We start from the raw sequence: 115,343 nt of genomic DNA on the forward strand, positions 1-115,343 counted from the left end.
GCATTTGATCGACACCGCCCACGGCCATGGCCTGGCGGTGATTCTCGACGTGGTCTACAACCACTTCGGCCCCGACGGCAATTACCTGCACCGCTACGCCAAAGGCTTCTTCAATGAAGACAAGCACACGCCTTGGGGAGCGGCCATCGACTTCCGCCGGCGCGAGGTGCGTGACTTCTTTATCGACAATGCATTGATGTGGCTGCTGGAGTACCGCTTCGACGGCTTGCGCCTCGACGCGGTGCACGCCATCGAAAGCCCGGACTTTCTTCAGGAGCTGGCGTTGCGGGTGCGGCAGCAGACCGATCCGGCGCGGCACGTCTGGCTCACCGTCGAGAACGAACACAACCAGGCCAGTCTGCTGGAGAAAGGTTACGACGCACAGTGGAACGACGACGGCCACAATGCCTTGCACGTGCTGCTGACCGGCGAAACTGATGCCTATTACGCCGACTATGCCGACAACCCGACCGAACAATTGGCCCGTTGTCTGAGCCAGGGCTTCGTGTTCCAGGGGCACATCAACCGTCATGGTGAAGCCCGAGGCGAACCGAGCGGACACTTGCCACCCAGTGCATTCGTGCTGTTCCTGCAAAACCATGACCAGATCGGCAATCGCGCGTTCGGCGAACGGCTGCACCAACTGGCCCATCCTGATGCGTTGAAAGCCGCGACCGCCCTGCTGCTGTTGTCGCCGATGATTCCGTTGCTGTTCATGGGCGATGAGTTCGCCGCCGAAGCGCCTTTCCTGTTCTTCACCAGCCACCACGGGGAACTGGCGCAGCTGGTGCGCGAAGGCCGCCGCAACGAGTTTGCGGCGTTCAGCGCGTTTGCCGACCCGCACAAGCGTGAGCAGATTCCCGATCCCAACGCGCCCCAGACCTTCGAAGCCTCGCGCCCTCAGTTCAGGGATTCGGCCCTGCATGACCTGTATCGCCAACTGCTGCGCCTGCGACATGAACACATCATTCCCCATCTGCCCGGCGCCCAGGCGTTGGGCGCGGAAGTCCTGGGTGAAGGCGCGGTGTCGGCACGCTGGCGACTGGGCAATGGCAGTGAGCTGCGCATTGACCTGAACCTCAGCGACCAGCCGGCGGTCCACTCCCCACAGGCCGACGCTGCGCTGTTGTTCGAACACCCGCCGACGTCTGCCGATCAATTGAGTCAGGGCACGCTTGCCCCGTATTGCGCGCTAGTCAGCCTCACGGCCGCAGTCCCTTTGCCTACCCTGGATGGAGAGCGCCAATGAGCGATGCGCAACTGGAAATACTGGCCAGCCGAGCTGGCCTGGCGGTTGATTGGATCGATGCCAATGGCCGCCCGCAAAAAGTCGCACCCGCCGTGCTGCGCAACGTCCTCACCGGGCTTGGCCACCCGGCAGGCAGCGCCCAGGAAATCGACGCCAGCCTGCTGGAACTGCAAGCGGTACAACTGAACCATTTCCTGCCGCCTCTGCTGACCGCCGACTTCGGCGTTGGTGTCGACCTCGCGCGCTACTTTGCGCCTGAAACGCCGTGTGAAATTCACCTGGAAGACGGTTCCCGACTCTGCCTGAAGCTGGACCTCAACGCGGTATTGCCCGGCCTGATCCCGGTCGGTTACCAGCATGTCAGCATCGGCGACCAGTCATTCACCCTGGCGGTGGCGCCGAAGCGTTGCTACAGCGTTGGCGATGCCGTCGACAGCCCGATCCCCCGGGCCTGGGGCCTGAGTGTGCAGCTGTATTCGCTGCGCCGTCCCGGCGATGGCGGCTTCGGCGACACCCAGGCGCTGGAGGACCTTGCCCGCGTAGCCGGTGAACGCGGTGCCGAAGCGCTGGCGATCAGTCCGCTGCACGCAATGTTTGGCAGCGACACCCAACGCTACAGCCCTTATTCGCCGTCCAGCCGGTTGTTTCTTAACAGCCTGTATGCCGCGCCCGGCGCGATCCTCGGCGAGCGCGCGATGCGCACCGCGATTGACGCCACCGGGCTCGCCGCCGAACTCAAGCACCTCGAAGAACAACCGCTGATTGACTGGCCCGTCGCGGCCGAAGCCAAGCACCGTCTGTTGCAGGCGCTGTACGAAGGGTTTGTCCAGGGCGAACACCCGCTGCATGCCGACTTCAGCAGCTTCCGCCACGCGGCGGGCGAAGCCCTGGAAAATCATTGCCGATTCGAAGCGATTCAGGAAGCGCGTGCGGCCAAGGGTGAAACCCTCGATTGGCGCGAGTGGCCCGCGCAATGGCGCGATCCGCGCAGTGCCGCCCTGGCCGAATTCGCCGAAGAAAACGCCGGGCGCATCGGCTTCTTTGCCTTCTGCCAATGGCTGATCACCCGTTGTCTGGAACGTGCGCAAACGGCGGCTCGCAGCAGCGGCATGAGCATCGGCCTGATCGCCGATCTGGCGGTCGGCGCCGACGGCGGTGGCAGCCAGGCCTGGAGTCGCCAGGACGAATTGCTCGCCTCGCTGACCGTGGGTGCGCCGCCGGACATTCTTAATCGCAGCGGCCAGGGCTGGGGGATTTCCGCGTTCTCGCCCGAAGGTCTGGTACGCAACGGCTTTCGCGCCTTTATCGAAATGCTCAGGGCCAACTTCGCCCACGCCGGCGGCCTGCGCATCGATCACGTCATGGGCCTGCAACGGCTGTGGGTGATCCCCAACGGCTCGCTTCCGGCTGACGGCGCGTATCTGTATTACCCGGTCGACGACCTGCTGCGTTTGCTCTCGCTGGAATCCCATCGCCATCAGGCCATCGTCCTCGGCGAGGACCTCGGCACGGTGCCGGACGGGTTGCGTGAAAAGCTGATCGCCCGTTCGATCCTCGGTATGCGCGTGATGCTGTTCGAGCAGGACAACACGCACTTCAAACCGATTCTCGACTGGCCGGACAACGCGCTGGCCACCACCAGCACTCACGACTTGCCGACGCTCAATGGTTGGTGGCATGGCCGCGACATCGACTGGAATGCCCGTCTGGGCCTGATCGACGCCCAGGGTGAAATCGACTGGCGCCATCATCGCGAGCGGGAACGCGAAGGCCTGCGTCGGGTGCTGAGCGAGGACCCGCAGAACTTCCGTGAAGAGTCCCACGAAACCGATCAGGTGCTCGACGCCGCCATCCGCTTCCTCGGTCATACCCGCGCGCCGCTGGTGTTGTTGCCGCTGGAGGATGCCCTCGGCATCGAACAGCAGGCCAACCTGCCCGGCACCATCGACACCCATCCAAACTGGTCGCGACGCTTGCCCGGCGACAGCGAAGCCTTGCTCGATGGCCCGGACGCTGCCCGGCGCCTGGAACTGCTCGCCTGCGCGCGACTTCAGGCCGCCGAGCGTGACCGATGACTGCACCAGGCATTCAACCGCTGCGCGCGACCCTGCGACTGCAATTCCATAAAGGCTTCACGCTCGATCAAGCTGTGCCGCTGGTGCCGTATTTCGCCAGCCTCGGCATCAGCCATGTCTACGCGTCGCCGCTGCTGAGCGCCCGCGCCGGGTCCATGCACGGCTACGACGTGGTGGACCCGACCACGGTCAATCCGGAGCTGGGTGGCGAAGCGGCGCTGCGGCGTTTGGTCAGCGCGTTGCGCGAGCAGAACATGGGGCTGATCCTCGACATCGTCTCCAATCACATGGCGGTCGGTGGCGGCGATAATCCCTGGTGGCTGGACTTGCTGGAGTGGGGACGCCTGAGCCCCTACGGCGAATTCTTCGACATCCAGTGGCATTCCCCCGATCCGCTGATGGAAGGGCAACTGCTGCTGCCGTTCCTGGGCAGCGATTATGGCGTGGCGCTGCAGGACGGCACCCTGCCCTTGCGCTTCGATGCGCAGCATGGCGCGTTCTACGTCGAACACTACGACCATCACTTTCCGATTTGCCCGATGAATTACGGGGAATTGCTCAAGGGCGATTCCGCTGAGTTGAAATCACTCGCTGACCGTTTCAGCGCTTTGAGTTACCAGTCGGACGCTCACAGTCTGGCGAAACCGTTGAAGGACGAGTTGCGCGAGTTGGCCCGTCATCCGAGCGAGCTCCAAGTCATTGAGCAACACCTGAAGGCCTACGATTCCCTCACACCGGACGGCTTCCAGCGCCTGCATCAATTGCTGGAACGCCAAAGCTATCGCCTCGCCAGTTGGCGCACGGCGGCGGACGACATCAACTGGCGGCGCTTCTTCGATATCAATGAACTGGGCGGCCTGCGCGTGGAGCGTCCGGCGGTGTTCGAAGCGACCCACGCGAAAATTTTCGAGCTGGTCGCCGAAGGCCTGATCGACGGCCTGCGTATCGACCATATCGACGGCCTTGCCGACCCGAGGGGTTATTGCCGCAAACTGCGCCGCCGGGTCGACAGCCTGGCGCCGGGCCGGCACCTGCCGATCTACGTCGAGAAGATTCTTGGCGAGGGTGAAACCCTGCACCGTGACTGGTCGGTGGATGGCACCACCGGTTATGAGTTCATGAACCAGCTGTCGTTGTTGCAACATGATCCCGCTGGCGCGCAAACCTTGGGTGAACTGTGGCATCGCTACAGCGAGCGGCCCGCCGATTTCCGTCAGGAAGCCCAGCTCGCGAGGCAGCAGATCCTCAACGGTTCCCTCGCCGGTGATTTTGAAAGTGTCGCCCAGGCCTTGTTGCAAGTGGCCCGGGACGACCTGATGACCCGCGACCTGACCCTCGGCGCGATTCGCCGGGCGTTGCAGGAACTGATCGTGCATTTCCCGGTGTATCGCACCTACATCAGCCCTCTGGGGCGCTCCACTCAAGACGACGTATTTTTCCAGCAGGCCATGGACGGTGCCCGGCAAACCCTCGGCGAGGCGGATTGGCCGGTGCTCGATTGCCTGGGCAAGTGGCTAGGCGGCGAGCCGTGGCGAAAACGCCCGGTGGGTCGCTCGCGCAAGATCCTCAAACATGCCTGCGTCCGCTTTCAGCAACTGACCTCACCGGCGGCGGCGAAGGCCGTGGAAGACACCGCGTTCTATCGTTCGGCGGTGCTGCTGTCGCGCAATGACGTGGGGTTCAGCACCGAGCAGTTCAGCGCACCGTTGGCCGACTTCCATGCGGCGTGCCTCAATCGCTTCGAAGAGTTCCCGGACAACTTGCTGGCCACCGCGACCCACGACCACAAGCGCGGCGAGGACACCCGCGCACGCCTGGCGGTGCTGAGCGAACGCAGTGCGTGGTTTGCCGAGCAGGTGCCGCTCTGGCAAACCCTCGCCCGGCCGCTGCGCGACGACGACCAGATGCCGACCGCAGGGGATGAACTGATCCTCTATCAGGCGCTGCTCGGCAGTTGGCCGCTGGATTTGCGCGACGACGATAGCGCGGCCCTGGAGATCTACGCTCAACGTGTGTGGCAGTGGCAACAGAAAGCCTTGCGCGAAGCCAAGTTGCAAAGCAGCTGGAGCGCGCCGAACGAAGCTTACGAACAGGCCGCCCGGCAATTTCTTGAACGTTTTCTGCTGGGCCCCGAAGGTGAGCTGTTTCGCCATGCCCTGGGCAAAGCTGCGATGTCCATCGCCGCCCCCGGCGCACTCAACGGGTTGGCGCAAACCTTGCTGCGCATGACCGTGCCGGGCATTCCGGACCTTTACCAAGGCAATGAGTACTGGGACTTCTCGCTGGTCGATCCGGACAATCGCCGTCCGGTGGATTACGCGAGTCGCCAACATGCCATGCACCGTCAACCACCAGTGCCGGATCTGCTGGCCAACTGGCGTGACGGACGCATCAAACAAACCCTGATCGCGCGCACCTTGAACCTGCGTGCCGACCATGTTGAGTTGTTCCAGCGCGGGACGTATCAAGCGCTGGAAGTGGTCGGCAGCGAAGCACACCGGGTACTGGCATTTGCGCGCACGTACAACCAAAAGCGGGCCATCGTGATCGTACCGATACGCTGTGCAGGCCTGCTGAATAACAGTGCCGAACCCATGGTCGGCGCGCCTCAGTGGGGCGATACCCGGGTCAGATTACCGTTCGCCTCACCTGCCGAAAATCTGAAGGGACTTTTTTCCAGCGTCGCAGTCACAGAACACAAGGAGCTGATGATTGGCGCCGCGCTGGGGGATTTCCCGGTCAATCTCTTTATCCAAGCTTGAGTTCAGTTCAGGAGCATAGCGATGAGTACCGACGATAAACGCATCCGCGAATTTGCCTATCAGATCTGGGAATCGGAAGGAAAACCCGAGGGTCATGAAGCCCGGCACTGGGAGATGGCACGCAAACTGGCGGAGGCCGAGGCCCTGGCCCCGAGCAAATCGCCCAAGGCGGCTGGCAGCAAAACCGCTGGTGCCAAACCTGCCGTGAGCAAAACCGCCAACGGCAAGGCCGGCGAGCCGAAAACCAAAGCCAAGGCGAAACCGGCTGCCGCCGCCAAGGTGATCCCGCCCGGCGAAAAAGCCACCGAGAAGAAACCTCGCGCAGCGCGTAAACCGCCTGCGGTCTGACGCTTCCCGGCATTGTCCTGACTGACCTTGTGGCGAGCGTCTTCTCGCCACCGTGGATACTTTCGTCCATGAAAAACGCTGAACATTGTAGGAGCGAGCCTGCTCGCGATGGACGTTAACGATGACGCGTTTTGTCTGACTAAGCGCGTCGTACTTGAGTTCATCGCGAGCAGGCTCGCTCCTACAGTGATCGGTGTGTGTGTGTGTCCCCTTTTTTGCAGGAGCATCTATGACCAGTCCAAAGAAAGCCGCGCCAGAACCTCAAGCCGAGGCTTCGCGAATCCGGGAAGGCCTGCCCTTCCCGCTGGGCGCCACCTGGGATGGTCTGGGGGTCAACTTCGCTTTGTTCTCCGCCAACGCGACCCGGGTCGAACTGTGCATTTTCGATGACGCCGGCGAGGTCGAACTGGAGCGTATCGAGCTGCCGGAATACACCGACGAGATCTACCACGGCTATCTGCCCGACGCCCATCCGGGGCTGATCTACGGGTACCGGGTCTACGGTCCGTACGACCCGGCCAACGGCCATCGCTTCAACCACAACAAATTGCTGATCGACCCCTATGCCAAACAACTCGTCGGCCAATTGAAATGGTCCGAAGCCCTGTTCGGCTACACCATCGGCCACCCCGACGCCGACCTCAGTTTCGACGAACGCGACAGCGCACCGTTCGTGCCCAAATGCAAGGTGATCGACCCGGCCCACACCTGGGGCCACGACCATCGCGTCAGCGTGCCGTGGGACAAGACGATCATTTATGAGACCCATGTGCGTGGCATCAGCATGCGCCACCCTTCCGTCCCCGAAAATGTGCGCGGCACCTTCGCGGGTTTGATGGTCGATGACGTACTCGAGCACATCCGCAAACTCGGTGTTTCGACCGTGGAACTGCTGCCGATCCACGCCTTCGTCAATGACCAGCATCTGCTGCACAAAGGCATGACCAATTACTGGGGCTACAACAGCATCGCGTTTTTCGCCCCGGACCCGCGCTACCTCGCCAGCGGCAAGATCGCCGAGTTCAAGGAGATGGTCGCGCACCTGCACGACGCCAATCTGGAAGTGATCCTCGACGTGGTCTACAACCACACCGCCGAGGGCAACGAGCAAGGCCCGACCCTGTCGATGCGCGGCATCGACAACGCCTCGTACTACCGCCTGATGCCGGACGACAAGCGCTTCTACATCAACGATTCCGGCACCGGCAACACCCTGGATCTGAGCCATCCGTGCGTCCTGCAAATGGTCACCGACTCTCTGCGATATTGGGCGACGGAAATGCACGTCGACGGTTTCCGCTTCGACCTCGCGACCATTCTCGGGCGCTACCACGACGGGTTCGACGAGCGTCACAGCTTCCTGGTCGCCTGTCGCCAGGACCCGGTGCTGCGCCAGGTGAAAATGATTGCCGAGCCATGGGATTGTGGTCCCGGCGGTTACCAGGTCGGTGGTTTTCCACCGGGTTGGGTCGAGTGGAACGACAAATTCCGCGACACCGTGCGCGCGTTCTGGAAAGGCGACGACGGCCAGCTGGCGGACTTTGCCAGTCGCATGACCGCCTCGGGCGAGATGTTCAACCAGCGTGGTCGGCGGCCTTACGCCTCGGTGAACTTCATCACCGCCCACGACGGTTTCACCCTCAACGACCTGGTGTCGTACAACGACAAGCACAACGAAGCCAACGACGAAAACAATCAGGACGGCAGCAACAACAACCTGTCCTGGAACCACGGCGTCGAAGGCCCGACCGACGATCCCGAGATCAACGAACTGCGTCATCGGCAGATGCGCAATTTCTTCGCCACCCTGCTGCTGTCCCAGGGCACGCCGATGCTGGTGGCTGGCGACGAATTCGCCCGCACTCAGGACGGCAACAACAACGCCTATTGCCAGGACAGCGAGATCGGCTGGGTCAACTGGGACCTGAGCGAAGACGGCAAGGCGCTGTTGAAGTTCGTCAAACGCCTGATCAAGTTGCGCCTGGCCTACCCGATCCTGCGTCGTGGGCGCTTCCTGGTCGGTAATTACAACGAGGACATCGGCGTCAAGGATGTCACCTGGCTCGCCCCGGATGGCAGCGAGATGACCACCGAGCAATGGCATGAAGCCCACGGCAAATGCCTGGGCATGTTGCTCGACGGTCGCGCGCAGGAAACCGGCATCCGCCGCAAGGGCGGTGATGCGACGTTGCTGCTGGTGGTCAATGCCCACCACGACATCGTCAACTTCACTTTGCCGGAAGTGCCGGATGGCGGGTTCTGGACGTGCATGATCGATACCAATCAGCCATCGATACGCGGCCAGGAACGTTTCGAGTTCGGGCACGAGTATTCGGTGACCGGGCGTTCGCTGTTGCTGTTCGAATTGCAGCATGAGGAAGAAGAGTGAAATGGACCTCAAGGCGTTTTTCCAGCGACGGCCAGGGGACTACGCCGACACCCAGGCGCTAGGCCAATGCTTGCGGCAGCTGGTCGAGGCCGGTCTCGACCAGCTGCCGTTGCCTGGCAGCGGGCGGACGCTGGAACGGTTCCAGCACTTGGCCGAAGTCGGCGGGCATGACCTGGGGTTGTGCAAGTTGTACGAGGGGCATACCGATGCATTGGCGATCATCCAGCAACTTGGCGGTTCGCCGACGCCCTCCAGCACTTGGGGAATGTGGGCCGCGGAACCGCCGGATGCGCGGGTGCGGGTCAGCCCTCAAGGCTTGATGGTTACATTGAACGGGCGCAAGGCGTGGTGCTCAGGGGCGTCGGTATTGAGCCACGCGCTGCTCACCACCTGGGATGAACAGGATCGCCAGCAATTGGTGGCGGTCGCGCTGGATCAACCGGGCATTACGATTACCGGCCATGGTTGGCAAGCAGTCGGCATGGGCGCAACGGGCAGCATCGACGTGCTGTTTGAGGGCGCCGAAGCCCAGGTCATCGGCAGTCCTGGCGACTATTTGCAGCGCCCGGGCTTCTGGCAAGGCGGGATCGGTATTGCAGCGTGCTGGTATGGCGCTGCGCAAAGCCTGGCCGAGCGCTTGCGCAGGCACTGTGCCCAGCGCGAAGAACCCCATGCCCTCGCCCACCTTGGCGCAGTCGACGGCGCGTTGCATGCGGCGGCCACTGTGTTGCGATTCAGTGCATTGAGCATCGATGCTGCGCCACTAGCGGATGCTGAACTGCTCGCTCGCCGTGCGAGGTCGGTGGTGGAACATGCCGCTGAACACGTGATCCAGCATGTCGGCCATGCCCTCGGTGCCGGCCCTTATTGCAAGGACCGGCAGTTCGCCCGACTGATCGCCGACCTCCCGGTATTCCTGCGGCAAAGCCACGCCGAGCGCGATCTCGCGGCGCTCGGCAAACACGTGATCAAGGGAACATGGACGTTATGAAAGCCAATCCCATCGTTGGACAAGGCACGCCGCTGCACCTGTGGCAAACCTCCCATCACCTGGCGCAGTTACCGGTGATTGACGTGCTCGAACTGGTGCTCGACGGCTCGCGCGCCGTCATCGTTGCCCCGCACCCCGATGATGAAGTGCTCGGCTGCGGCGGCTTCCTGCAATTGCTCGCCGCCGCTGGGCGGCCTTTGCAACTGATCTCGGTTACCGATGGCACCGCCAGCCATCCGGGTTCGCGACGCTGGCCCGTAGATCGGTTGAACTCAGTGCGGCCACAAGAATCCGCCGAAGCATTGCGCCGACTCGGCCTGCCGTTGCACAGCATCAATTGGTTACGCGGTGGATTTGCCGACAGCCATGTCGCGACACGGGAATCTGAACTGACAGATTTTGTCGCCCGTCACCTGCGCCCCAACGATGTTGTGTTCACCACGTGGCGCGAAGATGGCCATTGCGACCATGAGGCGGTCGGACGCGCCTGCGCCGCAGCAGTGCAACGTGTCGGCGCGACGTTGCACGAGTTGCCCGTCTGGACCTGGCACTGGGCAACGCCTGAAGACAGCCTTGTGCCTTGGCACCGAGCGCGAAAGATCCTTCTGGCTCCGCCTCTGGTTGCGCGCAAACGCCATGCGATTCATGCGTTCGCCAGCCAACTGGAAGGCGACCCGCATATCGGTTTGCCGCCGGTGCTGGCGCCCTACGTGATTGATCGTTTGCTGCAACCGTTCGAGGTGGTGTTTCTATGAGTGTCGAGGATCACTATTTCGACGGATTGTTTGCCGGCAGCGACGATCCCTGGGCGTTTCGTCAGCGTTGGTACGAACAGCGCAAACGTGCGATTACCCTCGCTGCATTACCCCGCCCGCGCTACCGCGCGATTTTCGAGCCGGGCTGCGCCAACGGTGAGTTGAGCGCCGAACTGGCCACGCGCTGCGATCGTTTGTTGTGCTGTGACACCGCAGCCGCCGCCGTGGCGCTGGCGCGCACGCGCCTGAGTCTGTTCAACCACGCCGAAGTCCGCCACGGCCGTTTGCCTGGCGATTGGCCGAATGAACAGTTCGACCTGATTGTGCTCAGCGAAGTCGGCTATTACCTCGACGCTGAGGACCTCAAGCATCTGATCGAACAGGCAGCCCAATCGCTGACCGCCGACGGCCAACTGCTGGCCTGTCATTGGCGACCACCCATCGAGGGCTGCCCGCTGAACGCGCGGCAGGTCCATGACTTGTTGCACGAACACCTGCACCTGCCGCGCATGGTCCTGCATCAGGAAGCCGATGTCCTGCTGGAACTCTGGAGCCGCGATGCTCGCTCCGTGGCGGCATTGGAGGGTTTGCGATGATCGGCATCCTGATCCCGGCCCATAACGAGGAAGAGTTACTCGAAGACTGCCTGCGTGCCGCGCTGCACGCCGCGCAGCATGAAATGCTGGGTGGTGAAGCGGTGGAAGTGTTGGTCGTACTCGACAGTTGCACCGATCGATCAGCGGACATCGCCGCCAGTTACCCGGTGCATTGCCTGGAAATCGACGCGCGCAATGTCGGTCAGGCCCGGGCCGTCGGGGCCCTGTTTCTGCTGGAACGCGGAGTGCGCTGGATTTCCTGCTCCGATGCCGACAGTCGGGTCGCCCACGATTGGCTGGTGGAGCAACTATCATTCGATGTCGACGCCGTGTGCGGGACGGTTACTGTGGAGACGTGGGATCAGGCATTCGATGAATCCGCGCAGATTCGCTTTCGCCAGCACTACGAGCACCGCGAGGGCCATCGGCATATCCACGGCGCCAATCTGGGCGTCAGCGCCGATGCGTACCGCCGGGCCGGTGGTTTCGAACCCTTGGCGTGCGATGAAGATGTGCAACTGGTACGGCAACTCGAACGCTGCGGCGCAACCATTGCCTGGAGCCAGCGCCCGCAGGTACTGACCAGTGCGCGCCTGGACAGCCGAGCCCGTGGCGGCTTCGGCGATTACTTGCGCGGCCTGGTGCAGACGGGATAAAAACGTACCGGATCGAACATCCACGCGACGAATAGCCAGACTTGAGCAATACTCTGCTCGCTGCAATCCAGGGTATGGAGCGCAGCACACTGCTATCAATTAGAACAAGGACGTAGCCCGATGAAACCTGTTTCCGTCAGCGACAGTGGCTTGTCAGCCCAGATCTGGAACAACGCGCCTCAGCTCGACAATGTTCCGGTCATCAATACACAGACCCTGGTTCCCCCCGGCGCCCGCGCCGTCGTCATCGCACCGCATCCCGGTGACGAGGTGGTAACGTGCGGCGGTCTCCTGCAATTGCTCAGTGCCTTGGGCCATCCCCTGCAATTGATCTCGATTACCGACGGCAGCGCCAGTCATCCGGGGTCGCAGCAATGGTCGGAGAAACGCCTCAGCGTGTTTCGTCCCCAGGAGAGCGTCGAGGCCCTGCGTCGCCTCGGGTTGCCGATGCACAGCCTGAAGTGGATACGCGGTGGTTTCACCGACAACGCCCTGGCCGAGCGCGAACTGCAATTGACCGAATTCATTGCCCGCTACCTGCGGCCGGGTGACGTGGTGTTCACCACCTGGAGCGCGGACGGTAATGTCGATCATGACGCCGTCGGGCGCGCCAGTGCAGTCGCGGCCGCCAGCGTCGGCGCGTCGTTCAACGAGGTTCCGGTCTGGGCCTGGCACTGGCCGTCGCGCGACAATGGATTAATCCCGTGGCACCGCGCGCGCAAGGTCCGCCTCGACACCTGGACCGTCGCGCGCAAGAGCCATGCTACCCACGCCTACGCCAGCCAGCTCGACGGTGAACCGGCGATCGGCATCGCCCCGCTGCTTCCGCCGGTGCTGCTGGAGCGCATGCGGCTGCCCTATGAGATCGTCTTCGTCTAAACACACCTTTGTAGGAGCCGGCTTGCTGGCGATAGCATTCCAACAGTCACTTCATGTGTTGAATGTTTCACCGCGATCGCCAGCAAGCCGGCTCCTACAAGGTGGCGGGGTGTTCCGGATTGTCGCTTCCCACAAAACGTGTAGGAGCCAGCTTGCTGGCGATAGCGGATTTTCAGGCAATAAAAATGTTGAATGACGGACGCCATCGCCGGCAAGCCGGCTCCTGCAAGGTGCGAAGGCATGGTCAAACTGAACTGCGCGCAACGGCATCAGTCGCATACATAAGCAGCCCCGATTCAGAGGAGCCAATGTGACCAGTGACCCGAAACGCCAGCCCCTCACGCCCGTACCGTTGGACCCGCCGCCGGCGATTCATCGGCTTCGCGTGCTGACGGTCAACACTCACAAGGGTTTTACCGCATTCAACCGGCGTTTCATTCTCCCGGAATTGCGAGAGGCCGTGCGCAGCACCTCGGCGGACCTGGTGTTCCTGCAGGAAGTCGTCGGCGAACACGAACGCCATTCCTCCCGTTTGAACAATTGGCCACAGACCTCGCAATACGAGTTTCTGGCAGACAGCATGTGGAGCGACTTCGCCTACGGACGTAACGCGGTATACCCCGACGGCCATCACGGCAATGCGCTGCTGTCGAAATACCCGATCCGCGAGTATCGCAACCTCGACGTCTCGATCACAGGCCCCGAACGTCGCGGGTTGTTGCATTGCGTACTGGACGTGCCGGGCCACGCCGAAGTCCACGCGATCTGCGTGCACCTGAGCCTGCTGGAAAGCCATCGCCAGTTGCAGCTCCAGTTACTCTGCCAGTTATTGGAGTCCCTGCCGGACGATGCGCCCGTCATTATTGCCGGCGACTTCAACGACTGGCAGCTTCAGGGCAATGCGGCCCTCGCACGCCGCGATTACCTGCACGAAGCGTTCGAACGGCACCATGGCCGCCCCGCAAAAACCTATCCTGCGCGGTTTCCGCTGCTGCGTCTGGACCGGATCTACCTGCGCAACGCCAGCAGCCATGAGCCACGGATACTGGGCAGCAAGCCATGGACGCATCTGTCGGATCATTTGCCGCTGGCGGTGGAGGTCCATCTCTGAGCCGATTGTCGGTCCACCCAAAACCGTAAATGATCGTCAACTTAATCGTTAAACCTGTTATTTGTGACAGTAGCAACGCCTAGAAACTGCTGTTACGTTGCCCTCGTCCGAGTGGCCTTCGTTGCCGAAGGGTCTCGATTATGGATGATTGACACCCCCTTGCCGTCTAGCAACCCGCGCTGCTGAAGGCGTCTGAACTGCCGCTGTTTTCAAGCTGCAGCTCCGTCGTCCATTCGAAAGCGGAGACGAGCATGAGTCTTTCCTGCGATCTGCCCCGGTACCGTTACAGCGCCTGTGCCATTTCGATCTGTTTATGCATCGGCTGGCCTCATTCCTCCAAAGCCGCTTGCACGCTAACTCCAACTGTCGGAAACGATAGTTTTGTCTGCGACAGTGCCAGCAGCGGCCCATTGACCGACTTGTCGGGCAACAACACGCTCACGTTCCCCGCCACTGGCAACGGCACTCTCAGTGGCAACGTGACTTTCGGTGCGGGGGCCGATCGGGTGATCATGGGCTCCGGCAGGATCGTGGGTGTACTTGATCAAGGTGACGGCGCCGACTTTCTACAAATCGACAACGGTCAGATCACCGGTGCCGTGCGCCAGAACAACGGCATCGATACGTTCATCATGAACGGCGGAAGCATTCAGTCGCTGGCTCAGGGCGATGGACTCGATCGGTTCCTGATGACTGGCGGGACGATTGTCGACGCTTTCGAAGATGGCGACATTGCGCGGATGACCGGCGGCACCATCGGTCGTGTCGACATGAAGCTGGATGACAACACCTTCGACCTGTCCGGTGGGCAGATCGTCGGCAATCTGGTGACCGGATTTGGCACCGATACCCTCATCGTTTCCGGCGGCCGGATTGGTGGCAACGTCAGCGTCAGCGGTGGCAACGACAGCATCACAGTGACTGGCGGCGAGATTGCCGGCGAAATCCGCGCCAGCACCGGCAACGACACCTTGTTGTGGAGTGGAGGCGGCATCATCCGTTCAGCCATCCTCATGGGCGATGGCAACGACACTGCCACACTGGCCAATCTCGATGAAAGCACCCTCTCCCTCGTCACGAACGTCGACGGTGGCAGCGGCACAGACCTGCTGACCTTCGATCACAGCACATCCGCCGCTGCCTCGCGGTACACCCAGTGGGAGACGGTCACCCTCAATCGGGGCTCGCGGTTCGATCTGACCGGCAATTTCGTGCTGGGCGACAACATCAGCGGCTCCGGCGTATTCAACATTGATGGCAGCAGCACACTGATATCCACTCAAGGCAGTTTTTCACCGTTTACTGCCAACCAGCGTGTCACGCTGAACAATGCCGGGACCATCGACTTGAGCCGTGGCAACATCCGTACCAATGACACGCTGACCGTACAAGGCAATTACTCGGGCAACGCCGGTCGGTTGCTGTTGCAAAGCACCCTGGATGGAGACAATTCACCCAGCGACAAGCTGGTGGTCAACAACGGTGCGATCACCGGCAGCACTTTGATCAGTGTCAGCAATGTCGGCGGGCTCGGTGGGTTGACGCTTCAGGACGGCATCCAGGTGGTCAGGGCACAGGGCACCACAACGAGCGGCAATGGCGCCTTCGCGATGAAAGAGCCGGTTTCCGCGGGCGCTTACGATTACTTCCTGTTCAGGGGCGGCATTAAACCCGGCACGGAAAACAGCTGGTACCTCCGCTCTGCGGTCGTGGCGCCGGAGGTTTCGACTCTGACCGTTCCGCAAGCCGCGGCCGGCACGCCACCCCTGCCGGTGGCGATTGCCGGGCAGGCGCCCATCCCGCTCTATCGCCCGGAAGTCCCGACCTGGTCGGTGTTGCCGCCGGCAGCCGCGCAACTGAGCCTGATGGCGCTCGGTACGTTTCATGACCGCCAGGGTGATCAGGACCTCCTGAAGGAAACAGGTGCTTTCGGCGCCGGCTGGGGGCGTATCTATGGCAAGAATTTCGACCAGACCTGGGCCGGAACCGTGTCCCCGCGACTCGATGGATCGCTCGACGGTTTCCAGGTCGGCAATGACCTGCTCGGGTCGCAAACCACCGGTGGACAAACCTGGCGCACCGGCCTCTTCGTCGGCCATTCGCACCTGAGAGGTGATGTTGACGGATTTCACCAAGGCTTCGAAGGCAAGCATGCAGGCAAGGTAGAGCTTGAAGGAGACAGCTACGGGCTGTACTGGACGCTCACCGACCCACACGGGTGGTATGTCGACACGGTTGCCATGGGCACACGGCTGGAGGGTGACAATCGCAGTGATCGAGGCGTGAAACTCGACAACCGCGGTCACGCCGTCACGCTCTCCGCCGAGGCCGGTTATCCGTTTGCGGTGACAGGCGACTGGGTCATGGAACCGCAGTTGCAGGTGGTCCACCAGAAGGTTTCCCTCGACAGCCAGGACGATGGCATTTCTCGCGTTTCGTTCGATTCGGACAGCGCCTGGACCGGTCGCCTGGGCGTTCGCCTCAAAGGCCGTTATACCCTCGATGGCCAGCCGCTCGAGCCTTACTTGCGAGCCAACCTCTGGCACACGTTGTCGGGCACCGACACCGTGACATTCGGTACGGATCAAATCGAAACCCGGCAAAAATCCACGTCGGCCGATCTGGGGATTGGCGTGCTGCTGGGGCTCGCACCCGCTGTGAGCATATACGCAGGCGTCGACGTCAACCGCGATATCGATAGCAATTCATTGCGCGGGGTGACGGGGAATGTGGGTGTGCGCATCGGGTGGTAAGACCAGCGACTTAGCGGCAATAACGACAGGAAGACGCGTTTCCTGCCGCTGGAAAACGTCCAGGCCCGAGCACTTACAGGAGCCGTTAGCCTGCTACCAAAAGCCGTCTATCCTGAGGCTTCTGGACGTTTTTTTGTTTAAACAACAACTTAGATCGACGCTATAAATCAGAGACTTGCGAGTCCTAAATTAGCAATACCACTTGTCGGCCATTTTCTTGACGTGCTGCCATCAGTCTTCTTAGCTACACGTTACTACCCCCGAAGTAAACCCGAGGCAACCCCCCAGACACCCGTCAGAACGGGCCGCCAGCGGCTTGCCCCACTCCATTCGGTCGCCCCTCATTCGGGGTAGGAGAGACGCCAGAGCGAGATACCGCATGCGACTGCAAGGTAGACCTCCATGAAAACCTCATTCACCCAACAAGAGATCAAAGTTACTTTTTGCACCGTGTCGAGTTCAATCCTGCTGTGTTCCTCCATGGAGGTACAGGCTTCACCCACCGACGAAGAGGCCACCCCCTGGTACGACCAGCCAGTCCCTGTACTCAGTTTGCCCACTGTCGCTTCAACCTGGCCCGGTCGATTCGGCACCGCCCCGGATTTACGAAGTTCACGCCTGACCACCGAAGACGTCGCGCCTTCCGCCTGGGATCAACTCTACGGTCAGGCAGCCCGCCAGGCTCAAACCGACTATGAATCCCAAGGCTTCACGCAACCCGGTGGCACACAACACAAAGGCCCGGCGATTCTGACCCTGCAAAGTGGTAGCGGTCATACCCAGCAGGTTGGCCTGATCGGCGGCATGAACCAGTTCCAGGGCAACAGCAATGGCCTGCTGACCAGTCGCGCCCTCGCCGACCCCAATACCGACACGCTGAACCTGCAGGGCCAGAGCCTGGGTGCGTACTGGAGTCTGACCGGTCCCCAGGGCTGGCACGTGGATTTGACGGCCAGCGGCGGTCGGGTCAACGGCTTCAGCCGTAACGAACAAGGCGCCCGGCAGGCCACCGAAGGCAGCGCGGTCACTCTCTCCGTAGAAGGCGGTTTCCCGATTGGCCTGAGCGACAACTGGGTCGTTGAACCCCAGGCGCAATTGATCAACCAGCGCATCACCCTGGACACCCCCTATGCAGGCTCGGGCAACGCTTCATCCAGCGACCTGACCTCCTGGAGCGGACGGGTCGGTGCCCGGTTGAAAGGTAGTTACGACATCAACGGCCTCGGGGTAGAACCCTATGTGCGGACCAACTTGTGGCACACGGTCTACACCGGCAACACCGTGACCCTCGATCAGGTCGACAAGATTAGCAGCAGCCGCAACTCGTCGACCGTTGAAGTCGGTCTGGGCCTGGTGGCGCGGGTGACGCCCGCCGTCAGCCTGTATGTCAGCGCCGATTACAGCAGTGATGTGGACGACAACGACCTGAACGGGTTGATCGGGAGTCTGGGCGTGCGGATGCGCTGGTGAAAAAACGGTTTGACCTGTTACTTCTTACAGTAGGCAGGCGCGTGCAGGTCGGGCATTGTGATTTGCAGTCCACTTTGCTCAAGGCCTGCCCGGATGCCTACTGGAGTCTTCGCGAACGCACATGCCGGCACGCCGACGCTTCAGGTGTCGGATGCGCGCGGGCTGATGGTGCGGACCGTGCAGTTTCATCGGCGTGAGGCGGATGATCCGACGGATACGCGGGTGACGGAGCAACGCTACGACGCGGTGGGTCGCTTGCTGGCCAGTCGTGATCCGTATCTGTTTGACCTGGCTCGGACCGATGAGGCGACGCCGTTTAACCTGGCTCAGTTGACCAGCCTATCCGGCGCTGCGTTGTCGACCGACAGCGTCGATGCCGGATGGCGCGTGGCGCTAACGGGGGCGTCAGGTCAGGGGCTGGAAAGCTGGGATGGTCGCGGCAGCCATTTTCTCACCGAGTACGATGCGTTGCTGCGCCCGGTGGCGATTCATGAACAGGGTCATGAAATCCCCACGCACACGCTTGAGCGTTTCACCTATGCCGAGGCGAGTCCCGAGGCTGCCGAGCACAATCTGTGCGGGCAGATATGCCGTCATGATGATCCCGGCGGGACGGAGCATGTTCATGACCTGGGGCTTTCCGGAAATGTACTGAGCCACACCCGACACTTTTTGCTCGCCATCGCTGAACCGGACTGGCCGTTTGAGGTAGCCGAGCGAGATGAGTTGCTCGAACCTGGTGCGGGCGCGACAACGTTGAACGCTTATGTCGCCAACGGTGAGCCGTTGAGCCAGATCGACGCTCTGGGCAATCGCCAGACCTTCGGTTACACCGTTGACGGACAACTGAAAAACACCCGTCTGACCCTGGCCGGCGAGGGGCAAACCGAGAAGCTGCTGGTCAGCGATCTTCACTACAACGCAAACGGCCAGATCGAAGCGGAAACCGCCGGCAACGGCGTCATTACCCGCCACCACTATGATCCGGCCAACGCTCAACTGACCGAACTGAGTGCACACAAAGCCGACGGCACGGCCCTGCAACAGTTGAAGTACCAGTATGACGCCAAGGGTAATGTGTTGAGCATCAAGGATGCCGCGCAACCGATCCGCTACTTCAAAAACCAGCGCATCGAGCCGATCAAAACCTACCGCTACGACACGCTGAATCAGCCTATCGAAGCCACAGGCAGCGAAGCCAGCACCGGTAACGGCGGCCCCGCCCTGCCCGACTTGCAGCCTCTGATACCCGATCCCAACCAGATCGCCAATTACACCCAGACCTTCTATTACGACGCCGGGGGCAATCTATTGAATCTGGTGCACGTAGGCGCACAAGCCCAGGGCCGCACCCTGACCCGTGCCCGTTATAGCAACCGTTGTTTGCCCAAGCTCGATGGTCGGTCCCCGGCCGAACAAAACGTCGACGACGGCTTCGATAACAATGGCAACTTGCATGAATTACAGCCGGGGCAACTACTGAGTTGGGACCTGCGTAACCAACTGCGTGAGGTACACCCCATCGTGCGTGAGCCCGCCGAGGATGATTGCGAGTGCTATGTCTACGATGGCGAAGGCCAGCGGGTGCGCAAGGTTCGAAGCTGGCTGACTAATGCCCGCACGATCAACAGCGAAGTGCGTTACCTCCCCGGCTTGGAAATTCGCACCCACACCGGCACTGGCGAGATCCTCTACGAGATCACCGTCAATGCTGGCAGCAATAGCGTGCGAGTAATGCACTGGGCCTCGAAGCCGCCCGATGAAATTGATCAGGACCAAGTGCGTTACAGCCTCAACGATCAGGTGAAATCCAGCACGATGGAACTGGATCAGCAGGCGAATGTAATCAGCTGGGAATGGTATTACGCCTTCGGTGGAACGGCGCGATGGGCAGGCCGGAATACGATCGAAGCGAAGTACAAAACCGTGCGTTATTCCGGCAAGGAGCGCGACGCAACCGGTCTTTATTACTACGGTTTCCGCTACTACGCGCCGTGGTTGCAACGCTGGATCAACCCGGACCCTGCGGGCCCCATTGATGGCCTCAACTTCTATCGATTCGTTCGCAACAGTCCAATCAACTTTTATGACCCTAATGGATTGTCACCAGAAGGAAGGCTTGCACGAAGAATGTTAAGCGAGACAGACTTCGCAGAGTTTTATGCTCAGGGCCCAGAAAATGCGCTCGGGACGTTAAGAATTATATATCAAGAAGAGCCTCGTGAAACTCTGGAGCTGGCATTAGAAAGAGTTAAAAATTATATGTCACCACCGCAATCAATCCGACAAAATGCTGCCTTACCTGCATCACAAGCCGCAGCCACTCAACAACATTTATCTGAACAGATCAAAAAAGGAATCCATCTATTCTGGGGTACAAACGCCGGGGCCTCATACATCAAAAGCGTATCCCGCAGCTATTTTGAAAACAATCCGGAAGACTTGATAAAATCTGACTTAACCACAGCTAGAAAAGAAGCCTTCAGGGAGCTCAGAAGCAATCTTGGAAATTCGGGGTCGGTAAAAATATCGCAGAAAAGCATTGATGAAAATTACATGCCTGCAGTTAAACTTTTGGAATCCGTCGCTAACGATGAGAAGAAGACAATTGACCTGATTGCATCATCTCTAGGAAATAAAATGACGGGACTCCTGTATCGCGGAACGAAGCTGGAAAAACCCTACAGGCTACAGGTAGGAAGCGTGTTACAAACTGGCATATTTGCAGCATTTACACATAATAAAAAAACTGCCGAAGCCTTTACTGACAAACTTCATGTATCCATAACAACAACCGAAACATTACCAGTTCTATTCGAAATGATTGGGGGCGCATATCGAATCAATCACACTACAGAAGAGGAGGGCCTGGTTAAACCAATGACGCAATTCACTGTCACTGGCATTCGCAGTGTACTCATCAACAATAACTACGTATATAAAGTATCAATCGCGCAAAGGCCTTTTGAGCAAACACGAAATTTCACCTGGATGTAAACCACCGCAAATGAGACCTTCCTCTCGCCAGATCACTCTGAAAAATTTATGCCAGAGTGATCTGACTGGCTGTTTCCCTTCAGCTTCGGTGATAGATCCAGGCATTCGCCAAGATCTGTTAATTCTTGCGTGCATGTCGGGCATTGTGATTTGCCGTCCACTTTGCTCAAGGCCTGCCCCGATGCCTGCTGGAGTCTCCGCCAACGTACAGGCTGGCACGCGGACGCTTCAGGTGTCGGATGCGCGCAGGCTGCTGGTACGCACCGTGCAGTTTCATCGGCGGGAGGCCGAAGATTCGATGGATACGCGGGAGACCAAGCAGCGCTACGACGCGGTGGGTCGCTTGCTGGCCAGTCGTGATCCGTATCTGTTTGACCTGGCTCGGACTGATGAGGCGACGCCGTTTAACCTGGCCCAGGTGACAGGCCTGTCCGGCTCAGTACTGGCGAGTGTCAGCGTGGACGCCGGATGGCGCGTGTCGCTGCTGGGGGGGGGACACGTCAGGGACTGTTTTCGCAAAAAGCACCTTGCCTCTACCGGTCATTATGCAACCCGCAGAAACAAGGCACCACGGAATCAACGACTGCGAATCACCCCTCCGGCCGCAACATCAACACCGCCAACGGCGGCAAATTCAGCACCAGCGACTCCGGCTGCCCATGGCTCGGTTCCGCCTCGGTAAACGCCCCGCCGCTGTTCCCGTAATTCGACCCCGCATATTTCTCCGAATCACTGTTCACCACCTCGGTCCAGCGCCCCGCAAACGGCACGCCAATGCGATAACCCTCGCGCGGTACCGGCGTGAAGTTCGCCACCACCAGCACCGGCCGGCCTTCCCGGCTCCAGCGCAGGAACGCGTAAACGCTGTTGATCGCGTCATCCCCGATCAACCACTGGAACCCTTGCGGTGCATCGTCCTGATCGTGCAGCGCAGGCTCTTCGCGCAACAGCCGGTTGAGGTCGCCGACGAGTTTTTGCACGCCTTTGTGTTCCGAGTACTGCAGCAAATACCAATCCAGTTGCTGGTCGTGATTCCACTCGCGCCACTGGCCGAACTCACAGCCCATGAACAACAGTTTCTTGCCCGGATGCGCCCACATAAACGTCAGGTAAGCCCGCAGGTTGGCGAATTTCTGCCAGCGGTCGCCGGGCATCTTGTCGATCAGCGAGTGTTTGCCGTGGACCACTTCGTCATGGGAGATCGGCAGGATGAAACGCTCGGACCAGGCGTACACCAGGCCAAAACTCAGCTCGTTGTGGTGATGCGCGCGGTACACCGGGTCCTGCTGGATGTAATGCAACGAATCGTGCATCCAGCCCATGTTCCATTTGTAATCGAACCCCAGGCCGCCCTGTTGCGTGCTCTGGCTGACGCCCGGCCACGCGGTGGACTCCTCGGCGATCACCAGCGCGCCGGGGGCTTCGAGGTTGACCACGTCGTTGAGGTGCCGGAGGAAGTCGATCGCTTCGAGGTTTTCCCGACCGCCGTGACGGTTCGGCACCCATTCGCCGGCCTTGCGCGAATAGTCGCGGTACAGCATCGAGGCCACGGCATCGACGCGCAGGCCATCGACGTGGAAATGCTTGAGCCAGTGCAGCGCCGAGGCCAGCATGTAGCCGTGCACTTCGGTGCGGCCGAGGTTGTAGATCAGCGTGTCCCAATCCTGATGGAACCCTTCCTGCGGATTGCCATATTCGTACAGCGCGGTGCCGTCGAATTGTGCCAGTCCATGGACGTCGGTGGGGAAATGCGCGGGCACCCAGTCAAGGATGACGCCGATGTCGGCCAGGTGGCACGCGTTGACGAACGCGGCGAAATCATCCGGCGAACCGTAGCGCGCACTCGGGGCGAATTGCGACAGCAGTTGATAGCCCCAGGAACCGCCGAACGGGTGTTCCATGATCGGCATCAGTTCGATGTGGGTGAAACCCAGCTCCTTCACGTACGGAATCAACCGTTCGCCCAGTTCGTGCCAGGTGTACTGGCGGGCCACTTCACCGAGATCATCCAGCTCGCACTGCCAGGAACCGGCGTGCAATTCGTAGATCGTCAACGGCGCATGCGGGCCGGAACGCTCGACCCGCGCCTGCATCCACTCGTGATCCTGCCAATCGATGTTCAACGGCGAGGCGACTTTCGACGCGGTGTCCGGCGGCATTGAAGTGGCCAGGGCCATCGGGTCGGCTTTCAGCGGAAGAATGCCGTGGGCACCCAGAATTTCGTATTTGTACGCTTCCCCGGCTTGCATCCGTGGAATGAACAACTCCCACACGCCAGTGGGATGACGCAGGCGCATCGGATGCCGGCGGCCGTCCCAGTTGTTGAAGTCGCCAACCACCGAGACCCGTTTGGCATTCGGTGCCCAAACGGCGAAACGCACGCCGTCCACGCCATCGACGTTTTTCAGCTGCGCACCGAGGCAACTGCTGAGGTCGCGGTGATTGCCTTCGGCGAACAGGTACAAGTCCATCTCGCCAAGCAACGGGCCGAAACTGTAAGGATCTTCGGAAACCTGCTCGCCGCCGGCCCAGCGCGTGCGCAGCACATAGGGCTGCGCGCGGTCGAAATGCCCCACAAAAAGACCGGGCGTCTCAGTGGCTTCCAGCGCGCCGAGTTCTTCTGCGGAATCCTTGCTCAGGACCTGCACGCTCAATGCGTCAGGCAGGTAAGCCCGGATGAATTGCCCGCCGGCGTCGTCGCCATGGGGGCCGAGAATTGCAAAGGGGTCGTGATGCTCGGCGCGTACCAGCGCGTCGATGTCCCGCGATCTGGGTAGTAACGCTTCTTTAGCGTGACCCTGTTCCTTGTTCGAGAAACTCATGACTACTCTCCACCAAGATCGGAAAAGGGTTTAAGCCCACTCAATAATCCATATAAACCGTGCAACGGCACGGGTAGCCAGGTTGGCCGGTTCTCCGCCTCATAAGCCACCTCGTACGCCGCTTTCTCCAGGCCGAACAACGCCAGTGCGGCGTCCTCGCCTTCCGGATCTTGCCACGCATGAGCAAGACTAGCTGCCGCCAGCCGATAAGCGTCGACAAATGCCTGTTTCGCTTCAATTAAGTAGCGTTCGGACACTCGCTGCCGCGCGGCCTGGGCATCGGCGGTGTTATCGACGTTGTGCACGTTGATCGCCATCGCCGCCGCATAGTCGAAGGATCGCAGCACACCGCTGACGTCCTTGTACGGGCTGTGCTTTCCGCGTCGTTCGGACAATGGCCGCGCCGGTTCGCCTTCGAAATCGATCAGGTACGCATCGCCCTTGATCACCAGCACTTGTCCGAGGTGCAAATCGCCATGCACGCGAATCCGCAAGCCACCGGCCGCCTTTTTGCCCAGTGCCTGGACATGACTGAGGATGGCTTTCTTGTTGTCCAGTAAACGAGTGACCAGGGTTTGGTCCGCCGGGTTCAGTTCGTTTTGATGCTGTTTGAGCAACGCCAGCGCATGTTCCACCTGCGACGCGACGTCCTTGGCCGAGGCCAGGGCGTCTTTTTGCGAGGTGACTTGCGGAGCGAAGTCCGGGTTGTCGGTGGGCGCCGCCAGTACCTGATGCATTTCCCCCAGGCGCTGGCCGAGCATGCCGGCGAAGTCGCGCAGCTCGCCGAGGGCGTTGTAATGCTGCTCCTGCTCGGACATGGCATCGGCCAACTCGTCGCGCAATGCCCGTTCGAGGTTGTTCTGCGTCCATTCCCAGGCATCGCCCTGATTGCTCAAAAAGCCTTGGGCGATCATCAGCAGGTTGTCTTCGCCCTGGGCATCACGGCGCACCACCGACCCCAGCAACGGCGAGATATTGGCGAAGCCTGCACCGGTCAGGTAAGCGCTCATCTCCAGTTCCGGGTGCACACCCGAGGCAACCTTGCGGATCAGTTTCAGCACCAGGCTTTTGCCGATCACCACGGAGCTGTTGGATTGTTCCGCAGAGAGGTAGCGCACTTCCGATTCTGCTCCCAGGCCCAGCCTGGCCAATTCGGCGGTGGGCTCGAAACGGATCTCGCCGCCATCGGAAGGCAACACCCTGTTCTCCTGCATGCCTTGCAGCACGGCGCGAATGAAGTGTTCGAGGCTGAAAGCATCGGTGATCAACCCCACCTGCGGCCCGCGCCGCACGCGGGACAATGCCAGTTGCTGGGGCAACGCCGGGCCGACCTGATCGTCAGCAATGAAACCGAACGGCAGCTGATAACGACTGGTCTGGCCGCCGCTGGTGACTTCGATTTCACTCAGCAGCACCGGATGCTGCGCATCGCCGAAACGCACGCCGTAGGCCAGGTTGACCTTGTCGATCGCCGCGTCCTTGCCCGCGAACCAGCGCCGGTTCTGTAACCAGTTTGGCAGGATGGTCTGCTCCAGCGTGGGACGGGACGGCGCTTCGAGCAGTTCTTCCATGCGTTTTTTCAGCACCAGGGTGGTGAAGTCCGGCAGGCTTTGCGCCGGTTCTACGTGCCAGCTAGGCATTTGATTCTCCGCAGCAAGTCCGAACCAATAGAAGCCGTACGGCGCCAGGGTCAGGAGGAAATTCAGCTGGCCGATCGGCGGGAAGGCGTTACCGCCGAGCATCTCCACCGGTACCATGCCGACATAGGCCGACAGATCCAGCTCGGCCGCTTGCGCACTGCGCGACACATTGGCTACGCACAGGATGATTTCGTGTTTGCCGTCCGCCCCGGTGTACTCACGGGTGTAGGCCAGAATTCGACGGTTACTTGGCGAGAGCATTTTCAGGGTGCCGCGACCGAACGCCTTGGATTGCTTGCGCACCGCGAGCATGCGTCGGGTCCAGTTCAGCAACGAATGCGGGTCGCCGGCCTGGGTTTCGACGTTGACCGACAGGTAACCGTATTGCGGGTCCATGATCGGCGGCAGCACCAGGCTCGCCGGATCGGCGCGGGAAAAACCGCCGTTACGGTCGATCGACCATTGCATCGGCGTGCGCACGCCATCGCGGTCGCCGAGGTAGATGTTGTCGCCCATGCCGATCTCATCGCCGTAGTACATCGTCGGCGTGCCGGGCATCGACAGCAGCAGGCTGTTGAGCAGTTCCACACGGCGCCGGTCGCGCTCCATCAACGGCGCGAGCCGCCGGCGAATCCCCAGGTTGATCCGCGCCCGACGGTCGGCCGCGTAGTAATTCCACAGGTAGTCGCGCTCCTTGTCGGTGACCATTTCCAGGGTCAGCTCATCGTGGTTGCGCAGGAAGATCGCCCACTGACAGTTGGCCGGAATTTCCGGGGTCTGGCGCAGGATATCGGTGATCGGAAAGCGGTCTTCCTGGGCCAGCGCCATGTACATGCGCGGCATCAGCGGGAAGTGAAAGGCCATGTGGCACTCATCGCCGTTCAGGCCCTTTTTATCGGTATCGCCAAAGTACAGCTGGGTGTCCTCCGGCCATTGGTTGGCTTCGGCCAGCAGCATGCGGTCGGGATAATTGGCGTCGATCTCGGCGCGGATCTGCTTGAGGACGTCGTGGGTCTCGGGCAGGTTTTCGTTGTTGGTGCCGTCCCGTTCGATCAGGTACGGAATCGCATCCAGGCGCAAGCCGTCGATGCCCATGTCGAGCCAGTAGCGCATGACGGACAGCACGGCCTTCATGACTTGCGGGTTATCGAAATTCAGGTCCGGCTGGTGCGAATAGAAACGGTGCCAGAAGTACTGGCCAGCGACCGGATCCCAGGTCCAGTTGGACTTTTCGGTGTCCAGAAAAATGATACGGGTGCCGTCGTATTTCTGGTCGTCGTCGGACCACACGTAAAAGTCCCGCGCCGCCGAGCCGGGCTTGGCCTTGCGCGCACGCTGGAACCAGGCGTGCTGGTCGGAGGTGTGGTTGATCACCAGCTCGGTGATGACCCGCAGACCGCGCTTGTGCGCCTCGGAAATGAAACGTTTGGCGTCGGCCATGGTGCCGTAATCCGGATGCACGCCACGGTATTCGGCGATGTCATAACCGTCATCGCGCCGGGGCGACGGGTAAAACGGCAGTAGCCAGATGGTGTTGACGCCGAGGTCGGCAATGTAATCGAGTTTGGCGATAAGGCCGGTAAAGTCGCCGATCCCGTCGTTGTTTGAGTCGAAAAACGATTTGACGTGAACCTGGTAGATCACCGCGTCCTTGTACCAGAGCGGGTCCTTGATAAAGGTGGCAGCCGTGGGTTTCTTCGCCATTTGAAACTCCTGTCTAATTCGAAAAAGCCACTTCCAGCACGACGTTCTAAATGTGGGAGCGAGCCTGCTCGCGATAGCGGTGCGTCATAAACATGGATGTCGACTGACACGCCCCTTCGCGAGCAGGCTCGCTCCTACAGGGGCTCGCGTTTAGACGGTGATGCGCCAGATGCCGAACGGCTGATGCGCCGGGTCGATCCGCATGAACTGGTACTTGCCGTGCCACGTCCAGCGATGCCCGTTCATCAAATCCTCACCCTGGGTACTGGCGTCATCGGGCAAGCCCATTTCCCACAGCGGCAACTCGAAATTCGCCTCCTGCACGTTATGCGGATCAAGGCTGACCGCCACCAGAATGAAGTTGCTGCCATCCTCGCTGCGTTTGCCGAAGTACAGAATGTTGTCGTTCCAGGCGTTGTAGATCCGCAGCCCCAGATGCGTGTGCAAGGCCGGGTTCTGCCGGCGAATGCGGTTGAGCTGGGCGATCTCGGCAATGATGTTGCCCGGCGCCGTGAAGTCCCGGGGGCGGATTTCGTACTTCTCGGAGTTGAGGTATTCCTCCTTGCCCGGCACCGGCGCGGCTTCGCACAGTTCAAAACCGGAATACATGCCCCACAGGCCGGAACCCATGGTCGCCAGCGCGGCGCGGATAAGGAAACCGGCGCGCCCGGACTCATGCAGAAACGCCGGGTTGATGTCCGGGGTATTGACGAAAAAGTTCGGTCGGTAGCATTCGCGCCACGGCGATTCATTGAGTTCGCTGAAGTAAGTGGCCAGCTCGTGCTTGGTGTTGCGCCAGGTGAAATAGGTGTAGCTCTGGGAATAACCGACCTTGCCCAGGCGCGCCATCATCGCCGGCGTGGTGAACGCCTCGGCGAGGAAGATCACTTCCGGGTACAACGCCCGCACATCGGCGATCAGCCACTGCCAGAACGGCAATGGCTTGGTGTGCGGGTTGTCGACGCGAAAGATCTTCACGCCCTCCTCGACCCAGCCGACCACGATGTCGCGCAGTTCCACCCAGAGGCTGGGAATCGCCTCGGCGGCATAGAAGTCGACGTTGACGATGTCCTGGTATTTTTTCGGCGGGTTCTCGGCGTACTTGATCGTGCCGTCCGGCCGCCAGTTGAACCAGCCCGGATGTTGCTGCAGCCACGGGTGATCCTGAGAACACTGGATGGCGAAGTCGAGGGCGATTTCCAGGCCATGCTCAGCCGCTGCCGCCACCAGTCGCCGGAAGTCTTCGCGGGTGCCCAGCTGCGAGTGAATCGCCTCGTGGCCACCCTCCTCGCTGCCGATGGCATACGGGCTGCCCGGATCATCGGGGCCGGCCGTGAGGGAGTTGTTCGGGCCTTTACGGTAGCTGCGGCCGATCGGGTGGATCGGCGGGAAATACAGTACGTCGAAACCCATGTCCTGAATCATCGGCAGGCGCGAGTGCACATCGTTGAACGTGCCGTGACGGGCCGGATCGTCGGTGATCGAGCGGGGAAACAGCTCATACCAGCTGGCGAACTGCGCGAGTTCACGTTCGACGTCCAATGGGTATTCGGGACTGAGGCTTAAATAGGCGCGGTGATCGGCCTGGGTCATCAGTTCGGCGCTGCGCTGGTGCAGAAACAACGCGACTTGCTCGATTTCGAGCAGGCCGGCCAATTCATGGTGCAGCGCAGTAAGCGCTTCGCTCAGCGGGCCATCGGTACGTTCGGCCGCTTGCTGAACCAGGTTTCGTCCTTCCTGCAACTCAAGGCTCACCGGCACTCTGGCCGTGTGCTTTTTCTCCAGTTCGTAGCAGAAACTGGCGAACTGATCGATCCAGGCCTCGATGCAGAACACGTAACGGCCCTGGCGATGAACACGAAACTGGCCTTGATAGCCGTTATTGCCCAACTCCCCCATCACAGCGCTTTGCCAGGCCTCATCACCTTCTGCACGCCAGCGCACACGCACGGCCAGTTTGTCGTGGCCGTCGGCGAAGACCTTGCTGGTAACCACAACGTCCTGCCCGGTGACGGCTTTAACGGCGAACTGCCCACCGTCGAGGGTCGGCATGGTGTTTTCGATGGCGATACGCGGTAGCAGCAAGGCTTGCGAAAGCGGCATATGAGGGTTGTAGTTCAGCTCTGTCGGTTTTTCGGCAGTCATCGAGCATCTCTCCTTTACGCCCCATGGACGCTCATGTGCAGGGTCGTCATTCGCACAAGGCCAGCGGCCCCGGAATGAACTCACTTAGGTTCCGAGCGACCGGCCTCGGTAAAAGTTCAGGTGAATTTGCCTGCATCTGCAGTGGAATCAAATCCGGTGCGCAGTGGTCAACCCACTTAAGCACGACTTACGCCATGTGCCACTGGAGGCTTCAACGATGAGTATTCCAATCCCGGCGAAAACGCCCGATCCGAACATCGACCAACCGACCATACCGCCGACCGAACCGCAGCCGGTGCCCGAGCAGGAGCCGCCAGGCACCACCCCACCGCCTCGGGAAGATCCGCCGGAAACGATGCCGCCGGTGATCGTCAGTTCCTGAACCCCTCCCCCTGTAGGAGCGAGCTTGCTCGCGAAAAACCTGAGATCGCCTCGTCTAACCAGGCATCCAGCGTTATCGTTGACGACCATCGCGAGCAGGCTCGCTCCTACAGTTGATCTTTGTCCTTATCCAGCATCTTCACGATCCTCGGCATCACGCTGAAGATCGCCAACGCCAGCAGCGTACTGAACACCGCCGTCGCCTCACGCCCCAACCCGGCAGACACACCGATGGCCGCTGTCATCCACAACCCGGCTGCGGTGGTCAGTCCTTTCACATGACCTTCGTCGCCTTCCTGGTTTTTCAGAATGGTCCCCGCACCAAGGAAGCCGATCCCGGCGATCACCCCTTGCACCACCCGGCTCATGGCATCCGCCTGGGACCCGGACATCTGTGGCACCAGCACAAACAATGCGGCCCCCAGCGCCACCAGCATGTGCGTGCGCACGCCAGCGGCCTTGCCCTTTTGTTCGCGCTCGAAACCGAGAATCCCGCCCAGCACGGCCGCTATCACCAATCTGACGGTAATTCGTGTCAGTTGTGAGGCGTCACCGATGTCGGCGAACTCCGCTTGCAGCGTCACCCAAACCTCATGCCACCAGGCGTTCATGGAGCAATCCTTGTAATTGATGATTAAACGATGGACCGCGCCGACCATTAATCGGTTGCACAGAACGATCGCCGCCCGCTGTGCCCTAACGCTGCAGAACCCGCAGAAAAAAGGACAACCCCATGACTGTGCGCATTCAAAATGAAACCTGCTTTTTCACCACCGAAAACGGCGAGGAAATTCGCCTGGGCCCGGACGTCACCATCTTCACTGACGGCGAAAAAGCCATGTCATTCGTGGATATCAATGGCACGCGGTTGTACATCACCGAAGCAGAAGCCGATGCATTGACCGTAGCAGGTGCGGTGGACGGTCGCCGGCATTTGAAGGCCACTGACAGTGATTCGGTGATTTGACTGACCCGGATCAACATCGGCCGCGGGCGCCTGTAATAGGCGTCCGCGGCCTGTTTTCTCAGGTGCTTCAAGTTGTCGCAGGTGGCGACTCAATGCTCATCTGATCCGCTTTTTATTGCGATACCTGAGTCTGTTATGCAAACAGATCGACGCTCATAGTTGCCCGGCCTGATGGAGGCTGATGAGCGAAAGACCATGAGCGAACGAATCCCCGTCCGAACCGTAGAAACATTCGAACCTTCACGCCCAAAGATGAAGGTCAAATCCAGCGACAACCTGATCCACACCCGCAGCTTCACCGGCCTGTTCCGCACCCTGCGCATGAGCGGCGCGGGATTTCTGTTTGTGCTGTTTTTCGGCACGGTCTGGTTGAACTGGGGCGGTCGCCAGGCAGTGCTCTGGGACCTTTCCGAAAGCAAATTCCACATCTTCGGCGCGACCTTCTGGCCCCAGGATTTCATCCTGCTCTCGGCGCTGCTGATCATCGCCGCGTTCGGCCTGTTTGCGATCACCGTGTTCGCCGGGCGCGTATGGTGCGGCTACACCTGCCCGCAGAGTTCCTGGACCTGGATCTTCATGTGGTGCGAGAAGATCACCGAAGGCGAACGCAACCAGCGGATCAAGCTGCAAGCGGCGCCCTGGGGACTGAACAAGCTGATGCGCCGTACCGCCAAGCACACCTTGTGGTTGGCGATCAGTCTGTTGACCGGCCTGACCTTCGTCGGCTACTTCACGCCGATCCGCCCGCTGGCCGAAGAGTTGCTGACCTTGCAGATCGGCGGGGTCAGCCTGTTCTGGGTGCTGTTCTTCACCGGCGCCACCTACATCAATGCCGGTTGGTTGCGTGAAGCGGTGTGCATGCATATGTGCCCGTATGCGCGGTTCCAGAGTGTGATGTTCGACAAGGACACCCTGACCATTTCCTACGACGTCGCCCGTGGCGAAAACCGGGGGCCGCGTAAACGCGAGGTGAAACCTGCCGAAGTCGGCCTCGGTGATTGCATCGATTGTCAGCTCTGCGTACAGGTATGCCCGACCGGCATCGACATCCGTGACGGCCTGCAAATGGAATGCATCGGGTGCGCCGCGTGCATCGATGCCTGTGATTCGATCATGGACAAAATGGGCTATGACCGGGGCCTGATCAGCTACACCTCGGAGCATCAGTTGCAAGGTGGCAAGACCCACCTGCTACGACCACGGCTGATCGGCTACACCGCCGTGCTGCTGGTGATGATCGGCGCGCTGGTGCTGGCCCTCGTCGAGCGGCCGATGGTCTCGCTGGACGTCAGCAAGGACCGCGGCCTGTTCCGTGAGAACAGCCTGGGGCAGATCGAAAACATCTACAGCCTGAAGGTCATCAACAAGACCCAGCAACGTCAGGATTACCGCCTGACCCTGGTCGATGGCGACGGCTTCCAGCTGCAAGGCAAGACCGAACTGAGCCTGGCCCCCGGCGAGATTGTCGACGTGCCGGTGTCGGTGGCCATGACCAGCGAACGGCCGAGCAGCAGCTCGCAGGGCATCACGTTCAGGATTGTCGACAGTGATGAGCCGGAGATTTACAGCGTCGCGAACAGCCGGTTTGTTGCGCCGATGAACCGTTAAGGCTTTAGACTGCGGTGCGCCATTCGCGAGCAAGCCCGCTCCCACATTGGATCTCCAGCGTTCACAAATCCAATGTGGGAGCGAGCCTGCTCGCGATGAAGTCACCTCGATTCCACTGAATGACACGAACCGGGCTCTTGATGAAACGCTACGAAAAATTCGCCGACGACATCGCTGAACTGATCCGCTCCGGCGTTCTCGGCCCCGGCCAGCGCGTGCCCTCGGTGCGCTACGCCAGCCAGACTTACGGCGTCAGTCCGTCCACCGTATTCCAGGCCTATTATCTGCTGGAGCGCCGCGGCCTGATCCGCGCCCGCCCGCGCTCCGGTTACTTCGTCAACACCCATGCGCCGAGCCCGTTTTCCGAGCCGGTGATCAGTAGCCAGGTCAACGAATCCACCGAGGTCGACGTCAGCGAACTGGTGTTCTCCGTACTCGACTCGATCAAGGACCCCAACACCGTCCCGTTCGGCTCGGCGTTCCCCAGCCCGACCCTGTTTCCGCTGCAACGGTTGTCGCGCTCCCTGGCCAGCGCCGCCCGGGACATGGACCCACGCATGGTCGTCACCGACATGTCGCCGGGCAACCCGCAACTGCGTCGACAAATCGCCCTGCGCTACATGGTCGGCGGCCTGATGTTGCCCATGGAAGAGCTGCTGATCACCAACGGCGCGCTCGAAGCCTTGAACCTGTGCCTGCAAGCCGTCACCGAGCCTGGCGACCTGGTGGCTATCGAAGCTCCGGCGTTCTATGCCTGCCTGCAAATCCTCGAGCGCTTGAAGCTCAAGGCCGTGGAAATCCCCGTGCACCCGCGCGACGGCATCGACCTCGGCGTACTTGAGCAAACCCTGGAGCGCCATCCGATCAAGGTTTGCTGGTGCATGACCAGTTTCCAGAACCCCATGGGCGCGACCATGCCCGAGGCCAAGAAACAGGAACTGGTGGAGCTGCTGCGCAGGCATCAAGTGCCGCTGATCGAAGACGATGTCTACGCCGAGCTCTATTACGGCCAGCAAGCGCCGAAACCGGCCAAGGCCTTCGATACCGAAGGGTTGGTGATGCATTGCGGTTCGTTCGCCAAAAGCCTCGCGCCGGGTTATCGGATTGGCTGGGTGGCGGCCGGGCGCTATGCGCAGAAGATCGAGCGATTGAAACTGATGACTTCGCTGTGCGCATCGATGCCGGCTCAGGCGGCGATTGCCGATTACCTGCAACATGGCGGCTATGACCGACACCTGCGCAAACTGCGTTATGCGCTGGAAGAACAGCAGAGCGCGATGCTGGCGGCGATTGCCCGCTATTTCCCCGCGCAGACTCGGGTCAGCCAACCGGCGGGCGGGTACTTCTTGTGGCTGGAATTGCCGGCTCAGATGGATTCGTTGAAGTTGTTTCAGATGGCGCTGGCGCAAGGTATCAGCATTGCGCCGGGGCCGATTTTCTCGCCGGCGCAGCGGTTCAGGAATTGTATCCGGTTGAATTATGGGAGCCCTTGGGATGAGGCTGCGGAGAAGGCGATGGAGACGTTGGGGCGGATTGTCAGGTCATTCTGAATAATTCGCTGCCTGACCGACCGCCATCGCGAGCAGGCTCGCTCCCACAGTTGAGCGAGTGCCCCTGTGGGAGCGAGCCTGCTCGCGATTAGGCCGGAACAGGCAGCACAACACTTGAGGCCTACCGCCCGCCCCCCAGATCAACAAACGTCCCCGTCGCATAAGAAGCCTTGTCCGACAGTAACCACACAATCGCCTCCGCCACTTCATCCGGCCGGCCACCACGCGCCATCGGAATCGCCGATTCCAGCTTGCTGACCCGGTCCGGATCGCCGCTCAGCGCATGAAAGTCGGTGTAGATGTAACCAGGGCGAACCGCGTTGACCCGAATCCCCTCGCCTGCCACTTCCTTGGACAAACCGATGGTAAAGGTGTCGAGCGCGCCTTTGGAGGACGCGTAGTCCACGTATTCGTTCGGCGATCCCAGGCGGGCGGCAACCGAGGACACGTTGACGATGCTGCCGCCCTGCCCGCCATGCTTGGGCGACATGCGCAGGAGCGCATGTTTGGCGCAGAGGATCGGCGCCAGGACGTTGGTCCTGAGGGTTTTGAGAATGCGGAATTCGGACATTTCTTCGACCCGGGATTTGTGGCCCACCGTGCCGGCGTTGTTGACCAGTGCGGTGACTCGGCCCAGTTCGGTATCGACCCGGTGAAACAATGCGATCACTTCGTCTTCGATGCTGACGTCGGCACGTACCGCGATAGCCTGGGCACCGAGGGCGCGGACTTGCTCCAGAACGCTATGTGCCGCTTCTTCATCGGACTGATAGTTGATGCAGATCCGGTAGCCTTGACCGGCAGCCAACAATGCGGTGGCGGCGCCGATGCCGCGACTGGCGCCGGTGATGACGATGACTTTGTCCATGCGAGCTGTTCCCCGTACTAGCTTAAGCAGTCGGGGCAAAGAATAACCGCCATTCAGGGTTTTTGCATGGGGTGATGTGGCGACTGGACTGGCGCTATCGCCGGCAAGCCGGCTCCCACGAGGATTTGTGGCGGGCCTGAACGATGTGAACAACCCGGTCCTCTGTAGGAGCCAGCTTGCTGGCGATAGCGGCCGCGAAATCGATGCAAGTCTCACAGGCCCCATCGCCGGCAAGCCGGCTCCTACAAGGGTTGTGCCTCGGCGGTGAGCGGTAACGCGGTCGCTCGCTCCGCTCGGATAATGTCCACCATGAAGCGCTCCGCCGGCAGCGGATGCCCCAGCAGATAACCCTGCAAGGAATCGCACCCCAACTGGGTCAGGAAGTCCTGCTGCACGTCGGTTTCCACCCCTTCGGCGACGATCCGCAGGCCCAGCGCCTGACCGAGGGCGACGATGGCGGACACGATGGCCGCATCGTCGCTGTCGCGTTCCAGGTCACGGACAAATCCGCGGTCGATCTTCAGTTCGTTGGCCGGCAAACGCTTGAGGTACATCAAGCTCGAATAGCCGGTACCGAAGTCGTCAATGGACAGGTCGACGCCCATCTCCGAGAGTTCCTTGAGCACCGTCATGCTCGCGTCAGCGTCGCTCATGGCGGTGGTTTCGGTGATTTCCAGAGTCAGGCTGTTGGCCGGCAAATGATGCGTCTCCAACGCCTTGGCCACGCTTTGCACCAGGCCGGCATGGCAGAACTGCAACGCCGAGAGGTTCACCGCGATGCGCCAGTCGGTGTAGCCGAGCACGTACCACTCGCGCATCTGCCGGCAGGCTTCGTTGAGCACCCAGTCGCCGATAGGAATGATCAGCCCGGTCTTCTCGGCGAGGTCGATGAACTTGTCCGGCAGCAACATACCTTGGGTCGGATGCTCCCAGCGCAGCAACGCTTCGGCACCGACCGGCCGGCCGTTGCTCGCGTCGAACTTCGGCTGGTAATGCAGGCTAAATTGGCGCTGGTCGACAGCATTGCGCAGGTCTTGCAGTAATTGCAGCTGCTTGCGCGCGTTGCTGTTCATCGAGGCGTCGAAGAAGCTGTAGCCGTTTTTGCCTGCGCCCTTGGCGTGGTACATCGCCGCGTCGGCGTTCATCAGCAGTTCTTCGGCGGACTGGCCATTCCCCGGATACAGGGCGATGCCGACGCTGGCGGATATCTGCAAGTCATGCTCGGCAACGCGGAACGAACGCGCGATCAATCCGACCTGCCGGGACGCCAGGTTCAGCGCGTCATTCTCGTCAGCCAGTTGCACCAGCAACACGAACTCATCACCGCCAATCCGCGCCAGGGTGTCCTGGCTGCGCAGGTCCTCACGCAGGCGCAGTGCGACTTCACGCAGCAACAGATCGCCCATGTGATGGCCGAATGCATCATTGACCGGCTTGAAACCGTCCAGGTCGATGAACATCAGGGCAAAACAGCCGCCCTCCGCCCGCACTCGCGACATCGCCTGATCGATGCGATCGGCCAGCAATACCCGGTTCGGCAGGCCGGTCAGGGTGTCATGCAGCGCCAGTTGGGTCAGTTCGCGATTGGCTTCTGTCAGCGACTTCGCCAGATCGGCAGTGCGCGCTTCCAGGCGTGCATCGAGAATCGAAGTGAGCAAGGCGATGCTCAGCACCGCGAGCGTGGTGATCAGGACCAGACTGTCCAGGCCCTTGCCGTTCAGGCCGCTGACCGCCGCGCCACAGAAACTGCCATCAGGAAATTGCGCGGCGGCCATGGCGGTGTAGTGCATGCCGACGATGGCAATGCCCATGATCACGGCAGCGCCGCCACGGATCAGACTGACGAAGGGGGTGTTCCGGCGCAGGCGGAAGGCGATCCACAAGGCCGCGCCCGAAGCGCCGACCGCAATGAGCAGCGACGCGCTGAACAGTGTCGGGTCGTAATCGATCCCCGGCTGCATGCGCATGGCGGCCATGCCGGTGTAATGCATGGCGCTGATGCCGGCGCCCATGACCAGCGCACCGAACGCCAGTTGCCAGGCCGGTAATTTGGGTTGGCTGACCAGCCACAGGGCGAAGCCGCAGGACAGGATCGCAGTCAGCAACGACAGCGCCGTCAGGGTGACGTCGTAGCCCAGGTCGATGGGCAGGTCGAACGCGAGCATGCCGATGAAATGCATCGACCACACGCCAATGCCCATCGCAAAAGCGCCGCCCGCCGTCCAGAAATGCACGGCCCGCCCCCGGGCCGTGGCGATACGCCCGGTCATGTCGAGCGCCGTATAGGACGCGAGAATCGCCACGAAGAGCGAGATGATGACCAGCGTGGGGGAATAGCTACCGATGAGCATGGGACTTCTCGAGACTACCCGCCGTACTGCTTCCGTTCTCGGGGGGCAAATCGGGCGATTGTACTGAATGCGCAAAAGAACGCACTGACAAAATTAGCAAAGAGCCATCAACCCGATGAAACGCTTGTTTGATTGCTGCGACGGCTCTGGTAAAGGCGCCGGGTACCGATGGCGCTAATGAAATCGCCATCGCCAGCAAGCTGGCTCCTACAGGTACGGTGTGCACCTCGATATCTCTGGCATTCCCGTTTTTTTGTAGGAGCCGGCTTGCCGGCGATGGCGTCTGTGAGATCGCTATCGCCAGCAAGCTGGCTCCTACAGGTACGGCGTGCACCTCAATATCGCTGGCATGCCCGTTTTTTTGTAGGAGCCGGCTTGCTGCGGGCGGCGTTCCGACGATGGCGTCTGTTAGATCGCTATCGCCAGCAAGCTGGCTCCTACAGGTCGAGCTGGCCGTCCCAGCCACCACCGAGGGCGGCAATCAACTGCACGCTGGCGATCAAGCGGCTCTGCAACAAATCCAGCATGGTGCGTTCATTGTTCAGCGCCGTCGCCTGCACCACCACGACATCCAGGTAGGCAATCACACCGGCCTTGTACTGGTTCTGGGTCAGGCGCAGCGACTCCCGCGCCGCGTCCAGTGCCTGCTGGCGCACGCCGGACTCGTCTTCCAGGACCTTGAGTTGAACCAGGTAATTCTCCACCTCGCGGAAACCGTCGAGCACGGTCTGGCGGTACTTGGCCACGGTTTCGTCATAAGCCGCTTCACTGCGGTCGACTTCGGCCGAGCGCTGCCCGCCGTCAAACAGGGTCATCGCCAGTTGCGGGCCCACCGACCAGAAGCGGTTCGGCACGCTGATCCAGTTGGAGGACGTACTGCTGCTGTAACCACCATTCAGGCTCAGCGTCAGATCCGGGTAATAAGCGGCCTTGGCCACACCGATGTTGGCGTTGGCGGCCATCACCGAACGCTCGGCGGAGGCAATGTCCGGGCGCCGTTCCAGCAACTGCGAAGGCAGGTTCAGCGGCACCTCCGGCAACACCGGGATGGTTTGCGTCTCCGCGAGGCTGAATTCGGCGGGCGGCAGGCCGATCAGCACGGCAATGGCGTTCTCGAACTGGGCGCGCTGCCAGATCAGGTCGACCAATTCGGCCTCGGTGCTCTTGAGCTGGGTAGTCGCCTGCGCTACCGCGTCCTTGCCGGAAACACCGGCGCGGTATTGGTTTTCGGTCATGGTCAGGGAGCGCTGATAAGCCTCGACGGTCGATTGCAGCAGCCGTCTTTGCTCGTCGATCACCCGTAATTGCAGGTAGTTTTGCACCAGCTCCGATTGCTGGCTCAGGCGCATCGCCGCCAGATCGGCAAAACTCGCCTCAGCGTTGGCGGTGTCGGCCTCAAGGCCCCGGCGCAACTTGCCCCAGACATCCGCTTCCCAACTGACACCGGCCTGGGCCGTGTAGGTGTCGCGGATACCGCTGGAGGAACTGCTGAGGCTGGAACTGCTGCTGCCGGTGCCCTGGCTGGAACGGTTCTTCCCGACGGTCAGGTCCACCGTCGGGAAAAACGCCCCGCGCGCACTGCGCACCAGGGCCTGAGCCTGACGGTACTGCGCTTCGGACTGGGCAACCGTCTGGTTAGAGCTGTTGAGTTTCTCGATCAGGCCATTGAGTTGCTGGTCGCCATACAGCTCCCACCAGGCACCACGGGCCAGGGAATCGCTCGGATTGGCCTGACGCCAACCCGCTGCTTCCTTGTACTGCGCCGGCGCGGCAGCCGTCGGGCGCTGGTAATCCGGGCCGATGGCGCAGGCACTGAGCATCGCCGCACACAGCGCCAGGCTCAACAAACGCGAGCCTCGGGCCATGATCAGCGGTGCAGACAGGGTGATAAGCGAACGGTCAGTCATAGCGGAGTTTCCAGAGCAGCATCGGTACGCACCCCACGCCAGTGGTTGAAACGATGGCGCAGTTTGTCGAGATAGAGGTAAACCACCGGAGTGGTGTAGAGGGTCAGCACCTGACTGAAGATCAGCCCGCCGATGATGGTCAGGCCCAGTGGCTGACGCATTTCCGCACCTTCGGCCCGGCTCAGCAGCAACGGCAAGGCACCGAGGATCGCGGCCAGGGTGGTCATCAGAATCGGTCGCAGCCGTTGCAGGCAGGCGCTGCGAATCGATTCCAGCGGCTCCAGGCCCTGATGCCGTTCGAGTTGCAGCGCGAGGTCGATCATTAGAATGGCGTTTTTCTTCACCACACCGATCAGCAGGAACAGCCCCAGCAACGAGATCAGGCTGAACTCGCCGCCCAGCACATAGATCGAGAGCAACGCGCCAACCCCGGCCGACGGCAAGGTCGAGAGAATGGTCAGCGGATGGATGTAGCTTTCGTACAGCACGCCCAGCACCAGATAGACCGCCACCAGCGCGCCCAGGATCATGAACGGCTGGCTCTTCTGAGTCGCGGCGAACGCGTCGGCGGTGCCGGCCATCTTGACGATCACGTCTTCCGGCATGCCGAGTTTGGCAATCGCCCGCTCGATGGCGGCCGTGCCCTGCTCCACCGTCACGCCTTCGGCCATGTCGAAGGAAATGCTTTCGGAGGCGAACTGGCCTTCATGGCTGACGCGGTCGTCTTCCAGGCTGTTTTCATAGTGAGCGATGGTCGACAGCGGAATCCGCGCGCCGTCGGCGGTGATCACTTGTACTTGCTTGAGGGTGATCGGGTCCTGAGCGTATTTAGGATTGACCTCCATCACCACCTGATACTGGTTGAGGCTGTCGTAGATCGTCGAAATCTGCCGCTGGCTGTAGGCGTTGTTCAACACGGCGGTGACCATGTCCATGTCGACGCCCAGGCGTTTGGCCTGATCACGGTCAACGATCAACGTTACCTGCTGCGCGCCGCGCCCTTCGCGGGCGTCAATCGCGGTCAGCTCCGGCAAGGCCTTGAGCGCCGTGACGACCTTCGGATACCACTCGCGCAACTCGCCGAGGTCGGCACTTTGCAGGATGTATGAATACTGCGAGGTGGTCTGTTCACGGCCACCGCCGAATTGCAGGTCCTGATCCGCCATCAGCATCAATTGCGCACCGGCAACCTTGGGCATTTCCTTGCGCAGGCGTTCGATGACCTTTTGTGCGGAAATACTCCGCTCCTTGATCGGCTTCAGGCGCACTAGCATGAAGGCGTTGTTGGTGCCGTTGGTGCCGCCGATAAAGCCGGCGACGCTTTCCACCGCTTCGTCTTTCAGCACCGCACGGCGGAAAATTTCCATTTTCGGCTGCATCACACTGAATGACAGACCATCGTCACCGCGCACGAACCCGATCAGTTGTCCGGTGTCCTGCTGGGGCATAAACGTTTTTGGAACAACCACATACAGCGCAATGTTAACGCCGACTGTCACAATCAGACTGAGCAACGTCAGACGACGGTGACGCAGCACCCAGTCCAGGCTGGTCGCGTATTTGCCGACCATCCAATCGTTGGTTCGCCGACTCCAACTTTGCAGGCGGTTCTCCTGCCCGGGCGTATGCGGCTTGAGCCAACGGGCACAGAGCATCGGTGTCAGCGTCAGCGAAACCACCAGCGACACCACGATGGACGCTGCCAGGGTGATGGAAAACTCGCGGAACAGGCTTTCGATAATCCCGCCCATGAACAGGATCGACAGGAACACTGCCACCAGCGAGACGTTCATCGACAACAGCGTAAAACCGACTTCCTGCGCCCCGAGGTACGCGGCCTTCATCGGCGGCACACCTTCGTCGATGTGCCGGGAAATGTTCTCCAGCACCACGATGGCATCGTCCACCACCAAGCCGGTGGCCAGGATCAGTGCCATCAGCGACAGGTTGTTCAGCGAGAAACCGTACAGGTACATCACCGCAAAGGTGCCGACCAGCGACACCGGCACCGCCAAGGTCGGAATCAGCGAGGCGCGGAAGTTACCGAGGAACAGGAACACCACCAGAATCACCAGCGCCACGGCGATCAACAGGGTCATTTCCGCTTCGTGCAGGGTTGCCTTGATCACCGGCGAGCGGTCCATGGCCAGGTTCAGCTTGACGCTGGCCGGCAGCACCGCCTGCAAGGCCGGCAACTGGGCCTTGATCTCGTTCACTGTCTCGATGATGTTGGCACCGGCCTGGCGGTTGATCACCAGCAGCACTGCCGCGTCATCGTTGAAGAAGCCGCTGTTGTAGCGGTCCTCGACGCCGTCGCTGACTTTCGCCACGTCCTTCAGGCGCAGGGCTGCGCCGTCGGCGTAGTGAATGATCAGCGACTCGTAATCCTTGGCTTTTTCCAGCTGATCGTTGGCCTGGACCTGCCACAAACGCTGGCCGTCTTCGACCGAACCCTTGGGCCGGCGCACGTTGGCGTTGGCGATGGTGTTGCGCACATCGTCTAGCGCCACGCCGTACTGGTTCAGCGCCTGGGGTTCAAGTTCGATACGCACCGCCGGCAACGAACTGCCGCCGATCTGCACTTCACCGACGCCCTGCACCTGGGACAGGCTCTGGGACAGGATGGTCGAGGCCAAATCGTAGAGCTGGCCCTTTTCCAGCACATCCGAGGTCAGCGACAGCACCATGATCGGCGCCTGGGACGGGTTGACCTTCTTGTAGGTCGGCATGCTGCGCATCCCGCTCGGCAACAGGTTGCGCGAGGCGTTGATCGCCGCTTGCACTTCCCGCGCCGCGCCGTTGATGTCGCGGTCGAGGTCGAACTGCAGAATCACCCGCGTCGAGCCCTGGCTGGATCGGCTGCTCATGGTGTTGACCCCGGCGATGGCGCCGAAGGAACGTTCGAGCGGCGTGGCCACGGTCGACGCCATGACTTCCGGGCTCGCGCCGGGCAGGCTGGCCTGGACCACGATCACCGGGAAGTCCATTTGCGGCAGCGGCGACACCGGCAGCAGGCCGAAGCTCACCCCGCCCAGCAACATGATCGCCAGGCTCAGCAGCATGGTGGCGACCGGGCGTTTGATGAAAGGTCCGGAGAGGTTCATGGCTGCTCGACCACTTCCACGGAGCCGGCTTTATGCCCCCAACGACGGCCGAGGCGATCGAAGTACAGGTAAATCACCGGTGTGGTGAACAAGGTCAGCACCTGACTTACCAACAAACCACCGACCATCACCAGGCCCAGCGGCTGACGCAACTCCGCGCCAGAACCGGTGGCCAGCATCAGCGGCACCGCACCGAACAACGCCGCCAGAGTGGTCATCAGGATCGGCCGGAAACGCAGGAGCGCCGCCTGATAGATCGCGGTTTCCGGGTCCATGCCCTGGTTGCGTTCGGCGTCGAGGGCGAAGTCGATCATCATGATCGCGTTCTTCTTCACAATACCGATCAGCAGGATGATGCCGATGATCGCGATCATCCCGAGGTCGTTGCCGCTCAACAGCAAGGCCAGCAAGGCACCGACCGCCGCCGAGGGCAAGGTCGAGAGAATGGTGATCGGGTGGATGTAGCTCTCGTACAACACGCCCAGCACGATGTACATGGTCACCACCGCCGCCAGAATCAGCAGCAAGGTACTCGACAGCGACGCCTGGAACGCCTCGGCTGCGCCCTGGAACTGGGTCTGCACGCCAATCGGCATACCGATGTCTTTCTGCACCTGCTCGATGATTTCCACCGCATGCCCCAGCGCCACGCCGGGCGCGAGGTTGAACGACATCATCACCGCCGGGAACTGGCCGATGTGAGTAATCGCCAGTTGCGCCTGACGCTCTTCGATGCGCGCCAGGCTGGACAACCGCACTTGCCCGCCATCAGTGGTCTTGACGTGAATCTGGTTCAGCGCGTCCGGGCCGATTTTTTCGCCGGACTGCGACTGCAGCACCACACGGTACTGGCTGGCCTGGGTGTAAATGGTGGAAATCTGCCGCTGGCCGAAGGCGTCGTACAGCGCGTCGGTGATGTTCGACACCGAGACACCGACCCGCGAGGCGGCATCACGGTCGATCACCAGATAAACCTGCAGGCCTTTGTCCTGCAAATCACTGGCGACATCGGTCAGTTCCGGCCGCTGGGCCAAGGCTTCGACCAGACGTCCGCTCCACAGGCTGAGCAGCTCGGAATCCGGCGACGACATGCTGAACTGGTACTGCGTGCGACTGACCCGATCTTCGATGGTCAGGTCCTGCACCGGCTGCATGAACAGGCGAATGCCGACCAGCTTGTCCAGTTCCGGTTGCAGGCGGGCGATCACTTCGGTCGCACTCAGGTCACGATTGCTGTGGGATTTGAGGTTGATCAGCAAGCGACCGCTGTTCAATGTCGAGTTATCGCCGTCAACGCCAATGTAGGACGACAGGCTTTCCACCGCTGGATCCGCGAGGATCACTTTCGCCAGTTCCTGCTGCCGCTCGCTCATCGCCGCAAAGGAAATCGACTGCGGCGCCTCGGAAATGCCCTGGATCACGCCGGTGTCCTGCACCGGGAAGAAGCCCTTCGGCACCACCAGATAAAGGAACACGGTCAATGCCAGCGTGCCGACGGCCACCAGCATTGTCAGGGGCTGATGCTTGAGAACCCACTTTAACTTACGTCCGTAAGCCGCGATCATCCAATCAATTGCCGCGCCGCTGGCACGGTAGAAACGGCCTTGTTCTTCTTCCTTGGGTTCACGCTTGAGCAGCCGCGCGCACATCATTGGCGTCAGGGTCAGCGACACCACCAGGGAAATCAGGATGGCCACCGCCAGGGTGATCGCAAATTCGCGGAACAGGCGACCGACCACGTCAGCCATGAACAGCAGCGGAATCAGTACCGCGATCAGCGACAGCGTCAGGGAAATCAGGGTAAAGCCGATCTGCTTGGCGCCCTTGAGCGCCGCGTTCAACGGGCTGTCGCCCTCCTCGATGAACCGGGAAATGTTTTCCAGCATCACGATCGCGTCGTCCACCACGAAACCGGTGGCGATGGTCAGGGCCATCAGGGTCAGGTTGTTGACCGAGAACCCGGCGAGGTACATCACGCCGAACGTACCGATCAGTGACAGGGGCACGGCCACCGACGGAATGATCGTGGCGCTGGCGCGACGCAGGAACAGGAACGTGACCATCACCACCAGCGCGATGGCGATCAGCAGTTCGTGCTGCACGTCGGTGACGGACGCACGGATGGTCTGGGTGCGGTCGGTCAGTACCTTGACTTCGAGACCGGCCGGCAGGTTGTCGGTGATGCTCGGCAGCAAGGCCTTGATTCGGTCGACCACCTCAATGACGTTGGCGCCGGGTTGACGCTGAATGTTCAGCAACACCGCCTGGTTTTCGTTGGCCCAGGCTGCAAGGCGTTCGTTCTCGGCACCGTCGACGATTTCCGCGACGTCCTTGAGCCGCAGCGGCGCGCCGTTGGCGTAGGCCAGGATCAGGTTGGCGTAATCCTTGGGCGAAGTCAGCTGGTCGTTGGCATCGAGCATCGAAACCCGGGTCGGGCCGTCGAAGTTGCCCTTGGGCTGGTTGACGTTGGACGCGCCAATCAGGGTGCGCACGTCCGACAGGTTCAAACCGTTGGCCGCGAGGGCCTCGGGGTTGACCTTGATCCGCACCGCCTGACGCTGGCCGCCGGCAATGCTGACCATGCCGACGCCGCTGATCTGGGCGATCTTCTGCGCCATGCGCGTATCGACCAGGTCATTGAGCTTGGGCAGCAACATGGTTTTGGAGGTGATCGCCAGGGTCAGCACCGGGGTGTCCGCCGGGTTGACCTTGTTGTACACCGGCGGTGCCGGCAGGTCCTTGGGCAGCAAGTTGGTCGCGGCGTTGATCGCGGCCTGCACCTGCTGCTCGGCGACGTCCATGTTGATGTCGAGACTGAACCGCAAGGTCAATACCGAAGCGCCGCCGGAGCTGGTCGACGCCATCTGGGTCAGGCCGGGCATCTGCCCGAACTGACGCTCCAGCGGCGCAGTGACCGCACTGGTCATGACGTCCGGGCTGGCGCCGGGATACAGCGTCATCACCCGAATCGTCGGGTAATCGACTTGAGGCAGGGCCGAAACCGGTAGCAGGCGGTAGGCGATCACGCCGGCCAGGACAATGGCCAGCATGCTCAGGGTCGTGGCGACCGGGCGAAGGATGAACAGCCGCGAGAGATTCATGCGCCGCCCTTTTTCGCCTTGTCGGTGGTCACCGGCTCAGGGGTGCTGGACGCCGACTTGCCTTGCAGGTGGCCGGTCGGGGTGGTCGGGACGTCCTGGGTGTCGTTGACCACTTCCACTTCGCTGCCTTCCTTCAGGCGGTCGGTGCCTTCCAGCACCACACGATCGCCCGCTGCCAGGCCTTCGGTGATCACGGTGTTGTCACCGTCGCTGGCGCCGACTTTCAACTGGCGGATCGTGACTTTCTTGTCACCGTCCATGGCATACACGAAGGTGCCGTTGGTGCCGAACTGGATGGCGGCCGACGGGGCGAGGATCACTCCCTTGAGGGTGTCGGCCAGCAGGTGAACGTTGACGAACTGATTGGGGAACAGCGCCTGATCGCGGTTTTCGTAGCGCGCCTTGAATTTCAGGGTGCCGGTGGTGACGTCGATCTGGTTGTCCAGGCTCTGCAGCACACCGGTGGCCTGGATTTTGGTATCGCCACGGTCCCAGGCTTCGGCGGGCAGTTTGGCGCCGGTGCGGTAACGGGCCAACACTACGTCGAGGCTGTTTTCCGGGAGGGTGAAGGCCACGCTGATTGGCTGGGTCTGGGTGATGATCGCCAGCGCCGTGGTGTCGTTGGCGGCAACGAGGTTGCCGACGTCGAGTTGGCGCAAGCCGACGCGGCCGGCAATCGGCGCGCGGATCCTGGTGAATTCGAGATTGAGCTTGGCGTCGTTGACCGCCGCCTGATTGGTCTTGACCGTGCCCTGATACTGGCCCACCAGCGCTACGGCGGTGTCCAGAGTCTGCTTGGCGATGCTGTCTTCGCGGTACAGATTGCTATAACGCTCGACATCGACCTGAGCGTTTTTCAGTTGCGCCTGGTTCTGCAGCAAGGTGCCTTCGGCTTGCAGCAAGGCGTTCTGGTAGGGACGCGGGTCGATTTCCGCCAGCAGGTCGCCCGCCTTGACCATCTGCCCTTCTTCGAACGACACCTTGATCAACTCGCCGCCCACCCGGCTGCGCACGTTAATGGTGTTCAGCGCCGTCACGGTGCCCAACGCCTTGTAATAAAGCGGGAAGTCACCCTTGACCGCCGGCGCCACTCGTACCGGAACCGGACCGGTCGCGCCACCGAAACCCGGGCGCATCCCGCCGGCCTTGCCGGTGTGCCCGGCGACGGCTTTTTGCCCCGAGCCTTCTTTTGGCACAGCGCTGCCGGGCCAGAACTTCCAGCACAGGCCAGCGATGACCAACAGGACGAGCAGGCCGAACAGCCAGCGACGGGGACTACGGGAAGCGGAGGATTGCATTGAATGATCAACCATTGGGCGCGTGGGCTTCTTCTACGGGAGGCTGAACGATAAGCACTGGCGGGTAATTAGCAAAGCGCCTTTACCGGCAATTTACCTTCGGCTTACGTAACAGGAGATTTATCTAAGACACTGAAGCACAAATGAAAACGGCCTGGACAGAGCCAGGCCGTTAACAATTGTAAAGGTATGCTTATTTCAGAACGGCAAGCGCAGCTTCGTAGTTTGGTTCTTCAGCGATTTCCTTGACCAGTTCGCTGTGCAGCACGTTGTCGTTTTCGTCCAGCACCACGACCGCACGGGCGGTCAGGCCTTTCAGCGGACCGTCGGCAATCGCAACGCCGTAGTTCTCGATGAACTCTGCGCCACGCAGGGTCGACAGGTTCTGCACGTTTTCCAGGCCTTCGGAACCGCAGAAACGGGCCTGGGCGAATGGCAGGTCTGCGGAGATGCACAGCACGACGGTGTTGGCGACGTCATTGGCCTGGGCGTTGAACTTGCGAACCGACGTGGCGCAGGTCGGCGTGTCGACGCTTGGGAAGATGTTCAGCACTTTGCGCTTGCCGGCGAAGTTCGCCAGGGTCACGTCGGACAGATTGCCGGCAACCAGGGAAAAGGCTGGCGCCTTGGAACCGGCTTGAGGCAGTTGGCCGTTGACTTGAACCGGGTTGCCTTTAAGAGTGACTTGAGCCATGAACGGAGTCCTTCTGAACGTTGTTGTAGAGAAATTCGACGAGGCCGAAGTTAACCATGAAATGGCCCCGCCACCTACCCCGGATACAAATCGTGATAACTCACTTTATAGCCCGGATGTCCGCAAAATCCTGTAGGAGCGAGCCTGCTCGCGAAAGCATCCGATCATTCAACATAAATGTCGATTGCAAGGGCCTCTTCGCGAGCAGGCCAGCTCCCACAGGTCCGCGTACGGCTACTATTTTAGCCAGCGTCCTGTCGATTCCAGCCGTCGCCATTCGACCATGCGGTGAATACTCAAACCAAGCGGAGACACCACCATGCGATTCATGATCATCGTCAAAGCCAGTGCCGACTCCGAGGCTGGCGTGATGCCCAGCGAAGAACTGCTGACAGCGATGGGCAATTACAACGAGGAACTGGTCAAGGCCGGCATCATGCTGGCAGGCGAAGGTTTGCACCCCAGCAGTAAAGGCGCCCGTGTGCGCTTTTCCGGCGACAAGCGCTCTGTCATCGACGGCCCGTTCGTGGAGACCAAGGAACTGATCGCCGGCTTTTGGCTGTGGCAGGTGAAATCGAAGGAAGAAGCCATCGAGTGGGTCAAGCGTTGCCCCAACCCGATGCCGGGCACCGAAGCGGATATCGAGATTCGTCAGGTGTTCGAGGCAGAGGATTTCGGTGCGGAGTTCACGCCGGAGTTGCGCGAGCAGGAGGAGCGGTTGCGCGAGCAGGTCAGGAAGCTCTGAACGGTCACAAAAAGTACACGTCCATCCGTTTTTAGGACGGTGGACGTGATCGGCGGCTCGACCAAGTAGTAACGTTGAACTGACAGCGGATGAAAAAACCAGATTTCTAATCAGACACCCCTTATTTATGGTCAGTCAGCGCAGCGCAGCGCAGCGCATATCTTGCTATTATCGGGATGAGTTTTTGCTACAAACCCATCAATTAAATTTCTACAAATCATTTAGATCTAATCAATTTGAATGGTTTTCACCGAGTGCGGCTGGTCTCTGATACGAAGCTCAGCTGAACATATAGTAGGCCCATCATCACCTATATGAAACTGATCATGTCCGACTGCGTCTGTAAACGATGTTTGCCTCATCAACCCATTGACTCTCCAAAAAACGTGCGAGTTAGGTAATACAGCTCCATTCCTGCTTGCGTAAACATGTAAAACCCAGCCCTTGAAGTGATGAGGGGATTTTGAAATCGCGGTCAAGGTTGTAGATGTATCGTGAAAGCCGGGAACTAAACGGTAACCGACCGGTATCACAGTATTAAATTTCAAAACAATAGTTTCATCACTTCCCGAAAGCTTCATTTTCCATACGCCTCCACTCTCCCCAACCAAGACAGGCGTCTCAGGCAAGGGATCACATTCCCACTCACCACTGGAATATGAAAATGGACTCATAGATACCGCTAGCTCCGGTAAATTATAGGGCACCAGCTTGACTTCCATCTCTTCATCTCGAGTCACATAAATATCCCTTGCCAGTGGATCAGCGGGTACCCCGTTTATGAGAAGTGTATATTTTTGCTCGGGCAGTGCCACCCAACCGTCAATCTCCCAAACTTCGTTTACTTCCCGGCTAAAAACAATGATCTTAAATGATCCACTAATATTGATTGCTGGGCTTAAGACCCACCTGAACAATCCATTTTCTCTAGAGATCCAACTTGAGTCTGGATAAATACCAATCACCAGCCCGTCGCTAGTAACCAATCGCATTGCAATCTCGGACGCAACTTCTTGTGCTACTTCTACAAAAACATCAACTGCTTCTCCGTGCGCAATAGCAAAATTATCCCCCCAAGCAATGACTTTACGCTTAACCTGTAAAACTGCTCGTTTCCAGGGGTTTTCGGCGCCCGCATTGGATTTAAGTTTTGCGTCCATATTGGCTTCTCTAAAAATAGTAAAAAAGTTAAAACCAAAATCAATATCCCGAAAAAAATTCCTCTCGCCTACTGGCATAAATGACAGTTGCAATACCCATTCACAATAAATGCCAGCCAGATCCGCTTTGTTATGGAATAAACACAAACTCCGTTTCCGATGGAGTTTTCGTATTTATCCTCAATACGAAACCCACGCCCCCAACCAACGAATTAATCCCTCCGACTGGCGAACCCGGTGCCAGCTGCTAACGTCATCAGACGTGTCCTACAGGCTTGATAGGAAAGAGATTACGCCGCAACGGCCGCTAAGTGCCGAGTGACCAATGAGCCACCAAGGAACCGGGGAATCATGTCGAATCGATCAGGAGCGAACGCCTTTTTACTGGCGGCATCAATGACGTCCGCCGTTTGTGCGCACGCTGACAACGCCGAGACGGCCAACAAAAGCAATAACCCGCTTAACCTCGCGCCGGGGATGAACCTGCAGGATTACTACACCCCGAAATTCTACGATTCCAATATCCATTCCAACGACGTGTTGTTGCGCGGCACGCTGCCGATTGCCTCCAACGACTTCATCGGCGTCCCGCAATTGCTGCGCGCCACCGCTCCGATCAGCACGCGACCGGACCCGCACGGCGGTTACAGCACCGGTGAGGGCGATCTGAACGTGTTCGATATCTTTCTGCTCAAGACCGACGGCGTGCAGTTGGGCATCGGCCCCATGATCACTGCGCCCACCGCTGACCAGGACGAACTGGGTACGGGCAAATGGCAGGCAGGGCTGGCGGCCATCGCGATCGACTCCTCGCCCCGGGGCTTGCTCGGCGCGCTGGTGCAGTACCAGAGTTCTTTTGCCGGCGACAACGACCGCCCGCACGTCGAATCGGCGACCTTTCAGCCGTTTGTCATTCACAACCTGCAAGCAGGGTGGTACCTGCGCTCCACCGCAACCTGGACCTTCGACCTGAAGAACGACACCCATTACATCCCGCTCGGGCTGGGTGCCGGCAAGGTCTGGAAATCCGGGACCAATATCCTCAATGCCTTCATCGAGCCGCAGTGGACCGTCGAGCACAAGGGCGATGGTCAGGCCCAGTTCACGTTGCTCGCCGGTATCAACGTCACCTTCGGTAAATAAGGATTTCCCATGCACGGTGCATTTCGCGCAGCCGGTTTCAGTTTGATGAGCATGTTTGTCAGTTGCGGGGTGGGCGCTCAGGACGCAAGTCCCGCCAGCGCCTTCACCGCAACGCCCGAGGAAGCACGGGCCATCGCCAAGGAAGCCTATCTGTACGGTTTCCCGGTGGTGGAAATGTACAAGACCCTCTACACCCAGGCGATTGACAAAAAGAGCCCGAACTACAAGGCGCCGTTGAACCAGATCGGCAACACCGCCAAGGCCTTCACCGCCAAGGACACAGCGTTCGTCACGCCCAACGCCGACACGCCCTACTCTTTTGTCTGGATGGATTTGCGCGCCGAACCGATGGTGCTGACGTTGCCGCCCATCGAAGAAAACCGTTACTACTCGGTGCAACTGATCGACGCCTACACCCAGAACTTCGCTTACCTGGGCACGCGCAGCACCGGCAACAACGGCGGGCACTTCCTGATTGCCGGCCCGAACTGGCAAGGTCAGCAACCGGTTGAAATCGATCGCCTGCTGCGCAGTGAAACCAACATCGCGTATGCGCTGTACCGCACGCAGCTGTTCGATGAAAAGGACCTGGCCAAGGTCAAGCAGATCCAGAAAGGCTACAAGGTCGAGCCACTGAGCCACTACGTCAAACAGAAGGCCCCGCCGGCTCCGGCGAAAATCGACTGGCCGAAACCGACACCGACGATGAGCGAAACCCCGGACCTGTTCCGCTACCTGAACTTCATGCTGTCGTTCGCCCCGCCTCAGGACGTGGAGAAAGACCTGCTGGCGCGCTTCGCCAAAATCGGCATCGTAGCCGGCAAGCCGTTCAAACCCAACGAGCTGCCGGCCAGCCAGCGCAAGGCCCTGGAGGATGGTATCGCCGATGCCAAGGCCGAATTCGCCCAATTCAAAAAGGACAAGGTCGACAGCCATCAGGTCAGCAGCGGCGATTTGTTCGGCACCCGTGATCACCTGAACGGCAACTACCTGTACCGCTACGCCGGCGCCAACATGGGGATCTTCGGCAACTCCGCCGAAGAAGCGAATTACATCGGCTACTTCGTCGACAAGGACGGCCAGCCGGTCGATGCCTCGAAACACGACTACACCCTGCATTTCGACAAGGGCGCCCTGCCCCCGGCCGATGCGTTCTGGTCGCTGACGATGTACGACGGCAAGAACAAATTGCTGGTGGCCAACCCGCTGAACCGTTACCTGATCAACTCGCGGATGTTGCCGGACCTCAAACTCGATGCCGACGGCGGGCTGACCCTGTACGTGCAGAACAAGGCACCGGCCAAAGACCTGCAAAGCAACTGGCTGCCCGCACCGAACGGGCCGTTCTACGGGGTTTTGCGTCTGTACCTGCCGAAACCGGAAGTGGCCAGCGGCGAGTGGAAAATGCCGTTGCTGACGCCTGTCGATCAACCAAAACAGTAAACGGAGTCAGTCATGGTCAAGCCTTGTGTTGTGCGTCCTTTACTGGCCCTGTGCGTGCTCGGTGGCAGCCCGGCACTGCTGGCGGCCGAAGGGGGTGTCGGTCGGCCGATCACCGGCCAGCAGGTGTTTTCCAACGCCGGGGTCGTGCCGCCGGCACCGGGCTGGGTCATGTCATTCACCAGCATCTGGTATGACGGCGACTTGAAGGGTGGCAAGGGCGTGCCGATTGTCGGTGAGGTCGGTGCGGACCTGGACATGAAAGTCTCCTACACCATGGCCAACTTCACCCGTGTCTGGGACACCGGTAAAGGTCCATGGAACTATGCGTCGGCCATTGGTGTGCCGGTGCAGTACACCGACGTCACCGTGTCCATCACCGGTCCGCGCGGCCGCACCTTCGGCACCGAGGACACCGGCACCCAGTTCGCCGACATGCTGGTGACGCCGATTGCCGCCGGTTATCACTTCGACGAGGTCAACCACATCTCGTTTTCCCTGCCGATCTACGTGCCCACCGGTGCCTATAACGATGATCGCCTGGCCAACGCCGGCCAGAACAATTACACCTTCATGCCCACCGTCGCCTTCACTCACCTGGATGGCAAGGGCGGTGAATTCACCCTCGCGGGCAGCCTGGAGTTCTACACCGAAAACCACGCCACGGATTACCGCACCGGCGACATCTTTACCCTTGAAGCGCTGTGGACCCACGGCTTCGGCAACGGCTGGAACGCCGGCATGGCCGCCGGTTACATCCAGCAGATCAGCGACGACAAAGGTGACACCGCCGATGCCCTGAACGGCTTTCGCGGTCGCTCCGTCGGTGCGGGACCCGTCATCGGCTGGGCCGGCAAGTTCAACGACGCCCAGGCCAGTGTCAGCGCCCGTTGGGTGCCAGAGTTCGACAGCAAGAACCGGCCGGAAGGCAACGGCGTTGCGATCAACCTGACCTTGGCGTTTTTCTAGGAGTGACCAGGGATGGCCATCGCTTCGAGATTGACCTTATGCAGCGTGCTGTTCAGCGGATTCGCCTGTGCCGGGGACTTGCCCGTCCTCGGCACCGCCCCGGCGCAACCCGCCGCCAAGGGCGATCCCGAGACCTGTCATCGGCTGCAACAGGACTTCGACATTGACCTGAAAAAGGTCGTCGCCGCTGGCTGCGATCCGTCCACGGAACAGATCGCCAAATTGATGGACAACCCGGTGGGCAACCTGGTGCTGTTGTTCAACCAGTTCGACTACACCGCGCTCAAAGGCCCGCACAGCAACGGCACGCGTATGCTGGGCAAATACAGCTTCATGCCGACGTTCCCGATTTCCATCGGTGAAGACTGGAACCTGATCAATCGCCTGCCCATCAGCTACGTCAGTGCACCGGTCAATCGCAAGGCCGGCAACCTGATCGGCATGGGGCCCAACGAATTGCTGCACGATCGCGGCGATTTCGCGTCGGTGGTGCAGGACCCGTTCGACCGCACCAGCGGTTTTGGTGACCTGGCCTACGTCGGCGTGTTTTCGCCCAAGGAGCCAGTCCGATTCGCCGGCGGCGGCAAGATGGTCTGGGGATTCGGCCCGACCGCGATGTTCCCCACCGCCGAAGAAGACGTGCTGGGCACCGGCAAATACTCCCTCGGCCCGGCGTTCGTGGCCGCGTACCTCGGCGAAGACTGGACCCTCGGTGTGTTCCCGCAGCACTGGTGGTCAGTGGGTGGCGACAGCAAACGCAAGGACGTCAGCCTGACCAACGTCCAGTACTTCATCCAGCGCAGCATTCCCGGGCCCGAACAGTGGCGGATCGGCATGACGCCCAACGTCACCGTCAACTGGAAGGCCGAAGGCGGCAACAAGGTGACCTTCCCGATCGGCCTCGGTGCCGGGCGGATCTTCAACTTCGGCAAGCTGCCGGTGCGGATTTCCGGGGAAATCCAGTACTCGGCGATTCACCCCGACGACCTGATCAGCAGCCGCTGGAATTTCCGCTTGTCGTTCATTCCCGTCATTCCGACGTTCATGTTCTGAGGCAGGACCGTTTATGACCGCACTCAATGATCTCAACGCTCTGCAAGCCAGCATCGCCGAAGCGGTGCTCGGCCAGGATCAAGTGATCCGGCAGATTCTGCTCGGTCTGTTGGCCAACGGCCATTTACTGCTGGAGAGCCTGCCGGGGCTGGCCAAGACCCGCACGGTCAAGGCGCTGGCCAAACACCTGGACGCGAAGATGAGCCGCATCCAGTTCACCCCCGACCTGCTGCCGTCGGACATCACCGGTGCCGAGGTGCTGCACCAGGTCGATGGCAAGAACGAAATCCAGTTCCAGCCCGGCCCACTGTTCGGCAACCTGATCCTGGCGGACGAAATCAACCGCGCCCCGGCCAAGGTTCAGGCCGCGCTGCTCGAAGCCATGGAAGAACGGCAAATCACCGTGGCCGGCAACAGTCATGTATTGCCCGAACTGTTCATCGTGGTCGCCACCCAGAACCCCATCGAACAGGAAGGCACTTACCCGCTGCCGGAAGCGCAGATGGACCGTTTCCTGATGAAGGTGCTGCTTGATTACCCGAACGCCGAGAACGAGAGCCAGGTGCTGCGATTGCTGCGTGAGGAAGAGTTCGCAGCGGGCGCCAAGACCGCGCCGGTGCAAGGCTTTGCGCTGTCGCAGGAAGTGATCTTCGCCGCGCGCCGGGAAGTCAGCGCCGTCCATGTCTCTCCGGCCATCGACCGTTATTTGATCGACCTGATCAACGCCACGCGCCATCCCGCCGATTACGACGCCGACCTGGGTCGCTGGATCAACATCGGCGCCAGTCCACGGGGCGGCATCGGCCTGGACCGCTGCGCCCGTGCGGACGCCTGGTTGCAGGGCCAGGATTTCGTTTCGCCGGACAACGTGCGGGCGGTGGTGCACCCGGTGCTTCGCCATCGTTTGCAGCTGAGTTATGACGCGGTCGCGGACGGCGTGACGGCTGATCAGGTGCTGGATCGCATTCTCGATAAAGTGGCGATACCGGCATGAACATCGACGGTCTGGTCTATGTCTCTCTGGCGCAGTTGATGGCGCTGGAGTTCAAGGCCCGTGACCTGAGTTTTATCGCCCGCCAGCCCCAGGGCAGCATCCTGGCGGGCAACCACGCGTCGCGTTTGCGTGGCCGTGGGCTGAATTTCGATGAGCTGCGGCGCTATCAACCGGGGGACGATTTGCGTCACCTCGACTGGCGCGCTTCGCTGCGCACCGGCAAACCGGTGGTGCGCACTTTCACTGAAGAACGAGACCGACCGGCCTTGATCCTCGTCGACCAGCGCATGTCGATGTTTTTTGGTTCCCGGCGCAGCTTCAAGTCCGCCCTCGCCGCCGAGCTCGGGGCACTGGCGGCGTGGATGGTGTTCAACGCCGGAGATAGGGTCGGCGGCCTGGTGTTCAACGATTCACGCATCGACGCGATTTCCCCGCTGCGCAGCCGCAAGCGGATCGAGGCATTGTGCAGTCGCATCGTCGAGCAGAATCAGGCATTGAACGCTGCCAACCCGGACGCCGAAGGCGAAGACCAGCTCGACAAGGTCCTGCAGCATTGCCTGGCGGTGGCCGGTCACGATCACCTGATCTGCATCGTCAGCGATTTTGCCGGCGCCGGTGAGCGCACCCTGCAATTGATGCGACAACTGGCGTCGCACAACGACGTGATCGCCATGCAGGTGTATGACCCGTTGGCGCTGAACCTGCCGAAAAACGGCCGCCTGCTGGTCACCCAAGGCCAGCTGCAAGTGGAACTGGCCGTGGAGCAGCGCAGCGTTCATCAACCCCTCGGGGATTTTCTCAGCGGCCGGCTCAAGGACGTCGCCACGCTGCTGCGCCGCAGCCAGGTGCCGTTAATGATGTTCAGCACCGCAACCGACGCGCAGGAACAACTGCGGGCGGAACTGGGCAGGGGGCGGCGATGAACCCGAACGTCCCGAGCATTGAGCAACTCAAGGAAATGGCATTGCCTGCACCCGTCAGTTACGCGCCGCAGACCTGGGGTTGGTGGGTGTTGCTGGCGCTGTTGATTGGCGCGTGCGTGCTGGTCGGGGCGCGGCGGTATTGGCAGTGGCGGCAGGACCGGTATCGGCGGGAGGCGCTGGTGCGGTTGGCGGCGTTGCAGAGCAGCGAGGATCAGCTCAATGCCCTGCGAGAACTGCCTGAACTGCTCAAACGCACGGCCCTATCGATGCCCTCAAATTGGAATACACAACCTGTAGGAGCTGGCTTGCCAGCGATGAGGCCCTTGAGACTTGCACTGCCCCTGAGGACGCCATCGCCAGCAAGCCGGCTCCTACAAGGGCCTGCGGCGTTGGGTAGAGAGGATTGGCAAGTCTTTTTGCAGCGGCACAGCAAGCAACCCTTGCCGGCGGATTTCAGCCAGCAACTGGCCCAACTGGCCTACGCCCCCGACGCCACATTGCTGGCGCTGCCGACCGACCAGCGCCAGCAGCTGTTCGACACCTGCAAACACTGGGTGGAGCATCATCATGTGGCAGCTTGATTACCCCTGGCTGTTACTGCTGCTGCCGTTGCCGTGGCTGGGTTATCGCTATCTGCCGGATTATCGCGAGGCCCGCAGCGCGGTGCGGGTGCCGTTTTTTGCCGCCATGAGCCGCGCAGTGGGACAGGCGCCGAGTCAGGCCGGAACGCGCAACAATCGCTGGCAACTGGCGTTGAATCTGCTGGTCTGGGCGCTATTGCTAGTGGCGGCTGCGCGCCCGGTCTACGTGGAAAAGCCCATCGAACGCCAGCAACCGGTGCGCGACCTGATGCTGGCCATCGACATTTCGCAATCGATGGAAACCACCGATTTCACCGACGCCAACGGGCAGAAGATCAATCGCCTGGCCGCAGTCAAGGAAGTGGTCCATGGCTTTATCGACAAGCGCAAGGATGATCGCCTGGGCCTGATCGTGTTCGGCAGCGGCGCTTACCCGCAGGCGCCGTTGACCCTGGACCACGCAAGCCTGTCACTGCTGCTGGACGACACCGGCATCGGCATGGCCGGGCCCAACACGGCCATTGGCGATGCGATCGGCCTGAGCCTGAAGTTGCTGGATCAGGCCCACGAGCAGGAAAAAGTCCTGATCCTGCTCACCGACGGCAACGACACCAGCAGCGCCATCACCCCGGATCACGCCGCGTCGATGGCCGCCGCCAAGGGCGTGGTGATTCACACCATCGGCATTGGCGACCCGAGCGCCGAGGGTGAAGCCAAGGTCAACCTGCAAGGCTTGCAACAGATTGCCGAAGCCACCGGCGGCAAGTTCTTCCGCGCCGAAGACCGCGCGGCGCTGGATATGGTCTACAGCACTCTCGACACCCTGACCCCGCATCAGGTGAAAACCCTCAGCCACCAACCTAAAAGGGACCTGTTCTGGTGGCCGTTGGGCGCCGCGATTGCGTTACTGGCGCTCTACCACCTGGGCGCCCTGCTCCGCCCGCACCTTGCACTCGCGCGTCAGCGGCAGGAGGCCTGAGATGGAGATCAACCTCAGTGACTTCCATTTCCTGCGTCCACTCTGGCTGTTGCTGCTGCCGTTGGCCGCCTTGTTGCCGTGGCTCTGGCGGCGCAGCCGTGATCTGCAACGGCGCTTGCGCAGCAACATCGCCGAGCACTTGCTGCCGCATCTGCTGATTACCCCGCAGGATCCACAACGCTTCAGGCCAGTGCATCTGGTCTGCGCACTGCTGATCCTCGGCGCAATCGCGGCGGCCGGACCGACCTGGGAACAGGACCGGCCCGATTTCCTGGAGAACCGCGCACCGCTGATCATTGCCATCGACCTGTCGTCGTCCATGGACGCCAGCGATGTGTCACCGAGTCGTCTGGAAGCCGCCAAACACAAAGTGCATGACCTGATCCAGCGCCGCGCCGGTGCCCGCAACGCGCTGATCGCCTACGCCGGCAGCGCGCATCTGGTGTTGCCGCCCACCGATGATCCGGCGTTGCTCGACACCTTCATTCAAGCCTTGAGCACCGACCTGATCGGCAAACCGGGAAAAGATGTCGGGGCAGTCATCGACGAAGCCAAACGGCTACTGGCCGCCGAGAAAACCCCGGGCACCCTGTTGCTGATCACCGATGGGGCCGACACCTCGCAACTCGGCGGCCTGGACAAACAACTCGACGGCAGTGCCCTGCAGGTGCTGATCCTCGCTGTGGGCAACACGGACGGCGGCATCATCCGCGACGCCAGTGGCCAGCCGCGTACCGACAGCAACGGTCGCCCCGCCCTTGGCAGCTTCGACCAGGCCGCGCTCAAACAGCTGGCTTCCGCAGTGGACGCGCCGTTGGGCAGCCTGACGCTCAATAACGATGACCTCGACTGGATCGAGCTGCATGCCCAGCAACATTTCCAGGCCGCCAGTGATGAGCAGCGTGAGTTGCACTGGAAAGACGCCGGTTACTGGCTGTGCTGGCCGTTGCTGCTGATCGCGTTTTTAAGCGTGCGCAAGGGTTGGAGCCTGAACTGGATGGCCGGGTTGCTGCTGACGCTAGGCATTGGCTTGCAGCCGTCCAGCGCCGAAGCCAACGCGTTGATCGATGCGTTTTTCACCCCGGACCAACAAGGTCGCTGGGCCTTCGAACATGAGCATTTCCCCCAGGCCGCCGCGCACTTTACCGACCCGTACTGGAAAGGCATCGCCGCTTACAACGCCGCGGATTTCGACCTTGCACTGGCGAGTTTCGCGCGACTGGAAACGCCCCAGGCGTATTTCTACCTGGGCAACATCTACGTGCGCCGATTCAAGTTCGATCAAGCGATTGCGGCGTATACCCAGGCACTGAAGCTGCAACCGCAGTTTCCCGAGGCCACGGCCAACCTGGCCTTGGCCATCGCCCTGGAAAAAGACACGGAAAGCGCCGAGCAGAATGCGCCCGAGGTCAAGCCCGACGAAATCAAAATGGACAAGGCGCCGGGCAAGGGCCAGAGCAAATCGGTAGAGACCGAGCAGGCGACGTCGGATGCGTTGTGGTTGCAGAACCTGACGACTTCGCCGGCGAAGTTCCTCAAGCAGAAGTTCAGTTTGCAGGATCAGATCGGGGACAAGCCATGAACCGAGTAACGGCCATCGCGAGCAGGCTCGCTCCCACAAAGGCAACGCATTCCCAATGTGGGAGCGAGCCTGCTCGCGATGGCGTTCGTTCAATCACCACAACCCTCATTGCCTGCCTGATCACCCTCAACGCCCTCGCCGCCGAACCCGACCTGCGCATCCAGACCCGCCTGCAACCCACCGACTCCGTCATGGTCGGCGGCATCCTCGAACTGCAACTCGACGTCCTCACCGACAGCTGGTTCACCGACGCCCCCACCCTGCCCGACCTGAAACTGCCCGGCGCACTGGTACTGCCGCCCGACGGCCATGCCGAACACATCAACCAGACGCTCGACGGCAAGCCATTCAACGGCATGCGCTACAGCTACCGCATCACCCCGAACCTGGCCCAGGGCTTCGACATTCCGGCCCTGACCGTGCGCGCCACGCCGGGTCAGGCCAGCGCCCCGCTGAGTGCGCAAAGCCAGCCGCTGCACTTCACCGCCACGCAACCGCCGGGGTTCAAGTCCGGCGAGCCAGTGCTGGTCGCGCAAGGGCTGCGTTTCACACAAAAAATCATCAACTCGGCGACGCCCCTCAAGGTCGGCGACAGCCTCACCCGCGAGCTGACCCTGCAGGCCGACGGCGCCCTCGCCATGTCCCTGCCCGTGCCGACACTGGGCGATGTCGCCGGTCTCAGCCGCTACCCGAAAGCGCCGAAGATCAGCACGCTGGACGACGGTCGCGGCAATTTCACCGGCGGGCAGCGCATCGACACCGCGACCTGGCGGATTGACACCGAAGGCCGCCACACGCTGCCGGCCATCGAGGTGAAATGGTGGGACGCCAGCAGTCAGCAGACCCGTACAGCCCAGGTGCCGGCCGTGACCTTCGAGGCCGTTGCCAACAGCGCTTACAAGCCGGTGTTTTCCATCACCGAAGACCTGAAAAACCTGGGCCAGCAGAGTCGAGTGCATTTCTCCAGGCACTGGGTGACGGGGCTGCTGCTGTTGTCAGCCGTGGTGCTCCTCGGCTGGCTCGCCAGGCCTTTCGTGCACCGCGCGTACCTGTCTGTTCAGGCCCGACGCCATGCACGACACGCCGCCTGGCTGCAATCCGCCGACTACGCCTGGCGGCAGATTCCGCAGCAAATCAACGCCAGGCCTGCGCAACTCGGCGCCCTTTACCTGTGGCTCAAACGCAGCCGCGGCGGCTTGAAGCTGAGCGGTCTCGGCCCACGCCTGCAAGACCTGCTGCGTGCCTGTTACGGCCGCCAACCCGCTGAAGATCAAGCGCTGCATCAACTCCAGCAATCCTTGGCTACGCTGCATAGTCAGGCCCGGCGCAGCACGGCGCGAACCGTTCCCGCACTACGGCCACTCAACCCCGTCCACGAGAAGGAGTTCCCATGACGCCGCCGCTATCACACCACCACCGTTTCGGGCTGACACTGCTCTTTGCATTGGCCCTGCCGCTGCTGGCTCAAGCCGCCGAACCCCTGCCTTCGTGGAACGACGGCCCGGCGAAAAAGAACATCATCGAGTTCGTCCAGACGGTGACCGACCAATCCAGCAAGGACTTCGTCAAACCCGCCGACCGCATTGCCGTGTTCGATAACGACGGCACCTTGTGGAGCGAGCAGCCGATGTACTTCGAATTGCTGTTTGCCCTCGAAGAGGTCAAGCGCACCGCGCCGCAACACCCGGAATGGCAAACCACCCAACCCTTCAAGGCCGTGCTGGAAAACGATCACAAGGCCCTGGCCGCCAGCGGCATGGAGGGCATCATGAAGATCTTCGGTGCGACCCACACCGGCATGACCACCGAGGCTTTCGACGACTATGCCAAGACCTGGCTGAGCCAGGCCAAACACCCGAAAACCGGCAAGCCGTACACCGACATGATCTTCCAGCCGATGCTGGAAATGCTCGACTACCTGCGCAGCCAGGACTTCAAGACCTACATCGTCTCCGGTGGCGACACCGGCTTCATGCGCGCCTTTGCCGAGAAGGTCTACGGCATCCCGCCGGAGCAGGTCATCGGCACCACCTTCGTCACGGCGTTCCAGTACAAGGACGGCAAGGCCTCGATCGTGCGCACACCGAAACTGGCCCATAACGATGACGGTCCGGGCAAACCGGAAAGCATCGACGCGGTGATCGGAAAGCGCCCGATCCTCGCCTTCGGCAACTCCGACGGTGACCTGCAAATGCTGCAGTGGACCGCCGCCGGACCGGGCAAACGCTTCATGGGCCTGGTGCACCACACCGACGCCAAGCGCGAATGGGCCTATGACCGCGATTCCGATATCGGCCGCCTGGACAAGGCGCTCGACGAAGCAAAGACACGTGGCTGGACGGTCGTGGACATGGCCGCCGAATGGCGCCGGATCTATCCGTACGAGGCGGCCACAACCGGGCAAGTGCAATGAGAGCGTGACGCAGGACTGCAATAAACGTTTGTCGCACCACGCGACGCCAGCGCAAAAGGAGCAAGTCAGATGACTCGCATACGCAAGTGGCTACCGAAACTCGCCCTGGTGGCAGCCTCGGTCATGGCGATATCGGCAACCGCCGGGGCCGCCGAAAAACCCAACATTCTCGTCATTTTTGGCGATGACATCGGCCAGACCAACATCAGTGCCTACTCCATGGGCGTGGTCGGCTACAAGACTCCCAACATCGACCGGATTGCCAAGGAAGGCATGATGTTCACCGACTATTACGCGGAGAACAGCTGCACAGCCGGACGCTCGTCGTTCATTACCGGGCAGACACCGTTGCGTACCGGCTTGTCGAAAGTCGGCGCGCCGGGTGCGGCGGTGGGCCTGCAGAAGCGCGATATCACCTTGGCACAGGCCCTCAAATCCCAAGGCTACGCAACCGGGCAGTTTGGTAAGAATCACCTTGGGGACAAGGATGAATACCTGCCGACCAACCATGGTTTCGATGAGTTCTTCGGCAACCTGTATCACCTCAATGCCGAAGAAGAACCTCAGCGTCCGTACTGGCCGAAGGATGACGAGGAGTTCGTCAAGGCGTTCTCCCCACGTGGTGTGATTCACAGCTTCGCTGACGGCAAGATCGAAGACACGGGTGCGCTCACCACCCAGCGTATGGAAACCATCGACGACGAGACGACTGCCGCCGCGCAGGCGTTTATCGAAAAACAGGCGAAGGCGGATAAACCGTTCTTTGTCTGGATGAACACCACGCGCATGCATGCTTACACCCATGTGCGTGCCTCCATGCAGGGCCAGAGCGGCATGCCAGGCAACGAATACGCCGACGGCATGCTTGAGCATGACGGCGACGTGGGCAAACTGCTGAAAACCCTCGATGACCTGAAACTCACCGACAACACCATCGTCGTCTACACCACCGACAACGGGCCGAACCAATGGTCCTGGCCGGATGCGGCGACCACGCCGTTCCGCAACGAAAAAAACTCTAACTGGGAAGGTGCGTACCGTGTCCCGGCGATGGTTCGTTGGCCAGGCAAGATCAAGGCAGGTGAAATTTCCAACGAGCTGTTCTCAGGCCTGGACTGGTTCCCGACCCTGATGGCCGTTGCGGGGGACACCGAGGTCACGGATAAGCTGCTCAAGGGCTGGGCACCGACTTCAGGCGGCACCAATTTCAAAGTGCACCTGGATGGCTATAACCAATTGGCCTATTTGACCGGCAAGCAGCCTAAAAGCGAGCGCAAGGAGTTCTACTACTTCAACGACGATGGTGTGTTGGTCTCGATGCGTTTCGGCAATTGGAAAGCGGTGTTCTGCGAGCAACGCAAGCCAGGCGGATTTGAAGTCTGGAGTGAGCCGTTTGTCTGCCTGCGCGTACCGAAAATTTTCAACTTGCGCATGGACCCGTACGAACGAGCCGATGTGGTTTCTGACCAGTATTACGATTGGCTGACTAAAAACGTTTACCTGACGGAGGTCGCCACTATCAAAGCGGCGAAGTTCCTGCAAACCTTCGTCGAGTACCCGCCAAGCCAGAAACCGGCCAGCTTCAGCATTGACCAGATCCGTGCTGCAGTGGATGCAAAAATCGCCGAGAAGACAAAAAATCAACCTGCTCAGTAACACCGTTTGACCGCCGCTCGCCCTCACCGGCGAGCGGCCCTGTTTCAGATTGCGAATACATCCCCTGTAGGAGCTGGCTTGCCGGCGATCGCGGTGGGTCAGACGACTGATTCATCGACTGAAAGACCGCTATCGCTGCGGTGCGACGGGTCGACAAGCCAGCTCCTACAATGGATTTGTGTTTAATTCGGATTTTGTACAAGGCAATAACCCCATGTCCTCACGTCTCGCCAGCAAGTCGTCGGCCATTCCCGTCTCCCACGCCGCCTCCCCGGCGTTGCTGATCCCTGCCCTGCTGCTGTTCGTCTCCGGCGCCGCCGCGCTGGTGTATCAGGTGCTGTGGATCAAGCAACTGTCGCTGGTGGTCGGCGTCGAGGTCTATGCGATTACCACCGGGATCAGCGCATTTTTTGCCGGGTTGGCCTTGGGCGGATTGCTGTTCGGGCGCTGGGCGGATCGCTTGCAGCAGCCCGTTTTGCTGTACGCCGGGCTGGAAGTGGCGGTGGCGGTGCTGGGCGTCGGTGCGACGTTTGCCTTGAGCCTTGCGGCCAGCCCGTTCGCCTGGCTGGAGCAACACATCGGCGTGGCCGCGTGGGTATTGCCGTTCGCGTTGGTCGGCATCCCCGCGTTGTTGATGGGCGGCACCCTGCCGGTGCTGGTGCGTTCGCTGGCAGCCGACCCGCAGCAACTGGGCAAGGCTGGCGGCCAGCTCTATGCGGCGAACACCGCCGGGGCCATCGCCGGCACCCTGCTCGCCGCGTTCGTGCTGATTGCCACCCTGGGCGTGCGCGGCAGCGCGCTGGCCGCCGCCATGCTCAACTTGCTGGCCGCCGCCGGCGCCTTGTGGTTTCAGCGCCATCGGTTGACGCCGATCGAGACGACGGTAAAACACCACGCCACCGAGAACGCACCTGATCGCCTGGCGCTGTGGCTGTATTCCATCGCCGGCGGCGTGGCGCTGGGTTACGAAGTGGTCTGGTCGCAATCCATCGTGCAATTCATGAGCACCCGCACCTACGCCTTTGCCGTAGTGCTGGCGACCTACCTTACCGGGCTGTTTCTCGGCAGCATGCTGCTGGCCCGTCGGGTGGACCGTCTTCGCGATCCGTGGGGCGTCTTTGGCTTGCTGATTGCCGGTGCCGGCCTGATCGCCTTGCTGGAAGTGGCGTTCCTCGGGCGCTGGCTGGTGTTTTTGCAATCCCATGCCGAGGCCGTCGTGCTGGGTATGGGCGGCAGCGATCTGCTGGGCATGAGCGCCCGTTTTGCCGTGGCGGCGCTGAGCATCGTGTTCGTACCGACCCTGTTGCTGGGCGCCGCGTTTCCGCTGGCCCTGCGCCTGAGCGTCGGGCCCGGGCACGTTGGCAAGGACGTCGGCGCGGTGGTCGCGTTCAATACCCTGGGCGGGATCATCGGCGTGATGCTCTGCGGGTTCCTGCTGATCCCGTTGCTGGGATTGGTGCGCACCTTGGGGCTGCTGGCGATCATCGCGGCCGCCATCGGTTATTTCGCGGTGCGCAAAGGACATCACGTCAAGAAAGGCCGGCGTCAGGCCGTCGTTGCCATCGGCCTGCTGTCGGTGATCGTTGCGGTGTTCACTCCGGTCGACAAGCTCGCCAGCCTGCTGCCCGGCGCCCGTAACGGCACGTTGGCGTTCTACGAAGAAGGACGCGGCGGCACGGTGGCCGTGGTCACTCAGGGCAAGGGACAGAAAACCTTCCAGCGCCTGTATATCCAGGGCGTGTCGAACACCGGTGACGCCATGCCGTCGTTGCGCTACATGCGGGTTCAGGCATTGCTACCGCTGCTGATCCACAGCGGCGAGCCGCGTTCGGCGCTGGTGATCGGCTTCGGCACCGGCATCACCGCCGGCGCCCTCACCCGCTACCCGGGGCTTGAACATCGCGTGGTCGCCGAATTGCTGCCCTCGGTGGTGAAAGCCGCGCCGCTGTTCAAAGGCAACTTCAATGCGGCCGCTGACCCGACGGTGGATGTGCGCCTGCGCGATGGTCGCCAGGAACTGCTGCGCAGCCCGCAGACCTATGACCTGATCACCCTCGAACCACCGCCGCCCTCCGCCGCCGGCGTGGTGAATCTGTATTCCCGCGACTTCTATCAACTGGCCGCCAGTCGTCTTGAAAAGAACGGCCTGGTCGCGCAATGGCTGCCGTTGCCGACCCAGAACATCGACGACTCGCGCTCACTGGTGCGCAGCTTCCTCGATGTCTTCCCGTACGCCACGTTGTGGACCAGCGAGTTTCACGAAATGCTGCTGGTGGGTTCGCTGGAGCCCATTGCCCTGGATGCCGACAAAATCAGCCAGCGCTTCCAGCAGGACTCCGTACGCAGCACTTTGCAGGACGTCGGCATCGGTTCGGCCGCGGCGTTGCTCGCCACGTGGGTGACCGATCGCGCCGGCCTGGAGCGGTTCGCCGCCAATGCATTGCCGGTGACCGATGACCAACCGCGCATCGAGTACGCGCCGTGGGTCCGGGCCAAGGAAATCAGCCGCGTGCTGCCGGCCCTGCTCGACCTGCGTGTGGCGCCGCCATTGGTGAATGCCGATACGGGATTCGTCGAGCGGATGAATACGCACCAACTGCGGCTGATGCAGTTCTATCGAGCAAGCCTGCATGCCTATGACGGAGACCGTGATGCCTGGGCCAGGGATATTCGCGAGGTGATGCGCGGGGATGGCGGGAATCCGTATTACCGGTGGTTTGTCGGGGAGTAATGTAGCGTCTGATCGGCCGCCATCGCCGGCAAGCCGGCTCCTACAGGTGAAACGCGATCCCATGTAGGAGCCGGCTTGCCGGCGATGAGGCCATCAGCCTCAACGCATTACTTGGATTTCAGTTTCAGATACGACTGGTGCAAATCGGAAGCCCAGCCATCGATCACGCCTTTCACGTCATCGGCCTTCATCACCTGAGCATCGTTTTCCAGCGGTTTGCCGGTGCCCTTGCGCACCACTTGCGCCAGCACATGATTGTTACCGCCATCGAGGAACACTGCCTCGGTCGCCAGGTCGGTTTCCTGATCACGAATCCCGCTGGCCGTACTCACCGCCGCCGCCACCAGGGCAATCGGGATCACTTCATAAGGCTTCAACCCTTCGGTCTTGCTGCTGACCGCCGTGATCGCCGCACGCACCACAATCACACCCGGGCCAGGGCCGGATGCCAGCGGCAACGACTTGCCCAGTTCACGCTTGAGCGCCTGATCGTAATAGCTGGTGATGCCGTTCAGGGTGGTCTGTGGAATTTTCACCGTAGGTTGAGGCTTCGGATACAGCTGAGTCGGTTCGATGTACACGCTGTTGTATTTGCTGGTGTCGAGCTTCGGATCAATCCAGCGCATCACCACTGCGCCCGAAGGGGACTTGGCTTCCTGGAGCCGGCTGTAATCCTTGAGGAACCCAGAGTACTGTTCGGGCTCGACCTTTTTGCTGGCGCAGCCCACTACGCCGATCGAGGCAATGCACAGAGTGCTCATCATTAATGCAAACTTCATGCGGTAACTCCTGTAAGGCGGTCGACTGCGGTTTGGAAACAGGTGTAACAGGTATAGCCAATGCCGCACGTTTTGTTGCGGAGAATCACAATATTCATCTCCCGCTGCGCAGAGGATCACATCTGTCATTTGACAGACGCCCGCCCTGCGGCAAAGCTGCATCGAGCTACAACGCGCGCCTGACGGCAAACGCACCCGGACTATGGAAGTCGCAATGCCGAAACATAAAAACAAAGCGCCAAGCCCAAACCCTGATTCGTCAACGACCTCGATTTTTCGCTACCTGTTTCCGGTCCTCATCGGCGTGCTGCTCCTCGCCATTGCGGGCATTGGCTGGTTCCTGTTCAGCAGCAAACCGGCCCCCGTGGCGTACGTGCCGGCCGGCACGCCGGTCGCCGCCCCCGTCAAACCGCCACCGGTGGCCGTCGTGCCGGCGAAGATGTTCGATGAGCAACAGTGCCAGGGTTGCCACAGCGAGCAAGTGAAGGACTGGCAAGGTTCGCATCACCAACTGGCGATGCAGGAAGCCACGGCCGAGACGATGCTCGGCGATTTCAATGATGTGACCTTCAAGGCGGAAAACGAAACCACCCGCTTCTCGCGCAAGAACGGCGAGTTCTGGGTCAACACGCCAGGACTGGATGGCAAGAATGCCGATTTCAAGGTGGCGTATACCTTCGGTATCGCGCCGTTGCAGCAATATTTGATCGAGGTCGGCGAAGGTCGGCTGCAAGCGCTCGGCGTCGCCTGGGATGCCGAGAAGCACCGCTGGTTTCACCTCTATGCCGGCCAGGGTGTGAACTTCAAGAACCCGCTGCACTGGAGCAAGCCGAGCCAGAACGCCAACTTCATGTGCGTCGAGTGCCACACCACGGGTTACAAGCGCAATTTCGACGCAGAGAAAAACACGTTCGCCAGCCACTGGAACAGCCTGGGTGTCGGTTGCCAGGCGTGTCATGGTCCGGCCTCGAATCACCTGGAATGGACAGCGAAAAAGACCGACCTGATCCACGCCGGTTTCGCCGTCGATCTCAAGGACAAGGACGCCACCGTCGAGATCGAAACCTGCGCCCGCTGCCATGCACGCCGCGCCCCGCTGGGCGATGGTTTTACCGTCGGCAAGCGCCTGATGGATGACTACCTGCCGAGCACCTTGACCCGTGAGCTGTATGCATTGGACGGCAAGATCAAGGATGAAGTGTTCGAACACGGCTCGTTCGCCCAGAGCAAAATGTTCGACAAGGGCGTGCGTTGCAGCAATTGCCACAATCCGCACAGCAACGAGCTCAAGGCACCGGGGAATGGCGTCTGCCTGCAATGCCACAACACCGCTGGCAAAACCTCGGTGGCTGGCGTCAATGGCAAGGGCCTGCAAGCGAAGAACTACGATTCCATCGAACACACCCGCCACGCCATGGGCCAACCGGGTTCGCAATGCGTGGATTGCCACATGCCCGGCAAGTTCTACATGGGCAATGACTTCCGGCATGACCACAGCTTCAGCATTCCCGACCCGGAACGCGCGAAAAAAATCGGCACACCGGACGCTTGCCTGACCTGCCATCAGGGCAAGGCCGGTGACAAGATCACCGAGCAGTTCAAGCTCTGGGCCACCTCCAGCGAGCCGCAACCGCCCCGTTACGACGAGAACCTTTGGCTGATCCGCAATGGCCAGCCCGGCGCCGCCCAAGCCTTGTACGAGCAACTGCAGCGCAACGACCAGCCGGCGATCCGGCGGGCGACGTTGCTCGCCGAGCTGCCGTTGTACCCTAGCGAACAGGCGTTGAAACTGGCGACTCAGGACCTGCGCAACCCGGCGCCCCAGGTGCGTGAAAGCGCGATCCGCGCGATCAGTGCGTTCCTGCCGCCACCGGAACGTGCGCCGTTGCTGACGCCCATGCTGGCAGACCCGGTGAAGGCCGTGCGCATCGCCGCCGCGCGAGACCTGCTCAGCGTCGCCCGCAATGGTTTGGGCACGGCTCAGGCCAACTGGGAGTCAGCGATTGCCGAGTATGAAGCCGTACAAAAAAGCCTGGCCGAACGCGCCGAAGCCAACCTGAACCTGGCCATGCTGTATCAGGCCAGCGGTCGCAGCAGCGAAGTTGAAGGACTGCTGCGTACCGCCCTCCAGCGCGATCCGGATTTCTACCCGGCGCTGGTGACGCTGGTGCAGTGGCTGGAAGGCAATGGCCGGGGCCAGGAATCCCAGGCGCTGTTGGCGCAAAGCCTGAAGGAGCATCCGGACGCGGCACTGTTGCAACACACCCAGGGCCTGTCGCTGATTCGTGCGGGCAAGGCGGATCAGGCCATGCCGGCGCTGCGAAAGGCCGCGCAACTGGAACCGCAAAACCCGCAGTTCGGTTACGTGCTGGCGGTCGCGCTGCATGACAGCGGCAAGGTCGATGAGGCCTGCGAAGAGCTGGAAAGGCTGCTGAAAGTGCAACCGGCGAATCGCAACGCGCGGTTGTCGTTGATCCAGTATTACCTGGATAACGGCCAGGAACCCAAGGCCCAGGTGCTGTTGCAGGGCTGGAAAAAGATGAACATGGGGGATCCGGCGTTGAAGTGACCGGGGTTTGATTCAGAGGTCCCTTCGCGAGCAGGCTCGCTCCCACAGTTGGAATGCATTCCCCTGTGGGAGCGAGCCTGCTCGCGATGGCCTCAACGCGGTCTCAACATGGAATCACCAGGTCGAACCACTCTTCAACGCCAACTCCCGCCGACTGTTGGCCCGCATCGCCTTGATCAACGACACCGTGCCCACCAGCAGGATCACGGCACCGAACAGGAAGTCGATGTTGTACAGCTGAAAGTCATTCAGCGGCCCCACCAACAGCACCCGGATCGCCCCGATACTGACCAGCGTCGCCAGGAAATCGATGCCCGGCTCGTCGCGATAAAACACGTGCATCAGCGGCAGGCAGATCAGCAGCAACAACAGCAGCACGATCACTTTGAACGCGTCTTTGCGCTCAACGCTGAACGCGCATTCGTTGCTCGCGTAAGGTTTGTAATCCTCTTCGCGCACCATCGAATTCTTCTCGTTGATGTACTCGGCGCGGTTGTACTTCTGAATCGGCGTGAAGGTGTTGGACATCTCCATCTGGGTGGTGATGTGGCGGAATTTCAGGTCGACCCGCTCACTCCCCTTAAGGATGTACAGCACCGGTTTGTAGCCGTAGCGATAGCTGTCGAACGGAAACGCAGCCGCCCGGCCCTGCACGCCGATGGGCCGGGCTTCGAGTTCGGCGGTGGCGCTCTTGTCGAGTGCGGACAGGTTGCGGCTCAGCGGTTTGATCCGCACCTGTTCGAGGAAGATCGGTGTGACGCCGTAGGACCACTGCAGCGGTTCCAGGCGCAGGCGCAGTTCATTGCGGCCCAGGTCATAACGATCGAAGGTGCGTTCTGAAACGACGACGGCCCCGGAGAGCATGAACTCGCCACGCAGGTTGTTGGTGACGCGCAGTGTCAGCCGGTCCTTGCCCAAACTCGCCGCATCACTGGCCGGCGGCGTTCCGCACCAGGCGTAACTGCCAGTGGCATCCGCAAGTTGCCCGTCGCGGTTTTCCTGAAACAGATAAAAGTAACTGCCCCACAGCGCCGCCATCAGCACCAGTGCAATCAGCCCCAGAATTTTCTTGCCCATGTTCACGCCCAGACTCCTTTCTTTGCTGACTTCCTTGTGAGGCGCGGACTCTATCAAAACGGGGTCGCCACCCAAAGCAAAAAGATCCGGGGGCTACAACCGCTTTCGCGAGCAGGCTCGCTCCCACAGGGGTTCTTCATTCGACGTGAAATCAGTGCCCTGCGCAGCTCAAAATGTGGGAGCGAGCCTGCTCGCGATGCGGTTAACGGCGTCGAAACAAAGGTCGCGGCTCGATCACCGAGCGCCCGTACAACACGCTCATGCCGGCCAAGCCCTTCCGCGCATCTTCGGCGGACTTGTCTTCACGCACGGCAAAGCTGTCAAAACCGCATTGACGCATGTGGCTGAGCTGATCGCGCAGCACATCGCCGATCGCACGCAGTTCGCCGCTCCAGCCCAGTCGGGTACGCAACAGGTAGGCCTGGCTATACGCTCGCCCGTCGCGAAAGCTCGGAAAATCCAGGGCAATCAATGGCAACTGCGCAAACCAGGGCTTAAGCAGGTCCACCTCATCGTCCGGGCCAAGCCAGACGCCATGGGCTTTCGGGTCTTTCAGCCAGCAGGCCAGCGGCACAATCACCGGGCCGGCGGGCCATTCGGCATCGGGGTCGCGGATCAGCGTCCATGGATCGTCGGCAACCACCCGCGCTCCGCCCGTCTCCAGCCGCAGCAGATTGTTCATGCCGACACCTCCAGCACCTTCGGATAAACCGATTCCTTGAACGGTTCCAGGCCGATGCGTTGAACGGTGTCGACGAACAGTTCCTCGCTTTCACGGTAAAGCACGAACGTCTGGATGATGCGCTCGATGACTTCGGGCACTTCGGCGGCGCTGAAGGATGGGCCGATCACCTTGCCCAGCGCGCTGTTTTTCCCCTGGGCGCCGCCGAGGGTGATCTGGTACCACTCGCTGCCGTTCTTGTCGACGCCAAGAATGCCGATATTGCCAATGTGGTGGTGACCGCAGGCGTTCATGCAGCCGGAGATGTTCAGGCTGATGTCGCCCAGGTCATGCAGGTAGTCGAGGTCTTCGAAACGCGCCTGGATACCTTGGGCGATCGGGATCGATTTGGCATTGGCCAAGGCGCAGAAGTCGCCACCGGGGCACGCGATGATGTCGGTCAGCAACCCGACGTTAGCGGCGCCCAGGCCATGCTCGCAAGCCAGTTGCCAGAGCGCGAACAAGCCTGATTTTGGCACATCCGGCAGCACGATATTCTGCTCATGGGCGATGCGGATTTCGCCAAAGCCGAACTGCTCGGACCACGCGGCCACGGCGTCCATTTGCTCGCCGGTGACATCACCCGGCGGTGCGGCGCTGCCCGGTTTGGTCGACAGCACCACACTGGCATAACCCGCCACCTTGTGCGGCTGCACGTTGCGCGTCACCCAACGGGCGAAGGCCGGATGCTCGGACAGGTGCGTGCCGAACGCCAGGTCAGTGCTCGACAGCGACTGGTAATCCGGTGGCACGAAGGCACTGGCGACCCGCTCATATTCATCGCCGGTCAACTGCGCCGGGCCGTCCCTGAGGTATTGCCATTCCTCCTCGACTTCCCTGGCGAACGCTTCGATTCCCAGTGCCTTGACCAGGATCTTGATCCGCGCCTTGTACTTGTTGTCCCGCCGGCCATGGCGGTTGTAGACCCGCAACACGGCCTCGACGTAGGACAGCAGGTGCTGCCACGGCAAGCCCTCGCGAATCTGCAAACCGAGGATCGGCGTGCGCCCCAGGCCGCCGCCGACGATCACCCGCAATAGCATCTGCCCATCGGCACCGGGATAAAGGTAGAGGCCGATGTCATGCATCATGATCGCCGCGCGATCCTGTGCCGCCGAGCAGATGGCGATCTTGAACTTGCGCGGCAGGAACAGGAATTCCGGGTTGATCGTCGACCATTGACGGAGGATCTCCGCCAGTGGCCGTGGGTCGATCAGCTCGTCTGCGGCAACCCCGGCGAACGCTTCGGTGGTGATGTTGCGTACGCAGTTGCCGGAGGTCTGGATCGCATGCATTTCCACCTCGGCCAGGCGCTCGAGAATCTCCGGCACCTGGGCCAGTTCGATCCAGTTGAACTGCATGTTCTGCCGGGTGGTGAAATGGCCGTAGCCACGGTCGTAATCCCGGGCGATGCCCGCCAGCGTGCGCATCTGCCGCGCGCTCAGGGTGCCGTAGGGAATCGCCACGCGCAGCATGTAGGCGTGTTTTTGCAGGTACAGGCCGTTCTGCAAGCGCAACGGCAGAAACTCTTCTTCGCTCAACTCGCCCGCCATGAAGCGTTCGACCTGATCGCGAAACTGCGCAACCCGCTCGAAGACCAGCGCCCGGTCATAGTCGTCGTACTGATACATGTGGCTACCTCATCAGGATTGATCGGGCTCTGCGGCTGATGCCCGGCACTGAACCTGTGGGAGCGAGCCTGCTCGCGAAAGCGGAGTGTCTGGCGGCATGGATGTCGTCTGTGCCGGCCTCATCGCGAGCATGCTCGCTCCCACAGGTTTTGCGTCCGGGCTTCAGGCATGCGGCTCGTTATCGAGGCAGGGACTATGAACCTGCGCGTCAGTGCATTACAGATTCAGCTAAACACTAAAAAACCGTATCAGACAGCGCCCCATCAGCGCTGGCGCAGATCTCATCTGATCCGCATAAACTCGGTTTTTCTGAGTCTGTTTTGTACAGGCCGGTGTTTCTACAGTGGGCGTGCATGCCAGTCCGGGTGGCCTGGCAAGACTTTGCAACCGTGGAAGCATTGACCATGAGCACAGCAACAATCGGACAGGCCTATAACTACAAGGTCGTCCGCCAATTCATCGTGGCGACCATTGTCTGGGGCGTCGTGGGGATGGCGATGGGGGTGTGGATCGCCTCGCAACTGGTATGGCCCGAAATGAATCTCGACCTGCCGTGGACCACCTTCGGGCGCTTGCGACCGCTGCACACCAGCCTGGTAATTTTCGGCTTCGCCGGCAGCGCGCAATTTGCCGCCAGTTACTACGCGGTCCAGCGCACCTGCCAGGTTCGGCTCTACTCGGACACCCTCGCCGCGTTCACCTTCTGGGGCTGGCAATCGGTGATCGTGGTGATGCTGGTCACCCTGCCGCTGGGCTACACCACCACCAAGGAATACGCCGAGATCGAATTCTCCGGCGCGGTGTGGATGACCGTGGTCTGGGTGGCGTATGCCATCGTGTTTTTCACCACCGTGGTGCAACGCAAGACCAAACACATCTATGTCGGCAACTGGTTCTTCGGTGCGTTCATCGTGGTGATCGCGATGTTGCACGTGGTCAATCACCTGTCGATTCCCGTGGACTGGTTCAAGTCCTATCCGGTGTATTCCGGGGCCACCGATGCCATGGTGCAGTGGTGGTACGGGCACAACGCAGTGGGTTTCTTCCTGACCACCGGTTTCCTCGGGATGATGTATTACTTCGTGCCGAAACAGGTGGGCCGGCCGGTGTATTCCTATCGGTTGTCCATCGTGCATTTCTGGGCGCTGATCACCCTGTACATCTGGGCCGGTCCGCACCACCTGCACTACACCGCGCTGCCGGACTGGGCGCAGTCGCTGGGCATGGCGATGTCGCTGATCCTGCTGGCGCCGAGCTGGGGCGGGATGATCAACGGCATGATGACCCTGTCGGGCGCCTGGCATAAGTTGCGTACCGACCCGATCCTGCGCTTCCTCGTGCTGTCCCTGGCCTTCTACGGCATGTCGACGTTCGAAGGGCCGATGATGGCGATCAAGACGGTGAACGCCCTCTCCCACTACACCGACTGGACCATCGGCCACGTCCACGCCGGCGCACTCGGCTGGGTGGCGATGATCACCTTCGGCGCGACTTACCACATGGTGCCGAAGGTCTTCGGACGTTTACAGATGCACAGCACACCGCTGATCAACGCGCACTTCTGGCTGGCGACCATCGGCACCGTGCTGTACATCGCCTCGATGTGGGTCAACGGCATCACCCAGGGCCTGATGTGGCGCGCGATCAACGACGACGGCACGCTCACCTATTCCTTCGTCGAAGCCTTGCAGGCCAGCCATCCGGGGTATGTGGTGCGCTTTGTCGGTGGCGTGTTTTTCCTCAGCGGCATGTTGCTGATGGCCTACAACGTCTGGCGCACCGTGCGGGTGGCGGACGTGGCGATGGCTGAACGTGATGCGCAGATTGCCTGAGGCGAGGAGCTGACATGCTCGAGATTGTGCTGAATATGCTGGGGGTGACGGGGCTTTGGCTGGCGGTGGAGTATTGCCTGAAAGCGCAAACCCCGGAGAGCCTGGAAGAAGCGAGCCTGATGCCGTTTGCCGATGACCCGGAGGTGGCGCGGCGGGTGGAGCTGGCGACGGGAAAAGTCGTGAAGGCGGTTGCGCCGGAAGTGCCGAAGCCGGGCTGGATCAATCTGGACATGTAATGCAATCCCCCCCTGTAGGAGCGAGCCTGCTCGCGATGGCGGTGGATCAGTCAACGTTAATGTGACTGACACTCCGCCATCGCGAGCAGGCTCGCTCCTACAGGGATTGGGGTTGGGCCAGAGATCAGCCGCGATCGCGGGGGATCAGGCTCTGTAGCTGCTGCGCCAGGAAATTCGCGTCGAACGCGAAGGTGTCCGGGTCTTTCAGGCCATTGGTCTTGCGCCATTGCCAACTGGATGACGGCGGCAGGCACACCAGCGAAATGCTGCCGTAACGCGCGGCGGTCAGGCCCATCACCGCCAGGGAAATCTGCCCGCCTGCTCCCATCACATCCGGCACGAACTCCACGGGCTTGCCGGCAATGACGATGCCCAGCTTCTCGGTCTTGAACGTCGACGTCTCCACCGGAACGCTCGGCCCCGACGCGACATACGCCTCGCGGCTGACTTCCAGCAGGTTCGGCGCCCGGACCGGTTCCAGCCATTGCTGGATCTGATCGAACAGCTCGCCAATGCGCGCGACCCACACGGCCGATTGAGCCTCGAACAGTTGTTTTTTGTGCGCTTCGCTGTCTGCGTAGTGGCGAAGCATCTCGCCCAGTTGCTGTACATCGTCCATTGCAGTGTTCCTTTGGTTGAAGCGGTGCTGCGGACTTTGAGCATGGCAGATGCCAGCGACGGGTGTATGACTAAAAGCGTGAGCGGTATTGGCTGGGCGTCATGGCCAGGTATTTGCGAAAGGCGCTGCCCATGTGCGACTGATGGGCGAAACCCGCGTCCAGCGCGATGCTGGCCAGCGGCAGGTCGCTGTGTTCGATCATTTGCCGTGCGGCCTGAAGCCGTACTTCAACCAGGTACGCATGGGGCGTCAGACCGACGGTGCGGGTGAAATCGCGCAGGAAGCGCAACTCGTTCTGCCCGTATTCCGCCGCCAGGTGTTCCAGGGTCAGGGGTTGCTGGAAACGTTCGGCGATCAGGTCCAGCACGCGGGTAAATGCGGTAATGGAGGGCGGCCGGGACGGTTCGGTGGTTGCAGACGCCAACCCCACCAGTCCCAGCGCGCAGTGTTCCAGTGCCAGAAAATCGGGTTGCGGCGCAAGCAGCAGTCGCCGAGCCTCGCGCCCCAGGTCGAGCGCCTGCCGATTACCGCCCGACTGCACGCGATGGTCCACGACGGGCAAATGCTCATCGGCAAACGCCTTGTCCAGTCGCAGCAACAGGTATTCCCCGCCGCTAGCCGATTCGGAAAACACTTCCACACCCAGCGGTGTATAGGCCAGCACGCCGGGCAAGGTATCGAAATCCACCCGCCGGTCCGAATCGATCGCGTGCACGCCCCGCTGGCGCTCCAGCGTGATCCCGAGGGTTTGCGACTGCGCCGGATCGCGGGCGCTGTACGCCGCGCGCGGCAAGAGTTGCAGGCTGATTTTGCCGCCCGGCAGCGTATGGCTCAGCATGTGAAATTTCCTGATAGATCGCAGCGAAGATCCACGGGACACTCTCTTGCAAAGGGTTGCCATCCACAGGAGCACAGCATGCGCACCATCGGCCTTATCGGCGGCATGAGCTGGGAGTCCAGCGCCGAGTATTACCGCCTCATCAACCAACAGGTCCGCGACCGCCTCGGGCCGTTGCGTTCGGCGAAATTGCTAATGTACAGCGTCGACTTCGGGCCTGTCGAACAGGCCCAGCACGCCGGACGCTGGGACGATGCCGCGTTGATCCTGATGGATGCCGCGCGGCGGCTGGAGGCTGGCGGTGCCGAGTGCGTGGTGCTTTGCACCAACACCATGCACAAGGTCGCCGGGCAGATTCAGTCCGCGATCGGCATTCCGTTCCTGCACATCGCCGATCCAGCCGGTCAAGCAGCGGTGGATGCTGGGGCGCTGAAGGTCGGGCTGCTCGGCACGGCGTTCACCATGGAACAGGATTTTCTCAAGGAACGCCTGACGTCGATGGGGTTGACCGTACTGGTGCCAGACGCGGAAGAACGCCAGGCCGTGCACCGGATCATCTACGACGAATTGTGCGTCGGGGTCATCAGCGAGGCGTCACGCCAGGTGTATCGGCAAGTCATCGAAACCCTGAGCCAGCGCGGTGCCCAGGCGATCATCCTCGGCTGCACGGAAATCGGCCTGCTGATCAAACCCGAGCACAGCGCCCTGCCGCTGCTCGACACCACCGAACTGCATGCTCAGGCGGCGGTGGCGTTTGCACTGGGCGATTGAATCAGCGGTGACCCTGTAGGAGCCAGCTTGCTAGCGATGGACGTTAACGATAACGCGGGGCTGTCTGAATGAACGTGGTGGTCAAATGTTTTTCGCGAGCAAGCTCGCTCCTACCATTAAAGAGTGGTCAGGGCTGGAACCACTCACTGCGCTCGCTGAAGGTGTTGTGGATCAGCTCGACGATCATCTGTACCTGCGCGTCCCCCCGGGACTGCGCATTGACCGCCATCCACACCTGGCGCTGCATCGGCCCGTCAAACAACCCCGGCAACGCAATCAGGCCACGGTCGAAGCGGCTCATGTAGCCGGGCAGCAAACCGATGCAGGCGCTGCAACGAATCATCTCCAGCAGCAGTTCATAGGAATGCAGCTGCACGACACCCGCCAGGCGTTCGTCGGCCAGCGCATTCCACGGCACGAAGCTCTCGACCTGCCGGTGAGGCTGCCATTGCACCAGCATGAAGTCGGCAAGGTCATCGAGGCTGTCCGGGCGCGATGCCGTGCGTGAATAGCGCTTGGCGATGTGCGGCAGGTAATCGAGCCGGGCCAGTCGCTGCGGTTCGCTGACGGCAAAGCTCGGCCCGGGCAACGGCGAATCAGTGCCGCCGAGCCACACCACCACGTCGGCACTGACCGCTTGCAGGGCCAGCTCGCTGTCGAGGCTGATGATGTCCAGGCGCACGCTGGCGTTGCGGCGCAACAGCGAAACCAGGTCGCGGCCGAGAATGTCATGCAGGATCGACTCGGCGACCGCCAGGCGCACCAGCGGTTGTTCAATCACCGGAAGATCCCGTTCATGGGCCAACGCAATCAACTGTGCCTGAAGTTGCAAACCTTCACGACTGAGGGCGATGCCATTCTCGCAATGACTGAATAGCGAGCACTTCAGTTGCGCTTCGAGCGAGGACAATTGTTTGCGCAGCAGAGTGGCCTTGATGTTGAGACTGCGAGCGGCCTGCATGAAGCAACCGCAACGGGCGCTGACCATGAACGCCTGGGCCAGCAGCGGATCCAGCGTGGCGGCTTGTCCCCGCAGGGATGGCGTGGTGTCCAGCGGCGAACGGTGCTCGGCAGAGCCTGGTTGCCCTGCGGTTTCCATGAGTGACATCGAAGACTCCCTGTCGATGTGTCCTTTGAAAACCTTATCCTGCGCAACGTTCATGAATCTGGTGTGACAGCCCCGTCATCCGCTAGGCGTTTGGCGAAAACTCACCGCCAGGCGATTCCAGCTGTTGATCGTGGTCACGGCGATGGTCAGGTCGACCATCTCGCCTTCACTGAACTGCGCCCGTGCCTCGTCGTAGACGTCGTCCGGCACATGGCTTTGCGAGAGCAGCGTGACCGCTTCGGTCCAGGCCAGCGCCGCGCGTTCCCGAGGGTTGAAGAAACCGCTGTCGCGCCAGACCACGATCGAATACAGGCGCCGGTCGGTCTCGCCAAGACGCCGGGCATCCACCGAGTGCATGTCGGTGCAGAACGCGCAGCCATTGAGTTGCGAGGCGCGGATTTTGATCAGGTGCAGCAACGCCGGCTCGATGCTCAGGTTGCTGGTCAACGCCTCCATGGCGATCATCGCTTTCATCGCTTTGGGCGACGCGCTGTAGTAATCCAGACGGGAAGTCATGGCGTGCCTCATGGATTGATAGATGCCTATCAAGGTAGGCGCTGAAGCGCTGGCGTTACAGATCCAATTTGGCGAAATACCGGTGGACCACCACGCAGTAGGCCAATCTGCGGTTTTTCAGCCACACAACTACTGCGCATTGGCGCTTGCGGGTAATCTGGCGCGACGCACACGCGCCTCAATCGCCCCCAGGAGCCCCGCCGGTATGGAACTTCATGTTGTCATCAACGGCCGCAAGGACCTGGCAGGCCAGTTGTACAACCAGCTGCGCAGCGCCATCGAATCCGGTCGCCTGGCAGCCGGCACGCAGCTGCCGCCCAGCCGCCTGCTGGCCGAACAGTTGGGCATTTCGCGCAAGACCATCTCCGACACCTACGCCCAGCTGACCTATGAAAACTTCCTCACCGGAGTGATCGGCAAAGGCACCTACGTCAATGCCCGCGCGGCGAAAACCCTGCCCAAGCAAAGTCATTCTCAGCTGGCGAGCGCCGAAGTCATCGAGTCGTGGCGCAACCTGCCGGTGTTTTTGCGTCATCCGACGCTGGAAGGCTCGCTGCGTTATGACTTCATCGGCGGCGCCACCAGCAAGGGGCAGTTTCCCCAGGATGACTGGCGTCGCTGCACCTCCCACGCCTTGCGCCAGATGGCCGGTTCAAAAGGCTTCTACAGCCTGCCCGAAGGCCTTCCGGCATTGCGCAACGCGATCGCCCGCCACATCGCGTTTTCCCGGGGCGTGAACTGTCAGGACGAAGACGTGGTGGTGTGCAACGGCGCGCAACAGGCGCTGGACCTGATCTCCCGGGTGATGACCCGCCCCGGCAGCATTGTCGCCATGGAAGACCCCGGTTACCCGCCGGCGCGCCTGTTGTTCGGCAGCCACGGCGCCACGGTGATCGGCGTGCCGGTGGACGGTGAAGGCATTCAGGTCGACAAAATCCCCCTCGGTACGCGACTGATTTATGTCACGCCGTCGCATCAGTTTCCGCTTGGCATGCCGATGAGCCAGGCGCGTCGGGTGGCGTTGCTGGAGCGCGCCTACGAGCTGGGCGCGATCATCATCGAGGACGATTACGACAGCGAATTCCGCTACGAAGGCCGGCCCACCGACTCGCTGCAAAGCATGGATGAGCGCGGCATCGTCGCCTACGTCGGCACCTTCTCGAAAACCCTGCTGCCCGAGTTGCGCCTGGGCTATGCGATTTTGCCGCCGGCGATTCTCGAAGCGGTGATCCGCGCCAAACAGCTTACCGACCTGCACACCTCCACCCTGCCCCAGTGGGCACTCGCCAAATTCATCGCCGAAGGCTGCCTGCTCAAGCACATCCGCCGCTGCCATACGATCTATGCCGGCCGCCGGGATCGCATCCTGGCGCGCGTCGCCGGGGACCTGTCGCCCTGGCTCGAAGCGGTCCCGAGCACGGCCGGTTTTCATATGGTGCTTATGTGCAAAGTGCCTATCGATATGCCATTGCTGATCGAACTGGCGAGAAAGGTCGAAGTCGGGCTGTATTCGATCGACACGTTCTTTTACCAGCAAGCCCCAAAAGACGGGCTTCTCATGGGGTTTGGCGCTATTGAGACCCTGGATATCGACAGCGCTCTGGACCGGTTGCGGGACATTTTGCAGCAGATCGCCTGATGGATTGGTCTGGGTCTTTATCCGGCGATTGGCTATTGGCGGTCCGGGGTCACAGGCCTATCCTGCATAAGCGTTATCCCTCAATGAGCAGGATTCGTCCGGCCTGATTCAGGAGTGTGAGTAATGTCCAACGAAGTGATCAACACCGTAAAGGTACAGGCCGTCGCTGGCCGCTCGGATGAACTGGGCAAGCAACTGCAAAAGATTGTCGAAACCCTGCGCGAACTACCGGGCTGTGATTCCTATATGGTCGACCGCTGCCCCGAGGACAGCAACCGCTGGAACGTCAGCGCCCGCTGGCAATCGGAAGCGGCCATGCAATCGCATTTCAACACCCCGCAGGCTCAAGGCTTCATCGACCTGATCGATTGCCAACTGGCCAATGCCGTGGACTTCAACAGCTTCCCGATCCGCTAGATCCCCCGGCTTGCTGGCGATCACATCACCACGGTTTGTCAGATACACCGAGTTGATGCGATCGCCAGCAAGCCGGCTCCTACAGGTTTCGTATTGCCATGCGGAAATCTGGTGGTCGATTGGTCCCCTGACCTTCTCGTAAATTGGCTGTTTGATTGCAGTCACCAGCGGACTAACGTTGTTCCTGACAACTAACCACCGCAGGTGACGAACATGAAAGCTTTGCGTTTACTGGCTGCCCCCCTCGCCGTTCTGGCCTTGACCGTTTCGGCCTCGGCATTCGCCCACGACCCTTCGGAAAAAGTGACGGTGCTACAGGACGAAGCGCTGAAGAACGTGCCCGGCAAAAAAGCGATGATGATTGAAGTCGACTACAAACCTGGCCAATCCTCCATCGCCCACAAACACGAAGGCACAGCAATGGCCTACGTGCTGTCGGGAGCGGTCACTTCGCAAGTCAAAGGCGAAAGCGCGAAAACCTACAAGGCGGGCGAATATTGGTACGAACCTGCTGGCTCGGAACATCTGGTCTCGAAAAATGCCAGTGCAACCAAGCCCGCCAAACTGTTGGTGTTCATGGTGTTGTCGCCAGACGAGAAAGTGTTGATCCCCTTGGAAAACTGATAGCTGAACCTACAGCCATAAATAAACAGGCCCGAATCATGGATTTGGGTCTTTTTATGTCCGGGCGAAATTAACCCTCAACTTTTAAAGCAAACAAAACTATTGGTCACCGGATATCCAGGAGAATTGGCTATTTCATTCGGCAAGCACAGGTTTAGTCTGGAATCACTGCCGAAGTTCGGCAACTACTTCCCGATCCAAGTTGTTTCGCTGGAGAAACACCTATGAAACTTGCACTTGTCAGCACCCTGACGATAGCGGCTGTGTTAACCGGATGTTCAATTCCCACCGCGCCGACGGCTGTTTCTTCGCTGGATGGCCTCTTCACCTCGCCCGTTGGCCGCAGCAATGCAGTTCACGTCACCGGTGGCAAAGAGGTGTCGCTGGGCATCGTCTACAGCCGTAACACCCAGACCAACCGTGCCTACCTGCAGGACTACCAGGCCAACGCCGGCACCGGTTTCGGCCAGAGCTTGCTGGTGCAACCGATTCATGACGCCTACGTCGCCACCTCCAAACCCGACCTGGCGGTGGATTGGGTCAAGGCGTCCTTGCAACGCCAGTTCGGCTCGGTGACGGTGTACCCGGACATGCAAAGTCTCAGGGCCGCGAAGCCGGACGTGGTGGCGATTGTCGATACGCGCAGCCAGTTGATCACCTCGCGCAGCTCGGATGTCAAAGCTGATGTGAGCGCGGATTTTTACGATGCGAACTTCAACTACATCGGTACTGCGCAAGGGCATGACGCCAAAGCATTGAGCCCTGTTTGGGCAGACTTTAAACGCAGCGAAGAAATAGTGGCGGATATTAACGAACAGCAGAATGTGCAAGTTCGGGCGCTGCAGAAGTTTGACCAGTCGCTCAGTAATTTATTGACCGGACCGACAGATAAAGTGTCGATGATTGATATCCCATCCGTTCAAAAGTTGTATTGAGGCGAATGGCCCCATCGCCGGCAAGCCGGCTCCTACAAGTTTCGTGTACGACATAAAACCTGTAGGAGCCGGCTTGCCGGCGATGAGGCCCGCCCAAACACTCCAAAACGCCCAGACAAAAAAAAGCCCCGCCTCTTTCGAGGCGGGGCTTTTTTCATTCAGCGACTGATCAGGCCGCTGGTTCCAGCTCGGCGCTAACGGTAGCAGTAGCGGCAGGCACCACTGCTTGTCCGCTCAACGCCAGGTCCAGCAACTCACGGTTGGCGACCGCGTACATGGCGTAATCGGTGCCGCTGGCGGCACGGATTTCCACCAGCATGGCGCGCCAGCGTTCGATCATGCCTTTGTGCTCTTCCATCCACAGCGCCAGGCGTGTTTCCACGTCCTGAGTACCGTCGCCCTGTTGCAGGACGGAGATGGTGATCGCACGTTGCTGCCAGTCCACATCATCGCGGAACGCTTCACGGGCCAGGGCCTGCCAGTTGTTTTCAACCGGCAAGGCGCTGATCTGTTGCAGGTACCAGGTGATGTCCAGCGCGCTGCCGACCGCGAAGTAAGCCTTCGCCACGTCTGCAGGGTTCTGGCCAGTCACGTCGGAGGCCTCGATGATCGGCAGCAGCGTGTACAGGTGCGAAGTGCCCGCCACCATGCGCGCGAGCAACTCCGGCACACCGGCTTCGACGTACGCCTCGTAGCGGGCCTGCCAGTTTTCGTGGATTTCGCCACTCAGCAGTTCGTCGAGCTTGAGACCCAGTTCCTTCAGGTGCGGACCGAAATGCGCGACGTCACGGGCAGCGTTCTGCTCGTTGCGGCGGGCACGCAGGAACCAGCGCGTAGCGCGACGGCCCAGGCGCATCAACTCGTCCATCAGTTCCAGTTGCACGTCAGCGGACACCTGGTAGTCCAGGGCTTCGATCTGACGGAACCAGTGCGGGAGGTGGAAAATGTCACGCACGATCACGTAGGCGCCAGCCACGTTCGCCGGGCTCATGCCGGTCGACTCTTTGAGTCGTTGAACGAAGGTGATGCCCATGTGGTTGACCAGGTCGTTGGCGATCTGGGTGCTGACGATTTCGCGCTTCAGACGGTGACGGCGCATGGCTTCGGAGAACTTGCTCACCAGGCTCGGCGGGAAAGCGGTTTCCATGTCGCGGGTCAGGTAGTCGTCATCCGGCACCAAGGAATTGAGCAGCGCTTCCTTGAGGTCGATCTTGCTGTAGGAGATCAGCACCGACAGCTCGGCACGGGTCAGGCCGTGGCCTTCCGCGAGACGTTCGTTGATCGCTTCTTCCGACGGCAGGAACTCGATGGCGCGATCCAGCTTGCCGCGGCCTTCCAGATCGTTCATCAGGCGCTTGTATTCGGCAATCCGCACGAAAGCACGGCGTGCTGCCAGGGACAGCGCTTGAGTCTGCTTGTAGTTGTTGCCCAGCACCAGGTTGCCGACTTCGTCGGTCATGCTCGCCAGCAACTGGTTGCGTTGCTTGTCGGTCATGTCGCCGGCCTGAACCACTTCGTTCAGCAGGATCTTGATGTTCACTTCGTGGTCGGAGCAGTCCACGCCACCGGCATTGTCGATGAAGTCGGTGTTGGAACCGCCGCCATTGAGACCGAATTCGACACGACCCAGCTGGGTCATACCGAGGTTACCGCCCTCGCCCACGACTTTGCAGCGCAGTTCGTTGCCGTTCACGCGCAGTGCATCGTTGGCCTTGTCGCCGACATCGGCGTGGCTTTCGCTGCTGGCCTTGACGTAAGTACCGATGCCGCCGTTCCACAACAGGTCTACCGGTGCCTTGAGCAAGGCATTCAACAGTTCGGTCGGGGTCAGCTTGTCAGCCTTGATGTCGAAGCGCTCTTGCATCTGCGGCGAAATCGCGATGCTTTTCGCGCTACGGGAGAAGATCCCGCCACCTTCGGACATGATGCTGGTGTCGTAATCCGACCACGCCGAACGTGGCAGGTCGAACAGGCGCTGACGCTCGGCGAAGCTGTTCGCCACTTCAGGGTTTGGATCGATGAAGATGTGCAAGTGGTTGAACGCAGCGACCAGTTGCAGCTTGTCGGACATCAGCAAGCCGTTACCGAACACGTCACCGGCCATGTCGCCGACGCCCACCACGGTGATGCTGTCTTCCTGGACATTGATGCCACGCTCACGGAAATGACGCTGTACGCCCACCCACGCGCCCTTGGCGGTAATGCCCATTTTCTTGTGGTCGTAACCGGCGGAACCACCGGAGGCGAACGCGTCTCCCAGCCAGAAGCCGTAGTCGATGGCGATGCCGTTGGCGATGTCGGAGAAGGTTGCAGTGCCCTTGTCCGCCGCGACCACCAGGTACGGGTCATCGTCGTCATGACGCACGACGTTGGCCGGCGGAACCAGCGCGCCGTCTTTCAGGTTGTCGGTGATGTCCAACAGGCCCGAGATGAAGATGCGGTAGCAGGCGATGCCTTCGGCCGCGATCTCGTCACGGTTGCCGCCCAGTGGCAGGCGACGCGGCAGGAAGCCGCCCTTCGCGCCGACCGGCACGATGACCGAGTTCTTCACTTGCTGGGCTTTTACCAGGCCCAGGACTTCGGTACGGAAGTCTTCTTCACGGTCAGACCAGCGCAGACCGCCACGAGCAACGTTGCCGAAGCGCAGGTGCACGCCTTCGACGCGCGGCGAGTACACGAAGATTTCGAACTTCGGTACTGGCTTCGGCAGCTCTGGAATCTGGTGCGGGTTGAACTTGAAGCTGAAGTAGGACTTGTTCTGACCGTGGGCATCGGTCTGGTAGAAGTTGGTCCGCAGGGTCGCCTTGATCAGGTCGAGGTAGCGACGCAGGATACGGTCTTCGTTCAGCACCTGGACGTCGTCCAGAGCGGTCAGAATCGCGTGTTCCAGGCGTTGCTGCTTGTCGTCGAGGTCATCGCTGGTGAGCTTGCGCGCCAGGTAGAAGCGGGTCTTGAACAACCGGGTCAACTCGCGAGCGATGTCGGTGTGGTTGTTCAGGGTGCTGGCGATGTAGCCCAGGTCGAAGCCCAGACGGATCTGCTTCATGTAACGGGCGTAAGCGCGCAGCAGCGCCACGTCGCGCCATGGCAGACCGGCGGTCAGCACCAGGCGGTTGAACGCATCGTTCTCGGCATCGCCACGCACGATGTGGACGAAGGCGTCCTGCAAGGTGTCGTTGAGTTGCTGGATGTCGAGTTCCAGGCCTTCGGCGGCGGTGAACGCGAAATCGTGAATCCAGAACTCGCGGCCATTGGTGTGGCGCAGGCGATACGGGAATTCACCCAGCACGCGCAGACCGAGGTTTTCCAGGATCGGCAACACGTCGGACAGAGCCAGCGGGGTATCGGCGTGATACAGCTTGCAGTGCAGCTCGCGCTGACCGGACACCTGACCCAATGGCTGATAGAAGCTCATGACCAGCGGGTTGGCTTCTTTCAGGCTCAGCAGGTGCTGCATGTCGACCACAGCGGAGTGCGCGGCGAAACGCTCGCGGTAGCCGGCCGGGAAGCCTTTCGGGAAATCCGCCAGCACGTTGGTGCCCTGGGCTTCGCCGAAGGTTTCGACGGTCAGGGCCGAGTAATCGTCCTGCCAGCTGCGGCAGGCCTGGATCACTTCGTTTTCCAGTTGCAGCGGGTCGATGTCCAAGCGGTTTTTCGGGTCAACGCGCAGGATCAGTTGCACGCGGGCCAGCACGGACTCGGAGAAGAAGGTCCAGAACTCGCAGTCCGAGGCTTTCAGGCGATCCATCAGCACTTGCTGGATCTTCTGGCGCACTTCGGTGGAGTAGATGTCACGCGGCACGTAGGCCAGGCAGTAGCAGAAACGGCCGTACGGGTCTTTGCGCAGGAAGACGCGGATCTTGTTGCGTTCCTGGATCTGCACGATCGACATCACGGTGCTGAACAGCTCGTCCACCGGGGTCTGGAACAGATCGTCACGCGGCAGCACTTCGACCACCTGCGCCAGTTCCTTGCCCAGGTGAGCCTTGGCCTGGAAGCCGGAACGGCGTTCGATTTCCTCGACCTTGCGACGGATGTACGGAATGACCCGCACGCTCTCGCCATACACCGACGAGGTGTACAGGCCCATGAAACGGCATTCCTTGATGACCTTGCCGTCGGCGTCGATCTCGCGGATCGACACGTAGTCCGGGTAGGCCGGACGGTGAACACGGCTTGGGTGTGCAGCCTTGGCGAACGACAGCAGGGTCGGTTCGCGCAGGTAGTTCACGGCGTAGTCTTCGATGCGCAGGTCATCGTAGGTCAGGCCGGTGCGCAGCAGTTTGGTCAGGCCGAGGAACGAATCCTGGTCGTAGACGATGTGGCCGCCGTCGACTTCGTCGCGCACCACGAACTCTTCATAGCCCAGGAAGGTGAAGTGGTTGCCCACCAGCCATTCCAGGAAGCTTTTGATTTCAGCTTTTTCTTCGCCGTCGACAGCAAATTTGCTGTTGTCGAGGCCGGCCAGAATTTCCTGGACCTTGGCTTTCATCGGCTCGAAATCGGCGACCGCAACGCGGACTTCACCGAGAACCTGTTCCAGCTCTTTGCTCAACACGTTCAGTTCGGCCGCGTTGGCGCAACGGTCGATTTCCAGGTACATCAGGGATTCTTGCAGGATCCCTTCGCCCTGGGTGCCTTTCGGCAGGATTTCCAGCAATTCGCCCTTGCTGCCGCGGCGCACGCTCAGCACGGTGGTTTGCAGGGTATGAATGCTGTAGCCGCGACGGTTCAGCTCGGTACGCACCGAGTCCACGAGGAATGGCAGGTCGTGGTGCAGCACTTCGACCGCGGTGTGGGTCGACTGCCAGCCGTGACGTTCGTAATCAGGGTTGTAGACGCGAACCTGTGGTTGCGCGTGATCGAAGCGCTCAAGCAGGCGCCACGCAGAAAGGGTGCAGCCAGCGAGGTCGGACAGCCGACGCTGGGTCAGCTCGTCAAGGGAAATGATGCCGAAGAATTGTTCAGCGAACAGCGCCACTTGTGGCAGTGCCTGTTCACTGATGTGCTGCGCCAGTGCCGCTTGCAGTTGGTGCTGGAAGTCGGCTTTGCTGGCTGCGGTGAAGAACGCCATCTGTGGTACTCCGCTTGGGCTTGTTATTGATGGAAGCGTCGCGTGCAAAACCCCTGTCAGGGGCTACCCGTCACCCTGTTCCTGATTCTCGGGCAGAGGAAACAGGGTGACAGGTGGGTGAAGCTGGACGAGACACTCAGGTCACATTCACCTTCCGTGAATGGGCATCTGCAAAAACGACTGGCAAACCGATAGCGCAATGTCTTTACAGGTGCTCATCCGTTGCGCAGCTTAACCAGTGCGGCAAGGCCGGTGCTTGCAGCGCTGCGACATATTCGGTCATCGGCACGCAGCCAACGCCCTGCGCATCGGACAACACTAGCAGCCGTGTAGGAAATTGGGCGTTTTATGCCCGGATTTACGGCACATTCGTATCAGAAATGACCAGCACCACCCCGTGCGTTCACGACACATTCTCTGACAGTCAGCCAAGCAGAAATTCCCGAGGGCTGGCAGAATCGCCTTTTTGTCGTGTTCACAACGCTCGTCGAGCCAGGATTTCCCCATGCAAATGACCACCTCCCTGTTGATCGTCAACCCGTATGACGAGGAAGAAGACAACATGGCCATGCTCGCCTGCCACAGCGACCAGGGTGAAATGTTCCTGATGAGCCGCTACCCGGACGAGGACGAGCTGGAAATCACCCTCGACGGCGAGCCTTCGACCCTGGACGGCGTGAAAGTGACGTTGAGCCCGACCCGCTTGCTGATCGAGATCGCCGCGGCGGATGCGGATGCGCTGAATGGCGATGATTCGCTGGAGATCACCTTCAACCCGGACATGGTGGATATGGCTGAAGTTGTGGAGACGCTGAAGAACATCCTTGACGGTACCGGCACCTTTATCAGCCAGATTTGAGGGGTTTGATCCGCCCTCATCGCGAGCAGGCTCACTCCTACAATAGAGCGTCGTACACCCTCAATGTAGGAGCGCGCCTGCTCGCGATGAGGCCCGAAAGCGCGACACCGCTCCGCACCCGACACAAATCTCCAACACTTTCACCCATCTATTCCCGCACTTTGCACAAAATGCCGTTAGTCGCCGCCCCCCGCGATGGATTAAAGTAACGCCCCCAGCCCTGGCGTTATTCGAACGTCTTCGGTCACCCTTTCCAGGAACAGTCATCGATGGAACATCGTGAAGCGCTGCTCGCGCTGCGAACCTTTCTTTCAACGCAGATTCTCGGCCAGGAAAAACTCATCGAGCGCTTGCTCATCGCTTTGCTCGCCGACGGCCATATGCTGGTCGAGGGCGCCCCCGGCCTGGCCAAAACCAAGGCCATCAAAGAACTCGCCGAAGGCATCGAAGCCCAGTTCCATCGCATCCAGTTCACCCCCGACCTGCTGCCAGCCGACATCACCGGTACGGAAATCTATCGCCCGGAAACCGGCAGCTTCGTGTTCCAGCAAGGCCCGATCTTCCACAACCTGGTCTTGGCGGACGAAATCAACCGGGCCCCGGCCAAGGTGCAATCGGCCTTGCTCGAAGCCATGGCCGAGCGCCAGGTCAGTGTCGGGCGCAGCACTTACGAGCTGTCGCCGCTGTTCCTGGTGATGGCCACGCAAAACCCGATCGAGCAGGAAGGCACCTATCCGCTGCCCGAAGCCCAGCTCGACCGCTTCCTGATGCACGTGAAAATCGGTTTCCCGGATGCCACCGTCGAACGCCGCATCCTGCAACAGGCCCGGGGCGAAGCCCTGAACGGCGAAACCAAACCGGAACGCCGGGTCAGCCAGCAGGCGATCTTCGCCGCCCGCAAGGAAATCCTTGGCCTGTACATGGCCGACGCCGTGGAGGAATACCTGGTGCAACTGGTCATGGCCACGCGCACCCCGGCCAAGTTCGACCCGGAGATGGCCGAGTGGATCGCCTATGGCGCCAGCCCGCGGGGTTCGATTGCCCTGGACCGCTGCGCCCGCGCCCACGCCTGGCTCGCCGGCCGCGACTTCGTCAGCCCGGAAGACATCCAGGCCGTGCTGTTCGACGTGTTGCGCCACCGCATCATTCTGTCCTTTGAAGCCGAAGCCGCTGGCATCGACCAGGACCGGGTGGTCCAGCGGATTCTCGACGTCGTAGCCGTCGCTTGACCCCGATGAACGCCATCCTGCCGCCCGAGCCGGGCGTCCGCGTCAGCCTCGCCGAGCTGATCGAGATGCGCCATCGCGTGCGTGAAGTGCAGCTGTTTTCCACGCCGAGCCAACGCAGCCCGCTGATCGGCCTGCACCACTCCAAGCTGCGTGGCCGTGGCGTCGACTTCGATCAGGTGCGGGTCTATCAGGCCGGTGACGACGTGCGCACCATCGACTGGCGTGTCACTGCCCGTACCCAGGAGCCGCACACCAAGCTGTTCCATGAAGAACGCGAACGGCCGATTTTCATCATGGTCGAGCAAAGCCGCCGGCTGTTCTTCGGTTCCGGGCTGATGTTCAAGTCGGTGCTCGCCGCCCAGGCGGCCAGTCTGATTGGCTGGGCGGCGCTCGGTCATAACGACCGGGTCGGGGGGCTGGTGTTCGGCGACAACGAGCACTACGAAATCAAACCGCGTCGCAGCAAGCAAAGCCTGCTGCAATTGCTCAACCGGCTGGTGCGGGTCAATCAGTCACTGCACACCGAAACCGAGCAGAACCGCGATTCGCTCAATCTCGCCCTGCGCCGCGCCCGTGAAGTGTTGCGCCCCGGCAGCCTGGTTATCGTGATCTGCGACGAGCGCGCGCTGACCGAAGGTTCCGAGCAACAACTGAGCCTGCTGTCGCGTCATTGCGACCTGCTGTTGCTGCCGCTGTCCGATCCACTGGACCACGCCCTGCCCGCCGCCGGCCTGTTGCGTTTCGCCGAACGCGGTGCGCAGCTGGAACTCGACACACTGAACTACGACTTGCGCCAGACCTATCGCGCCCAAGCCGAAGCACGCATCGCCCGCTGGGAACTGCTCGCGCAGAAACTGCGGGTGTTGCTGATGCCCCTGAGCACCCAGAGTGAAATGGTCGAGCAACTGCGCGAGTACCTGAACCCGCAGAAACCGGGGAAAGCTCGATGAGCAGCCTCGATCAACTGCAACCACTGATATCCCCGCCACCGATCGCCTTCTGGCCGCCGGCGCCGGGCTGGTGGCTGTTGCTGTTGTTGCTGCCGCTGATCGGCTTCGGCCTGTGGAAAGCACGGCGCTTCCTGCCGAACAAGCGGCCCATCGTGCGCGCCGAACAACCGCTGGACCCGGTGCGCATCGCCGCGCTGGCCGAACTGGCGCTGATGCCCAAACCCTATGACGGCGCACCGGCCGGTGCGTGGCTGCAACAGCTCAACGGCCTGCTCAAACGTCTGTGCCGCAACCACTATCCCTACAGCCAAAGCCACACGCTCAACGGCCGCAAGTGGCTGGCGTTCCTCGACAACCGTTGCCCCGCCGCCGGCCTGACGCGCTGGATGGTACTGGTCGAAGGGGCCTACAAACCCGAATGCAAACTCGACGACAAGGCCATCGCCGGCCTGACTCAAGCCGTCGATACGTGGATTCGCAAACATGTTTGAGTTCGCCTGGCCGTGGATCTTCGCCCTGTTGCCGCTGCCGTGGCTGATGCGCATCGTGCTGCCGGTGGCCGACAGCGGCGAACCGGCGCTCAAAGTCAGCTTCCTCAGCGACCTCGAAGGCCTGGCCCGGCGCCGTGCCCGAGCCAATCTGCCGGCCTGGCGCCAACAGGCGCCGTTCATGCTGCTGTGGTTGTTTCTGCTGATCGCCGCGGCGCGCCCGCAATGGCTTGGCGAACCACTGCCGATTGCCGCCAGTGGCCGCGATTTGCTGGTGGCGGTGGACGTTTCCGGGTCCATGGATTTTCCCGACATGCACTGGCAGGACGATGAAGTCAGCCGCCTGTCGCTGGTACAACATTTGCTCGGTGATTTTCTCGAGCACCGCGAAGGCGATCGGGTCGGCCTGATCCTGTTCGGCAGCCGCGCTTACCTGCAAGCGCCATTGACCTTTGATCGACGCACCGTGCGGGTATGGCTCGATGAAGCGCGTATCGGCATCGCTGGCAAGAACACTGCCATCGGCGACGCCATCGGTCTCGCGCTCAAACGCCTGCGCATGCGTCCGGCGCAAAGCCGCGTGCTGATTCTGGTCACGGACGGCGCCAACAACGGCGGCGAAATCGACCCGTTGACGGCCGCGCGGCTGGCGGCCCGGGAAGGCGTGAAAATCTACCCGATCGGCATCGGCGCCGATCCCGAGGAAAGCGGCACCGCCGGATTCCTTGGCATCAACCCGAGCCTGGACCTCGACGAACCGGCGTTGAAGGCGATCGCCGCTGCCACCGGTGGCCAGTATTTCCGCGCCCGCGACGGCAAGGAACTGCAAGCGATCAAGGACACCCTCGATCAGCTGGAACCAGTCACCCAACAACCGACCCAGGCCCGCCCGGCCCAGGCGTTGTATCACTGGCCGCTGGCGATGGCGCTTCTGCTGAGCATGCTGCTGGTCGTGCGCGAACGCTGGCCGGATAACCCGTTGCAGCGCCTGTTCACCAAGGACCTGTTCTTGCAGACGCCACTGCCTGATTGGCGCCAACGCCTCAAACGCCTGCGTTTGCGGAGGCGCCGATGAGTGCGTTGTGGCCGTACTGGTTCCGCCCCTGGTGGCTGCTGCTGTTGCCGCTGCTCGGCTGGTTGCTCTGGCAGCTGTGGCATCGACAGAAACGCGCCGGGCGCTGGCAGATGATTCTGCCACCGGCCTTTCATTCCGCGCTGCTGAGTGGCGGCAACGGACGCGACAGCAAATTGCCGTGGGTCGCCCTCGGCGTCGCGTGGTTGCTGACGGTTCTGGCGCTGCTCGGCCCGAGCTGGGAGCGTGTCGAACAAAACAGCCAGAAGCCGGCCGATCCGCTGGTGGTGATTCTGGAACTGACCCCGGAAATGCTCGCCACCGACGTGACGCCAAACCGGCTGGAACAGGCTCGACGCAAACTGTTCGACTTGCTGCAGAACCGCAGCGACGCGCAAACCGCCATCGTCGTCTACGCCGGCAGCGCGCACACCCTGGTGCCGCTGTCGGATGACCTCTCCACCAGCCGTAATCTGCTGGATGCGCTGAAACCGTCGATCATGCCGCAAGCGGGCCATCGCGCCGATCTGGCGGTGACCAAAGCCCTGGCGTTGCTGAATCAGGCGGCCTTGGGCGACGGACGAATCCTGTTGGTCGGTTCGGCCTTGAATGACCTGGAACGCGAAGGGATCCAGCAGGCACTGGACGGCAAGTCGACTCAGTTTTTGATGCTCGGTATCGGCACTGCTGAAGGCGCACCGATCACCCAGGAGGACGGCAGTTTCCTCAAGGATGAACAAGGCGCGATTCTTGTGCCGCACCTGGATGAGCCGGGCCTGAAAGCGTTCGTCAACGGTCTCGATGGGCGCTATCGCCATGCGCGACTGGATGACGGCGACCTGCGCGGTCTCGGCTTGCTGGATGGCCCGCGGCATTTGCGCAACGACGGCCAGACCCTGCGCCTCGATAGCTGGGCCGATCAGGGCTACTGGCTGTTGTTGCCGCTGTTGCTGCTGGCGGCTTGCGCCGGTCGGCGCGGCTGGTTGTTCTGCCTGCCGCTGTTGTTTCTGCTCCCGCAACCGAGCTATGCCTTCGATTTCGAAGACTTGTGGCTGCGTCCCGATCAACAGGGCCTGCACTTGCTGAAGAAGAAACGCCCGGCGGAAGCCGCGCAGCATTTCGAGGACCACCAATGGCAAGGCGTCGCGCTTTATGAAGCCGGCGACTACAGTGGCGCCGCCCAGCGGTTCGCCGAGGCCGATGACGCCCACGCCCACTACAATCGAGGCAACGCCCTGGCCAAAAGTGGTGATCTTGAAGCGGCGCTGGACGCCTACGACCAGGCGCTGGAACGTCAGCCTGACCTGCGCCCGGCACTGACCAACAAGGCGTTGGTGGAAAGCCTGCTCAAGCAGAAGAACGCCCCGAAACCTCCCGAGCCGGACAAAAACGCTGCCGAGGAGAACGGCACACCGCAGGAACCGCCATCCGGCGCCGCCACCCAGCCGTCGAACACTGGCGAATCCCAGTCCGACGCCCAGGCCAGTACGCCAGACGCGGAACAGTCGGAGACGACACCGCCACGCCCCGGCACCAACGAGGTGCCCGGCAGCGAGTTGGGCGACGAACAGAGCACCACCCCGCCCCTGCGCCCGGCCAGCGATGCCATCGATGCCATCGATGCCGAACAGCGCCAGGCACTGGAGCAATGGCTGCGCAAGATCCCGGATGACCCGGCTGAATTGCTCAGACGCAAATTCTGGTACGAACAGCAACAACATCAGGATCAGGAAAAAACCCGATGACCCGCTTCACCGCTTTGTTTCTCGCTCTGTTTTTCTGGATGGCACAGGCCCTGGCGGCGGAGCTGGTCGCCAGTGTCGATCGCAGTCGCCTGAACTCCGGCGAAACGGTCGAACTGACCCTGGAATCCAACGACGTCACCCAGTTCGGCAAACCTGACCTGACGGCGCTGGAACCGCTGTTCGAGGTGCGCGGCACTCGTCAGGTCAACCAGCTGACGACGATCAACGGCGACAACCGCGCCACCACCCGCTGGATCATTACCCTGCTGCCCCGGCAGAACGGCAGCGTGGTGATTCCGGCGCTGCAACTGGGGGACGCGCAAAGCCAGCCAATTACCTTGCAGGTAGTGGAAAGCGAAACCCAGGACAGCAAGAACAAACTGGCCCCTGTGTTCATTGACGCCAGCCTCGATCAGAACAGCGTGTACGTGCAGGCCCAGGCGATCCTGACCCTGCGCATCTACCATTCCGTCTCGCTGTATGACGACAGCAGCCTGACGCCGTTGCAGATTCCTGATGCACGCATCGAGCAGCTCGGTGATTCACGCACCTACGAGAAAGACATCAACGGCCTGCGCCACGGCGTCATTGAGCAGCGCTACGCGATCTATCCGCAACACAGCGGCGAGTTGATCATTCCTGCGCAGATATTCAGCGCCACGCTGGTGGACGCGCAACCGGCTCAGGACGTTGAATCCCAAGTGCCGAAATCCGGCAAGCTGATGCGCGTCAGCTCGGTCGAACTGCTGCTGACCGTCAAGGCCAAACCGGCCACCTACCCCGCTGACCTGCCTTGGCTGCCGGCCCGAAGCCTGAGCCTCAGCGAAAGCTGGAGCCCGGAACCTGACCACGTGCAGGTCGGCGATTCGCTGACCCGCAGCCTGACGCTGAAGGCCGAAGGCCTGGCCAGCTCGCAGCTGCCACCGTTGCCGGCGACCGATGTCAACGGCTTGCGGCGTTATCCGGATCAGCCAGTGCTGGTCAACCAGAACAGCGAGCGCGGCCTGATCGGCAGCCGCGAGGACCGGGAGGCGCTGGTGCCCGTGCGCAACGGTGATGTCGAGCTGCCAGCGGTGGACGTGGTGTGGTGGAACACCTTCGAGGACCATCTGGAACACACCAGCCTGCCGGCGCGAACCCTGTCGGTGGCGAACAATCCGGGAATGATGGTCGATGCCCCGGCGGGTACAACGCCGGTGGTTTCCGCAGCCGACACCGAAGCGCTCTGGTGGTGGAAGCTCAGCACGCTGATCCTGGCCTGCACCACCCTGCTGGGCTTCGGCCTCTGGTGGCGCGCCCGCTGGCAACCGGCGATTCTGCGAGCCGCCCAGACCGGCCCGAGCCCACGCACCGTGCTCGACGACCTCAAACGCGCCTGCCAGGCCAACGACCCTCACGCCACCCGTCAGGCCCTCGACGCCTGGGCCCGACAACAACCGGAAACCCTGGCCGACATGGCCGCGCGATTCGTGCCGCTGTCGGATGCCCTGGATGGCTTGAACGGCGCGCTGTACAGCGAAACCGGCCAGCATTGGCAAGGTGAAGAGTTGTGGCGCGCTACACGGGCCATCCCGATTGCCGAACGGACCCACGACCCGGTCGGCGACAGCGGCCTGCCACCGCTTTACCCGAAGTAACCCCGAACCGATCCCGAATCCCGCGCCGCCTGTCAGGACGCTATCGCCGGCAAGCCGGCTCCTACAGGTTCCGGGTGCACGCGGAATGGCGAACGACACAAACCCTGTAGGAGCCGGCTTGCCGGCGATCCGATCCTGAATTTCACGCAGTTTGAAATCCGATCGCGACGGTAGGTATCAACACCGCTTTACCCGTAAACTCTCTCCCCTTTCGCCGCCTCCATTTCCTCGCGGCCATTACCTAATTTCCTACGGAGCTCGCCTTGCGTCTGTTTCACACCTCCGACTGGCACCTTGGACAAAACCTGCACGGCCAGGAACGCGATTTCGAGCACGCCTGCTTTCTCGAATGGCTGTTGCGCCAGCTGAAGCTGGACCAGCCCGACGTGCTGCTGATCGCCGGCGATATCTTCGACACGGTCAATCCGCCGGTCAAAGCCCAGGAACGCCTCTACGACTTCATCGTCAGCGCCCACGAACAACAGCCGAAACTGACCATCGTGATGATCGCCGGCAACCACGACTCCGGTTCGCGCATCGAACTGCCCGCCCCACTGATGCGCCGGTTGCGCACCCATGCGCTAGGTCGGGTGTTGTGGCTGGATGACGGGCAACTCGACGCCGAACGCCTGCTGCTGCCGCTGCCGGACGCCAAGGGCAAAATCGCCGCCTGGTGCCTGGCGCTGCCGTTCCTGCGCCCCGCCGAAGTGACTGGCGCGCACCTGGGCGACAACTACTTGCGCGGGATCGGCCAGGTTCACGAATGGCTGATCGAAGCCGCCAACGCCAAGCGCAAAAAGGGTCAGGCGCTGATTGCCATCAGTCACGCGCACATGGCCGGCGGTTCGGTGTCGGAAGACTCCGAGCGCAGCCTGATCATCGGCAACGCCGAAGCCCTGCCCGCCAGCCTGTTCGGCCCGAGCATCAGCTATGTGGCCCTCGGTCACTTGCACAAACCACAAAAGGTCAACGGCGAAGAGCGTATTCGTTACAGCGGTTCGCCGATTCCGTTGTCGTTCTCCGAGATCGGTTACAAGCACCAGATTCTCGACATCCAGCTCGACGGCGAAACCCTGGTCAGCGTCGAACCGAAACTGATTCCCCGCGCCGTCAATCTGCAACGCATCGGACCGGCGCCATTGGCCGACATCCTGCTGCAACTAGCCGACCTGCCGAACATTGATCTGCTAGCCGACATCCATCGCCAACCGTGGCTGGAAGTCCGGGTTCGCCTTGATGAGCCCCAACCTGACTTGCGCCATCAAGTGGAAAGCGCTCTGCAAGGCAAAGCCGTGCGCCTGGTGCGCATCGCCGCGGAGTACGCGGGCAGCCGCGGCCGCGACGGTGTCGATGACGGCACCTCGCTGATCGAGCTGGACCAACTCACGCCCCAGGAATTGTTCAGCCGTGCCTGGCAGGACAACTACGGCAGCGAGGTCGACGAGCAAACGCTGAAGGACTTTGCCGAACTGTTGCAGGACGTGCAGATGGAGAGCGAACAGCCATGAAAATCCTCGCGATCCGCCTGAAAAACCTGGCGTCCCTGGCCGGGCCGTTTGAAATCGACTTCACCGCTGAACCGCTGGCCAGCGCCGGTCTGTTCGCCATCACCGGGCCGACCGGCGCCGGCAAAAGCACCCTGCTCGACGCCTTGTGCCTGGCGCTGTTCGGCGCCGTACCTCGCTTGAGCAATGCACAGGTGTCGGCCAAGGCGCCGGACGCCGATGGCGAGATCAGCACCGGCGACCCGCGCACGCTGCTGCGTCGCGGTACCGGCGAAGGTTATGCCGAAGTGGATTTCGTCGGCATCGATGGCCGTCGCTACCGCGCGCGCTGGGAAGCCAATCGCGCCCGGGAAAAGGCCGGCGGCAAGTTGCAACACAGCCGTCAAAGCCTGCGTGACATCGATCTGGATCAACTGCTGGCCAGTCAGAAAGTCGAGTTCAAGGTCCAGCTCGAAGCAGTCCTGGGCCTGAACTTCGAACAGTTCACCCGCGCCGTATTGCTGGCCCAGAGCGAGTTCAGTGCGTTCCTCAAGGCCAACGACAACGAACGCAGCGAACTGCTGGAAAAACTCACCGACACCGCGCTGTACACGCGTCTCGGCCGTCGCGCCTTCGACAAGACCAAGGACGCCCGCGAAGCCCACAAGCTGCTGCAGGATCAGGCCACCGGCGTCACGCCCCTGGCGCCGGAAGCCCGCGCCGAGCTGGATGAACGCTTCAACGAAGCGCAGCAGCAACTCAAGACCCAACAGGCACAACTCAAGCAGCTTGAACTACAGAGCACCTGGCTGAAAGAGCTGCGCCAATTGCAGGACGAGCAGCTCAGCGCCACCGAACAACTGACCAGCGCCCGGCAGGATTGGCAAAGCCTGGCCGGCGAACGCCTGAAGTTGACCCGTCTGGAACACCTGGCGCCACAACGGCACCAATTCGCCCGTCAGACCGAACTCGGCGCCCGCCTGACACCGCTGGCCGCGCAGATTCAGCAGCACACCCGGCAAGAACAGGAACTGCAAGCACGACAGGCGCAACTCGAACACAGCCTGAGTGCAGCGCAAGCCGCACTGATCGAGGCGCAAAGCCAACACACCGCCAGCGCGCCGCTGCTGCGTCAGGCCTTTGAAGCGCAAAGCACCCTCGCCCGTCTGATCAAGGACACCGGCGTCAGCGCCGACCTCAAACAGCAAGCGGAACTGGCCAGCAGCGAAGGTCAGCAGACGATTCAAGGCTTGCTCGATCAGCAGAAACGGGTTGCCGAACGCCTGCAACAGATTGCCGGGGAACTGGAACAAAGCACGCATCTGGCACCGCTCAGCGATGCCTGGAACGCTTACCGCGACCGCCTGCAGCAATTGATGCTGATCGGTAATCGTCTGAACAAGGGTCAGGCGGAGCTCGCCACGCTGGAACAGAACGCCAGCCGCGCTGCCGATGAACTATCGGCGCAAAAGCAGACGCTGGAAGTGCTCTACAAAGAGGCCGGCGCTGAACCTGAAGCGGTGGCTGAACAGATCCAGCTGCTGGGCAATCTGTTGCAGGACAACCGCAAGCAACTGCGCGCCTTTGAAGAACTGGCGCGCCTGTGGGCCAGTCAGCAAGAGCTGGAAAAACGGCTCGCCGAACTGCAGCAACGCCAGACCGCCGCTCAGCAGGAACGCGAGCGCCTGACCCAGGACGGGGTGAACACCAAAAACGAACTGACCGTCGCCGAACAGACCCTGACCGTTACCCGCGAACTGCTGGAGCGTCAGCGCCTGGCCCGCAGCGCCAGCGTCGAAGAACTGCGCGAGCAGTTGCAGGACGATCAGCCGTGCCCGGTCTGTGGCAGCCCGGACCATCCTTACCATCAGCCGGAAGCGCTGCTGCAAAGCCTCGGCCGTCACGATGAAAGCGAACAGGCCAACGCGCAGAAAGCCGTGGATGCGCTCAAGGAAAAACTCACCGACCTGCGCACCGAAGTCGGCGGCGTGATCGCGCAACAAAAGGAACTGCTGCAACAACAGGAACAGCTGGTTACCCAGCAGCAGAGCTTGGCGCCGGGCCTGGAAGCGCACCCGTTATCGGCAGCGCTCTTCACCCAGGACGCCGTCAAGCGCGACAGCTGGCTGGCCCAGCAAAACAGCCAGTTGAACCAAAGCATCACCCAGGACGAACAGCGGCAAACCGCCCTGCTCACCTTGCAGCAGGACGCCGCGCGCTTGCAGCAGCAATTGCGCAGCGCCGAGGCCGCCAGCCAGCAGGCGAATCAACATCTGGCCAACCAGCAACGTGAACTGGGCAACGATCGACAGCGTCTGGACGAGGAACTGACCGCGTTCAGCACCCTGCTCCCGGCCGATACTTTGGACGCCTTGCGCAAGGAGCCGGCCGCGACGTTCATGCAGCTCGACCGGCAGATCGCCCAGCGTCTGGAGCAACTTGAGCAGCAGCGTGACGAACTCGGCGAACAGCAGCAACGCCAGCAAACCCTGGACAAGGAACAGGACCGCCAGCTGACGCGTGCCCAGCAGCTGGAAGCGGCTCAACAGCAGTTCGCCGCCCTTGCCGAGCAGCAACAGGTTTGCCAGCAACAACTGACGCAACTGCTCGGCACACACGACAGTGCCGAGCATTGGCAGCAGCAACTGGATCAGGCCGTCGAGCAGGCACGCAGCGCCGAAACAGCGGCCAATCAGGAACTGCAATCGGTGCGCACGCGTCTGGTGCAACTGGCGGCCGAACTCAAGGCACAGCAAGAACGCCTGGCGGCCCTGGAAACCGAAGACCGCGAGCTCAGCGCGAAAATTGCCGACTGGCGCGCCCAGCACCCTGAACTGGATGACGGCGGCCTTGAGCAGTTGCTGAGTGTCGATGACCAGCAGGTCAGCGAACTGCGCCAACGCTTGCAGCAAAACGAAAAAGCCATCGAGCAAGCCGATGTGCTGCTGCAAGAGCGCGACAAGCGCCTCGCCACTCATCAGGCCCAGCACAACGGCAATCTCGACGCAGAACAATTGGCGACGGCGCTGGCGGAGCTGCAAAACCAGTTCACGGTCAGCGAACACCGTTGTGCCGAACTGCGTGCCGAACAGGCCGAGGATCAGCGCCGGCAAAACGCCAATCAGGCGCTGGCCCAACAAATCGCCGATGCCTACGCCGAGTATCAGCGCTGGGCACGCTTGAACGCGCTGATCGGCTCCGCCACCGGCGACACCTTCCGCAAGATCGCCCAGGCCTACAACCTCGATTTGCTGGTGCACCACGCCAACGTGCAATTGCGCCAACTGGTGCGGCGCTACCGCTTGAAACGCGGCGGCAGCATGCTCGGGTTGCTGGTGATGGACACCGAGATGGGCGATGAACTGCGTTCGGTGCATTCGCTGTCCGGCGGCGAAACGTTCCTGGTGTCGCTGGCCCTGGCCTTGGGCCTGGCGTCGATGGCATCGAGCACGCTGAAGATCGAATCGCTGTTCATCGACGAAGGCTTCGGTAGCCTCGACCCGGAATCCCTGCAACTGGCCATGGACGCCCTCGACGGCCTGCAGGCACAGGGCCGCAAGGTCGCGGTGATTTCCCACGTGCAGGAAATGCATGAACGGATTCCGGTGCAGATTCAGGTCCAGCGCCAGGGCAACGGCCTGAGTACCCTGGAGGTGAAATGAATACGCTGTACTCGTTCCGCCGCTGCCCGTACGCCATGCGGGCGCGGATGGCCCTGCGTTACTCAGGTGTGGCGGTGGACATTGTCGAAGTCAGCCTGAAGGCCAAGCCTGCCGAAATGCTCGCGCTGTCGAGCAAGGGCACGGTGCCGGTGCTGAGCGTGGACGGCTTGGTGATCGATGAAAGCCTGGCGATCATGCGCTGGGCGCTGGAGCAGAACGATCCGCAGAACTGGTTGCTCAAGGATGATCCGGCCGGGCGAGCGCATATCGCCGCGCTGATCGAAGAGAACGATCAGGTGTTCAAGATTCACCTGAATCGCTACAAGTACGCCGAGCGCTATCCCGAGCAGCCGATGACGTTTTATCGCAGCGAGGGTGAGGTGTTCTTGCGCAGGCTGGATGAGATGCTGGAGGGACGCGATTACTTGCTGGCGGAGCATCCGAGCCTGGCGGATGTGGCGTTGATGCCGTTCATTCGCCAGTTTGCGCATGTGGATCGCGAGTGGTTCGGGCAGACGCCTTATGTGCGGCTACAAGCGTGGCTGCAGCGCTTTCTGGAATCCGAGCTGTTCACCTCAATCATGAAAAAATAACCCCGTGTAGGAGCCAGCTTGCTGGCGATGGTGTATCAGACACAGCTGCGTTGACTGACACACCATCGCCAGCAAGCTGGCTCCTACAGGGGATTCGGTGCGTAGGTAATTTGGGGATTCGGAGATTCGGTAATTCGGTTTTTCAGGCGAACACTTCACACATCTGCAACACCGAGCAATCCACCTGGAACGGGCCAAAGAAATCGCCCTCACGTTTAACGGGTGGATTACCCGCCAGCAAACCCATGGCCTTGTCGGTTTCGATGTTGCGAGCGAGGTTGTGATTGGCTTCGATCGACCGTGCGACGGAGCCTGCCGATCCCTGCCCGATCCCCAACAGCGAAGCGCCATTGGTCATGAATGCCAGGAAGGCGATGACCCAGAGTTTGCCGCCTTTCATGCCCCTGCCACTCCCGCCACGTCGGTGTGATCGAGCACGGTATTCTGCTGCGCGCGGTGCTCGAACTGGATGGCGGGATGAGCGACCTGAATCGGCGCTTCGAACTCGTGTTGAGTGTTAGCGGTGATGCTGACGAACGATACCAGCGCCACGTAAAGACCGATGGCGAGGTAGGCGCCGCGTTTGGCAGAAGTGAGGATTGCGCTGGCCATGATGTTCTCCGTGGACATGTTTCGATGTCCACAGAATCGATCAAAAAAGCCGTGATAACCACTCAGGGTTATCCATAGTAAGCATCAGCTTCATTGATCATTAAGCCAGTCTATCTCAGCCTTCAATAAAACTAATCATGCGCTCTTGCGCAGCGTCGGGCTCGCCTGGAACTGGCGTAGCGGCCGATAGAATGGGGGTCGAATAGAGAAACAGAAGTACCACGGCCAGACGCATCGCCATGCTGTCGATCCTTTTCTTATTAGGGGAAGGAGTTAGTCGAACAGCGACAAATCTAAACACATGGCCATGTGATATCAAGCGGCACATTAATGGCAATATGATGCTGTCGTAAACGCGTTATGCAGGAGCGACATCACTCAGGCTTCTCGAAGCTTTTCAGCTTGATCCACGCAAGTGACTTCGCTCCTGCATAAAGGGTGCAGGGCTTGACGTTCAGGCTTGGGTTTTGTGATCCAGGGCGGCGTAGAAGTTGGCGCTCTGTTGCAGGTATTTCTGGGTGTAGCTCTGGGTGTGGGATTTTTTGTCGCTGATTTCAACGTTGGCGCTGGCTGGCAGAGCAACGGTGGCAGAGATAGCGGAAGCGGCGATTACAGAGAAGAGATTGAAGTTCATGGCGGTATTCCTCGGATTCAGTTGGCTTGCTTGCCCGGTGGGGCCGTGAAGCAAACTTAACTGCCAAGACTGACACCTTGAAATCTTTTGTAGCATTAGCAGATATCAGCGTCATTAATAGAAGGATGCAGGCCCCATCAACCGGGGCCTGCGGCCTATTGACGCACCAGGAATTTCACATCGCTCGGGGCATCCATCGGCAGTTTCTGCACGGTTTTACCCAGCAGGCCGCTCTTGGGATCGCGTTCGAGCACGACAATCTGGTTGCTCTTCTGGTTGGCGATCAGCAGGAACCGGCCACTCGGGTCGAGGCTGAACTCGCGCGGGTGATCACCTTCTACTGAACGGCGCTGCAGTTCCTTGAGATGGCCGGTAACCGGGTCGATGGCAAACACCAGGAGTTGATTGGCGGTGCCACGGTTGCTGACGTAGAGGAACTTTCCATCCGTTGAGGCATGCAATGCACCCGCGGCCTTGTCCGCCACCGGTTGCCCGGCAGCAAGATCGACCAGCTGCGTTTGCTCCAGCGTGCCGTCCCGGTAATCGAATACCGCGACCTGCGCGCTCATTTCCATGGTCAGCCAGGCATGTTTGCCATCGGCGCTGAACAGTAAATGCCGGGGGCCACTGCCGGGCGGCAACTGCACGGAGGCTGGCGTGGCGGCCACCAGCGGCAAGTCCGGATTGGCCTTCGGATCGAAGCGATAGACGAAGACCTTGTCCGCACCCAGGTCGCTGGAAAACACGAACCGGCCATCCGGCGAGGACACCGTCGAATGCACGTGCGCCGACATCTGCCGCTCGGGATTGACCCGGCTGGACGGATGACTGCTCAGCTGCACCACGGATTTGAGCCTGCCATCGGCGCCCACCGGCAACACTGCCAGCGTGCCGCCTGGATCTTCGGACACCGAGTAATTGCTGACGAACAGGTGGCTGGCATCGCCGCTGAGGCTCGAATGCGTCGGCTCGTTGCCCAGGCTCTGCACCTGATTGATCAGGCTCAGTTCACGGGTTTTCGGATCGATCGCATAACTGCTGACGCGCCCCACCGGATCGTGCTGTCCAGGGCCGTTTTCGTTGACCACGAACAGATGCTGCTGGTCCCTGGAGACCGTCAGCCAGGACGGGTTTTCACTCTTGACCACTTGCAACGGCTTGGCATCGATCTGGCCGCTGGCGCTGTCGAATTTCAGCCGGTAAATGCCTTGGCTTTGCCCGGCGGTGTAGGACCCCACCAGCAATTGATAGTCGTCGGCGGATGCGACCTGCACACCCATCGCGCCAATGCTGCCGGCGATCAACAGCGGCCAGAGGTTACGCATCCTCTTGCTCGTCGTCTTCGTTGTCACCGCTGACGACATCGCCGAGGCAGACAAGGCGGTGTTCGCCGCCATCGTCCTTGATCAACCAGCTCTGCAATGTGGTGTCGAAGGTCGCCGCCTGGATCTGCGCGGGCGTGAATTCCCAGTGCAGCGCGTTTCGGCCATCCATGCATTCGATGTGCAGGTTGTCTTCCTCATCGAGGGCGAATTCGAAGGCGTGCAGCCCGTCGATTTCTACCATTCCGCAGTGTTCGAGGGCGTTGAGCAGGGTGTCGCTTGGGGCAGTCATGGCAGTCAATCTTTGAAGGGGAAAGACGCAATGATAGCGCAATGTGGCGGCGGCTCATTGCCGGACACAAAACGCCCACACAACACGGTTCACTGTAGGAGCCAGCTTGCTGGCGATGGAGTGTCAGTGACGAAGCGGCGCCTGAAACTCCATCGCCAGCAAGCTGGCTCCTACAGGAGGATATGCGTGCTGTTAGAGGGCTTCACGCGACGGCTGCCCGTCCACCAGCCGCTGGATCCGCAGCGGGTTGCCATTCTTCAGCGCATCCGGCAGCAAGCTGTCGGGGTAGTTCTGGAAACACACCGGCCGCAGGAAGCGGTCGATCGCCAGCGTGCCGACCGATGTGCCCCGCGCATCGGAGGTTGCCGGGTACGGGCCGCCATGCACCATCGAATCGCAGACCTCGACACCGGTGGGATAGCCATTGAGCAGGATCCGCCCGACCTTCTGTTCCAGCAACGCCGTCAGCTCGCTGAACAGGTTGAAGTCGGCCGGTTCGCCAATGATCGTCGCCGTCAGTTGCCCGTGCAGCCCGCTCAACGCCGCCGTGAGTTGCGCCTGATCCGCCACTTCGACAAACACCGTGGTCGGGCCGAACACTTCTTCCTGCAGCACCGCATCGCCGTCGATCAACAGGCTGACATCGGCCTTGAACAACTGCGGCTGGGCCTGATTGCCCTGCTGCGGGTTGCCGGCCAGATGGGTCACGCCCGGATGAGCGAGCAGTTTCTGCAAGCCTTTGCCATAGCTGCTCAACGTCCCGGCATTGAGCATGGTTTGCGCCGGCTGATCGTTAATCAGCCCCGCCACTTGCTGCACGAAGGCGCTGAACTGCGGCGAGCGAATGCCGATCACCAGGCCAGGGTTGGTGCAGAACTGGCCACAACCCTGAACCACCGAAGCGGTCAGCTCACGGGCGATGGTTTCCGTTCGGGCTTGCAGCGCCTGCGGCAAAACGATCACCGGGTTGATGCTCGACATCTCGGCGAACACCGGGATCGGTTGCGGCCGTGCGGCGGCCATGTCACACAACGCGCGGCCGCCCTTGAGCGAACCGGTAAAACCGACCGCCTGGATCGCCGGGTGCTTGACCAGCGCTTCACCGACGCCAGCGCCGTAAATCATGTTGAACACGCCTGCGGGCATGCCGGTTTTTTCCGCGGCACGGAGGATCGCATCGGCGACCTGCTCGGCCGTGGCCATGTGACCGCTGTGTGCCTTGAACACTACCGGGCAACCGGCAGCCAGCGCGGAGGCGGTGTCGCCGCCCGCCGTGGAAAAGGCCAGCGGGAAGTTGCTCGCGCCGAACACCGCCACCGGGCCGAGGCCGATGCGGTACTGACGCAAGTCGGGACGCGGCAAAGGCTGGCGATCCGGCAATGCGTGGTCGATTCGCGCGCCATAAAAATCGCCGCGACGCAGGACTTTGGCAAACAGGCGCATCTGGCCGCTGGTGCGACCGCGCTCGCCTTGAATGCGCGCCGCCGGCAACGCGGTTTCGCGGCAGACCACGGCGACAAACTCGTCGCCCAGCGCGTCCAGTTCATCGGCAATCGCGTCGAGAAATTGCGCCCGGCGTTCAGCGCTGAGGCTGCGATAAACCGGGTAAGCGCCGGCGGCGGCCTGTGCGGCGGCGTCCACTTCTTCCGGCGTAGCCTGGTAGAAATCGTGCGGCAACGCTTCGCCGGTGCTGGCGTCGACGCTGTGCAGCTTGACGGTGCCGGCAGCGCTGCGCTGGCCGCCGATGTAGTTGTGGCCAAGTATCCGGGTCATGGTGGTTTCCTTAGAGAGTTCCGATGGTGCCGGGCTCGAACGCCGCTGCAACCGGTGCAATACCGTTGATCAATGGCGCGCCGAACTCGGCCTGGCTGATCTCGAACACATCGCCCGGTTGGGTGCGGATGCCGTCGGCAAACGACAGGGTCGCGGTGCCGAAAAAGTGAATGTGCACGTCCCCCGGACGCAGGAACTGGCTGTATTTGAAATGGTGGTACTCGAGGTTCTCCAGGCTGTGGCACATGTTGGCCTCGCCGCTGAGGAACTCGTTCTGCCACAGCACTTCACCATCGCGCAGGATGCGGCTGGTGCCCGCCAGATGTTGAGGCAATTCACCGACCCGAAGTTCAGGCCCGTAACTGCAACTGCGCAATTTCGAATGCGCCAGGTACAGGTAGTTCTTACGCTCCATGACGTGGTCGGAGAACTCGTTGCCTACCGCAAAACCGAGGCGATACGGCTTGCCGTCGTGGCCGATGACATACAGGCCGCTGAGCTCGGGCTCTTCCCCGGCGTCTTCGGCGAAGGGTGGCAACGGGAACGGTTGGCCCGGACGCACGACGATGCTGCCGTCACCTTTGTAGAACCATTCCGGTTGCACACCGGCCTGCCCCGCTGCCGGTTTGCCGCCCTCCACGCCCCATTTGAAGATGCGCATGGTGTCGGTCATCGCGGCTTCGTCACCGGCTTGCTGGTGCATCTTGTCCCGCGCCGAGGCGCTGCCCAGGTGGGTCAGGCCGGTGCCGCTGACCAGCATGTGCGCCGGGTCCGGATGGTCCAGAGGCGGCAGGATGCGCAGTTTGGCCAGCAGTTCGGCGTAGTCATGGCTGACGCCGAGGCCCAGCGCTTGTACCTGTTGCTGCAGATTCACCCCGGCCTCGATCGCCGCCAGCGCCAGATCGCGCACCGTGCGCGCGTCCTGGACTTCACGGACCAGACCGTCCTCGACCACGCCAACCCGGCGCTCGCCGTTAACCAATTCGAATTGAACCAAACGCATGGATTTTCTCCTCAAAGCAAATCTCAAAAACACCGCAGAACCAATGTAGGAGCGAGCCTGCTCGCGATGAGGCCGATCAGTCCGACATCAATATTGAATATCAGACCGTCATCGCGAGCAGGCTCGCTCCCACAGTTGATTGTTGCGAATCCTCAGGTACGGGTTGCGCCGCGTGCACTGGCGGCAAACTGATCCGCCGGCAGCACATGCTTGCGCTCCAGCAACCGATACACCACGCCAGTCAAAACCAACCCGAACACCATCACGCCGGAAAGGAAATACAGCCCCGACGCCAGGTTCCCGGTGTATTCCTTCAGCGCGCCGATCACGAATGGACCGATGTAACCCCCGAGGTTGCCCACCGAGTTGATCAACGCAATGCCCGCCGCCGCGCTGGCACCGGCAAAGAAGCGCCCCGGCAAGGTCCAGAACACCGCCGTGCAGGAAAACAGCGCGAACGCCACCAGGCACAACGCCGCCAGTTGCAACACCGGCACGGTCAGCCATGCGCTGAAGAACAGGCCGATGGCGCCCAGTACGTAAAGCACCGCCAGATGTCCGTAGCGATCGTTCAAACGGTCGGAACTGCGCGGAATGATCAGCAAGCCGATGATCCCGAAAATGTACGGCACCGAGGACACGAAACCGGTGACCAGGTCGGTGCCGCCGAACTGCTTGATCAGCGTCGGCAACCACAGGCCCAGGCCATAGATGCTCAGGGTCACCGGCAGATAGAACAGCGCCAGCAACAGCACGCGTTTGTCCTTGAGTGCGTGCAGCGGGTTGCCGTGACGGGTCTGGCCGTACTCCTCCAGGTCCTTTTTCAGCTCGCCGGCCAGCCAGTCTTTCTCCGTCTGGTCCATCCATTTCACCTGTTGCGGGCCATCAGGCAACCAGCGCAGCACCGGCCAGGTCAGCAGAATCGCCGGGGTACCGATGACGATGAACAGCCACTGCCAGCCATGCAAACCGAGGATCCCGTCCATACCGAGCAGACCGCCGGACACCGGGCCGGTGATCAGCATGGCGATCGGTTGGGACAGGATGAACAGGCCGAGGATCTTGCCGCGATGGCGAACCGGGAACCATTGGGTGATGTAGTACAGGACGCCCGGGAAGAACCCGGCTTCGGCCGCGCCCAGCAGAAAGCGCATCACGTAGAAGCTGTGCGGCCCCTGAACGAAGGCCATGCCGATGGTGATGGCGCCCCACGTGACCATGATCCGCGCGAACCAGCGCCGCGCGCCGAAGCGTTCGAGCATCAGGTTGCTGGGGATTTCCAGCAGGAAGTAACCAATGAAGAACAGCCCGGCACCGAGGCCGTAGGCCGCATCGCCGATACCGATGTCGGCACCCATGTGCAGCTTGGCGAAGCCTACGGCGGAGCGATCCACATAGGCGATCAGGTACAGCAGGATCAGGAAGGGAATCAGTTTCAGCGTGATGCGACGTATTAGCCGCAGTTCCTGGCTCATGAGATCGGTCTCCGATTGTTGTTGTTATAGAACCTCGGGGGACGCCTCTCGCAGAAAGCCGCCAGGGCCATCCCTCCGTTGAAACCGACTATATAGTATTACTATTTAAGCGAGCAAGACTTCCAAATAGGCGAATTTGCGCTTATGTTAAGCCACAGCTCGAACAATATAGTCATACAATAAGAGAATCGATCATGTCTGATAAGAAACCCACCCTGCGCTCCGCCCAATGGTTTGGCACGGCCGACAAGAACGGCTTCATGTACCGCAGCTGGATGAAGAATCAGGGCATCGCCGACCACCAGTTCCACGGCAAGCCGATCATCGGCATCTGCAACACCTGGTCGGAACTGACTCCGTGCAACGCGCATTTCCGCCAGATCGCCGAGCACGTCAAACGCGGCGTGATCGAAGCCGGTGGCTTTCCGGTGGAATTCCCGGTGTTCTCCAACGGCGAATCGAACCTGCGCCCGACCGCCATGCTCACCCGCAACCTGGCGAGCATGGACGTTGAAGAAGCGATTCGCGGTAACCCGATCGATGGCGTTGTCCTGCTGACCGGTTGCGATAAAACCACCCCAGCCCTGTTGATGGGCGCCGCCAGTTGCGACGTGCCGGCGATCGTCGTCACCGGCGGGCCGATGCTCAACGGCAAGCACAAGGGCCAGGACATTGGCTCGGGCACGGTGGTCTGGCAGCTCAGCGAACAGGTCAAGGCCGGCACCATCACCATAGATGATTTCCTTGCCGCCGAGGGTGGCATGTCCCGTTCGGCCGGCACCTGCAACACCATGGGCACGGCGTCGACCATGGCCTGCATGGCTGAAGCGCTCGGCACTTCCCTGCCCCATAACGCCGCGATTCCAGCCGTGGATGCGCGCCGTTATGTGTTGGCGCACATGTCCGGCATGCGTGCGGTAGAGATGGTTCGCGAAGACCTGCGACTGTCGAAGATCCTCACCAAGGAAGCCTTCGAAAACGCCATTCGGGTGAACGCGGCCATTGGCGGTTCGACCAACGCCGTGATCCATTTGAAAGCCATCGCCGGGCGTATCGGCGTCGAGCTGGACCTGGACGACTGGACCCGCATCGGTCGCGGCATGCCGACCATCGTCGACCTGCAACCGTCGGGGCGCTTCCTGATGGAAGAGTTCTACTACGCCGGTGGCTTGCCCGCGGTGTTGCGCCGCCTCGGCGAAGCCAACCTGATTCCTAACCCGAACGCCTTGACCGTCAACGGCAAGAGCCTCGGCGAGAACACCAAGGACGCACCGATCTACGGCCAGGATGAAGTGATCCGCACCCTCGACAACCCGATCCGCGCCGACGGCGGCATCTGCGTGTTGCGCGGCAACCTGGCGCCGCTGGGTGCCGTGCTCAAGCCTTCAGCCGCCAGCGCCGAACTGATGCAGCATCGCGGTCGCGCGGTGGTGTTCGAGAACTTCGACATGTACAAGGCTCGGATCAACGATCCCGAACTGGACGTGGATGCCAACTCGATTCTGGTCATGAAGAACTGCGGGCCGAAGGGTTATCCGGGCATGGCCGAAGTCGGCAACATGGGCCTGCCGGCCAAACTGCTGGCGCAAGGCGTGACCGACATGGTGCGGATTTCCGATGCGCGCATGAGCGGCACGGCCTACGGCACGGTGGTTTTGCATGTCGCACCGGAAGCGGCAGCGGGCGGACCTTTAGCGACGGTGAAGGAAGGCGACTGGATTGAGCTGGATTGCGCTAACGGGCGTCTGCACCTGGACATTCCGGATGCGGAACTGGCGGCGCGCATGGCGGACCTGCAACCGCCGCAAAACCTGATCGTCGGCGGCTATCGCCAGCTGTACATCGACCATGTACTGCAGGCGGACCAGGGCTGCGATTTCGACTTCCTGGTCGGCTGCCGCGGTTCCGAAGTACCGCGCCACTCTCACTAACCCTGCAATCCTTGTAGGAGGCAGCTTGCTGGCGATGGCGTGTCAGTCGACACAACGGTGCCTGGCCCACCATCGCCAGCAAGCTGGCTCCTACAATTGGTCTTCATAGAATTCCGGATTGCTTGCTCTGGCGACCGTCCTCGCCGCGCCTGTTATGATGCGCGGCATCTCCATCGCACAGGATCGCGCCGTTCCCCATGGATTACCGCAAACCCTCCGACCGCAAAAGCATGCATTCGCGCATCGTCCAGGAACTGGGGATGCAGATCGTTTCGGGTCGCTTCAAACCGGACGACAAGCTGCCCGCCGAAGCCCTGTTGTGCGAGGAGTACGCGGTCAGCCGGCCGGTGCTGCGCGAAGCCACGCGGGTGCTGGTCGCCAAAGGCCTGGTGTATTCCCGTCCGCGGGTCGGCACGGTGGTCAAGCAGCGCAAGGAATGGCACATGCTCGACCCGGATGTGCTGCACTGGTTGATGCAAAGCAGCCCGCAAAACCAGTTCTTCGACCTGCTTACCAGCGTGCGCAGCATCATCGAACCGGCAGCGGCGGCCCTGGCGGCGCAGTTCGCCACGGATGCCGACATCGCCTCCATCGGTGAAGCCTACCAACGCATGGAAGCCGCACCGACCCCTGAAGCGCTGTTGCAACCCGACCTGGATTTCCACAGCCGCATCGCCGATGCCACCCACAACGACCTGTTGGCGAACCTGTGCAACATGCTGTCAGTGGCGATTGCCGAAGCGTTGAAGCATTCCAACCAGCGACCGAACCTGCATGAACTGGCGCTACCGCGACACAAGGCCATTCTGACCGCGATCGAGAACCGTGATGCGCTGGGTGCGCGGCATGCCACGTTGGTGCAACTGGATGATGCGCGCAGTGCGCTGAACGTGGTGCTCGGCACCGATCCCGCCTAAACGCAATCCTTGTAGGAGCCAGCTTGCTGGCGATGGCGGTGTGTCAGTCGGCATTAATGTGGCTGACATGCCGCCATCGCCAGCAAGCTGGCTCCTACAGGGGATCGTGTGAACATTGAGGAATAAAAAAGCCGCAACCCGGGTTGCGGCTTTTTCGTTTCTGCCAAGGATCAGTGAGCGAACAGCGAATTGCCCTTCTGCCCCGCCAGTTTCTCCGGCTTGATCAGGAACCGCGCCAGTGCCGGCAGCAGCCACAGTGCACCGAACATGTTCCACAGCAGCATGAAGGTCAGCATCAGCCCCATGTCGGCCTGGAACTTGATGGCCGAGAAGATCCAGGTGCACACGCCGATCGCCAGGCACAGGCCGGTGAACAGCACCGCTTTACCGGTGGATTTCAGCGTCTGGTAATAGGCTTCCTGCAACGGCAGGCCGGCACGCAGGAAACTTTCCAGGCGGCTGTAGATGTAGATGCCGTAGTCCACGCCAATCCCCACACCCAACGCCACCACTGGCAGGGTCGCGACTTTCACACCGATGCCCATGAACGCCATCAGGGCGTTGCCGAGCACCGAGGTCAGGACCAGCGGCAGCACGATGCACAAGGTCGCCGCCCAGGAACGGAAGGTGATCATGCACATGGTTGCGACGCAGATGTAGACCAGGATCAGGATGGTCAGCTCGGATTCCTTGATCACCTCGTTGGTGGCCGCCTCGATACCGGCGTTACCCGCAGCGAGGATGAATTCCAGGCCTTCCTTGTTGTTCTCCTTGGCGAAGTCCTGCACGGCGTGTACCGCGCGGTCCAGCGTTGCCGCCTTGTGATCGTTGAGGAACACCAGCACCGGTGCGAGGGAGCAACTGTTGTTGTACAGGCCGTCAGCCCGGGCAATGGAGTTGTTCAGCACGTCCGGGTTGCGCGACAGGGTTTCCCATTTCAGGTTGCCCTCGTTCATGCCCTTGATCATCTGCTTGGACACGGTCACCAGCGAGATCGCCGATTGCACGCCCTCGGTGTTCTGCATCTTCCACATCAGCTCGTCGATCGGCGCCATGGCCTCGTAGCGCGAGCAGCCTTCAGACTTGGTCTTCACCATCACCACCAACACATCGGAACTGGTGGAGTAGTTGCTGATGATGAAGTTGTTGTCCTTGTTGTAGCGCGAATCCGGACGCAGCTCAGGAGCGCCCTGGTCGAGGTCGCCGATTTTCAGGTTCTGGCTGTACCAGAGGCCGCCACCGAAGGCCAGCAGGGCCAGGACGATCGATACCGGTGCAACTTTCGGGCTGGCAAAGTTCGACAGCAGGCGCCAGAACGGGTGTTCGCGGTGCGCGTCTTTCTTGCTGCGCTCGATCGCGCGCTTGCTGATGCCGGCATAGGAAATGGCCACCGGCAGCAGGATAAGGTTGGTGAACACGATCACCGCCACGCCGATGGACGCGCCGATAGCGAGTTCGCGAATCACGCCGATGTCGATGATCAGCAGCGTGATGAAGCCCACCGCATCCGCCAGGATCGCGATCATCCCCGGCAGGAACAACTGGCGGAAGGTGCGCCGCGCCGCGGTCAACGCGTTGTCGGCCTCACTGGATTGCAAGGCAATACCGTTGATCTTCTGGACGCCGTGGGAAATACCGATGGCGAAGATCAGGAACGGCACCAGCATTGAATACGGATCAAGCCCGAAGCCAAAGAAGTGCATCAACCCGAGCTGCCAGACCACCGCCACCAGCGTCGTGGTCAAGACCGCCACGGTGCTGCGCATGCAGTTGGTGAACCAGTACAGCAGAATCAGGGTGATGACGAAGGCAACACCGAAGAACATCACCACCATCACCAGGCCGTCGATCAGATCGCCGACTTTCTTGGCGAAACCGACGATGTGGATCTGCACATTGGGGTTCTGTTTTTCAAACTTGTCGCGGATCTTTTCTTCCAGCTCGTGGGAGAACTTGCGGTAGTCCAGCGCCAGCAATTTGCCCTGGTCCTGCGGATCCGGGTAGGACTCCAGCAGCGGGATATCGACGATGCTCGACTTGAAGTCGTTGGCCACCAGACGCCCGACCTGACCGGACTTGAGCACGTTATTACGCAGCAGATCGAGGCTCTCCTGCGAGCCGTTATAGCTCTGCGGGATCACTTCACCGCCGGCAAAGCCTTCCTCCGTCACTTCGGTCCAGCGTACGCTCGGACTCCACAGCGACTTGAGGCCGGAACGGTCGACGCCGGAAATGTAGAAAACCTCGTCGTTGATCTGGCGCAGGGTCTCCATGTATTCCTTGGAGAAGATGTCGCCGTCGGTGGCTTCCACCGAGATCCGCACGGTGTTGCCCAGGTTCGCCAGATCGTTGCGGTGCTCCATCATCTTTTGAATGAAGGGATGCTCCAGCGGGATCATCTTCTCGAAGCTGGTGGACGGCCGGATCAGCGTCGCCTGCCAGAACAGAAAAATACTGACCAGCAGGCAGATGGTGATCACTGCCGGGCGGTTGTTGAAAATCAGGCGTTCAAGAAACGTCGCCTTGTCTTGGTGATGGCTGCTCAAGGATGTCATAGACCCGCCTTCTTATTATTTGCCCGGCTCATTTGGACGACCCGTTTTTTCCATTCTCTGCACCGGCACCGTTTGGCGAGGTGACGCGAACGCCGCCCTGTCCTGCCAGCACCAGATTGCCATCGCCCGCCGCAGTCACTGCCGAGACGGAAATGCGATCCGGACGGTTGAACACGCTGAAGGTTTCGCCGTTATCGTTGCTGCGGACCACCGAACCGCCGTTGCCGACGATCACGATGGTTCCGTCGTCGAGCAGCGTGGCACCGGACAGGCCAAACTCCAGTGCCCCGCGAGCCGCCTTGAGCTCGACCGGTTCCCAGGTGCTGCCGAAGTCGGTGGAGCGAAACAGGTTGCCGCGCAGACCGTAGGCCAGCAGCGTATTGGCCTGAGCCGTGCCGATCACACCGAACAACGAACCTTCGTACGGGCCTTCAAGCTTTTCCCAGGTCTGGCCCCAGTCGGCGGAGCGGAACATGCTGCCCTGCTCGCCGACGATGAACAGGCCGGCATCCTTGACGGCAGCGATGGCGTTGAGGTGGTACTGGTCTTCGTTGTCCAGGCGGTCGCTGGCGTCTTCCCAGGTCTTGCCACCGTCGGTGGTGGCCATCAGCGAACCGTAGGCGCCCACGGCAAAGCCGTTGCTGACGTCCTGAAACCAGACGTCGAGCAGCGGCGATTCGCGTTTCAGGTCTTCGAATTGCTTGGTCCAGGTGACGCCGCCGTCCTCGCTCGCGAGGATCTGTGCGTCATGGCCGACCGCCCAGCCGTGTTTGTCGTCGACAAAATAGACCGAGGTCAGCAGTTGCCGGGAGGGCACCTTGGCCTGGGTCCAGGTCACGCCCTGGTCGTCGGAATACAGAATGTGTCCGCGATCACCGACCGCTACCAGACGCTTGCCGGCGTGCACGACGTCGAGCATCAGGCTTTTGCTGGCCTTGGCGGATTCAATGGAATAAACAACGTCGGATGCTGGCGCCGCGGCGGCAAGCACCGGTGCCGACAACACGGCACAGCCCAACAGCGAGAGCGCTGTAGCCAGCAACGCGAATTTGCGCAGTGCCGGCGGGCGGCAGATAACCACACCCATGACAGGCTCACTCATAGACCTTCCCCCTTTATTATTGTTAGGTCGTTCAACCTTTCAGGGCGCCGTTAGGGGTGCTCATCGGGATTGAATGGTTAGGAGCATAGTCCTGAAACCCGCAATCCAGAGCCCCTTCGGAAGCTGGCTTATCCTATCGGGGTTTGGAAACGTCTGACAATCGACGGCACGTTATGTTTTGTTAACCTGGAGGGGATGGGGATTTTCTGAATGATGGGGTATTAGGTGGGGTGATTCGGGTTTGGCGGTTGGTGGTTGGTGGTTGGTGGTTGGTGGTGTACATATCCGTTTCTGCGGTAACGGCCACTATTGGTTTCGCCCTTACGGCGAGTCACTTTCGAAAAGCGCGAAAGTAACCAAAGCGCTCTTGCCCCACCACTTGGCACCTCGCCTAGGCTCGGTGTACCCGCACTCCGGCATTGCTCCGCGGGTCGCCGCGATGGGCCATCCGTGGCCCAGCGCGGCTAAACCGGCATCCTTGCCGGTTTCCCCGCTACGCAATGCCTGCGTGCGGCCAGCGTGGTTAACGGGGCGCCTCCGATCAAAATCAAAGCCGAGGCGGCCTTTGGGCCGACCTGGCTCTTTGGTCGTGCGCGATCTCCTGTAGGAGCGAGCTTGCTCGCGATGGACGTCAACGATAATGCGGGCAGCCTGAATAAACGCGTTGCCTGGACGTTTTTCGCGAGCAAGCTCGCTCCTACAGGGAACGGCGTCAGCCAAAAGGATGTGCACAGTCAAAAATAAGCGGAGCGCGCCCGCTTGATGCCCAGGTCGGCCCGAAGGCCGCCGCGGTTGTTTTTGATTGGAGGCGCCCCGTTAACCACGACGGCCGAACGCAGGCGTTGTGCAGCGGGGAAACCGGCAAGGATGCCGGTTTAGCCGCGCTGGGCCAGGGATGGCCCATCGCGGCGACCCGCGGAGCAACGCCGGAGTGAGGGCACACCGAGCCTAGGCGAGGTGCCGAGTGGTGGGGCAAGAGCGCTTGGTTACTTGGCGCTTTTCCAAGTAACCCGCTGTAAAAGCGGAACCAATAGTGGCCGTTACCGCAGCAATGGATATGCACACCAGCAAAAAACTCAACA

General features: G+C 61.1%; 84 protein-coding genes (1 of these 84 cut by a window edge). 52 read left to right on the forward strand and 32 right to left on the reverse strand.

The annotated features are described in order from the left end of the window. From treZ to ACF6ZU_RS28000, 14 genes are all read left to right on the forward strand, one after another. Window positions 1-1,249: the 3' portion of a malto-oligosyltrehalose trehalohydrolase gene (gene treZ, locus ACF6ZU_RS27935; protein ID WP_392888995.1), read on the forward strand. The gene continues 539 nt to the left of window position 1, outside the view; the window shows 1,249 of its 1,788 coding nt (coding positions 540-1,788); the start codon falls outside the window, past its left edge; it ends in the stop codon at window positions 1,247-1,249. After that, a complete protein-coding gene (gene malQ / locus ACF6ZU_RS27940) occupies window positions 1,246-3,324 on the forward strand; it encodes a 4-alpha-glucanotransferase (protein WP_392888997.1) in 2,079 nt (692 codons plus the stop codon). The genes treZ and malQ overlap by 4 nt, the downstream gene beginning before the upstream one ends. Then, window positions 3,321-6,086 carry a malto-oligosyltrehalose synthase gene (locus ACF6ZU_RS27945; protein WP_392889000.1) on the forward strand — a complete coding sequence of 922 codons (2,766 nt, stop codon included), beginning with the start codon at window positions 3,321-3,323 and terminating at the stop codon, window positions 6,084-6,086. Before malQ ends, ACF6ZU_RS27945 begins: the two co-directional genes overlap by 4 nt. 21 nt (window positions 6,087-6,107) lie before the next feature. After that, complete coding sequence (locus tag ACF6ZU_RS27950) at window positions 6,108-6,434, forward strand: DUF2934 domain-containing protein (protein ID WP_392889002.1); 327 nt, start codon at window positions 6,108-6,110, stop codon at window positions 6,432-6,434. A 229-nt stretch (window positions 6,435-6,663) separates the two neighbouring features. Then, window positions 6,664-8,823, forward strand: a complete 2,160-nt coding sequence (gene glgX / locus ACF6ZU_RS27955) for a glycogen debranching protein GlgX (protein ID WP_392889004.1) — start codon at window positions 6,664-6,666, stop codon at window positions 8,821-8,823. Window position 8,824: 1 nt separating this feature from the next. Continuing rightward, complete coding sequence (locus ACF6ZU_RS27960) at window positions 8,825-9,814, forward strand: acyl-CoA dehydrogenase (RefSeq protein ID WP_392893950.1); 990 nt, start codon at window positions 8,825-8,827, stop codon at window positions 9,812-9,814. Next, window positions 9,811-10,569, forward strand: coding sequence for a PIG-L deacetylase family protein (locus ACF6ZU_RS27965; RefSeq protein ID WP_392889006.1), 759 nt, complete (start codon window positions 9,811-9,813; stop codon window positions 10,567-10,569). The genes ACF6ZU_RS27960 and ACF6ZU_RS27965 overlap by 4 nt, the downstream gene beginning before the upstream one ends. Further along, window positions 10,566-11,165, forward strand: coding sequence for an SAM-dependent methyltransferase (locus tag ACF6ZU_RS27970; protein ID WP_392889008.1), 600 nt, complete (start codon window positions 10,566-10,568; stop codon window positions 11,163-11,165). The genes ACF6ZU_RS27965 and ACF6ZU_RS27970 overlap by 4 nt, the downstream gene beginning before the upstream one ends. Further along, window positions 11,162-11,821 (forward strand): glycosyltransferase, encoded by a 660-nt coding sequence (locus ACF6ZU_RS27975; RefSeq protein ID WP_392889010.1) that lies wholly within the window; start codon window positions 11,162-11,164, stop codon window positions 11,819-11,821. Before ACF6ZU_RS27970 ends, ACF6ZU_RS27975 begins: the two co-directional genes overlap by 4 nt. Before the next feature lie 120 nt (window positions 11,822-11,941). Continuing rightward, window positions 11,942-12,700: a PIG-L deacetylase family protein gene (locus ACF6ZU_RS27980; protein WP_392889012.1), complete on the forward strand. Its 759-nt coding sequence runs from the start codon at window positions 11,942-11,944 to the stop codon at window positions 12,698-12,700. Window positions 12,701-13,010: 310 nt separating this feature from the next. Further along, on the forward strand, window positions 13,011-13,811 hold the full coding sequence (locus tag ACF6ZU_RS27985; RefSeq protein WP_392889014.1) for an endonuclease/exonuclease/phosphatase family protein: 801 nt from the start codon (window positions 13,011-13,013) through the stop codon (window positions 13,809-13,811). A gap of 251 nt (window positions 13,812-14,062) precedes the next feature. Further along, the gene (locus ACF6ZU_RS27990; protein ID WP_392889015.1) at window positions 14,063-16,564 is read left to right on the forward strand and encodes an autotransporter outer membrane beta-barrel domain-containing protein; all 2,502 of its coding nucleotides are present in this window, start codon (window positions 14,063-14,065) and stop codon (window positions 16,562-16,564) included. Between the two features lie 402 nt (window positions 16,565-16,966). Beyond that, window positions 16,967-18,034, forward strand: coding sequence for an autotransporter domain-containing protein (locus ACF6ZU_RS27995; RefSeq protein WP_392889017.1), 1,068 nt, complete (start codon window positions 16,967-16,969; stop codon window positions 18,032-18,034). Window positions 18,035-18,127: 93 nt separating this feature from the next. Further along, a complete protein-coding gene (locus tag ACF6ZU_RS28000; RefSeq protein WP_392889019.1) occupies window positions 18,128-21,031 on the forward strand; it encodes an RHS repeat-associated core domain-containing protein in 2,904 nt (967 codons plus the stop codon). Between the two features lie 590 nt (window positions 21,032-21,621). On the opposite strand, the gene glgB is transcribed toward ACF6ZU_RS28000, so the two are convergent. From glgB to ACF6ZU_RS28015, 3 genes are all read right to left on the reverse strand, one after another. After that, window positions 21,622-23,853, reverse strand: a complete 2,232-nt coding sequence (glgB, locus tag ACF6ZU_RS28005) for a 1,4-alpha-glucan branching protein GlgB (RefSeq protein WP_392889021.1) — start codon at window positions 23,851-23,853, stop codon at window positions 21,622-21,624. 2 nt (window positions 23,854-23,855) lie between these two features. Next, the gene (treS, locus tag ACF6ZU_RS28010) at window positions 23,856-27,197 is read right to left on the reverse strand and encodes a maltose alpha-D-glucosyltransferase (RefSeq protein WP_392889023.1); all 3,342 of its coding nucleotides are present in this window, start codon (window positions 27,195-27,197) and stop codon (window positions 23,856-23,858) included. A 150-nt stretch (window positions 27,198-27,347) separates the two neighbouring features. Continuing rightward, window positions 27,348-29,342, reverse strand: a complete 1,995-nt coding sequence (locus ACF6ZU_RS28015) for an alpha-1,4-glucan--maltose-1-phosphate maltosyltransferase (protein ID WP_392889025.1) — start codon at window positions 29,340-29,342, stop codon at window positions 27,348-27,350. A 217-nt stretch (window positions 29,343-29,559) separates the two neighbouring features. Here ACF6ZU_RS28015 and ACF6ZU_RS28020 point away from each other — a divergent pair, with 217 nt between their 5' ends. After that, window positions 29,560-29,724 (forward strand): hypothetical protein, encoded by a 165-nt coding sequence (locus ACF6ZU_RS28020; RefSeq protein WP_392889027.1) that lies wholly within the window; start codon window positions 29,560-29,562, stop codon window positions 29,722-29,724. A gap of 106 nt (window positions 29,725-29,830) precedes the next feature. Here the strand turns inward: ACF6ZU_RS28020 and ACF6ZU_RS28025 are convergent, their stop codons facing one another. Further along, window positions 29,831-30,334 (reverse strand): MgtC/SapB family protein, encoded by a 504-nt coding sequence (locus ACF6ZU_RS28025; protein WP_392889029.1) that lies wholly within the window; start codon window positions 30,332-30,334, stop codon window positions 29,831-29,833. 122 nt (window positions 30,335-30,456) lie between these two features. Between ACF6ZU_RS28025 and ACF6ZU_RS28030 the strand changes: the two genes are divergently transcribed. The 3 genes from ACF6ZU_RS28030 to mapR all read left to right on the forward strand — a co-directional run bounded on the left by ACF6ZU_RS28030 (window position 30,457) and on the right by mapR (window position 33,848). Further along, a complete protein-coding gene (locus tag ACF6ZU_RS28030; protein ID WP_392889031.1) occupies window positions 30,457-30,690 on the forward strand; it encodes a DUF3203 family protein in 234 nt (77 codons plus the stop codon). A gap of 195 nt (window positions 30,691-30,885) precedes the next feature. After that, complete coding sequence (gene ccoG / locus ACF6ZU_RS28035) at window positions 30,886-32,298, forward strand: cytochrome c oxidase accessory protein CcoG (protein ID WP_392889033.1); 1,413 nt, start codon at window positions 30,886-30,888, stop codon at window positions 32,296-32,298. Window positions 32,299-32,438: 140 nt separating this feature from the next. After that, complete coding sequence (gene mapR / locus ACF6ZU_RS28040) at window positions 32,439-33,848, forward strand: GntR family transcriptional regulator MpaR (protein ID WP_392889035.1); 1,410 nt, start codon at window positions 32,439-32,441, stop codon at window positions 33,846-33,848. A 121-nt stretch (window positions 33,849-33,969) separates the two neighbouring features. On the opposite strand, the gene ACF6ZU_RS28045 is transcribed toward mapR, so the two are convergent. The 7 genes from ACF6ZU_RS28045 to tpx all read right to left on the reverse strand — a co-directional run bounded on the left by ACF6ZU_RS28045 (window position 33,970) and on the right by tpx (window position 47,171). After that, the gene (locus ACF6ZU_RS28045; RefSeq protein WP_392889037.1) at window positions 33,970-34,716 is read right to left on the reverse strand and encodes an SDR family oxidoreductase; all 747 of its coding nucleotides are present in this window, start codon (window positions 34,714-34,716) and stop codon (window positions 33,970-33,972) included. A 242-nt stretch (window positions 34,717-34,958) separates the two neighbouring features. Then, on the reverse strand, window positions 34,959-37,067 hold the full coding sequence (locus tag ACF6ZU_RS28050) for a putative bifunctional diguanylate cyclase/phosphodiesterase (protein ID WP_392889039.1): 2,109 nt from the start codon (window positions 37,065-37,067) through the stop codon (window positions 34,959-34,961). A 437-nt stretch (window positions 37,068-37,504) separates the two neighbouring features. Then, on the reverse strand, window positions 37,505-38,974 hold the full coding sequence (locus ACF6ZU_RS28055; RefSeq protein WP_392889040.1) for an efflux transporter outer membrane subunit: 1,470 nt from the start codon (window positions 38,972-38,974) through the stop codon (window positions 37,505-37,507). Continuing rightward, window positions 38,971-42,078: an efflux RND transporter permease subunit gene (locus ACF6ZU_RS28060; RefSeq protein ID WP_392889042.1), complete on the reverse strand. Its 3,108-nt coding sequence runs from the start codon at window positions 42,076-42,078 to the stop codon at window positions 38,971-38,973. The genes ACF6ZU_RS28055 and ACF6ZU_RS28060 overlap by 4 nt, the downstream gene beginning before the upstream one ends. After that, window positions 42,075-45,179: an MdtB/MuxB family multidrug efflux RND transporter permease subunit gene (locus ACF6ZU_RS28065; RefSeq protein ID WP_392889044.1), complete on the reverse strand. Its 3,105-nt coding sequence runs from the start codon at window positions 45,177-45,179 to the stop codon at window positions 42,075-42,077. Before ACF6ZU_RS28065 ends, ACF6ZU_RS28060 begins: the two co-directional genes overlap by 4 nt. Beyond that, window positions 45,176-46,492, reverse strand: coding sequence for an MdtA/MuxA family multidrug efflux RND transporter periplasmic adaptor subunit (locus ACF6ZU_RS28070; protein ID WP_392889047.1), 1,317 nt, complete (start codon window positions 46,490-46,492; stop codon window positions 45,176-45,178). Before ACF6ZU_RS28070 ends, ACF6ZU_RS28065 begins: the two co-directional genes overlap by 4 nt. Before the next feature lie 178 nt (window positions 46,493-46,670). After that, complete coding sequence (tpx, locus tag ACF6ZU_RS28075; protein WP_392889048.1) at window positions 46,671-47,171, reverse strand: thiol peroxidase; 501 nt, start codon at window positions 47,169-47,171, stop codon at window positions 46,671-46,673. Between the two features lie 319 nt (window positions 47,172-47,490). Here tpx and ACF6ZU_RS28080 point away from each other — a divergent pair, with 319 nt between their 5' ends. Beyond that, window positions 47,491-47,916: a YciI family protein gene (locus ACF6ZU_RS28080; RefSeq protein WP_392889050.1), complete on the forward strand. Its 426-nt coding sequence runs from the start codon at window positions 47,491-47,493 to the stop codon at window positions 47,914-47,916. Window positions 47,917-48,143: 227 nt separating this feature from the next. Here ACF6ZU_RS28080 and ACF6ZU_RS28085 read toward each other — a convergent pair whose 3' ends face one another. Beyond that, window positions 48,144-49,169, reverse strand: a complete 1,026-nt coding sequence (locus tag ACF6ZU_RS28085; RefSeq protein ID WP_392889052.1) for a hypothetical protein — start codon at window positions 49,167-49,169, stop codon at window positions 48,144-48,146. 258 nt (window positions 49,170-49,427) lie between these two features. Here ACF6ZU_RS28085 and ACF6ZU_RS28090 point away from each other — a divergent pair, with 258 nt between their 5' ends. From ACF6ZU_RS28090 to ACF6ZU_RS28150, 13 genes are all read left to right on the forward strand, one after another. Then, window positions 49,428-50,219 (forward strand): hypothetical protein, encoded by a 792-nt coding sequence (locus ACF6ZU_RS28090; protein WP_392889055.1) that lies wholly within the window; start codon window positions 49,428-49,430, stop codon window positions 50,217-50,219. 9 nt (window positions 50,220-50,228) lie between these two features. After that, entirely contained in the window at window positions 50,229-51,662 is a 1,434-nt protein-coding gene (locus ACF6ZU_RS28095) for a DUF1254 domain-containing protein (RefSeq protein WP_392889057.1), read from the forward strand. A gap of 12 nt (window positions 51,663-51,674) precedes the next feature. Continuing rightward, on the forward strand, window positions 51,675-52,628 hold the full coding sequence (locus tag ACF6ZU_RS28100) for a transporter (protein ID WP_392889059.1): 954 nt from the start codon (window positions 51,675-51,677) through the stop codon (window positions 52,626-52,628). A 12-nt stretch (window positions 52,629-52,640) separates the two neighbouring features. After that, window positions 52,641-53,681 carry a hypothetical protein gene (locus ACF6ZU_RS28105; protein ID WP_392889060.1) on the forward strand — a complete coding sequence of 347 codons (1,041 nt, stop codon included), beginning with the start codon at window positions 52,641-52,643 and terminating at the stop codon, window positions 53,679-53,681. 13 nt (window positions 53,682-53,694) lie between these two features. Next, on the forward strand, window positions 53,695-54,675 hold the full coding sequence (locus ACF6ZU_RS28110; protein WP_392889062.1) for an AAA family ATPase: 981 nt from the start codon (window positions 53,695-53,697) through the stop codon (window positions 54,673-54,675). Beyond that, window positions 54,672-55,598 (forward strand): DUF58 domain-containing protein, encoded by a 927-nt coding sequence (locus tag ACF6ZU_RS28115; protein ID WP_392889064.1) that lies wholly within the window; start codon window positions 54,672-54,674, stop codon window positions 55,596-55,598. The genes ACF6ZU_RS28110 and ACF6ZU_RS28115 overlap by 4 nt, the downstream gene beginning before the upstream one ends. After that, window positions 55,595-56,179 carry a DUF4381 domain-containing protein gene (locus tag ACF6ZU_RS28120; protein WP_392889066.1) on the forward strand — a complete coding sequence of 195 codons (585 nt, stop codon included), beginning with the start codon at window positions 55,595-55,597 and terminating at the stop codon, window positions 56,177-56,179. Before ACF6ZU_RS28115 ends, ACF6ZU_RS28120 begins: the two co-directional genes overlap by 4 nt. After that, window positions 56,166-57,158 (forward strand): vWA domain-containing protein, encoded by a 993-nt coding sequence (locus tag ACF6ZU_RS28125; RefSeq protein WP_392889069.1) that lies wholly within the window; start codon window positions 56,166-56,168, stop codon window positions 57,156-57,158. The genes ACF6ZU_RS28120 and ACF6ZU_RS28125 overlap by 14 nt, the downstream gene beginning before the upstream one ends. Before the next feature lies 1 nt (window position 57,159). Further along, window positions 57,160-58,740 carry a VWA domain-containing protein gene (locus ACF6ZU_RS28130; protein ID WP_392889070.1) on the forward strand — a complete coding sequence of 527 codons (1,581 nt, stop codon included), beginning with the start codon at window positions 57,160-57,162 and terminating at the stop codon, window positions 58,738-58,740. Continuing rightward, window positions 58,737-60,134, forward strand: coding sequence for a hypothetical protein (locus ACF6ZU_RS28135; RefSeq protein ID WP_392889072.1), 1,398 nt, complete (start codon window positions 58,737-58,739; stop codon window positions 60,132-60,134). The genes ACF6ZU_RS28130 and ACF6ZU_RS28135 overlap by 4 nt, the downstream gene beginning before the upstream one ends. Then, on the forward strand, window positions 60,131-61,153 hold the full coding sequence (locus ACF6ZU_RS28140) for an HAD family hydrolase (protein ID WP_392889074.1): 1,023 nt from the start codon (window positions 60,131-60,133) through the stop codon (window positions 61,151-61,153). The genes ACF6ZU_RS28135 and ACF6ZU_RS28140 overlap by 4 nt, the downstream gene beginning before the upstream one ends. 69 nt (window positions 61,154-61,222) lie before the next feature. Beyond that, entirely contained in the window at window positions 61,223-62,809 is a 1,587-nt protein-coding gene (locus tag ACF6ZU_RS28145; RefSeq protein ID WP_392889076.1) for an arylsulfatase, read from the forward strand. Between the two features lie 214 nt (window positions 62,810-63,023). Next, entirely contained in the window at window positions 63,024-65,540 is a 2,517-nt protein-coding gene (locus tag ACF6ZU_RS28150; protein ID WP_392889078.1) for a fused MFS/spermidine synthase, read from the forward strand. 107 nt (window positions 65,541-65,647) lie between these two features. Here the strand turns inward: ACF6ZU_RS28150 and ACF6ZU_RS28155 are convergent, their stop codons facing one another. Beyond that, on the reverse strand, window positions 65,648-66,319 hold the full coding sequence (locus ACF6ZU_RS28155) for a DUF3313 domain-containing protein (RefSeq protein ID WP_392889080.1): 672 nt from the start codon (window positions 66,317-66,319) through the stop codon (window positions 65,648-65,650). Between the two features lie 214 nt (window positions 66,320-66,533). Between ACF6ZU_RS28155 and ACF6ZU_RS28160 the strand changes: the two genes are divergently transcribed. Beyond that, window positions 66,534-68,888 (forward strand): tetratricopeptide repeat protein, encoded by a 2,355-nt coding sequence (locus tag ACF6ZU_RS28160; protein WP_392889083.1) that lies wholly within the window; start codon window positions 66,534-66,536, stop codon window positions 68,886-68,888. A gap of 114 nt (window positions 68,889-69,002) precedes the next feature. On the opposite strand, the gene ACF6ZU_RS28165 is transcribed toward ACF6ZU_RS28160, so the two are convergent. The 3 genes from ACF6ZU_RS28165 to ACF6ZU_RS28175 all read right to left on the reverse strand — a co-directional run bounded on the left by ACF6ZU_RS28165 (window position 69,003) and on the right by ACF6ZU_RS28175 (window position 72,317). Then, window positions 69,003-69,971, reverse strand: a complete 969-nt coding sequence (locus tag ACF6ZU_RS28165) for a hypothetical protein (protein ID WP_392889085.1) — start codon at window positions 69,969-69,971, stop codon at window positions 69,003-69,005. 196 nt (window positions 69,972-70,167) lie between these two features. Beyond that, the gene (locus ACF6ZU_RS28170) at window positions 70,168-70,647 is read right to left on the reverse strand and encodes a DUF934 domain-containing protein (protein ID WP_392889087.1); all 480 of its coding nucleotides are present in this window, start codon (window positions 70,645-70,647) and stop codon (window positions 70,168-70,170) included. Beyond that, a complete protein-coding gene (locus tag ACF6ZU_RS28175) occupies window positions 70,644-72,317 on the reverse strand; it encodes a nitrite/sulfite reductase (protein WP_392889089.1) in 1,674 nt (557 codons plus the stop codon). Before ACF6ZU_RS28175 ends, ACF6ZU_RS28170 begins: the two co-directional genes overlap by 4 nt. A gap of 404 nt (window positions 72,318-72,721) precedes the next feature. Between ACF6ZU_RS28175 and ccoN the strand changes: the two genes are divergently transcribed. Beyond that, on the forward strand, window positions 72,722-74,149 hold the full coding sequence (ccoN, locus tag ACF6ZU_RS28180) for a cytochrome-c oxidase, cbb3-type subunit I (protein ID WP_392889091.1): 1,428 nt from the start codon (window positions 72,722-72,724) through the stop codon (window positions 74,147-74,149). A 14-nt stretch (window positions 74,150-74,163) separates the two neighbouring features. Further along, on the forward strand, window positions 74,164-74,385 hold the full coding sequence (locus ACF6ZU_RS28185) for a cbb3-type cytochrome c oxidase subunit 3 (protein WP_392889093.1): 222 nt from the start codon (window positions 74,164-74,166) through the stop codon (window positions 74,383-74,385). Window positions 74,386-74,509: 124 nt separating this feature from the next. Here the strand turns inward: ACF6ZU_RS28185 and ACF6ZU_RS28190 are convergent, their stop codons facing one another. Together ACF6ZU_RS28190 and ACF6ZU_RS28195 are read right to left on the reverse strand one after the other, a co-directional pair. After that, window positions 74,510-75,004 carry a hypothetical protein gene (locus ACF6ZU_RS28190; protein ID WP_392889095.1) on the reverse strand — a complete coding sequence of 165 codons (495 nt, stop codon included), beginning with the start codon at window positions 75,002-75,004 and terminating at the stop codon, window positions 74,510-74,512. Between the two features lie 70 nt (window positions 75,005-75,074). Then, window positions 75,075-75,842: a helix-turn-helix domain-containing protein gene (locus tag ACF6ZU_RS28195; RefSeq protein ID WP_392889097.1), complete on the reverse strand. Its 768-nt coding sequence runs from the start codon at window positions 75,840-75,842 to the stop codon at window positions 75,075-75,077. A 78-nt stretch (window positions 75,843-75,920) separates the two neighbouring features. On the opposite strand from ACF6ZU_RS28195, the gene ACF6ZU_RS28200 reads away from it, so the two are divergent. Beyond that, window positions 75,921-76,613: an aspartate/glutamate racemase family protein gene (locus ACF6ZU_RS28200; protein ID WP_392889099.1), complete on the forward strand. Its 693-nt coding sequence runs from the start codon at window positions 75,921-75,923 to the stop codon at window positions 76,611-76,613. 127 nt (window positions 76,614-76,740) lie between these two features. On the opposite strand, the gene ACF6ZU_RS28205 is transcribed toward ACF6ZU_RS28200, so the two are convergent. Beyond that, the gene (locus tag ACF6ZU_RS28205; RefSeq protein ID WP_392889101.1) at window positions 76,741-77,721 is read right to left on the reverse strand and encodes a LysR substrate-binding domain-containing protein; all 981 of its coding nucleotides are present in this window, start codon (window positions 77,719-77,721) and stop codon (window positions 76,741-76,743) included. 75 nt (window positions 77,722-77,796) lie between these two features. Beyond that, window positions 77,797-78,237, reverse strand: a complete 441-nt coding sequence (locus ACF6ZU_RS28210) for a carboxymuconolactone decarboxylase family protein (RefSeq protein ID WP_392889103.1) — start codon at window positions 78,235-78,237, stop codon at window positions 77,797-77,799. A gap of 205 nt (window positions 78,238-78,442) precedes the next feature. On the opposite strand from ACF6ZU_RS28210, the gene ACF6ZU_RS28215 reads away from it, so the two are divergent. From ACF6ZU_RS28215 to ACF6ZU_RS28230, 4 genes are all read left to right on the forward strand, one after another. Beyond that, the gene (locus tag ACF6ZU_RS28215) at window positions 78,443-79,876 is read left to right on the forward strand and encodes a PLP-dependent aminotransferase family protein (RefSeq protein WP_392889105.1); all 1,434 of its coding nucleotides are present in this window, start codon (window positions 78,443-78,445) and stop codon (window positions 79,874-79,876) included. A 123-nt stretch (window positions 79,877-79,999) separates the two neighbouring features. Then, on the forward strand, window positions 80,000-80,293 hold the full coding sequence (locus ACF6ZU_RS28220; protein ID WP_392889107.1) for a putative quinol monooxygenase: 294 nt from the start codon (window positions 80,000-80,002) through the stop codon (window positions 80,291-80,293). A 213-nt stretch (window positions 80,294-80,506) separates the two neighbouring features. Continuing rightward, window positions 80,507-80,917 (forward strand): cupin domain-containing protein, encoded by a 411-nt coding sequence (locus ACF6ZU_RS28225; protein ID WP_392889109.1) that lies wholly within the window; start codon window positions 80,507-80,509, stop codon window positions 80,915-80,917. Window positions 80,918-81,141: 224 nt separating this feature from the next. After that, window positions 81,142-81,852, forward strand: a complete 711-nt coding sequence (locus ACF6ZU_RS28230) for an ATPase (RefSeq protein WP_392889111.1) — start codon at window positions 81,142-81,144, stop codon at window positions 81,850-81,852. 169 nt (window positions 81,853-82,021) lie between these two features. Here the strand turns inward: ACF6ZU_RS28230 and ACF6ZU_RS28235 are convergent, their stop codons facing one another. Further along, window positions 82,022-86,926: an NAD-glutamate dehydrogenase gene (locus tag ACF6ZU_RS28235; RefSeq protein WP_392889113.1), complete on the reverse strand. Its 4,905-nt coding sequence runs from the start codon at window positions 86,924-86,926 to the stop codon at window positions 82,022-82,024. A 505-nt stretch (window positions 86,927-87,431) separates the two neighbouring features. On the opposite strand from ACF6ZU_RS28235, the gene ACF6ZU_RS28240 reads away from it, so the two are divergent. The 10 genes from ACF6ZU_RS28240 to ACF6ZU_RS28285 all read left to right on the forward strand — a co-directional run bounded on the left by ACF6ZU_RS28240 (window position 87,432) and on the right by ACF6ZU_RS28285 (window position 100,645). Then, window positions 87,432-87,785 carry a hypothetical protein gene (locus ACF6ZU_RS28240; protein WP_392889115.1) on the forward strand — a complete coding sequence of 118 codons (354 nt, stop codon included), beginning with the start codon at window positions 87,432-87,434 and terminating at the stop codon, window positions 87,783-87,785. A gap of 269 nt (window positions 87,786-88,054) precedes the next feature. After that, window positions 88,055-89,014, forward strand: a complete 960-nt coding sequence (locus ACF6ZU_RS28245; protein WP_053158878.1) for a MoxR family ATPase — start codon at window positions 88,055-88,057, stop codon at window positions 89,012-89,014. Window positions 89,015-89,019: 5 nt separating this feature from the next. After that, window positions 89,020-89,964, forward strand: coding sequence for a DUF58 domain-containing protein (locus ACF6ZU_RS28250; RefSeq protein WP_392889118.1), 945 nt, complete (start codon window positions 89,020-89,022; stop codon window positions 89,962-89,964). Beyond that, window positions 89,961-90,455, forward strand: a complete 495-nt coding sequence (locus ACF6ZU_RS28255) for a DUF4381 domain-containing protein (RefSeq protein WP_392889120.1) — start codon at window positions 89,961-89,963, stop codon at window positions 90,453-90,455. Before ACF6ZU_RS28250 ends, ACF6ZU_RS28255 begins: the two co-directional genes overlap by 4 nt. Next, on the forward strand, window positions 90,448-91,527 hold the full coding sequence (locus ACF6ZU_RS28260; protein WP_392889122.1) for a vWA domain-containing protein: 1,080 nt from the start codon (window positions 90,448-90,450) through the stop codon (window positions 91,525-91,527). Before ACF6ZU_RS28255 ends, ACF6ZU_RS28260 begins: the two co-directional genes overlap by 8 nt. Beyond that, window positions 91,524-93,269 carry a tetratricopeptide repeat protein gene (locus ACF6ZU_RS28265; protein ID WP_392889124.1) on the forward strand — a complete coding sequence of 582 codons (1,746 nt, stop codon included), beginning with the start codon at window positions 91,524-91,526 and terminating at the stop codon, window positions 93,267-93,269. The genes ACF6ZU_RS28260 and ACF6ZU_RS28265 overlap by 4 nt, the downstream gene beginning before the upstream one ends. Next, the gene (locus ACF6ZU_RS28270) at window positions 93,266-94,906 is read left to right on the forward strand and encodes a BatD family protein (RefSeq protein ID WP_392889126.1); all 1,641 of its coding nucleotides are present in this window, start codon (window positions 93,266-93,268) and stop codon (window positions 94,904-94,906) included. The genes ACF6ZU_RS28265 and ACF6ZU_RS28270 overlap by 4 nt, the downstream gene beginning before the upstream one ends. A 263-nt stretch (window positions 94,907-95,169) precedes the next feature. Continuing rightward, window positions 95,170-96,414 carry an exonuclease SbcCD subunit D C-terminal domain-containing protein gene (locus tag ACF6ZU_RS28275; RefSeq protein ID WP_392889127.1) on the forward strand — a complete coding sequence of 415 codons (1,245 nt, stop codon included), beginning with the start codon at window positions 95,170-95,172 and terminating at the stop codon, window positions 96,412-96,414. Beyond that, on the forward strand, window positions 96,411-100,052 hold the full coding sequence (locus ACF6ZU_RS28280) for an AAA family ATPase (RefSeq protein ID WP_392889128.1): 3,642 nt from the start codon (window positions 96,411-96,413) through the stop codon (window positions 100,050-100,052). The genes ACF6ZU_RS28275 and ACF6ZU_RS28280 overlap by 4 nt, the downstream gene beginning before the upstream one ends. Next, window positions 100,049-100,645 (forward strand): glutathione S-transferase, encoded by a 597-nt coding sequence (locus ACF6ZU_RS28285; RefSeq protein WP_392889130.1) that lies wholly within the window; start codon window positions 100,049-100,051, stop codon window positions 100,643-100,645. The genes ACF6ZU_RS28280 and ACF6ZU_RS28285 overlap by 4 nt, the downstream gene beginning before the upstream one ends. Before the next feature lie 142 nt (window positions 100,646-100,787). Here ACF6ZU_RS28285 and ACF6ZU_RS28290 read toward each other — a convergent pair whose 3' ends face one another. From ACF6ZU_RS28290 to ACF6ZU_RS28330, 9 genes are all read right to left on the reverse strand, one after another. Continuing rightward, the gene (locus tag ACF6ZU_RS28290) at window positions 100,788-101,045 is read right to left on the reverse strand and encodes a hypothetical protein (RefSeq protein ID WP_392889132.1); all 258 of its coding nucleotides are present in this window, start codon (window positions 101,043-101,045) and stop codon (window positions 100,788-100,790) included. Further along, window positions 101,042-101,257, reverse strand: a complete 216-nt coding sequence (locus ACF6ZU_RS28295; RefSeq protein ID WP_392889134.1) for a hypothetical protein — start codon at window positions 101,255-101,257, stop codon at window positions 101,042-101,044. Before ACF6ZU_RS28295 ends, ACF6ZU_RS28290 begins: the two co-directional genes overlap by 4 nt. Before the next feature lie 115 nt (window positions 101,258-101,372). Beyond that, window positions 101,373-101,498 carry a hypothetical protein gene (locus ACF6ZU_RS28300; protein ID WP_392889136.1) on the reverse strand — a complete coding sequence of 42 codons (126 nt, stop codon included), beginning with the start codon at window positions 101,496-101,498 and terminating at the stop codon, window positions 101,373-101,375. A 213-nt stretch (window positions 101,499-101,711) separates the two neighbouring features. Next, window positions 101,712-101,891, reverse strand: a complete 180-nt coding sequence (locus tag ACF6ZU_RS28305) for a hypothetical protein (RefSeq protein WP_031318838.1) — start codon at window positions 101,889-101,891, stop codon at window positions 101,712-101,714. Between the two features lie 155 nt (window positions 101,892-102,046). After that, complete coding sequence (locus ACF6ZU_RS28310; RefSeq protein ID WP_392889138.1) at window positions 102,047-103,216, reverse strand: lactonase family protein; 1,170 nt, start codon at window positions 103,214-103,216, stop codon at window positions 102,047-102,049. Further along, window positions 103,209-103,505 (reverse strand): DUF5629 family protein, encoded by a 297-nt coding sequence (locus ACF6ZU_RS28315; RefSeq protein WP_392889140.1) that lies wholly within the window; start codon window positions 103,503-103,505, stop codon window positions 103,209-103,211. Before ACF6ZU_RS28315 ends, ACF6ZU_RS28310 begins: the two co-directional genes overlap by 8 nt. 192 nt (window positions 103,506-103,697) lie before the next feature. After that, window positions 103,698-105,278 (reverse strand): aldehyde dehydrogenase (NADP(+)), encoded by a 1,581-nt coding sequence (locus ACF6ZU_RS28320; protein WP_392889142.1) that lies wholly within the window; start codon window positions 105,276-105,278, stop codon window positions 103,698-103,700. Between the two features lie 10 nt (window positions 105,279-105,288). After that, a complete protein-coding gene (gene araD1 / locus ACF6ZU_RS28325) occupies window positions 105,289-106,281 on the reverse strand; it encodes an AraD1 family protein (protein WP_392889143.1) in 993 nt (330 codons plus the stop codon). A gap of 152 nt (window positions 106,282-106,433) precedes the next feature. Further along, a complete protein-coding gene (locus ACF6ZU_RS28330; protein WP_392889145.1) occupies window positions 106,434-107,756 on the reverse strand; it encodes an MFS transporter in 1,323 nt (440 codons plus the stop codon). A gap of 194 nt (window positions 107,757-107,950) precedes the next feature. On the opposite strand from ACF6ZU_RS28330, the gene ACF6ZU_RS28335 reads away from it, so the two are divergent. Then, a complete protein-coding gene (locus ACF6ZU_RS28335; RefSeq protein ID WP_392889147.1) occupies window positions 107,951-109,687 on the forward strand; it encodes an IlvD/Edd family dehydratase in 1,737 nt (578 codons plus the stop codon). A 197-nt stretch (window positions 109,688-109,884) separates the two neighbouring features. Further along, window positions 109,885-110,604 (forward strand): FadR/GntR family transcriptional regulator, encoded by a 720-nt coding sequence (locus ACF6ZU_RS28340; RefSeq protein WP_392889148.1) that lies wholly within the window; start codon window positions 109,885-109,887, stop codon window positions 110,602-110,604. A gap of 170 nt (window positions 110,605-110,774) precedes the next feature. On the opposite strand, the gene ACF6ZU_RS28345 is transcribed toward ACF6ZU_RS28340, so the two are convergent. Next, complete coding sequence (locus ACF6ZU_RS28345; RefSeq protein ID WP_392889150.1) at window positions 110,775-113,159, reverse strand: RND family transporter; 2,385 nt, start codon at window positions 113,157-113,159, stop codon at window positions 110,775-110,777. 28 nt (window positions 113,160-113,187) lie between these two features. Beyond that, complete coding sequence (locus ACF6ZU_RS28350) at window positions 113,188-114,261, reverse strand: WD40/YVTN/BNR-like repeat-containing protein (protein WP_392889152.1); 1,074 nt, start codon at window positions 114,259-114,261, stop codon at window positions 113,188-113,190. Window positions 114,262-115,343: the final 1,082 nt, after the last annotated feature.

Source organism: Pseudomonas migulae (assembly GCF_043225285.1).
GTDB lineage: Bacteria > Pseudomonadota > Gammaproteobacteria > Pseudomonadales > Pseudomonadaceae > Aquipseudomonas > Aquipseudomonas migulae_C.

Coding starts and splice junctions, on each gene's coding strand:
- malQ (WP_392888997.1), top strand. CDS start 1,246: ATGAGCGATGCGCAACTGGAAATACTGGCCAGCCGAGCTGGCCTGGCG.
- ACF6ZU_RS27945 (WP_392889000.1), top strand. CDS start 3,321: ATGACTGCACCAGGCATTCAACCGCTGCGCGCGACCCTGCGACTGCAA.
- ACF6ZU_RS27950 (WP_392889002.1), top strand. CDS start 6,108: ATGAGTACCGACGATAAACGCATCCGCGAATTTGCCTATCAGATCTGG.
- glgX (WP_392889004.1), top strand. CDS start 6,664: ATGACCAGTCCAAAGAAAGCCGCGCCAGAACCTCAAGCCGAGGCTTCG.
- ACF6ZU_RS27960 (WP_392893950.1), top strand. CDS start 8,825: ATGGACCTCAAGGCGTTTTTCCAGCGACGGCCAGGGGACTACGCCGAC.
- ACF6ZU_RS27965 (WP_392889006.1), top strand. CDS start 9,811: ATGAAAGCCAATCCCATCGTTGGACAAGGCACGCCGCTGCACCTGTGG.
- ACF6ZU_RS27970 (WP_392889008.1), top strand. CDS start 10,566: ATGAGTGTCGAGGATCACTATTTCGACGGATTGTTTGCCGGCAGCGAC.
- ACF6ZU_RS27975 (WP_392889010.1), top strand. CDS start 11,162: ATGATCGGCATCCTGATCCCGGCCCATAACGAGGAAGAGTTACTCGAA.
- ACF6ZU_RS27980 (WP_392889012.1), top strand. CDS start 11,942: ATGAAACCTGTTTCCGTCAGCGACAGTGGCTTGTCAGCCCAGATCTGG.
- ACF6ZU_RS27990 (WP_392889015.1), top strand. CDS start 14,063: ATGAGTCTTTCCTGCGATCTGCCCCGGTACCGTTACAGCGCCTGTGCC.
- ACF6ZU_RS27995 (WP_392889017.1), top strand. CDS start 16,967: ATGAAAACCTCATTCACCCAACAAGAGATCAAAGTTACTTTTTGCACC.
- ACF6ZU_RS28000 (WP_392889019.1), top strand. CDS start 18,128: ATGCCTACTGGAGTCTTCGCGAACGCACATGCCGGCACGCCGACGCTT.
- glgB (WP_392889021.1), bottom strand. CDS start 23,853: ATGAGTTTCTCGAACAAGGAACAGGGTCACGCTAAAGAAGCGTTACTA.
- treS (WP_392889023.1), bottom strand. CDS start 27,197: ATGGCGAAGAAACCCACGGCTGCCACCTTTATCAAGGACCCGCTCTGG.
- ACF6ZU_RS28015 (WP_392889025.1), bottom strand. CDS start 29,342: ATGACTGCCGAAAAACCGACAGAGCTGAACTACAACCCTCATATGCCG.
- ACF6ZU_RS28020 (WP_392889027.1), top strand. CDS start 29,560: ATGAGTATTCCAATCCCGGCGAAAACGCCCGATCCGAACATCGACCAA.
- ACF6ZU_RS28025 (WP_392889029.1), bottom strand. CDS start 30,334: ATGAACGCCTGGTGGCATGAGGTTTGGGTGACGCTGCAAGCGGAGTTC.
- ACF6ZU_RS28030 (WP_392889031.1), top strand. CDS start 30,457: ATGACTGTGCGCATTCAAAATGAAACCTGCTTTTTCACCACCGAAAAC.
- ccoG (WP_392889033.1), top strand. CDS start 30,886: ATGAGCGAACGAATCCCCGTCCGAACCGTAGAAACATTCGAACCTTCA.
- mapR (WP_392889035.1), top strand. CDS start 32,439: ATGAAACGCTACGAAAAATTCGCCGACGACATCGCTGAACTGATCCGC.
- ACF6ZU_RS28045 (WP_392889037.1), bottom strand. CDS start 34,716: ATGGACAAAGTCATCGTCATCACCGGCGCCAGTCGCGGCATCGGCGCC.
- ACF6ZU_RS28050 (WP_392889039.1), bottom strand. CDS start 37,067: ATGCTCATCGGTAGCTATTCCCCCACGCTGGTCATCATCTCGCTCTTC.
- ACF6ZU_RS28055 (WP_392889040.1), bottom strand. CDS start 38,974: ATGACTGACCGTTCGCTTATCACCCTGTCTGCACCGCTGATCATGGCC.
- ACF6ZU_RS28060 (WP_392889042.1), bottom strand. CDS start 42,078: ATGAACCTCTCCGGACCTTTCATCAAACGCCCGGTCGCCACCATGCTG.
- ACF6ZU_RS28065 (WP_392889044.1), bottom strand. CDS start 45,179: ATGAATCTCTCGCGGCTGTTCATCCTTCGCCCGGTCGCCACGACCCTG.
- ACF6ZU_RS28070 (WP_392889047.1), bottom strand. CDS start 46,492: ATGGTTGATCATTCAATGCAATCCTCCGCTTCCCGTAGTCCCCGTCGC.
- tpx (WP_392889048.1), bottom strand. CDS start 47,171: ATGGCTCAAGTCACTCTTAAAGGCAACCCGGTTCAAGTCAACGGCCAA.
- ACF6ZU_RS28080 (WP_392889050.1), top strand. CDS start 47,491: ATGCGATTCATGATCATCGTCAAAGCCAGTGCCGACTCCGAGGCTGGC.
- ACF6ZU_RS28090 (WP_392889055.1), top strand. CDS start 49,428: ATGTCGAATCGATCAGGAGCGAACGCCTTTTTACTGGCGGCATCAATG.
- ACF6ZU_RS28095 (WP_392889057.1), top strand. CDS start 50,229: ATGCACGGTGCATTTCGCGCAGCCGGTTTCAGTTTGATGAGCATGTTT.
- ACF6ZU_RS28100 (WP_392889059.1), top strand. CDS start 51,675: ATGGTCAAGCCTTGTGTTGTGCGTCCTTTACTGGCCCTGTGCGTGCTC.
- ACF6ZU_RS28105 (WP_392889060.1), top strand. CDS start 52,641: ATGGCCATCGCTTCGAGATTGACCTTATGCAGCGTGCTGTTCAGCGGA.
- ACF6ZU_RS28110 (WP_392889062.1), top strand. CDS start 53,695: ATGACCGCACTCAATGATCTCAACGCTCTGCAAGCCAGCATCGCCGAA.
- ACF6ZU_RS28115 (WP_392889064.1), top strand. CDS start 54,672: ATGAACATCGACGGTCTGGTCTATGTCTCTCTGGCGCAGTTGATGGCG.
- ACF6ZU_RS28120 (WP_392889066.1), top strand. CDS start 55,595: ATGAACCCGAACGTCCCGAGCATTGAGCAACTCAAGGAAATGGCATTG.
- ACF6ZU_RS28125 (WP_392889069.1), top strand. CDS start 56,166: ATGTGGCAGCTTGATTACCCCTGGCTGTTACTGCTGCTGCCGTTGCCG.
- ACF6ZU_RS28130 (WP_392889070.1), top strand. CDS start 57,160: ATGGAGATCAACCTCAGTGACTTCCATTTCCTGCGTCCACTCTGGCTG.
- ACF6ZU_RS28135 (WP_392889072.1), top strand. CDS start 58,737: ATGAACCGAGTAACGGCCATCGCGAGCAGGCTCGCTCCCACAAAGGCA.
- ACF6ZU_RS28140 (WP_392889074.1), top strand. CDS start 60,131: ATGACGCCGCCGCTATCACACCACCACCGTTTCGGGCTGACACTGCTC.
- ACF6ZU_RS28145 (WP_392889076.1), top strand. CDS start 61,223: ATGACTCGCATACGCAAGTGGCTACCGAAACTCGCCCTGGTGGCAGCC.
- ACF6ZU_RS28150 (WP_392889078.1), top strand. CDS start 63,024: ATGTCCTCACGTCTCGCCAGCAAGTCGTCGGCCATTCCCGTCTCCCAC.
- ACF6ZU_RS28155 (WP_392889080.1), bottom strand. CDS start 66,319: ATGAAGTTTGCATTAATGATGAGCACTCTGTGCATTGCCTCGATCGGC.
- ACF6ZU_RS28160 (WP_392889083.1), top strand. CDS start 66,534: ATGCCGAAACATAAAAACAAAGCGCCAAGCCCAAACCCTGATTCGTCA.
- ACF6ZU_RS28170 (WP_392889087.1), bottom strand. CDS start 70,647: ATGAACAATCTGCTGCGGCTGGAGACGGGCGGAGCGCGGGTGGTTGCC.
- ACF6ZU_RS28175 (WP_392889089.1), bottom strand. CDS start 72,317: ATGTATCAGTACGACGACTATGACCGGGCGCTGGTCTTCGAGCGGGTT.
- ccoN (WP_392889091.1), top strand. CDS start 72,722: ATGAGCACAGCAACAATCGGACAGGCCTATAACTACAAGGTCGTCCGC.
- ACF6ZU_RS28185 (WP_392889093.1), top strand. CDS start 74,164: ATGCTCGAGATTGTGCTGAATATGCTGGGGGTGACGGGGCTTTGGCTG.
- ACF6ZU_RS28190 (WP_392889095.1), bottom strand. CDS start 75,004: ATGGACGATGTACAGCAACTGGGCGAGATGCTTCGCCACTACGCAGAC.
- ACF6ZU_RS28195 (WP_392889097.1), bottom strand. CDS start 75,842: ATGCTGAGCCATACGCTGCCGGGCGGCAAAATCAGCCTGCAACTCTTG.
- ACF6ZU_RS28200 (WP_392889099.1), top strand. CDS start 75,921: ATGCGCACCATCGGCCTTATCGGCGGCATGAGCTGGGAGTCCAGCGCC.
- ACF6ZU_RS28205 (WP_392889101.1), bottom strand. CDS start 77,721: ATGTCACTCATGGAAACCGCAGGGCAACCAGGCTCTGCCGAGCACCGT.
- ACF6ZU_RS28210 (WP_392889103.1), bottom strand. CDS start 78,237: ATGACTTCCCGTCTGGATTACTACAGCGCGTCGCCCAAAGCGATGAAA.
- ACF6ZU_RS28215 (WP_392889105.1), top strand. CDS start 78,443: ATGGAACTTCATGTTGTCATCAACGGCCGCAAGGACCTGGCAGGCCAG.
- ACF6ZU_RS28220 (WP_392889107.1), top strand. CDS start 80,000: ATGTCCAACGAAGTGATCAACACCGTAAAGGTACAGGCCGTCGCTGGC.
- ACF6ZU_RS28225 (WP_392889109.1), top strand. CDS start 80,507: ATGAAAGCTTTGCGTTTACTGGCTGCCCCCCTCGCCGTTCTGGCCTTG.
- ACF6ZU_RS28230 (WP_392889111.1), top strand. CDS start 81,142: ATGAAACTTGCACTTGTCAGCACCCTGACGATAGCGGCTGTGTTAACC.
- ACF6ZU_RS28235 (WP_392889113.1), bottom strand. CDS start 86,926: ATGGCGTTCTTCACCGCAGCCAGCAAAGCCGACTTCCAGCACCAACTG.
- ACF6ZU_RS28240 (WP_392889115.1), top strand. CDS start 87,432: ATGCAAATGACCACCTCCCTGTTGATCGTCAACCCGTATGACGAGGAA.
- ACF6ZU_RS28245 (WP_053158878.1), top strand. CDS start 88,055: ATGGAACATCGTGAAGCGCTGCTCGCGCTGCGAACCTTTCTTTCAACG.
- ACF6ZU_RS28250 (WP_392889118.1), top strand. CDS start 89,020: ATGAACGCCATCCTGCCGCCCGAGCCGGGCGTCCGCGTCAGCCTCGCC.
- ACF6ZU_RS28255 (WP_392889120.1), top strand. CDS start 89,961: ATGAGCAGCCTCGATCAACTGCAACCACTGATATCCCCGCCACCGATC.
- ACF6ZU_RS28260 (WP_392889122.1), top strand. CDS start 90,448: ATGTTTGAGTTCGCCTGGCCGTGGATCTTCGCCCTGTTGCCGCTGCCG.
- ACF6ZU_RS28265 (WP_392889124.1), top strand. CDS start 91,524: ATGAGTGCGTTGTGGCCGTACTGGTTCCGCCCCTGGTGGCTGCTGCTG.
- ACF6ZU_RS28270 (WP_392889126.1), top strand. CDS start 93,266: ATGACCCGCTTCACCGCTTTGTTTCTCGCTCTGTTTTTCTGGATGGCA.
- ACF6ZU_RS28280 (WP_392889128.1), top strand. CDS start 96,411: ATGAAAATCCTCGCGATCCGCCTGAAAAACCTGGCGTCCCTGGCCGGG.
- ACF6ZU_RS28285 (WP_392889130.1), top strand. CDS start 100,049: ATGAATACGCTGTACTCGTTCCGCCGCTGCCCGTACGCCATGCGGGCG.
- ACF6ZU_RS28290 (WP_392889132.1), bottom strand. CDS start 101,045: ATGAAAGGCGGCAAACTCTGGGTCATCGCCTTCCTGGCATTCATGACC.
- ACF6ZU_RS28295 (WP_392889134.1), bottom strand. CDS start 101,257: ATGGCCAGCGCAATCCTCACTTCTGCCAAACGCGGCGCCTACCTCGCC.
- ACF6ZU_RS28300 (WP_392889136.1), bottom strand. CDS start 101,498: ATGGCGATGCGTCTGGCCGTGGTACTTCTGTTTCTCTATTCGACCCCC.
- ACF6ZU_RS28305 (WP_031318838.1), bottom strand. CDS start 101,891: ATGAACTTCAATCTCTTCTCTGTAATCGCCGCTTCCGCTATCTCTGCC.
- ACF6ZU_RS28310 (WP_392889138.1), bottom strand. CDS start 103,216: ATGCGTAACCTCTGGCCGCTGTTGATCGCCGGCAGCATTGGCGCGATG.
- ACF6ZU_RS28315 (WP_392889140.1), bottom strand. CDS start 103,505: ATGACTGCCCCAAGCGACACCCTGCTCAACGCCCTCGAACACTGCGGA.
- ACF6ZU_RS28320 (WP_392889142.1), bottom strand. CDS start 105,278: ATGACCCGGATACTTGGCCACAACTACATCGGCGGCCAGCGCAGCGCT.
- araD1 (WP_392889143.1), bottom strand. CDS start 106,281: ATGCGTTTGGTTCAATTCGAATTGGTTAACGGCGAGCGCCGGGTTGGC.
- ACF6ZU_RS28330 (WP_392889145.1), bottom strand. CDS start 107,756: ATGAGCCAGGAACTGCGGCTAATACGTCGCATCACGCTGAAACTGATT.
- ACF6ZU_RS28335 (WP_392889147.1), top strand. CDS start 107,951: ATGTCTGATAAGAAACCCACCCTGCGCTCCGCCCAATGGTTTGGCACG.
- ACF6ZU_RS28340 (WP_392889148.1), top strand. CDS start 109,885: ATGGATTACCGCAAACCCTCCGACCGCAAAAGCATGCATTCGCGCATC.
- ACF6ZU_RS28345 (WP_392889150.1), bottom strand. CDS start 113,159: ATGACATCCTTGAGCAGCCATCACCAAGACAAGGCGACGTTTCTTGAA.
- ACF6ZU_RS28350 (WP_392889152.1), bottom strand. CDS start 114,261: ATGAGTGAGCCTGTCATGGGTGTGGTTATCTGCCGCCCGCCGGCACTG.